The organism is Mycobacterium sp. E1747 (assembly GCF_001667775.1).
Taxonomy (GTDB): Bacteria; Actinomycetota; Actinomycetes; order Mycobacteriales; family Mycobacteriaceae; genus Mycobacterium.
This window is the reverse complement of the sequence record NZ_LZJI01000114.1, coordinates 1-88,053: the sequence shown is the minus strand read 5'-3', so window position 1 is coordinate 88,053 and position 88,053 is coordinate 1. Positions and strand designations below refer to the sequence as shown.

85 protein-coding genes, 2 tRNA genes and 4 pseudogenes are annotated in these 88,053 nt (G+C 65.9%); 53 read left to right on the top strand and 38 right to left on the bottom strand.

The window, feature by feature from the left end:
- A partial coding sequence (locus A5695_RS29020; protein ID WP_197515461.1) for a hypothetical protein occupies nt 1–278 on the top strand: 278 nt, incomplete at its 5' end.
- Between the two features lie 12 nt (nt 279–290).
- Nucleotides 291–527 (top strand): hypothetical protein, encoded by a 237-nt coding sequence (locus A5695_RS11750; protein ID WP_068081461.1) that lies wholly within the window; start codon nt 291–293, stop codon nt 525–527.
- A 54-nt stretch (nt 528–581) separates the two neighbouring features.
- Here the strand turns inward: A5695_RS11750 and A5695_RS11745 are convergent, their stop codons facing one another.
- The 10 genes from A5695_RS11745 to A5695_RS11705 all read right to left on the bottom strand — a co-directional run bounded on the left by A5695_RS11745 (nt 582) and on the right by A5695_RS11705 (nt 11,630).
- Nucleotides 582–1,220, bottom strand: coding sequence for a hypothetical protein (locus A5695_RS11745; protein ID WP_068081414.1), 639 nt, complete (start codon nt 1,218–1,220; stop codon nt 582–584).
- Nucleotides 1,221–1,491: 271 nt separating this feature from the next.
- Entirely contained in the window at nt 1,492–1,971 is a 480-nt protein-coding gene (locus A5695_RS29580) for a tyrosine-type recombinase/integrase (RefSeq protein WP_369830183.1), read from the bottom strand.
- Between the two features lie 821 nt (nt 1,972–2,792).
- Nucleotides 2,793–4,439 (bottom strand): NAD-dependent malic enzyme, encoded by a 1,647-nt coding sequence (locus A5695_RS11740; RefSeq protein WP_068081411.1) that lies wholly within the window; start codon nt 4,437–4,439, stop codon nt 2,793–2,795.
- 92 nt (nt 4,440–4,531) lie between these two features.
- A complete protein-coding gene (locus A5695_RS11735; protein ID WP_068081408.1) occupies nt 4,532–5,917 on the bottom strand; it encodes an NtaA/DmoA family FMN-dependent monooxygenase in 1,386 nt (461 codons plus the stop codon).
- On the bottom strand, nt 5,914–7,023 hold the full coding sequence (locus A5695_RS11730) for an LLM class flavin-dependent oxidoreductase (RefSeq protein ID WP_068081405.1): 1,110 nt from the start codon (nt 7,021–7,023) through the stop codon (nt 5,914–5,916). The genes A5695_RS11735 and A5695_RS11730 overlap by 4 nt, the downstream gene beginning before the upstream one ends.
- On the bottom strand, nt 7,020–8,141 hold the full coding sequence (locus A5695_RS11725) for an LLM class flavin-dependent oxidoreductase (RefSeq protein ID WP_068081403.1): 1,122 nt from the start codon (nt 8,139–8,141) through the stop codon (nt 7,020–7,022). The genes A5695_RS11730 and A5695_RS11725 overlap by 4 nt, the downstream gene beginning before the upstream one ends.
- A gap of 153 nt (nt 8,142–8,294) precedes the next feature.
- Complete coding sequence (locus A5695_RS11720) at nt 8,295–8,714, bottom strand: thioredoxin family protein (protein WP_068081400.1); 420 nt, start codon at nt 8,712–8,714, stop codon at nt 8,295–8,297.
- A gap of 7 nt (nt 8,715–8,721) precedes the next feature.
- Nucleotides 8,722–9,408 carry a serine O-acetyltransferase gene (cysE, locus tag A5695_RS11715; RefSeq protein ID WP_068081397.1) on the bottom strand — a complete coding sequence of 229 codons (687 nt, stop codon included), beginning with the start codon at nt 9,406–9,408 and terminating at the stop codon, nt 8,722–8,724.
- A 2-nt stretch (nt 9,409–9,410) separates the two neighbouring features.
- Nucleotides 9,411–10,343 (bottom strand): cysteine synthase A, encoded by a 933-nt coding sequence (gene cysK, locus A5695_RS11710; protein WP_068081394.1) that lies wholly within the window; start codon nt 10,341–10,343, stop codon nt 9,411–9,413.
- Nucleotides 10,344–10,352: 9 nt separating this feature from the next.
- Entirely contained in the window at nt 10,353–11,630 is a 1,278-nt protein-coding gene (locus tag A5695_RS11705) for a thioester domain-containing protein (protein ID WP_068081391.1), read from the bottom strand.
- Between the two features lie 387 nt (nt 11,631–12,017).
- Here A5695_RS11705 and A5695_RS11700 point away from each other — a divergent pair, with 387 nt between their 5' ends.
- Both A5695_RS11700 and A5695_RS11695 read left to right on the top strand, forming a co-directional pair.
- Nucleotides 12,018–12,941 (top strand): family 2A encapsulin nanocompartment shell protein, encoded by a 924-nt coding sequence (locus A5695_RS11700; protein ID WP_067279635.1) that lies wholly within the window; start codon nt 12,018–12,020, stop codon nt 12,939–12,941.
- The gene (locus tag A5695_RS11695; RefSeq protein ID WP_068081389.1) at nt 12,928–14,943 is read left to right on the top strand and encodes a family 2A encapsulin nanocompartment cargo protein cysteine desulfurase; all 2,016 of its coding nucleotides are present in this window, start codon (nt 12,928–12,930) and stop codon (nt 14,941–14,943) included. The genes A5695_RS11700 and A5695_RS11695 overlap by 14 nt, the downstream gene beginning before the upstream one ends.
- A 14-nt stretch (nt 14,944–14,957) precedes the next feature.
- Here the strand turns inward: A5695_RS11695 and A5695_RS11690 are convergent, their stop codons facing one another.
- The 3 genes from A5695_RS11690 to A5695_RS11685 all read right to left on the bottom strand — a co-directional run bounded on the left by A5695_RS11690 (nt 14,958) and on the right by A5695_RS11685 (nt 17,181).
- On the bottom strand, nt 14,958–16,076 hold the full coding sequence (locus A5695_RS11690; protein ID WP_068081386.1) for a YeiH family protein: 1,119 nt from the start codon (nt 16,074–16,076) through the stop codon (nt 14,958–14,960).
- A 4-nt stretch (nt 16,077–16,080) separates the two neighbouring features.
- Nucleotides 16,081–16,245 (bottom strand): hypothetical protein, encoded by a 165-nt coding sequence (locus tag A5695_RS28460; protein WP_156749590.1) that lies wholly within the window; start codon nt 16,243–16,245, stop codon nt 16,081–16,083.
- A 132-nt stretch (nt 16,246–16,377) separates the two neighbouring features.
- Complete coding sequence (locus A5695_RS11685) at nt 16,378–17,181, bottom strand: Stf0 family sulfotransferase (RefSeq protein WP_068081383.1); 804 nt, start codon at nt 17,179–17,181, stop codon at nt 16,378–16,380.
- A gap of 587 nt (nt 17,182–17,768) precedes the next feature.
- Between A5695_RS11685 and A5695_RS11680 the strand changes: the two genes are divergently transcribed.
- Genes A5695_RS11680 through A5695_RS11630 form a run of 11 tightly spaced genes read left to right on the top strand, consistent with a single transcriptional unit; the run spans nt 17,769 to nt 28,533 of the window.
- A complete protein-coding gene (locus A5695_RS11680) occupies nt 17,769–18,536 on the top strand; it encodes an ABC transporter permease (protein WP_068081380.1) in 768 nt (255 codons plus the stop codon).
- Nucleotides 18,533–19,381, top strand: coding sequence for an ABC transporter permease (locus A5695_RS11675; RefSeq protein ID WP_068081377.1), 849 nt, complete (start codon nt 18,533–18,535; stop codon nt 19,379–19,381). The genes A5695_RS11680 and A5695_RS11675 overlap by 4 nt, the downstream gene beginning before the upstream one ends.
- A gap of 4 nt (nt 19,382–19,385) precedes the next feature.
- Nucleotides 19,386–20,654: an MCE family protein gene (locus tag A5695_RS11670; RefSeq protein ID WP_068081374.1), complete on the top strand. Its 1,269-nt coding sequence runs from the start codon at nt 19,386–19,388 to the stop codon at nt 20,652–20,654.
- A complete protein-coding gene (locus A5695_RS11665) occupies nt 20,651–21,679 on the top strand; it encodes an MCE family protein (protein ID WP_068081371.1) in 1,029 nt (342 codons plus the stop codon). Before A5695_RS11670 ends, A5695_RS11665 begins: the two co-directional genes overlap by 4 nt.
- 53 nt (nt 21,680–21,732) lie before the next feature.
- Nucleotides 21,733–22,839, top strand: a complete 1,107-nt coding sequence (locus tag A5695_RS11660) for an MCE family protein (protein WP_231974793.1) — start codon at nt 21,733–21,735, stop codon at nt 22,837–22,839.
- Nucleotides 22,836–24,164: an MCE family protein gene (locus A5695_RS11655; RefSeq protein ID WP_068081365.1), complete on the top strand. Its 1,329-nt coding sequence runs from the start codon at nt 22,836–22,838 to the stop codon at nt 24,162–24,164. The genes A5695_RS11660 and A5695_RS11655 overlap by 4 nt, the downstream gene beginning before the upstream one ends.
- Complete coding sequence (locus A5695_RS11650) at nt 24,161–25,282, top strand: MCE family protein (RefSeq protein ID WP_068081362.1); 1,122 nt, start codon at nt 24,161–24,163, stop codon at nt 25,280–25,282. The genes A5695_RS11655 and A5695_RS11650 overlap by 4 nt, the downstream gene beginning before the upstream one ends.
- The gene (locus tag A5695_RS11645; RefSeq protein ID WP_068081359.1) at nt 25,282–26,739 is read left to right on the top strand and encodes an MCE family protein; all 1,458 of its coding nucleotides are present in this window, start codon (nt 25,282–25,284) and stop codon (nt 26,737–26,739) included. The genes A5695_RS11650 and A5695_RS11645 overlap by 1 nt, the downstream gene beginning before the upstream one ends.
- 14 nt (nt 26,740–26,753) lie before the next feature.
- Nucleotides 26,754–27,410: an Mce protein gene (locus A5695_RS11640; RefSeq protein WP_068081356.1), complete on the top strand. Its 657-nt coding sequence runs from the start codon at nt 26,754–26,756 to the stop codon at nt 27,408–27,410.
- On the top strand, nt 27,407–28,030 hold the full coding sequence (locus A5695_RS11635) for a hypothetical protein (protein WP_369830182.1): 624 nt from the start codon (nt 27,407–27,409) through the stop codon (nt 28,028–28,030). The genes A5695_RS11640 and A5695_RS11635 overlap by 4 nt, the downstream gene beginning before the upstream one ends.
- 11 nt (nt 28,031–28,041) lie before the next feature.
- Nucleotides 28,042–28,533 carry a CAP domain-containing protein gene (locus A5695_RS11630; RefSeq protein ID WP_068081454.1) on the top strand — a complete coding sequence of 164 codons (492 nt, stop codon included), beginning with the start codon at nt 28,042–28,044 and terminating at the stop codon, nt 28,531–28,533.
- 255 nt (nt 28,534–28,788) lie between these two features.
- Here A5695_RS11630 and A5695_RS11625 read toward each other — a convergent pair whose 3' ends face one another.
- From A5695_RS11625 to A5695_RS11610, 4 genes are all read right to left on the bottom strand, one after another.
- A complete protein-coding gene (locus tag A5695_RS11625; RefSeq protein WP_068081353.1) occupies nt 28,789–29,367 on the bottom strand; it encodes a rhodanese-like domain-containing protein in 579 nt (192 codons plus the stop codon).
- Nucleotides 29,368–29,369: 2 nt separating this feature from the next.
- Nucleotides 29,370–30,731, bottom strand: coding sequence for a rhodanese-like domain-containing protein (locus A5695_RS11620; protein WP_068081451.1), 1,362 nt, complete (start codon nt 30,729–30,731; stop codon nt 29,370–29,372).
- Nucleotides 30,732–31,014: 283 nt separating this feature from the next.
- Nucleotides 31,015–31,326 carry a hypothetical protein gene (locus tag A5695_RS11615; RefSeq protein ID WP_156749589.1) on the bottom strand — a complete coding sequence of 104 codons (312 nt, stop codon included), beginning with the start codon at nt 31,324–31,326 and terminating at the stop codon, nt 31,015–31,017.
- Nucleotides 31,327–31,435: 109 nt separating this feature from the next.
- Nucleotides 31,436–35,656: a bifunctional nitrate reductase/sulfite reductase flavoprotein subunit alpha gene (locus tag A5695_RS11610; RefSeq protein ID WP_068081445.1), complete on the bottom strand. Its 4,221-nt coding sequence runs from the start codon at nt 35,654–35,656 to the stop codon at nt 31,436–31,438.
- Between the two features lie 312 nt (nt 35,657–35,968).
- Between A5695_RS11610 and A5695_RS11605 the strand changes: the two genes are divergently transcribed.
- Nucleotides 35,969–36,436, top strand: a complete 468-nt coding sequence (locus A5695_RS11605; RefSeq protein WP_068081442.1) for an LppP/LprE family lipoprotein — start codon at nt 35,969–35,971, stop codon at nt 36,434–36,436.
- A 30-nt stretch (nt 36,437–36,466) separates the two neighbouring features.
- Here A5695_RS11605 and A5695_RS11600 read toward each other — a convergent pair whose 3' ends face one another.
- From A5695_RS11600 to A5695_RS11590, 3 genes are all read right to left on the bottom strand, one after another.
- Complete coding sequence (locus A5695_RS11600; RefSeq protein ID WP_068081349.1) at nt 36,467–38,419, bottom strand: acyl-CoA dehydrogenase; 1,953 nt, start codon at nt 38,417–38,419, stop codon at nt 36,467–36,469.
- A gap of 77 nt (nt 38,420–38,496) precedes the next feature.
- Nucleotides 38,497–40,851, bottom strand: a complete 2,355-nt coding sequence (locus tag A5695_RS11595) for an ATP-binding cassette domain-containing protein (protein ID WP_068081346.1) — start codon at nt 40,849–40,851, stop codon at nt 38,497–38,499.
- A gap of 80 nt (nt 40,852–40,931) precedes the next feature.
- A complete protein-coding gene (locus A5695_RS11590; RefSeq protein ID WP_068081343.1) occupies nt 40,932–41,405 on the bottom strand; it encodes a MarR family winged helix-turn-helix transcriptional regulator in 474 nt (157 codons plus the stop codon).
- Between the two features lie 193 nt (nt 41,406–41,598).
- On the opposite strand from A5695_RS11590, the gene A5695_RS11585 reads away from it, so the two are divergent.
- The 3 genes and pseudogenes from A5695_RS11585 to A5695_RS30235 all read left to right on the top strand — a co-directional run.
- The gene (locus tag A5695_RS11585) at nt 41,599–43,569 is read left to right on the top strand and encodes an ABC transporter ATP-binding protein (protein ID WP_156749588.1); all 1,971 of its coding nucleotides are present in this window, start codon (nt 41,599–41,601) and stop codon (nt 43,567–43,569) included.
- Nucleotides 43,566–44,414: a CbiQ family ECF transporter T component gene (locus A5695_RS11580; RefSeq protein ID WP_068081339.1), complete on the top strand. Its 849-nt coding sequence runs from the start codon at nt 43,566–43,568 to the stop codon at nt 44,412–44,414. The genes A5695_RS11585 and A5695_RS11580 overlap by 4 nt, the downstream gene beginning before the upstream one ends.
- Nucleotides 44,414–44,908: pseudogene (locus A5695_RS30235) on the top strand (hypothetical protein); the annotation flags it as partial. The gene A5695_RS11580 and the pseudogene A5695_RS30235, both read left to right, overlap by 1 nt.
- Here the strand turns inward: A5695_RS30235 and A5695_RS11570 are convergent.
- Complete coding sequence (locus A5695_RS11570) at nt 44,806–45,252, bottom strand: Lrp/AsnC family transcriptional regulator (RefSeq protein ID WP_068081332.1); 447 nt, start codon at nt 45,250–45,252, stop codon at nt 44,806–44,808. The pseudogene A5695_RS30235 and the gene A5695_RS11570 overlap by 103 nt on opposite strands.
- A gap of 122 nt (nt 45,253–45,374) precedes the next feature.
- On the opposite strand from A5695_RS11570, the gene ddaH reads away from it, so the two are divergent.
- From ddaH to A5695_RS11550, 4 genes are read left to right on the top strand one after another with little or no spacing between them, the layout of a single operon-like run.
- Entirely contained in the window at nt 45,375–46,226 is an 852-nt protein-coding gene (gene ddaH, locus A5695_RS11565; protein ID WP_068081328.1) for a dimethylargininase, read from the top strand.
- Nucleotides 46,223–47,458: an ornithine--oxo-acid transaminase gene (gene rocD / locus A5695_RS11560; RefSeq protein ID WP_068081325.1), complete on the top strand. Its 1,236-nt coding sequence runs from the start codon at nt 46,223–46,225 to the stop codon at nt 47,456–47,458. Before ddaH ends, rocD begins: the two co-directional genes overlap by 4 nt.
- A gap of 26 nt (nt 47,459–47,484) precedes the next feature.
- Nucleotides 47,485–48,930, top strand: a complete 1,446-nt coding sequence (locus tag A5695_RS11555; RefSeq protein ID WP_156749587.1) for an amino acid permease — start codon at nt 47,485–47,487, stop codon at nt 48,928–48,930.
- Nucleotides 48,927–49,805, top strand: coding sequence for a universal stress protein (locus tag A5695_RS11550; RefSeq protein ID WP_068081322.1), 879 nt, complete (start codon nt 48,927–48,929; stop codon nt 49,803–49,805). Before A5695_RS11555 ends, A5695_RS11550 begins: the two co-directional genes overlap by 4 nt.
- Here the strand turns inward: A5695_RS11550 and A5695_RS11545 are convergent.
- The 3 genes from A5695_RS11545 to A5695_RS11535 all read right to left on the bottom strand — a co-directional run bounded on the left by A5695_RS11545 (nt 49,802) and on the right by A5695_RS11535 (nt 52,899).
- The gene (locus A5695_RS11545) at nt 49,802–51,139 is read right to left on the bottom strand and encodes an extracellular solute-binding protein (RefSeq protein ID WP_068081319.1); all 1,338 of its coding nucleotides are present in this window, start codon (nt 51,137–51,139) and stop codon (nt 49,802–49,804) included. The genes A5695_RS11550 and A5695_RS11545 overlap by 4 nt on opposite strands.
- A gap of 73 nt (nt 51,140–51,212) precedes the next feature.
- A complete protein-coding gene (locus A5695_RS11540) occupies nt 51,213–52,028 on the bottom strand; it encodes a carbohydrate ABC transporter permease (protein WP_068081316.1) in 816 nt (271 codons plus the stop codon).
- A complete protein-coding gene (locus A5695_RS11535) occupies nt 52,015–52,899 on the bottom strand; it encodes a carbohydrate ABC transporter permease (protein ID WP_068081314.1) in 885 nt (294 codons plus the stop codon). The genes A5695_RS11540 and A5695_RS11535 overlap by 14 nt, the downstream gene beginning before the upstream one ends.
- A 59-nt stretch (nt 52,900–52,958) precedes the next feature.
- Between A5695_RS11535 and A5695_RS11530 the strand changes: the two genes are divergently transcribed.
- The 9 genes from A5695_RS11530 (at nt 52,959) to A5695_RS11490 (ending at nt 60,410) form a co-directional block, all read left to right on the top strand.
- Complete coding sequence (locus tag A5695_RS11530) at nt 52,959–54,476, top strand: TldD/PmbA family protein (RefSeq protein ID WP_068081436.1); 1,518 nt, start codon at nt 52,959–52,961, stop codon at nt 54,474–54,476.
- Nucleotides 54,473–55,846: a TldD/PmbA family protein gene (locus A5695_RS11525; RefSeq protein ID WP_068081310.1), complete on the top strand. Its 1,374-nt coding sequence runs from the start codon at nt 54,473–54,475 to the stop codon at nt 55,844–55,846. Before A5695_RS11530 ends, A5695_RS11525 begins: the two co-directional genes overlap by 4 nt.
- Before the next feature lie 40 nt (nt 55,847–55,886).
- The gene (locus tag A5695_RS11520; RefSeq protein ID WP_068081307.1) at nt 55,887–56,750 is read left to right on the top strand and encodes a carboxymuconolactone decarboxylase family protein; all 864 of its coding nucleotides are present in this window, start codon (nt 55,887–55,889) and stop codon (nt 56,748–56,750) included.
- 394 nt (nt 56,751–57,144) lie between these two features.
- On the top strand, nt 57,145–57,567 hold the full coding sequence (locus A5695_RS11515; RefSeq protein WP_231974791.1) for a hypothetical protein: 423 nt from the start codon (nt 57,145–57,147) through the stop codon (nt 57,565–57,567).
- Between the two features lie 260 nt (nt 57,568–57,827).
- Nucleotides 57,828–58,247: a hypothetical protein gene (locus tag A5695_RS11510; protein WP_197515460.1), complete on the top strand. Its 420-nt coding sequence runs from the start codon at nt 57,828–57,830 to the stop codon at nt 58,245–58,247.
- Nucleotides 58,248–58,353: 106 nt separating this feature from the next.
- A tRNA-Ile gene (locus tag A5695_RS11505) sits at nt 58,354–58,427 on the top strand.
- A gap of 243 nt (nt 58,428–58,670) precedes the next feature.
- Nucleotides 58,671–59,231 carry a hypothetical protein gene (locus tag A5695_RS11500; protein ID WP_068081304.1) on the top strand — a complete coding sequence of 187 codons (561 nt, stop codon included), beginning with the start codon at nt 58,671–58,673 and terminating at the stop codon, nt 59,229–59,231.
- A gap of 152 nt (nt 59,232–59,383) precedes the next feature.
- Nucleotides 59,384–59,680 carry a hypothetical protein gene (locus tag A5695_RS11495; RefSeq protein WP_068081300.1) on the top strand — a complete coding sequence of 99 codons (297 nt, stop codon included), beginning with the start codon at nt 59,384–59,386 and terminating at the stop codon, nt 59,678–59,680.
- Nucleotides 59,681–60,050: 370 nt separating this feature from the next.
- Complete coding sequence (locus A5695_RS11490) at nt 60,051–60,410, top strand: hypothetical protein (protein ID WP_068081297.1); 360 nt, start codon at nt 60,051–60,053, stop codon at nt 60,408–60,410.
- Here the strand turns inward: A5695_RS11490 and A5695_RS11485 are convergent.
- The 5 genes and pseudogenes from A5695_RS11485 to A5695_RS29575 form a co-directional block, all read right to left on the bottom strand.
- The gene (locus tag A5695_RS11485) at nt 60,407–62,095 is read right to left on the bottom strand and encodes a DUF262 domain-containing protein (RefSeq protein ID WP_068081293.1); all 1,689 of its coding nucleotides are present in this window, start codon (nt 62,093–62,095) and stop codon (nt 60,407–60,409) included. The genes A5695_RS11490 and A5695_RS11485 overlap by 4 nt on opposite strands.
- Before the next feature lie 448 nt (nt 62,096–62,543).
- Nucleotides 62,544–62,945, bottom strand: coding sequence for a nucleotidyl transferase AbiEii/AbiGii toxin family protein (locus tag A5695_RS30230; RefSeq protein ID WP_369830181.1), 402 nt, complete (start codon nt 62,943–62,945; stop codon nt 62,544–62,546).
- 145 nt (nt 62,946–63,090) lie between these two features.
- Nucleotides 63,091–63,324: pseudogene (locus A5695_RS30225) on the bottom strand (nucleotidyl transferase AbiEii/AbiGii toxin family protein); the annotation flags it as partial.
- Nucleotides 63,321–63,962: a type IV toxin-antitoxin system AbiEi family antitoxin gene (locus A5695_RS11475; RefSeq protein WP_068081426.1), complete on the bottom strand. Its 642-nt coding sequence runs from the start codon at nt 63,960–63,962 to the stop codon at nt 63,321–63,323. The pseudogene A5695_RS30225 and the gene A5695_RS11475, both read right to left, overlap by 4 nt.
- A gap of 186 nt (nt 63,963–64,148) precedes the next feature.
- Nucleotides 64,149–64,457, bottom strand: a pseudogene (locus tag A5695_RS29575) (tyrosine-type recombinase/integrase); the annotation flags it as partial.
- Between the two features lie 223 nt (nt 64,458–64,680).
- On the opposite strand from A5695_RS29575, the gene A5695_RS11470 reads away from it, so the two are divergent.
- From A5695_RS11470 to A5695_RS11425, 11 genes are all read left to right on the top strand, one after another.
- Nucleotides 64,681–65,247 carry a dihydrofolate reductase family protein gene (locus A5695_RS11470; protein ID WP_068081290.1) on the top strand — a complete coding sequence of 189 codons (567 nt, stop codon included), beginning with the start codon at nt 64,681–64,683 and terminating at the stop codon, nt 65,245–65,247.
- Between the two features lie 251 nt (nt 65,248–65,498).
- A complete protein-coding gene (locus A5695_RS11465; RefSeq protein WP_068081287.1) occupies nt 65,499–66,020 on the top strand; it encodes a hypothetical protein in 522 nt (173 codons plus the stop codon).
- Between the two features lie 113 nt (nt 66,021–66,133).
- Complete coding sequence (locus A5695_RS11460; protein ID WP_156749586.1) at nt 66,134–67,228, top strand: hypothetical protein; 1,095 nt, start codon at nt 66,134–66,136, stop codon at nt 67,226–67,228.
- A gap of 214 nt (nt 67,229–67,442) precedes the next feature.
- Nucleotides 67,443–67,766, top strand: coding sequence for a hypothetical protein (locus tag A5695_RS28455; RefSeq protein WP_156749585.1), 324 nt, complete (start codon nt 67,443–67,445; stop codon nt 67,764–67,766).
- Between the two features lie 290 nt (nt 67,767–68,056).
- The gene (locus tag A5695_RS11455; protein WP_068081281.1) at nt 68,057–69,058 is read left to right on the top strand and encodes a MoxR family ATPase; all 1,002 of its coding nucleotides are present in this window, start codon (nt 68,057–68,059) and stop codon (nt 69,056–69,058) included.
- Nucleotides 69,059–69,076: 18 nt separating this feature from the next.
- Nucleotides 69,077–69,943 carry a DUF58 domain-containing protein gene (locus A5695_RS11450; RefSeq protein ID WP_068081279.1) on the top strand — a complete coding sequence of 289 codons (867 nt, stop codon included), beginning with the start codon at nt 69,077–69,079 and terminating at the stop codon, nt 69,941–69,943.
- On the top strand, nt 69,933–70,406 hold the full coding sequence (locus A5695_RS11445; RefSeq protein ID WP_068081276.1) for a hypothetical protein: 474 nt from the start codon (nt 69,933–69,935) through the stop codon (nt 70,404–70,406). Before A5695_RS11450 ends, A5695_RS11445 begins: the two co-directional genes overlap by 11 nt.
- Nucleotides 70,394–71,374 carry a hypothetical protein gene (locus tag A5695_RS11440; RefSeq protein ID WP_231974789.1) on the top strand — a complete coding sequence of 327 codons (981 nt, stop codon included), beginning with the start codon at nt 70,394–70,396 and terminating at the stop codon, nt 71,372–71,374. The genes A5695_RS11445 and A5695_RS11440 overlap by 13 nt, the downstream gene beginning before the upstream one ends.
- Nucleotides 71,371–72,291, top strand: a complete 921-nt coding sequence (locus A5695_RS11435; protein ID WP_068081273.1) for a hypothetical protein — start codon at nt 71,371–71,373, stop codon at nt 72,289–72,291. Before A5695_RS11440 ends, A5695_RS11435 begins: the two co-directional genes overlap by 4 nt.
- Nucleotides 72,288–73,019: a hypothetical protein gene (locus tag A5695_RS11430; protein WP_068081272.1), complete on the top strand. Its 732-nt coding sequence runs from the start codon at nt 72,288–72,290 to the stop codon at nt 73,017–73,019. The genes A5695_RS11435 and A5695_RS11430 overlap by 4 nt, the downstream gene beginning before the upstream one ends.
- A gap of 20 nt (nt 73,020–73,039) precedes the next feature.
- Nucleotides 73,040–73,426, top strand: coding sequence for a YchJ family protein (locus A5695_RS11425; protein WP_068081271.1), 387 nt, complete (start codon nt 73,040–73,042; stop codon nt 73,424–73,426).
- A gap of 51 nt (nt 73,427–73,477) precedes the next feature.
- Here the strand turns inward: A5695_RS11425 and A5695_RS11420 are convergent.
- Nucleotides 73,478–73,548 (bottom strand) — tRNA-Cys (locus A5695_RS11420).
- A 114-nt stretch (nt 73,549–73,662) separates the two neighbouring features.
- Between A5695_RS11420 and A5695_RS11415 the strand changes: the two genes are divergently transcribed.
- A complete protein-coding gene (locus A5695_RS11415) occupies nt 73,663–74,544 on the top strand; it encodes a YgcG family protein (RefSeq protein ID WP_068081270.1) in 882 nt (293 codons plus the stop codon).
- A gap of 10 nt (nt 74,545–74,554) precedes the next feature.
- On the opposite strand, the gene A5695_RS27520 is transcribed toward A5695_RS11415, so the two are convergent.
- The 3 genes from A5695_RS27520 to A5695_RS11405 all read right to left on the bottom strand — a co-directional run bounded on the left by A5695_RS27520 (nt 74,555) and on the right by A5695_RS11405 (nt 76,192).
- On the bottom strand, nt 74,555–74,851 hold the full coding sequence (locus A5695_RS27520; protein WP_082946017.1) for a hypothetical protein: 297 nt from the start codon (nt 74,849–74,851) through the stop codon (nt 74,555–74,557).
- A gap of 67 nt (nt 74,852–74,918) precedes the next feature.
- Complete coding sequence (locus tag A5695_RS11410; protein ID WP_068081420.1) at nt 74,919–75,350, bottom strand: heme-binding protein; 432 nt, start codon at nt 75,348–75,350, stop codon at nt 74,919–74,921.
- Nucleotides 75,351–75,484: 134 nt separating this feature from the next.
- Nucleotides 75,485–76,192, bottom strand: a complete 708-nt coding sequence (locus A5695_RS11405) for a Type 1 glutamine amidotransferase-like domain-containing protein (protein ID WP_068081267.1) — start codon at nt 76,190–76,192, stop codon at nt 75,485–75,487.
- A gap of 257 nt (nt 76,193–76,449) precedes the next feature.
- Between A5695_RS11405 and A5695_RS11400 the strand changes: the two genes are divergently transcribed.
- A complete protein-coding gene (locus A5695_RS11400) occupies nt 76,450–79,023 on the top strand; it encodes a SpoIIE family protein phosphatase (RefSeq protein ID WP_068081264.1) in 2,574 nt (857 codons plus the stop codon).
- Nucleotides 79,023–79,340: an STAS domain-containing protein gene (locus A5695_RS11395; RefSeq protein WP_068081417.1), complete on the top strand. Its 318-nt coding sequence runs from the start codon at nt 79,023–79,025 to the stop codon at nt 79,338–79,340. Before A5695_RS11400 ends, A5695_RS11395 begins: the two co-directional genes overlap by 1 nt.
- Before the next feature lie 17 nt (nt 79,341–79,357).
- On the opposite strand, the gene A5695_RS11390 is transcribed toward A5695_RS11395, so the two are convergent.
- Complete coding sequence (locus A5695_RS11390; RefSeq protein WP_068081261.1) at nt 79,358–79,861, bottom strand: DUF2505 domain-containing protein; 504 nt, start codon at nt 79,859–79,861, stop codon at nt 79,358–79,360.
- 98 nt (nt 79,862–79,959) lie between these two features.
- Here A5695_RS11390 and A5695_RS11385 point away from each other — a divergent pair, with 98 nt between their 5' ends.
- Nucleotides 79,960–80,172, top strand: a complete 213-nt coding sequence (locus tag A5695_RS11385) for a DUF3072 domain-containing protein (protein WP_068081259.1) — start codon at nt 79,960–79,962, stop codon at nt 80,170–80,172.
- Here the strand turns inward: A5695_RS11385 and A5695_RS11380 are convergent, their stop codons facing one another.
- Complete coding sequence (locus A5695_RS11380; protein ID WP_068081257.1) at nt 80,173–81,189, bottom strand: YihY/virulence factor BrkB family protein; 1,017 nt, start codon at nt 81,187–81,189, stop codon at nt 80,173–80,175. It abuts the gene before it with no gap.
- A gap of 123 nt (nt 81,190–81,312) precedes the next feature.
- On the opposite strand from A5695_RS11380, the gene A5695_RS11375 reads away from it, so the two are divergent.
- The 3 genes from A5695_RS11375 to A5695_RS11365 all read left to right on the top strand — a co-directional run bounded on the left by A5695_RS11375 (nt 81,313) and on the right by A5695_RS11365 (nt 83,366).
- Nucleotides 81,313–81,744, top strand: a complete 432-nt coding sequence (locus tag A5695_RS11375; RefSeq protein ID WP_068081253.1) for a nitroreductase family deazaflavin-dependent oxidoreductase — start codon at nt 81,313–81,315, stop codon at nt 81,742–81,744.
- Between the two features lie 405 nt (nt 81,745–82,149).
- Nucleotides 82,150–82,734, top strand: coding sequence for an SAM-dependent methyltransferase (locus A5695_RS11370; protein WP_068081249.1), 585 nt, complete (start codon nt 82,150–82,152; stop codon nt 82,732–82,734).
- Complete coding sequence (locus A5695_RS11365; protein ID WP_068081246.1) at nt 82,731–83,366, top strand: class I SAM-dependent methyltransferase; 636 nt, start codon at nt 82,731–82,733, stop codon at nt 83,364–83,366. The genes A5695_RS11370 and A5695_RS11365 overlap by 4 nt, the downstream gene beginning before the upstream one ends.
- A gap of 7 nt (nt 83,367–83,373) precedes the next feature.
- On the opposite strand, the gene A5695_RS11360 is transcribed toward A5695_RS11365, so the two are convergent.
- The gene (locus A5695_RS11360; protein WP_156749584.1) at nt 83,374–83,679 is read right to left on the bottom strand and encodes a hypothetical protein; all 306 of its coding nucleotides are present in this window, start codon (nt 83,677–83,679) and stop codon (nt 83,374–83,376) included.
- 338 nt (nt 83,680–84,017) lie between these two features.
- On the bottom strand, nt 84,018–84,728 hold the full coding sequence (locus A5695_RS29565; protein ID WP_156749583.1) for a chitin-binding protein: 711 nt from the start codon (nt 84,726–84,728) through the stop codon (nt 84,018–84,020).
- 315 nt (nt 84,729–85,043) lie between these two features.
- Between A5695_RS29565 and A5695_RS11350 the strand changes: the two genes are divergently transcribed.
- Both A5695_RS11350 and A5695_RS29560 read left to right on the top strand, forming a co-directional pair.
- Entirely contained in the window at nt 85,044–85,778 is a 735-nt protein-coding gene (locus tag A5695_RS11350; RefSeq protein WP_068081235.1) for a VIT family protein, read from the top strand.
- A gap of 11 nt (nt 85,779–85,789) precedes the next feature.
- Nucleotides 85,790–85,937 (top strand): annotated as a pseudogene (locus A5695_RS29560) (cyclohexanecarboxylate-CoA ligase); the annotation flags it as partial.
- An 81-nt stretch (nt 85,938–86,018) separates the two neighbouring features.
- On the opposite strand, the gene A5695_RS11345 reads toward A5695_RS29560, so the two are convergent.
- Nucleotides 86,019–86,639 (bottom strand): TIGR03085 family metal-binding protein, encoded by a 621-nt coding sequence (locus A5695_RS11345; RefSeq protein ID WP_068081232.1) that lies wholly within the window; start codon nt 86,637–86,639, stop codon nt 86,019–86,021.
- A 114-nt stretch (nt 86,640–86,753) separates the two neighbouring features.
- Here A5695_RS11345 and htpG point away from each other — a divergent pair.
- On the top strand, nt 86,754–88,053 hold a 1,300-nt coding region (gene htpG / locus A5695_RS11340), incomplete at its 3' end, for a molecular chaperone HtpG (protein ID WP_068081227.1).

Here is an 88,053-nt window from a genome sequence, read left to right as displayed (position 1 = left end):
AACGCAGGCGCATCGACGCCGATGAACGCCGCAGCGCCGTCCTGCGCCGCGAATTAGCCGATCTGACCGAGCGAAGTAATCAACGCTTCCAGCAGTGGCAGGACGCCGTCGCTGACCTAGACGAGTTGTGGTCCACCGTTGAGGACGACCTGTTGCCGTGGATTCGGGAGGCGTACAGCAAGCTCCTCGAGCGGGGGATCGATATCCGCCGGCCACCGCCGATCCGCCGCCGCGAACGCCGCCGCTCATCCCGACATGAGCTCATCGACCGGGATTGAACAGTGACCAGGTTGAGGCCCGCAGACCGGGCGTGGCTCGGGTTGGCCGGTCTGATCATCCTCTATGAGGTGGCCGCCGATGAAGGCGAGCTGCTTTCGGAGGCCGCAGACCGCTACATGCTCGCCCATCCGTGGATCACCCGGTTCGTGGCGTTCTCCATCGCGGCGCATCTATGCAATCTTGTGAAGGATCGCTACGATCCGCTGCATTGGCTGTTCACGGCCAAGCGGCTGCTCCGCCACCAGTAACACCCCACGAAGCGCCCCCCAGCCCCGATCCGGCTGGGGGCGCTATTCGTGTATCTAGGTCTCGATGACGATTGAATCCAAGCCGGCGCGGATCAACGCCGATGGGAACGCCGACCGGGCCGCTAACGCGATCTCATCCAGCTGCGGGATACGTTCCTTGGTGCCGAACTGGCGAAGGTCATCCACAATGATCGTCGATCCCGCAGGCGTGACATCGGCGAGGCGCTGCAACGTCGACCCGGCCGGTTCGCTCTCATCACCCTCCGCAGTCCCAGGCCCAGAGAAATGCCCATCGAGAAAAATGAGCGGCGGGGTGGCGCAGCCAGCCACGATTTTCGGCACCTCCACGGTCGAATCACCACAGATCAGGGTGATCTTCGGATTGGCTCCGAGCCGCTGTTGGACTTCCGCGAACAGACCCTCATGGAGCTCAACGGAGAAAACCTGGTCGGCGTAGTCGGCCATATAGGCGGTGGTGGCCCCCTTGTAGGTGCCGGCCTCCACAAAGATCCGGTGCCCGCGGGACTCGAACACGTCCCGCAGGTGGCGTTGCTTCGCCGTCGCTGGGGGTGAGACGCGGTAGTCACCGCGCAGCCAACCATAGATAGCGGCCCGCCTAGTGGGCTCCAACGAGCGCCGGTTCAACTGGATGTTCAATGCAGCATAGAGCGGATGTTCCAACACCCTGGCCATTGGTGAACCTCCGTATGGAATCGTGAGACGGGCTTCTTAGTGTGGCATTCAGACGCTGCTTCTTAGAGCGGGACCGGTAAATCGCGGGCGGCATTCGCTAACCCCAGGACAGCCCGACCACCGGCCGACCACCACGACTCCCGCACCGGCTCCTCAACAGCCTCGCTGTAGGCCAGCGGCGTTGGTTCTTCGTCCCTGAGATCCACGGACGTTTCATCATCGTCCACAAGGCTGATCCTCTAATCGCCGGTTGTCGTCACCGTGACGAATTTCAGGATGCTTGGCCATACCCATCCCCGCCGCTAGGGAATGCGGCCTGGGCTGCAGCCTCAGATACGCGCCGCACCTCGGAGCTAGATACCGCTGTATACCTTTGGGTTGTGGCTACGGAAGCGTGCCCGAGGGCCTCCTGAACCGCACGCAGGTTACCAGTCCCGGCGTACCCTCGAGTCGCGAATCGATGCCGAAGTTTGTGCATCGACCATCCGGGAGGCATCGCCTTGCTGACGAGCTTTCCTACGTGGCCAGGAGAAACGTGGCCGTCGATCTGCCCTGGAAAGACGAACCCGCCATGCGGCCTAGCATGGGCGATCTCCACAGCCAGTGATGTGGTAATCGGCACGACACGCTGCTTGCCACCCTTCCCATGGACGATCAGTTGGGGGCCTTCGGGGTGGTCGATCAGGTCATTCGTGTGTACCTGTGCGACCTCGGCACGGCGGAGCCCGGCCTCACCGGCCAGCCGGGCCATGAGCAGTACGCGTGCATCTGACATCGCCAGGATGCTGCGCCATATCTCATCGGTGGCTGGTCTGGGCTTGCCTGTTGCTGCCCGGATTGCTGGCAAAGACATTGTTGGATCATCGTCAATAAGTCCAGCCTGCAGACACCACCGGTAAAACGAGGTGAGGCTTGCCCGCAAGCCACGCCGGTGTTCGGTGGATAGGTCAGGCATGCCGAGTATGCCGATGAGGTCGAGTGAGGATACCTCTTTGGGGTGTGCGAAGCCGAGCTTTCGTGCGACTGAGCGGACGTGTGCCCTGCGGGTGCGACGTGTTTCCTTTGATGTTCCCCCCGCGATGAGCCATGTCAGCCAGCCGTCGATCGCCGCTTCCCAGGGTGCTGGTAAGACGTACGACAGGCTGTGAATGTGGTTCATGGCATGTATTCCTACTATTAGGGGTGGATCATCGTTACTGATTCGTAGATATTCATAGGCGCAGCTAAGTCGCGCTGAGTAACTACACAGCGTCGTCATAGACCACTAATCAACAGATTAGTGGTGTGTGGGGTTGTCGGTGCGGTGATTCCTGTTGTGTCGCAACAGGTTAAGCACGACTCACGCGGCTAGCGCGAGATGCACGACCTCTGATCGATAGGTTCCTGGTTCGAGTCCAGGCGGGGGAGCAAGGTTGAGACTCGGTCTCCGGTGCTCCGCGCGTCGAGCCGGTAAATCTGCAGACAATGTGCGAGTGCGCGCGTGCAGGATTACAGCCTCGATGAGGGTGGCGCCGAAGCCCACGCCGCTGGCGCCGCACCCGAACGACCCGGCGCCTTCTCATCGGAAGCGCGCTAGTCGTATGCCGGGGTCCACATGGTGTCGAGGACCGCTTGCCGAGCGTCGGCATGGCTTCGCGTCGCGACCCCGTCTGCTACGGCGGCGTGATAGACGGCTTCGGCGACCGACGTGGAGATAGCGCGCAAGTCCTTGACATCGGGCAGCAACGAATCGCCGCTAGCCGACGGGCTCGCTTGTCGCACAACGGCTTTCGCGGCGGCCTGCAGCATCCCCTTGGTGAGCAGCCGGGCCCCCGCCACGATGATGCCCAGCCCGATTCCGGGGAACACCAGCACGTTGTTGGCCTGCCCGATCGTGTGGGTGGTGCCGTCGTACTCGATCGGCGCGACGGGGGTGCCGGTGGTGATCAGCGCCTTGCCGTCGGACCACTGCAGCACGTCGGCCGGCATGGCTTCCATCCGCGAGGTCGGGTTGGACAGCGGGAAGATCATCGGGCGCTCGCAGGACGCGGTCATGGCCTGCACGACCTTCTCGGTGAAGGCGCCGAAAACAGCCGAGGAGCCCAGCAGGATGGTGGGGGAGGCGAGCTTGATGGCGTCCACCAATCCCACCCGGTTCCCGGCGGCCACCCCGAGCCCGGCGCGGTTCTTCGCATAGGGCACTTGAAAGTCCCGCAGATCGTCCATGTCGTCGAACAGCAGGCCCTGTCGGTCGATCGGCCAGATCTGCGCCGCGGCCTGCTCGACGGAGGCGCCGTCGGACACCATGGCGTCGCGGATCTGGTCGGCGACCCCGATCCCGGCGGTGCCGGCACCGAAGACAATCACCCGCTGATCGCGCATCGGCACCCCGGTGAGATGACAGCCGCCGTACACGGCCGCCACGACCACCGCGCCGGTTCCCTGGACGTCGTCGTTGAACACGCAGTACTTCTCGCCGTAATCGTGCAGGATCCGTCGCGCGTTCAACGGCCCGAAGTCCTCGAAATGCAGGATCGCCCTCGGGAAGAGCCGGTGCGCGGTTTCGATGTAGCGGTTGACGAACGCGTCGTACTCCTCGCCGCGGCGTCGCGCGTGCCGATTGCCCAAATAGAACGGATCTTGCAGCAGCTGCTCGTTATTGGTGCCGACGTCGAGCGAGACCGCGATGCAGCGGCGCGGGTCGATCCCAGCGCCGGCGGTGTACAGCGCCAACTTGCCCACCGCGATCTGGATGCCGCCGACGCCCCAGTCACCGATACCCAGGATGGCCTCGGCGTCCGTGCACACGATCAGGTCCACGTCGTCGGGCTCCAGCCCGAAAGTTTGGAACGCCGCCTCGATGTCGTCGGGCTCGTCGATGCTCAGAAAAAGCCCCCGCTGTCCGCGGTATTCGTCCGAAAACCGTTGAATGGCCTCTCCGACGGTGGGCGTGTAGACCACCGGCATCAGCTCGGGCAGATGGTCTTCCAGCACCTTGTAGTAGAGCAGCTCGTGGCGGTAATGCAACTGCTCCAAGAGCAGGTTGCGGCCGAGATCCGTTGCCAGGCTTTGCAGTTGCTGCCACACCCGGTCGGCCTGTTGGTCGAGCGTCAGCACCGCCGAGGGAAGTCGCCCGGTCAGCCCCAGCTGCCGCCGCTGCTCATGGGTAAAGCCGACTCCCCGGTTCAGGCTCGGCGCGGCCAGTGCCGGCGGGATCCGCGGCGCGTGGGCGTCGTACATGGCGATCTCACCTCCGCTGACTGGGCCGTTCAGGCCAACCGTAGCGTCGATCGCGGTGAACGCATCTTGAAAAGCGGTTGAAGCGCCGGTCCTCAGTCGCCGACCGCGACGCCCGGCCGACCGCCCGACCAGGCCGACACCGGCGGCAGGTCCAGGTGCTCGCGCAGCGTCGCGCCGTGGTAGTCGGTGCGGAAGGTACCGCGTTCCTGCAACAGTGGCACCACCCTGTCGACGAATTCGTCGAGGCCGCGTGGCGTCAGGTGCGGCACCAGGATGAAGCCGTCGCAGGCATCCAACTGCACATGGCGATCGATCTCGTCGGCGACCTGCGCCGGCGTCCCGACGAACTGTTGGCGACTCGTCACTTCGATGATCAGTTGCCGGATCGACAGGTTCTCGGCCTGCGCGCGGGCCCGCCACGTCGCCGCGACGGTTTTCGGATCGCCGTGGCGGACGCGCCCCCGGGTGATATCGGGGTTCTCGACCGGCTCGACGTCGGGCAGCGGCCCGTCGTGATCGTAGGCGGACAGATCGGTTCCCCAGACCTGCTCCAAGAACGCGATCGCCGTCGGGCCGCTGACCTGTTGCTCGCGGATGTGACGCGCGTTGTCCTCCGCCTCTTGCGGGGTGTCGCCGAGCGCGAACGTCGCGCCGGGCAGGACCTTCAGGTGGTCGGGGTTCCGCCCGTAGGCGGCGGCCCGGTTCTTGACGTCGGCGTAGTAGCGCTGGCCCGCTTCCAGCGATCCGTGCAGCGTGAACAGCGCATCGGCGTGCCGGGCGCCGAAGTCCCGGCCATCGCTGGAGTCACCGGCCTGCAGCAGCACCGGATGGCCCTGCGGGCCGGCGGGAAGCGAGGCCAAGCCGCGGACGTCGAACTGCGCACCGTGGTGTTCGACGGGGTGGATCCGGGTGGGGTCGGCGTAGATGCCGGCATCGACGTCGGCGGCCACCGCGTCGGGCGCCCAGCCGTCCCAGAACCGCCGGGCGACGGTGATGAATTCCTCGGCCCGCTGGTACCGGTCGGCGTGGTTGAGGAACCCGCCGCGGCGGAAGTTCTCTCCGGTGAACGCGTCGGAGGAGGTGACCATGTTCCACGCCGCGCGGCCCTCGGAGAGGTGATCCAAGGTCGCGAATTGCCTTGCCACCTCGTAGGGTTCGTTAAAGGTGGTGTTGATGGTTCCGGCCAGACCGAGCCGATCGGTGACCGCGGCGAGGGCGGCCAGCACGGTGAAGGTGTCGGGCCTGCCCACGACGTCGAGGTCGTGAATCTTGCCGCGGTGTTCGCGCAGCCGCAGCCCCTCGGCCAGGAAGAAGAAGTCGAACAGGCCGCGTTCGGCGGTTCGGGCCAGGTGCACGAACGATTCGAACGCGATCTGGCTGCCGGCGTCCGGATCGGACCACACGGTGGTGTTGTTGACTCCGGGAAAGTGCGCGCCGAGGATTATCTGCTTGCGGCGCTTGATCGTTCGCGTGCTCATCCGGTCAGCCCCCAGCGCTTGGCGATCAGCTCGTGCGAGCGCAGCCGGTCTGCGTGCCGGTGCGTGACCGATGTGATCACGAGTTCGTCGGCGCCGGTCACCCGGCGCAGCAGTTCCAGCCGATCGGCGACCTCGTCCGGATTGCCGACGAATTGCGTTGCGGTGCGGTCGGCCACCAGCCCGAGTTCGTCGTCGGTGAGGGGTTCGAAGAGGTCGGGATCGGGGTAGGGGATGGCGCCCTGCCCGCCGCGGATGGAATAGACCCAGCGGCCATAACTGGACGCCAGGTGGTGAGCGGTGGCGCTGTCCTCGGCGACTACGACGTCGGCCGAGACCACCACGTAGGGCCTGGCCAGCCGAGCGGACGGCCGGAACGCTTCCCGATAGGCGGCGATCGCGTCCAGCGCGGTGCCCGGGGTGATGTGGTAACTGGCCACGAACGGCAGCCCGCGGGCGCCCGCGACCTCCGCGCTCTGCCCACGCGTGCTGCCGAAGATCCACGGCGTCAACTGGCTGTGTTCGCCTGGGACAGCGTGCAATTCATGACCGTCGTGGGTATAGGTGCCGTCGAGTAGCGCTTCGATCGCACCGATCTGCTCGGCGAAATCGGCCGGTTGCGCGCACGGTTGGGTGAGCACGGCGGCCTGCGCCCGTATCCGCCCGCTTGTCATCAGCGCCGTCGGGTCGAACGGCGGGGGGATGACGACGCCGTCCACGTCGCCCCACGGCCGAGGGGCGTATGGCGGCGACGCGGCCGCCTCCGTACGTCGCTGCCCGGACCGGCCCAGACCCATGTCGATGCGCCCGGGGTGAAGTGCGTCGATGATGCCGAAGCTCTCCAGGACCGCGATCGGTGTGGTGTGGCCGATCTGCACCGCGGCCGAGCCGACACGGATGTGGTTGGTGGCCGCGGCGATCTGTCCGATCAGCACCGCCGGCGACGAGCTGGCCACCGCGACGAAGTGGTGCTCGGCGAGCCAATAGCGCTTGTAACCCCATTGTTCGGCATGCTGGGCGAGGTCGATCGTGTTGCGTAGCGCTGTGGCGGCGTCGCACCCGGCGCTGATCGGGGACAGATCGAGGATGGACAGCGGGGTGACGGTCACGTCGCCACCGCCGCGTAGCGGTTGGGTGCGGGGGCCAATTCGAGCCGCTCGCGCAGTGTTTCGCCGTCGCGGTAGGCGGTGCGGAACACCCCGGCGCGCTGCAGCGCCGGCACCAGCTCGTCGACAATCACGGGCAGGTCGATCGCGTTGACCGCGGGCCGCAGCCGCACCCCGTCGACGCCGGCGTCCTGCCAGTTCAATAGCAACTCGGCCAGATCGCCTGCGCTGCCGGCGAACACGTGCGCGTCGGAGGAGACCGCGGCGGTGGGCGTCAGTGGGTCGTCGACCAGCGCGACGACGAGGTCGGCGTACACCTTGAGCGCACGGCCCGTCGCGCGCCCCGCTTGGGCGACGTCGCGCAACATCGAGCGCAGCGAGTCGTCGTCGTGCGGGGTGATCAGCACGACGTCGGCGCCACTCGCCGCGAACTCGTAGACACCCGGCGCGTGCGCCAGCGCCAGCACCACCGGCTGGCCCTGCGGCGGCCGCGGGGTGATGGACGGGCCCTTGACCGAGAAGTGCTTGCCGGCGAAGTCGATGTAATGCAATTTGTCGCGGTCGATGTAACGCCCGGTGGCCACGTCACGGATGACGGCGTCGTCTTCCCAGCTGTCCCAGAGCCGCCTCGCCACCTCCACGGCGTCGGCGGCCTCGTCGAACAGCTCGTCGGCCTCGAGGCGGGCCCGCCGCCCGAACAGCGCGGCCTCGTGCGCCGTGGCGCTCACCCGCACCTGCCAGCCCGCCCGGCCGTGGGAGATATGGTCCAGCGTCGCAATCGCTTTGGACACGTGGAAGGGCTCGGTGTGGGTGACGGTCGCGACGGGCACCAATCCGATGTGTGTGGTGACTGGCGCTATGCGCGCGGCGACCAGGACGGCATCCGCGCGTCCCGCCAGCCGCCGCGGGGATATCTCGGGCCGCCGCCCCGGCTGAACGTCAAATGAGTCGTCGATGGTCAGGAAGTCGAGCAGGCCGCGCTCGGCGACGGCGGCCAGGGCGCCCCAGTACCGGCCGCCGAGGTGTGTGCCGCCGGTGGCGTTGTGGGCGAAGGCGTATCGCCACGCGTGTGGGTGCCAGCCGTAGCCGTCCAGCCCCACGGCCAGATGTAGCTCGGTCATGGCACGCCTTCCGATTCGTTGCTAACCCACTGTGCAACGCTCGGGGCGACAATGCATTCCATGGCCGTATTAAGTTCACCGTGAGTAATACTTCGCCGAGTTCAGGCCGCACGCCGGGCGGAAAAGGCGTTCGGTGACTTGATGATTCGAGGGCTAAGCCAATAGCGGTTGCAGCGCCGCCCGCAGGTCGCCGGCCTTCGGCACCCCGGCGCTACGGTAGCGCTGACGGCCCTCGGCATCGAAGATCAACGTGGTTGGCAGCGACAGCACCGATAGCCGCTTGGCGGCGGCGGGATTGGCGTCGATATCGATCTCCACGTGCGACACGTCGGGAAGATCGGCGCAGACTTGGTCGACGACGCGGCGCACCGACGCGCAGGGACCACACCACGCTGCGCTGAAGTGCACTACCGTCGGACCCGCCTGTGCCAAGCCGAGGTCGGACGTGTCCGGTGGGGAATCAGGGCTGGTCTCCCGCAGCACCCCGGAGCGGCGATTGAACATCGCGCCGGCCGCCGTGGCGACACCCAGCGCCGCGACCAGCGCCGTCCCCGCGATGACAAGAGTGCTCACGTGGTCCTCAGATGGAGAAGTCTTCGCCGTGCCATACGCCGGCTTCCGGCGGCCGGATCACCCGCTCGGATTGTTGTTGTCCGTCGTTGGCCGACTCCAGCTTGGCTACCCGGGTGAGCAGCGACTGCAGACTGACACCCACGAGGTCGGGCATCATCGAGTCGTCCGGGCTGCTTCGCCCATGGCGGCTGATGACCTGTCCGGGTACCCCGGTCACCACGGCGCTCGACGGAACCTCCTTGACGACGACGGCATTGGCGCCGATCCGGCTGTCGTCGCCGATCTTGATCGCGCCGAGCACCTTGGCGCCGGCGCCGATGATGACCCGGTCGCCGATGGTCGGGTGGCGTTTGCCGGTGTCCCGTCCGCTGCCGCCGAGGGTGACGCCGTGGTAGATGGTCACGTCCTCGCCTACCTCGGCCGTCTCGCCGATCACCACGCCGGTCGCGTGGTCGATGAACAACCCCGGGCCAAGGGCCGCGCCGGGGTGAATCTCGACTCCGGTGAGAATGCGGACGACCTCCGCAAACGTCCGCGCGGCGAGCCGGGCACCGCGATTCCACAGCCAATGGTTGATGCGGTGGCCCCAGATCGCATGCACACCCGGGTAGGCGAATATCACCTGCAGCGTGGTCGGGCGGGCCGGGTCGCGCTCCCTGGCGGCCCGGATGTCACGTCGAATGTCTGCGAGCATGACTAATCCGCCAGGTCGGCGAAGAGCGGGGTGCTCAGATACCGCTCACCGAAGCTCGGCAATACCACCACGACCAGCTTGCCGGCGTTCTCCGGGCGGCGGGCCACCTGCAGCGCCGCGACGACGGCCGCGCCCGAGGAGATGCCGACCAGCAGTCCCTCCTCCCGGGCCAACCGACGTGCCATGTCCAGAGATTCTTCGTTGCCGACCGTGATGACCTCGTCTACCAGGTCCACTTCGAGCACCGGCGGCACGAACCCGGCGCCGATGCCCTGAATCGGGTGCGGCCCCTTCTGGCCACCGGAGAGGACCGGTGACGCGGCCGGCTCCACGGCCACGAATCGCGCCGACGGCTTGCGCTCCTTGATCACCTGAGCGACGCCGGTGAGCGTTCCCCCGGTGCCCACCCCGGCTACGAAAAAGTCGATCTTGCCGTCGGTGTCGCGCCACACCTCCTCAGCGGTGGTTTTGCGGTGGATCGCGGGGTTGGCGGGGTTCTCGAACTGTTGCGGGATGAAATACCGTTGGTCGTTCTTGGCCAGCTCTTCGGCCTTGGCGATGGCTCCGGCCATGCCTTCGGCGCCCGGCGTTAGCACTATCTCTGCGCCGAACGCGCGCAATAACATTCGGCGTTCGGTGCTCATCGTGTCCGGCATCGTCAGCACGCACCGGTAGCCGCGTGCCGCGCACACCATCGCCAGCGCGATACCGGTGTTTCCGCTCGTCGGCTCCAGGATGATCGTGTCGGGTTTGATCAGCCCCGCCTGCTCGGCCGCATCCAGCATGGCGACACCGATGCGGTCCTTCACGCTGTTTGCGGGGTTGAAGAACTCCAGCTTGGCGACGACGTCGGCGACCGCCCCTTCGGTGACCCGATTCAGCCGGACCAGCGGCGTGTTCCCGATCAGTTGTGTGACGTTATCTGCGATGCTCATCTGTCTTCCTCAGGCGATGTCGGTACATGACTCGTCGGTCTGCCAGCTGATGTCGAATTCGATGGCCACGGCCGTGGGTACGGTCAAGGCGATGGGTGTGAATCGATGTGCCGCTCCCTCCAGCGCGACGCCGGTCAGCACCCGGCCGGGGAGGCTTTCCGGTGTTGTCGCGGTGACCGTCGTTGTGGACGTACCCGGGGCGGGCCGCAGGTAAAAGTCCGTGCCCGCCTGCACAATGCCGACGATCGTCTCACCGTCGGAGTCGACGAGCGTGTGTCCGTCACCGACGTTGAGCGTCAACGGGATTGGCACTTGAAACGGTCCTACAAGCTCCGAATTGGCGGTTGCTTCGATATCGACTAGTTGTGGTTCCACCGTATCGCGCGAGGCTTTGCGCGCCGCAGTGATCAGATAATTGTAGAGGTGCACAATTCGATCAGCATTGCGGTAGTGGCGGGCGCCGGTCAGCCAGAAGCGAACATGGTCGATTATCGGGCTGGCCGCGTCGGTCGTTGCGATCAATCGATAATGGCGATAGCCACGCCCGCCGCTGCCGTGGCTGCTGGACGACAGCGTGCTACCCACCCCGAGCGTGCGCCGATGACGGCCCTTGCCCGCGCCCACCGTCAGTGGAGAACCCGAAATGTCTTGCCATGCAACACCGTCGGTCGACTTTTGTAGCGTCAAGCCGACGGCGGCGTCTGAGTCGACCCACACCGAGTAACCACCGAGTTGCGGTTCGCCGTCGAATTCGAAGGTCATCACGCGTCCGGCCATCCGGCGTACCTTGACGGGGACATTGAGGGGCCGAGTGTCCAGGGTCAAACCGTTGGTGAAATGCCAAATCGCGGCCTGGGTGGCGGCGATCGCCTCGTGTTCGCTGATGTGGGCCCTCCCCGGGGGGTCGCCCGCGGCGCGCAGTTGTTCGCTCAGTTCGGCCGTCGTGCGCATCGGGAAAGAGTTGCGCAGGATCCAGTCGACCTCGGCTTCGTGGTCGCGGCTGCGCAGGTGGGGCAGTGCCGACCAGCTGCCCAGGCGGTAGCGGGATGGCTCATGAGGCGCGATGCCGAAGAAGTCCAGGGAATACGCGTGGAGATTGGGATTGACCCTGATCAGGTCGGTCCGGGCAGAGCTACCGTCGGCGAACACAACCGTGTCCACGGTATGGGAGTACGTGCCCCCGCGGTAGCGCGTCATCCGCGCGACTTCGGTTGCCGGCCTGACGAGAACCCGGTGCCGGGTCTCCACCGGCGCGGAGGCGCGGGTGGGTAGTGACATCACTGTCATGGATGGTTGTCTTCCTGAAAGTTTTTGCTGGTGAACGCGCGGCTGGCGGCCGGGGGCGGTGGTAGCCCCATCAATGGGCAGGGCGCGGGATTTCTACTGCGTCTTCAGAGCGTCAGGAAATCAACAACAGCGACAACAACAGCAGGCGGCGATGCGCGAAGGAACGAAGCGCGGCTGAACGGCCTGTTGCATGGCCCCCACTATAGGCCCAGTTGAATATCACTGTCAGATTGCGGGCGCTTTACGGCCCTTTAACTCAGCGCGGGAGTAATGCTTTGCCCGGCTCCGACGGTCCCTTAGGCTCGGCGCGCGAACCCGGCCACGGCGGGTGATCATGGACCTGCCGCACCACGCTGCAGCATTTCGATCGAGCACGGAAGGACCACGATGACGTCGGCTCAAAGCGAGTCTCAGGCACTCGGCGATCTTGCAGCTAGACAGCTTGCCAACGCGACCAAAACCGTCCCGCAGCTTTCCACCATCACGCCCCGCTGGTTGCTGCACCTGCTGAGCTGGGTGCCGGTGGAAGCTGGCCTGTATCGCGTCAACCGGGTGGTCAACCCCGAAGGGGTCGCGATCAAGGCCGAAGCCGGAGCCGGCACCGAGGAACCGCTGCCGGAGACCTACGTCGACTACGAGACCAGCCCGCGCGAATACACGCTGCGAAGCATCTCGACCCTGGTCGACATCCATACCCGGGTGTCCGACCTGTACTCGAGTCCGCACGATCAGATCGCGCAGCAGCTGCGGCTGACCATCGAGACGATCAAGGAGCGTCAGGAGTTCGAGTTGGTCAACAGCCCCGAGTACGGGCTGCTGGCCCAGGCGACTCCCGAGCAGACCATCCAGACGCTGGCGGGCGCTCCGGCGCCCGATGACCTGGACGCGCTGATCACCAAGGTGTGGAAGACGCCCAGCTTCTTCCTCACCCACCCGCTGGGCATCGCCGCTTTCGGCCGTGAGGCCACCTACCGGGGTGTGCCCCCGCCGGTGGTCAGCCTGTTCGGCGCGCAGTTCATCACCTGGCGCGGTATCCCGCTGATCCCGTCGGACAAGGTGCCGGTGGAAGACGGGAAGACCAAGTTCATCCTGGTGCGCACCGGGGAAGAGCGGCAGGGTGTGGTCGGCCTTTTCCAGCCGGGCCTGGTCGGCGAGCAGGCGCCGGGGCTGTCGGTGCGATTCACCGGCATCAACCAGTCGGCAATCGCGACGTATCTGGTGACCCTCTATACGTCCCTGGCCGTGCTCACCGACGACGCGCTCGCCGTGCTCGACGACGTCGCCGTGGACCAGTTCCATGAGTACAAGTGAGTACCGAGCGGTAGACGCCGAGAGCGACCTGCCCATCAGCGCCGCGGAACTCGCCGCGCTGGCGACCCAGCTGTATGCGGCCAGCATCCGGCCGGGTCCCGACAGCCCGCCGCAATCGGTGCCGGTCGCCCCGCGTGGCAGCGCGCCGGATGCCACGGCGGCCACGTCGGCCGGGCAGGCGGCCGCCGGCGCCACCGACGTGTATCCGGGGCCGGTCCCGGTGCTGGGTGTCACCGACATCTATCTTCCTGCGCCGACGTCACCCGAACCCGAAACGCCACCGCAGTCGGTCCCCGTCGCCCCGCGCGGCGGCGTGCCGGACGCCACGGCCGCGACCTCGACCGGGCGGGCGGCTGCCGCGGCCGTCGACGTGTATCCGGCGCCGATTCCGGCGCTGGGTGTCACCGACATCTACCTTCCGGCTCCGGCGGCAGCGGAGCCGGACTCCCCGCCCCAGACGATTCCCGTCGCGCCCCGTGGCGGCGTGCCGGATACGACCGCCGGCCTCGGTGACTTCGGCGGTTTCGGGGTGCCGACCCAAGGCATCGTGCCGACCGTGCCCGGGGCGGTGGCCGGGGTTGCCCCGGCAGTCCCGGCGGCTCCGCGTGGGGCATCGCCGTACGCAGTGCCCGCCTGGGGATCCCAGCCGCCCGCCGTGCCCGACCTGGGCTGGTCGGACGGCGGCGCACCAACGGCGGCACCGACAGGTGACGAGCGGAATTATGACTTCCTGAGTATCGCCGATGCGGTGCCGCGGCTGCCCGACGAGCACGAAGTGTTCGATGTCAGCGCGATCCGGGCGGATTTCCCGATCCTGAAGGAAGTCGTCAACGGAAAGCCGTTGATCTGGTTCGACAACGCGGCGACCACCCAGAAGCCACAGGTGGTGATAGACCGGCTGTCACACTTCTACGCCCACGAGAACTCCAACATTCACCGCGCGGCACACGAATTGGCGGCCCGGGCTACCGATGCGTACGAAGAGGCCCGTGACACCGTGGCCGATTTCATCGGCGCTCCCAGCTCCGAGAACATCGTGTTCGTCCGCGGCACCACCGAAGCCATTAACCTGGTGGCGCACGCCTGGGGCGCAAAGCATCTGCAACCAGGCGACGAAATCGTCATCACCCACCTCGAACACCACGCCAATATCGTTCCCTGGCAACTTATTTCACAAAAGACCGGGGCGATCCTGAAGGTTGCGCCGATCGACGACGCCGGCAACCTGTTGCTAAGCGAATTCGAGGAACTGCTCGGTCCTCGGACGAAGCTGGTGGCCGCCACTCAGGTGTCCAATGCGCTGGGCACGGTGGTGCCGGTCGACAAGATCGTGGAATTGGGTCATCGCTATGGCGCCCGGGTGCTGATCGACGGGGCTCAGTCGATCCAGCACATGCCCGTCGACATGGCCGAACTCGGCGCCGACTTCTTCGTGTTCTCCGGACATAAGATTTATGGCCCCACCGGAATTGGCGCTCTCTACGGTACCGAGGAAGCGCTGACGGAGACGCCGCCGTGGCAGGGCGGCGGTCACATGATTGCCGACGTGACGATCGAACGCTCGCTGTATCAGGGGCCGCCGACCAAGTTCGAGGCCGGCACCGGCAACATCGCCGACGCGGTCGGGCTGACCGAGGCGCTGCGCTACGTGCAGCGGTTGGGCATCGAACGCATCGCGGCCTACGAGCACTCGTTGCTTCAGTACGCGACGCCGCGCCTCGCCGACATTCCCGGTGTCCGGTTGGTGGGCACCGCAACCGACAAGGCCAGCGTGTTGTCCTTCGTGCTCGCGGGACACGAGCCGCTCGAAGTGGGGAAGGCGCTCAACGCGGAGGGTATCGCGGTCCGCGCCGGGCATCACTGCGCGCAGCCCGCGCTCCGGCGGCTGGGGCTGGAGGCCACCGTTCGCCCGTCGTTCGCGTTCTACAACACGTTCGAGGAGATCGACGTCTTCCTCCGGGCGGTGCGCAGGATCGCCGAGGGTGGCACCAACGTCGGGTGACGGCCCACCCGGGGCTAAGTGCCCGTGTACCAACCCAACACGCGCGATGTCAGCAACACGATGCCCAGCGAGACCGCGGCGACGACGGTGAGCCCGATGACCGCGACCACCAGAGGTCGCCAACCGGTGCGCGCGATTTGGCGGATGTCGGTATTGAGCCCCACACCGGCGAAGGTCAGCAGGAACGCCCATTTCGACACGTTGGCGAGGTTGGCAGTCTGGCCCTTGGTCAGCCAGCCCGCAGTCGCGATCGCGGAGACCACGAGGAAGCCGAGCACGAACTTCGGGAACTTTTCCCAGACGAACGCGGCCTTGGCTTTTGCCCCGGGCGCGATCTCGTCGGCCTGGCCCCGCGCGGCCCAGTACAGCGCAAAGCCCAGGACCACGAATCCGATCAGTGCGTTGCGGGTCGACTTCACCAGCACCGCGATCTTGCCGGCATGCTCGGAGTAGAGGTAGCCGGTGGCCGTGGTCTCGGCGGTGTTATCCACGGAAAGGCCTGCCCACAGGCCGAATTCGTGGTCGGTCAGCCCGATCGCGTGGCCCAACGGCGGCAGCACGAACAGCGACACCGCGCCCAAAGCCAGGATCGCCGCGATCGCGTAGCTGACATCGGAGTTGCGGGCCCGGATCGCGCCCTTGGCCGCCACAATGGCCGACACCCCGCAGATGGACGTTCCGATCGCCAGCAGTGAGCCGAGCTTGCCCGACAACCCGAACGCGCGCGCCGCGACGATGATGATCGTCCCCGCTATCGTCATGTCCACCAGGATCTGCACCAGGCTGATGCCGCCCAGTTTGACGATATCGCCCAGCACGAAACGCGAGCCCAACGCCACGATCCCGACCTTGAGCCAGAACTCGTAGGTCAGCACACCGGGTCGGAAGATCGGATGTAGGCCTATGGTGTTGGTGATCAGCAGCCCAATCACGATGGCCCACAACACATATTCGATGTCGGGGACGGTCCAGTGCTGGTGTTTGGCCAGCCCGTTCCACCAGACCTGGGCGTATTTACCCAGTACCCCGACCCCCACGAGAAGCACGATGCCCGGCACATAGTCGAGCGGGCGGGTGCTGGTGAAAGTGGCCTCGACGGACGTCTCGTCGGGCTCGGCGCGAAGGGTGCTCACGCGATCACCACGGAACCTTGGGGAGCACGTTGGCCACCGCCAGCGCGACGATCACGCCGGCCACCGCGGTCGCCCACCAGTCCACCGATATCGAGCCGAGCACCGCGGGCCAGCCGGGTCGCGCCCTGGCCTCTTCCTCGCGTCGGTCAATGGGACCGCTTTCACCCACGATGACCGCTCCTCGTTCGCCTTCGGCGGCCCGGGCGTCGCACGGCCGCTGACGGAATGGTGACGTGTCGGGCGGTCCGGAGCAAGTGATTAGCTCGCCCTGAATCTAGGGTGCGCCGCCGGCGGGCCGCGGTCAGGTTGGCAGGCCGAGCTTTTCGGCATCCGCGCGGTAGCGGTCCGCCCACTCATCGGAGCGCTGGTCGGCCTGGCGTTCCAGTACGGGCTCGGGGGCCAGCCGCGGGTCGAGTCCGAGCGCCTCCAGTATGGACGCCACGACCTGAGTCAGGTTGCGCCACAATACCGGGTAGGGGATCTCCATCGGTTTGACGCCTTCGTCGGCGAACCAATTCCGCCAGCCCTCATTTTGGGCGCGCAGCATGGTGACGACGTGCGCGATCGCACCGGCGTGATAGGTGGCGCGCGCATCGCGAGCCGGGTCAGGCCTGCCTCGCCACACCCGCGTCTGCACCGCGCGCCAGAACGACACCGCCTGCGAAATCACATCGGGCCGATGCACGTAGATGAACAGTGGCTCTTCGCCCACCACGTCGGTGATGGCGGCCAGAAGACCGTCGCCGCTGCGATTCGGGAGATTCTTCGCGCGGTTCAGCAAGAGTGGTGTCTGGTTCCACATCAGCTTGCCGCCCCAAACGCCGTTCGGCGTCCTGCCGACCGTCCGGATGTAGTCGCGCCAGATCTCGGGCGGCGCGAGGTCAGGTGTCCCGGGGTCAAGCGGGTCGAGCAGGCTCAGTATCGATTCGTCCTCCACCCCGGCAAACCACTCGCGCGGCTGTGGGGCCTGGCTGGTGGCGGGCAGGTATTGAAAGAACTCCTGCGGCTCGCCGGCGACGCCGGTCGCGCGCAGCGACTCGACCAGCAGCGTGCTGCCGCTCCGTTGGGAGGCCAACACCAGGTAGGAGGACGGGGTATCGGTCACCCGAGTAAGCGTATCCGGGCGGAAATGCTGTTGGTATCGGCGCTTTTAGTTTCATCCTGAACCTAACCCTTGATTTGAGCACCGAAAATCCGCACCGTGTCGTCTGGCGGGGGTGGCCGAACGGGACGGTGGCCGTGGGCGCTCAACCGAGTTGTTGGCAACGGAGGACTCGTCAAGCGACGAGCGGGGATTCCGCGTCCCCGCTATCGAGGCGTTCCGCCAAATCTGTGACATTCACTCCACGCTGGGCCGGCGGTGTTCGTGCCCCACCTGCCGGGTGCCCGGCGGTCCGACTCGGTCGCTGAGCGAACGAGGAACCGCTTTGGGGTTTAGCTGTTCTCGTGTGCCGCGTGCGCAGACGGCACTAGTCCTGCTCGAGACGTTACTCGCGTTGGCCAACTTAGCTTCGTGTTGATTCCAACCCTGACGCAGTGTTCGGTTTGCCCGTACATTCCTCGCGTGATCTAGGCGCGCAAACTGACACCGCGGTCGGCGTGTAACAACAACCGGTGCTTTCGCGCTGTTGCATTACGAGAATGGAAAACGGGATTGGGCCATATGGACGGCGGCTGGTCGGAGCGCGGCTCATGAACGGCTCCACCATCGCGAAGCCCATGAATGCGTTGGGCGAATTCTTCCTCCTCAGCGCCCAAGCGCTAATCGCCGCGGTGCGGGGTCCGTGGGCCTGGCGGGAGTTGCTCGAGCAGATCTGGTTCGTCGCGCGGGTTTCCATCTTTCCGACGATCATGCTGTCGATCCCGTACACGGTCCTCATCGTGTTCGTCCTGAACATCCTGTTGGTCGAAATCGGCGCCGGTGATTTGTCCGGCGCCGGCGCGGGTTTGGCGTCGGTGACGCAGGTCGGACCCGTCGTCACGGCGATGGTCGTCTCCGGGGCTGGGTCGACCGCGATGTGCGCCGACCTGGGCGCCCGCACCATCCGCGAAGAAATCGACGCGATGAAGGTAATCGGCGTCGATCCGATTCAGGCCCTGGTGGTTCCCCGCATCATCGCCGCAACGTTCGTCGCGGTCCTGCTCTACTCGGTGGTCGCGGTTACCGGGCTGGCGGGCAGCTACGTTTTCGTGGTCTTCGTTCAGCACGTCACCCCCGGCGCGTTCGTCGCGGGCATGACGCTCGTCACCGGGCTTCCCCAGGTGGTGACGTCGCTGATCAAGGCCACCCTGTTCGGGTTGTCGGCGGGTCTGATCGCCTGCTACAAGGGCCTGTCGGTGGGCGGCGGTCCCACCGGCGTGGGCAATGCCGTGAACGAGACCGTTGTCTTTTCTTTCATGGCCCTGTTTTTCATCAACATCGTGCTCACCGCGCTCGGCGTGAAGGTCACCGCGAAATGACCGACGCAGCGCGGGAACCGTCGTGGATCGTCACCCTTGGCCCGAGGGTGACCGACTACGCCCGCAAGCTCGGTGAACAGACGGTGTTCTACGGGCAATCCCTGGCCAACATGATCGACGCGGTACGGCGCTATCCAGGCGAGCTGCTCCGACTGATCGCCGAAATGGGCATGGGCACAGGCGCTTTGGCGGTGATTGGAGGGACCGTAGGCATCATCGGCTTCCTCACCCTGACCACCGGCGCCCTGGTCGCCGTCCAGGGCTACGACACGCTGTCCAACGTCGGAGTCGAGGCCCTGACCGGTTTTCTGTCGGCCTTTTTGAATGTTCGGATGATCGCGCCGTGCACCGCCGGACTGGCACTGGCGGCCACGATCGGTGCCGGTGCGACCGCGCAACTGGGGGCCATGCGGATCAACGAGGAGATCGACGCGCTGGAGGTGATGGGTATCCGCGCCATCACGTATTTGTCGTCGACGCGGATCATCGCCGGGATCCTGGTCGTCGTCCCGCTCTACGCCGTCGCGGTATTGATGTCGTTCATCGCGGCCAAGTTCCTGACGATCTACAGCTACGGCCAGTCGCGCGGGGTATACGAGCACTACTTCTCCACGTTCTTGCGCCCCACCGACTTGTTCTGGTCGTTTCTGGCGGCTCTAACCATGGCGACGGGCGTCATGGTTGTGCACACCTACTACGGTTTCACCGCGACAGGCGGTCCCGCGGGGGTGGGGGAGGCTGTCGGGCGTTCCGTGCGGTCATCGATGATCGTCACGGCGTTTGTCTGCCTGGCGATTTCGTTGTCCGTGTACGGGCAGTCCGGCAACTTCAACCTGTCGGGATGACCGCATGAGCAATCACAGCGAGAATGGGCCGGGGCAACGGAATCGGGTCCGGCGCAGCAGGATCGATCCGATCTGGTGGGCGCCCACTCTGTTCATCCTCGTGGCGGCGGTTATCGCGTTGACCGCGGGGGCGTTCTCGGGCAAATTCCAGGAATCGATCCCGCTGACGCTGGTGTCGGATCGGGCCGGGCTGGTGATGGAGCCGGGCGCCAAGGTCAAGCTGCGCGGCGTGCAGGTCGGCCAGGTGGGATCGATCGGCACCGACGTGAAAGCGGCTCAGCTGCAACTCAAGATGCAGCCGGGGCCGTTCAAGTATCTGCCGAGCAACCTCGAGGCGGAGATCAAGTCGACCACGGCGTTTGGGTCGAAGTACGTCGACCTGATCGTGCCCGAACACCCCAGCGCGACTCCGCTCAAGCCCGGCGCGGTGCTGCGATCCCGCAACGTCACCGTCGAAGTCAACACCGTCTTCGAGAATCTGCAGTCCGTGGTGCAGGCCATCGACCCGGCCAAGATGAACTCGATCCTATCGGCGTTCGCCCAGTCGGTGCGTGGCAAGGGCGACCGGATCGGGCACGCGATCACCGATGCGAACGACATCCTGTTGACCGTCAACCCCCGCATGCACACCATCGACCGTGATTGGCGGCTGTTCGGCAAGACGGCAGCCATCTATTCCGATGCGGCACACGACATCCTGTCGATCCTCGACTCGGCGACGACGACCAGCGCCACCCTCACCGAAAACCAGCGGTCGCTCGACACGCTGCTGTTGTCCGCGGCGGGCCTCAGTCAGGCCGGTATCAACGTCATCGGCCGCGACGAGGCCAACATCGTCCGCTCGGTCAACCTGCTCGATCCGACCACGGCGCTGTTCAACAAGTACTCCCCGACGTTCACCTGCCTGTTCACGGGGGCGCAGTGGTACGTGGAGCACGGCGGTCGGGACACGCTGGGCGGCAACGGCTATTCGTTCATCATGGACGCCGGGTTGCTCTTCGGCGACGACCCGTACCGGTACCCCAAGCACCTGCCGAAGGTGAACGCCACCGGGGGGCCGGGCGGCCGGCCCAGCTGTGGTTCGCTGCCCGACCCGAGCGCCAACTTCCCGGTGCGCGCGCTGGTCACCGACACCGGGTGGGGCGCCGCTCCGAACGAGATCCGCACCAACGTCGCCGCCGGTAACCCTTGGTGGTCTAACTACTTCCCGACGACCAAGAACCCGCCCGAGGCGCCGCGCTACTTCTTCCGCGGGGGCCAGCCACCCCCATGAGAAAGAACCTTTCGAGCATCATTGCGCGCGTTGCGCTCTTCACGACGGTCTGCCTTGTGTTCACGTTCACCCTGATCACGGTGTTCGGCCAGTTGCGCTTCGAGGACCGCACCGGCTATCAGGCCGTCTTCACCAACATCTCCGGCCTGAAGTCCGGCAACTTCGTGCGCATCGCCGGGGTGGAAGTCGGCAAGGTCGGCGACCTCACCCTGCATCGCGACGGCACGGTCACCGTCGGCTTCTCGGTGGACAAGGGGGTCCGCCTGACCGAGGGCACGAAAGCGGTCGTCCGGTATGAGAATCTGATCGGCGATCGCTATCTCGCTCTCGAAGAGGGACCCGGGCCGCCGCACCGTCTGGCGCCCGGCGCAACGATTCCGCCGGCACGGACGTCACCCGCGCTGGACATCGACGCGCTGATCGGCGGCTTCCGCCCGCTGTTCCGGGCGCTGGATCCCGACCAGGTCAACGCGCTTTCGGGGGAGCTGCTGCGTATCTTTCAGGGGCAGGGCGGGACTCTCGCCTCGGTACTGGCGCAGACGTCGACGCTGACCTCCACCCTTGCGGGGCGAAGCGAGCTGATCGGTGAGCTGATCAAGAACCTCAACACCGTGCTGCACACCTTCGCCGCGCGCGACCACCAATTTTCCGACGGGCTGGACAAACTGTCCGCGCTCGTTGACGGCCTGGCCCAGCGCAAGGAGGACATCTCGACGGGACTGGCCTATATCAACGCGGCCGCGGGCTCGATCACCGACCTGCTGGTGCAGGCGCGCCAGCCGATCAAGGACGTCGTGCACGAAACCGACCGGATGTCGGCTCAGGTGCTGGCCGACCGCGAGTACGTCGACAACCTGCTCAAGCAGCTGCCCGACACCTACCAGGTGCTGGCTCGGCAAGGGCTGAACGGCGACTACTTCGGCTTCTACTTCTGCGAGGTGTTGCTGAAGCTGAACGGCAAGGGGGGCAATCCAATCTACGTCAAGTTGCTCGGCCAGGCGAGCGGGCGGTGCACGCCGCAATGAGGTTGCCCAAGCCCCAATCCCTCAGCGCGCGAAGCCCACTCACGATCGGCCTGATGGGCACAGCGATCGTGGTTTTCGTCGCCGTGGCCGCTTTTCAGTACGACAAGCTGCCGTTCATCAAGAACACCAACGACTATGCGGCGTACTTCGCCGAAGCCGGTGGCATCAAGACGGGCAACACGGTACGCGTTTCCGGCATGGGCGTCGGCCGAGTCTCGGACATCCGCCTGGAGGGCACCAAGGTCCGAGTGGGCTTCACCGTTGGCAAGGGAATCCAGCTGGGCGACCGCACCGAAGCGGCGATCAAGACCGAGACGATCCTGGGCAGCAAGATGCTGGAGCTGACGTCGCGCGGTGCAGGCACGCTGACCGGCGTCATCCCGCTGGAGCGCACCACCTCACCCTACGATCTTCCGGTCGCGCTGGGCGACCTCACGACCACCATCAGTGGCCTGGACACCAACCAATTGTCCTCGGCGCTGACGACGTTGGCCGAAACCTTCAAGGAAACGCCGGCGGACCTCAAACCCGCGCTGCAGGGCGTGGCCCGATTCTCGCAAGCCCTCAACAACCGCGACGAGCAACTGCGCAGCCTGCTGGGCAACGCCAACAAGGTCTCCGGGGTGCTGGGCCGGCGCAGCCAGCAGATCGCCGGCCTGGTTGCGAACTCCAACGCGTTGCTGGCCGCGCTGCTGGACGAACGCGATTCGATCGACGCGCTGATGAACAACCTCACCGCGGTGTCGCACCAGATCTCGGGGCTGGTGAACGACAACCGGACTCAACTCAAGCCCGCCCTCGACAAGCTCAACGGCGTCCTCGAGATCCTGGACAACCGCAAGGAAGAGCTGCAGCAGACGCTGCCGAAGTTCAAGCGGTACGCAATGTCGTTCGGTGAAGTCCTGGGCTCGGGGCCGTTCTTCAAGGCGTACGTCGCCAACCTGATCCCCGGTCAGCTGGGCGGGCCGACCCTCGATGCGCGGATGTACGACCGGCCGCTGGACCCCAACCAGAAGCTGCCGTCGGAGTCCGTCGATCCGCCGACCGGGAGCCCGCCCGTGCCGCCGGAGAATGCGCCGCACCCGATCTGGTCGCAGCCGCCCTCACCGGGTCCGACCCCTGAGCCGAGCCCCGCGCCCACGGAAGCCGGCGGGCGATGACGCGGCGAACCCTGCGCCGGGTCACCGCCATCAGCCTGGCCGTGACCTTGGTCGTCGCGTCGTTTCTGGTGGCGAGGCAACTCTGGAATGATGTCGAAAAGAACACGTATTCGGCCTATTTCGCCGAGGCCAACGGCCTGTTCGTCGGCGACGAGATCCGGATCCTCGGGGTCGCCGTCGGTGTGGTGGACAAGATCGAGCCGCAGCCGGCGAATTCCAAGGTGACTTTCTCCGTCGACAAGCGCTACCCGGTGCCGGCCGACGCGCGCGCCGCGATCCTGTCGCCGTCACTGGTGACGTCCCGCGCGATCCAGCTCGTTCCGGCCTACTCCGGCGGCCCAAAGCTGAGTCCCGGGGCGTCGATCCCGCTGAACCGCACCGCCGTTCCCGTCGAATGGGACGACTTTCGCAAGCAGCTGGAGAAGCTGACCGACGCCCTGCAGCCGACAACCCCCGGCGGGGTGAACCCGGCGGGCGAGTTCATCAACTCGGCCGCGGACAACCTGCGCGGCCAGGGTGATACCGCCCGCGACACCGTCATCAAGCTCTCGCAAGCGATTTCGGCGCTCGGCGACCACGCCGACGACATCTTCAGCACGGTGCGCAATCTCCAGTTGCTGGTGTCGGCGCTGTACTCGAGCAGCGACCTGCTGGCCTCATTCAACCAGAACCTGGCCAGCGTGACGACGATCCTGACGAACAGCCCGAACGAAATCGCCAACGCGGTCAAGGGACTCGACGGGACGCTGGCCGACGTGCGCGAGTTCCTCGCCGAAAACCGGGAAGCCGTTGGGACGACCTTCGACCGGATGAGCTCGATCACGACGGCCCTCAACGACAGCCGCGCCGACATCAAGCAGATTCTGCATGTCGTACCGACGGTGTTCCAGAACTTCATGAACATCTATCAGCCGGCTCAGAGCGCGATGAGCGGCATTCTGGCGCTGAACAACTTCGCCGACATCCCGCAATGGATCTGCAGCTCGATCGAGGCGGCCGCCCGGGCGCGGCTGGACCGGGTGTCGAAGCTGTGCCTGCAGTACGTCAACCCGATCATCAAAAACCGCATCTACAACTACATTCCGGTCGGGCTCAACCCGTTCGTCGGCACGCAGGCCCGGCCCACCGAGATCACCTACAGCGAAGACTGGCTGCGCCCCGGTTACACGCCACCGCAGCCTCCGGAGGCGCCTACGCCGCCGGAGGCGCCCCCGCCCGCGGTCCTCGACAACCAGCCGCAGCCGACGCAGGCGCCCCCGCCGGAGAACAACGTGAGCTCGACCCAGGTCCTACAGAACCTCATGCTGCCGACGGGGGGGTCATGAGACGCGCGCTGGCCGCCGTGCTCGGCCTCGCCTGCGTGGCCGCGCTGTCGGGATGCCAATGGCGCGGCTTGAACTCGTTCAAGTTGCCGGGCACCGCCGGCGGGGGGCCGGGCGCCTACACAATCCAGGCGCAACTACCCGACGTGGTCACCATCCAGCAGAACACGCGAGTGCGGGTCGACGACGTCAACGTCGGCGACGTCACCAAGATCGAGCTTCAGGACTGGCATGCCCTGGTGACCATGCGCATCAACGGGGACGTCCACCTGCCGGCCAATTCGACGGCCAAGCTCGGACAGACCAGCCTGCTGGGATCGATGCACATCGAACTCGCACCACCCAAGGACGAGCCGCCGGTCGGTGAGCTGGGGAACGGGTCGGTGATCCCGTTGTCGCGCGCGAGCATGTATCCGACCACCGAACAGACGCTCGCCTCGGTGTCAATCCTGTTGAACGGCGGCGGCATCGGGCAGCTGCAGGAGATCAACCAGGCGATCGCCAAGGCATTCGGCGGCAGGGAAAACGAGATGCGGAGCCTGCTGGGCCGACTCGACGAGTTCATCAGGGGCACCAATGCCCAGACCGACGACATCATCGCCGCCGCCGAGCACCTCAACTCGCTCGCCGGGCAGTTCGCCGACAAGGACCCGGAGGTGGACAAGGCGCTGATGACGGTGCCCAAAGCGCTGGCGATCCTGGCCGAGGAACGCACCAAGATCGCCGATGCGATCGACCAACTCGGAAAGTTCAGTGCCATCGCGGCCGACACCATCCACCAGAGCAGGGAATCCCTGGTGAACAACCTCCGCAACATCGCCCCGGTGCTGCGGTCGCTCGCCGACGCCGGACCGGCGCTCACCAAGGGCCTGGACGGCCTGGCCACCTATCCGTGGCCGACATCCACCGTGAAGAACTGGTTCCGCGGCGACTACGCCAACCTCACGATGATCGTCGATCTGACGCTGAGTCGCATCGACACCTCGCTGTTCACCGGGTCCCGCTGGGAGGGCAACCTCACCGAACTCGAAATGCAGTGGGGACGCACGATCGGCATGCAGCCGAGCCCGGTGACCGGCGGTAACCCGCTCACCTTTCCCTACCACAACGGGGGTTACTGATGCTGCGCCTGAACCGCCGGACGTGGATCCAGCTGGCCGTACTGTCGTTGGTCACCGTCATATCCTGTGGCGCAATGGCTTTCAACTTCATGAAGTTGCCGCAAACCCTGTTCGGAATCGGGGAGTACAACGTCACGGTGGACCTGCCGTCCTCGGGCGGGCTCTACAAGACCTCGGTCGTCACCTACCGCGGCACCGACGTCGGCCAGGTCAAGTCGGTGGACGTCACCGCAACGGGTGTGCGTGCCGTGCTCGCCCTGAGGTCGGGCGTCACCGTCCCCTCCGACGTGCAGGCGTCGGTGCACAGCCGCTCGGCGATCGGCGAGCAGTACATCGATCTGACCCCGCCGCCGGGCAAGGAGTCAGAACAGTCCCGGCCGCTGCGCGCCGGCGACGTCATCCCCGCCGGCCGGGTCGACGTTCCGGTCGACATCGGGCACCTGCTGGACATGACCAATCGTGCGCTGCAAGCGATTCCGCGGGACAACCTGCGCACGGTCATCGACGAGACCGACCGCGCGGTCAGTGGACTGGGCCCCGAGCTGTCCCGGATCGTCGACGGATCCACGGCGCTGGCCATCGCGGGCGGACGCACCGCCGACCCGCTCGCCGCCCTGATCGACCAGTCGCCCGCGGTGCTCAACTCCCAGGTGCAGACGTCGGACGCGATCGGGACGTGGGCCAATCGCACCTCCGCCATCATGGCGCAGTTCAAGGCGCAGAACGCGGCGGTGCGAGACCTGTTGACGCAGGGCAGTTCCGGGCTGGAGGAAGGCCGCGCGCTGTTCGACCGAATGGCACCGGCCGTGCCGGTGTTGATGGCCAACCTGGTGAGCCTCGGTGACATCGCGGTGGTCTACCGCCACGACATCGAGCAGATACTCGTCCTCCTTCCGCAGGGCATCGCGGTGATGTCGGCGGCACTGGTGCCCAACCTGAACAGCAAGCAGGAGTACAAAGGCTTCTACCTCGACTTCAACCTCAACCTCAACCTGCCGCCGCCGTGCACGACGGGCTTCCTGCCGCCCACGCAGCGTCGCTCACCGGCCGACGTCGACGCCCCGGACCGGCCGGCGGCCGAACTGTATTGCCGCGTCCCGCAGGATTCCGAGCTCAATGTGCGTGGGGCACGCAACATTCCCTGCGAGACGAAGCCGGACAAGCGCGCCCCCACAGTCGAGTTGTGTGAGAGCGACGAAGAATACGTGCCGCTTAACGACGGCTACAACTGGAAGGGCGACCCGAACGCCACCTACAGCGGCCAGGGCGTGCCCCAGTACCCGCCCGGTCAGGACCCACGGCTGCCGCCGCCGCGCACGCCGCCGCCGCTCGCCGTGGCCACTTACGACCCGGCCAACGGGGACTACATAGGCCCCGACGGGCGCCGCTACACAGAATTCGACCTCGCGCACCCGCGTGCCAAGAACTGGCAGTCACTTCTGGTGCCGCCGGCCTAAGCAAAAGGAGCAAGATGGCTGAAGATGCGGAGAAGCACGAAGCCGCCGATGTCACTGAGGAATTCAGCGAATCGACGGCGGCCGACGACAGCGATATCGCCGAGCAGGCCAGCGAGGCTGACGACACCGCTGAGGACCTAGCGGGTGCGAAGAACCGACTCGCCCGCCTACGGCGCCATGCGACCCCGCGGCTATCGCACACCGGGCGGGCGTTATTGGCCGGCGCCCTCGTGGTGGCGGTGCTGGCGGGATTGACCGGTTGGCTCGGCTACCGGGCCTACCAGAAGCACGAGGCCCAAGCACAGCGCGATCTGTTCGTGCAGGTGGCGCGTCAGGGTGCGGTGAACCTCACCACCATCAACTACACAGAGGTCGACGCCGACGTGCAGCGCATCATCGATCTGGCCACCGGAGCCTTCCGTGCGGACTTCGAGCAGCGGTCCAAGCCGTTCATCGAGGTCGTCAAGGCGGCGCAATCGAAATCCGAAGGCACCGTGACCGATGCCGGCCTGGAGTCACAGCACGGCGACGCGGCCCAGGTCCTGGTCGCGGTCGCGGTGAAATCGCGCACCGCCGGCGGCGAGGAGGCGCCGCGGGAGTGGCGCATGCGGATCGAGGTTCGGTCGGTCGGTGACGACGCCAAGGTGTCGAACGTGGTGTTCGTGCCATGACGACGTTGAGTGAAACCCAAACGCACGACGAGGAACTGGTCGACGCCGACGACGCGGCGACACCCGAGGAATCAGATGCCGTCGCCATCGAGGAGGGCCATGACGACGAGCCCGGTACCACGCGGCCAAGGCCACCGATCGCGTGGTCGCGCGTTGTCGCGTATGGGGTGTTGCCTGCGCTGGCGTTGCTGCTGGCGCTCGGCGCGGGCTACTTCAAGTGGGTGGTGGCCTCGTCCGATGACCTCGCGCGGGTGCGAGCGGAATCGGTGCGGGCCGCGAGCGAAGACGCCATCGCCCTACTGTCGTACAAGGCCGAGTCGGTGGACAAGGACCTGGCCGCCGCACGCGAGCGACTGACCGGAGACTTCAAGGACGCCTACACGGAGCTGACCCGCCGGGTGGTCATCCCGGGCGCGAAGGAAAGACACATTACCGCGGCCGCCAAAGTCACTGCCGCGGCGCCGGTTTCGGCGACCGCCAACCACGCCGTGGTCCTGCTGTACGTCAACCAGACCGTCACGATCGGCGAGGGTGCGCCCACCGACACACAGCCGGTTATCCGGGTGGCGGTGGAAAGAGTCAACGGCCGATGGCTGGTTTCGCATTTCGACCCGGTGTGAGCGGAGTGGTCATGATCGGATGGGTACGCGCGCTCCCCGCGGCCGTGCTTCTCGCCGCGCCGGTGCTGCTGCCCGGGACGGCGCATGCCGACAATAAGCGGCTCAACAGCGCCGTCGTCTCCGCGGTCTACACGCTGCAACACCAGGCGGGCTGCACCAACGACGTCATCAGGGACAACGCGCTGACGCTGGCCGCGCAGTGGCACGCCGACGACATGATGAACAACCGAAGCGTCAACGACGACATCGGATCCGATGGATCGACGCCGCAGGACCGGGCCAACGCCGCCGGGTTCCGCGGCAAAGCGTCCGAAACGATCGCGATCAACCCGGCCATCGCCATCAGCAGCCTGGAGCTGGTCAACCAGTGGTATTACAACCCCGACGACATGGCGATCATTCGCGACTGCGCGAACAGCTCCATGGGGGTGTGGTCGGAGAACAGCATGGACCGCACGGTCGTGGTGGCCATGTACGGGCAGCCGGCCCCGCGCAATCGATAACAGTTCAGCCGGTGCCCGCGGACCGCCGGACGGTCTGGCGGAAGCCGCTCGAATGTCGGACGTCCCCGCAGCGCTGGGCGTTGGTTGGCCCGGGTATGAGCGATTGGCGCAAGGCCATCTCTTCAGTCGGGCCACCGACCTGATTGACCTCGTCGCGTCGTCGTAGTCGTGCCGGCGTCGGAGGGGGCCGCGGCTTCCAGTAGAAATCTGTGGTAAGGCAACAGGTGTCGACTGCAGAGATCCGATAGACCGGGGTCAGCCGTCGAGCCGCGACACAACCGCCTTCACGTCGGGGGCGGCACCGCGGTTGTACGGCAATTTGGACAACACCGTGGCCATGGCGCATGTGTTGCTCAGCGCGGCGTACGTCAACCCGCCCCCGATCAACGCGGCAACCCACTTCAGCCGTGGGACCACGACGCTGCCCACAACGGACGACAGCACCACCGATCCGGCGACGAGCCGAACCTGACGCTCCAGTTCCCAACGCTGCGCGCCGCGGTCCACCTCGAAACCTTGGCCCTCCCAGTCGGTGATGCCCCGTTCCAGCACCCGCCCACTGATCAGCCCGGCGTCGCGCAACAGCGCTTGCGCCTCGGTCGAGCGTTGCCCCGAACGGCACACCAGCACGACATCGCCGTCGCTGCCCAGGCGCTCGGCGATCTCGGCGCCGTGTTGGTGCAGGAGATCGAGCGGCACATTGACGGATCCGGCGATATGCGCGGTTTCGAATTCTGCGGGGGTCCGCACGTCGACCACGCGTGGGGACTTAGGCGACTCGATCAGCCTGCGCAGCTCGATGGAGGTGATGGCGTCGACGGCAGGTGCGTTCATGGTTACTCCCAAGGCGTAACGGAGGTTGTTATCCCGAGCTTTTCGGCGTTGCCGTATTCGTCGTCGATTAGCACCACTTGGCGATGATGGCGGTCGAGGAGCGCGGCAGCGATCGATGCGCGGTACCCACTGGCGCAATGGATCCATAACTCGCGGTCCTGGGGAAACTCGCCGATGCGCTGAGGCAGTTCGTGCAAGGCGATGTTGATCGCGTCGCGGACGTGGCCGCTGTCGAATTCGCCGGGCTGGCGCACATCGAGCACGAGGACACGCGCGTCGTCGAGCACATCGATGAGGTCCTCGAAGCTCGCCACGCGATAGCTCCGCAGCTCGGATCCGGCAGCGAGCGCATGGATGTCGCCGGTGGCGCTGCCGGTCAGTCGGTCGACGCCGATGCGGGAGAGTTCACGCTGAGCTTCGGCCACCTGCGCGGCGTCTTCCCCAATCAACGTCAGCGGTGCGCCCCACGCGTAAAGCCAGCCAAGGTAATTGACGAAAGACCCGGAGAACTCGAAGCCATACGTGCCGGCCAGATGGCCGGACGCGAACGCTGTTCGGTTGCGCAAGTCGACGACCCATTCGCCGGCATCGATGCTCGCGCGAAGCTCGTCGGGATGCACCGGTTTTATGGGGGAGAGGTCCGGCGCGTCGGGGCCCGCCCTGTTGATCACGCCCATGTGCGCGTAGTAGGCGGGATACGCGGACAGCTCGGACAGCAGTTGCTCGACGTAGTCCTCTTCGTCCTGGGTGAGCGCCGGGTTGGTATGGCTTTCGTCGCCGATTGTCGACTCGTCGCTGTCTGTGGGGGCGGCCGAACAGAAGCTGCCGAAGCCATGGGTGGGATAGACGGCCGTGCTCGCGGGCAATTCGCCCGCAATCCGACGAACCGAGCGATACTGCAGCCGAGTCAATTCGGCGGCGTGCTCTTCGCCGGCCAGGTCGGTCCTGCCGGTGCTGCCGAACAGCAGGGAACCGCCGGTGAACACCCCGACCGTTCCGCCGTCAGCGTCGCGCAGCACATAGCTGGCATGGTGGTGCGTGTGCCCGGGCGTGGACAACGCCTCGAGGTGGAGTCCGCCCGTGTCGATCCGGTCGCCATCGCCGACGGGGTGGTGCGAGAATTCGACGTCTTCCCCGGCGGGAAGAACGTATTCTGCGCCGGTGGCTCGGGCGAGCGCCAGGCCGCCGGTCACGTAATCGTTGTGGATGTGGGTCTCGAGCACGTGCGTGATGCGCAGGCCTCCGGCCAACGCCAGCACCCGGTCGATGTCACGCTGCGGGTCGATGACCACCGCGACCTCGCCGTCGCTGACCAGGTAACTGCGGTCGCCCAACCCGGAGGTTTCGATAACCGATACGTCCACCATCGTTGTTCCAAGATGCTCGATTCGCGCTCGCCGACCGACCAGTCCAACCTAACCGCCAGCAAACCGGGTGTCTCCGTGGCTCCTTCACCTCGGAGGGGGGCGGTTGACAATCCGGATCCCATGGTGTGGGCGTTGATAGCGCGTAAGCACCGCTCAACGACTCATCGCTATGAGGTGGGGTCGAGTTGAATTCCGCAAACCGTTTGGCCACTGGGGCCGGCACCAATTTCAACCCCGGTGATTCCTTCTCCGCGCGGTCCAGACGCGGGCCGCGGAAGTGCTACCGGCTCGACATGGAGTCGGCGTCGCCCGGGAAGACGCGTCGCCCGTCGGCCGTGAAGTCGCAGGCGCACCATTGGCCCCGGTCCTGCGACCGCCGAAGCTGTGTCCCGCGCTTGCGCATCAGATGCTGCTTGTACACCTTGTCGCGCTGCTGCGGCGAGAAAGCGAAGTCCAAATTGATCGGCAACCCGGCCCAGTCGACCTGGTCGCCGGGCTGCTCGTCTGCCGCGCCACGCCACAGCCGGCACTGCAGTGGGCAGACCGGCCGCACGGTGGTGTCCTCGCGGGGCCCGTCAAAATCCAGAGCCACTACGTCCCTCCTCGGCGCGACCAATGACTGAATGGTGCAGCGAGGTTGTTTCAGCGGCAGGTGCGTGACGTTTCCGTCGTATTACGAGTCGGGCCGCAAACCAGGGGGCCTAGTAGACGTCGCGGTGGTAGCGCTTGTCGGCGCTCAACGACCGGACGTACTCCTTCGCCGCGTCGGGCTCGAGGCCGCCATGTTCGGCCGCGAGCTCACAGAGGGCGCGGTCGACGTCCTTGGCCATCGGGTCCGCGGTCCCGCAGACGTACAGTTGCGCCCCGTCCTGCAGCCAGCGCCACAGCTCCGCTCCGCGGCTGCGCATCAGATGTTGCACATAGATCTTGTCGCGCTGGTCCCGCGAGAACGCCAGGTCCAGCTCGGTCAGCAGCCCGTCGGCGTGCATCTGCTCGATCTCGTCGCGGTAGTAGAAGTCGCTGGCGGCGTGCTGCTCGCCGAAGAACAGCCAATTGGGACCCGTGTGCCCGAGCGCGCGTCGTTCCTGAAGGAACCCGCGAAACGGCGCGATGCCGGTGCCCGGGCCGACCATGATCATCGGCGTATCCGGGTCGCGGGGCGGCCGGAAATTGCTCGATGGCTGCAGATAAACGGCGATGCGATCGCCGGGGGATCGGTCGGCGAGGTAGGTCGAACACACCCCGCGGCGCGGGACGCCCTGGAAGTTGTAGCGCACCGGCGAGACCGTCAGATGGACCTCTTGGGGGCATTCCTTGGGGCTCGACGAGATCGAATACAACCGCGGCTGAAGACGTTTGAGGACCCTCAGCCACTCGTGGGCCGAAGCGGACACCGGATGCTGCGCCAACAGGTCGATCGACTGGCGGCCCCACGTCCAATTGGTCAGAGCGGCTTTGTTTTCCGGCTTCAGCAGCTCGGCGAGCTTCCGGTCGCCGGTGCGCTCCTGGACGAACCGCACCAGATCCCGGCTGATGTGGGCGATCTCGATTCGCTCGGTGAGCGCCGAGCGCAACGACATCAGACCGTGCTCGCCGACCTCGACCGGGGTCTGCCCGTCCAGGCCCGTGACGGAGAGCCATTCATCGACCAGCTGGTCGCTGTTGCGCGGCCAGACCCCGAGTGCATCACCGGCCTCATAGCTGATCGTGCCCTCGGGCAGTCGAAACACCAGCTGCCGCACATCCTTCGCCGATTCCGGCCGGCCCAGCTTGATGTTTTGGGCCATGTCGGTGATCAGGGGATGCTTCTTGGAGTACCCGGCGGTCTTGGCCCCGTCGGCCGGTCGGGTTGGCGCGGCGACCACGGAGCTGGCCGGCACCGGCGCAGCCCCGTCGTGACCCACCGGTGCGGGCGTGCGGGACAGCGCCTCAATGACGCCGTCGAGCCATCTGGCCGCGGCGTCGTCGTAGTCGGGTTCGCAGTCGACCCGCTCGATGATGCGGGTCGCGCCGAGCTGGGCGAGCCGCTCGTCGAGCTTGCGTCCGTGACCGCAGAAGTCGTCGTAGTTGGAGTCGCCCAGCGCCAGCACCGCGTAGCGGGTGGCGGTGAATTGTGGTGCAGCGTTTGAGGTGAGCGCTCGCCAGAGGCCGGCGCCGTTGTCGGGCGGCTCGCCGTCGCCGGTGGTGCTGGTGACTAGCAACAGCTGCCGCGCCTTCGGCAGTTCGGTCACCGGGAAGTCGTCCATGCTGTGCAGCGCGACGGGCAGGTTTTTCTCGCCCAGCCGCGCCGCGACGTCGGCGGCGAGTTCCTCCGCGTTGCCGGTCTGCGATGCCCACAGCACGACGACGGGCGCCCGTTCGGCCGCCCTGGCTTCGGGGGGCCCGGTGGTCGGTTCCTTGACCGCCGGGGCCGGCGCTGCCCGTGGCGCGTCATTGCGCGAGAACAGGCCGGCGAGCAGGCCATCCACCCACAGCCGGGTGCCCGAATCGAAAGGAGCGCTTGTCGGCAGGGTCGGCACCCCGGCCGCGCATCGGCCCGCGTCCGATCGAAGGGCGGTCAGCATCCCGGCGAGATAGGAGCGGCCGAGCTCATCGAATTCCGGCACGGGCTTGGTCGCCACACCGAGCAAGGTGGCAAGGGCATCGACCTGTGACCCGCTGATTCCGGGTACCTCCGTGGGCGCCGGTGCTAATGCGTCGGCGTCCACCGATGGCTTCGCGCCAGTGCCCTGATGTGCCACGGGGACGGCAACTTTCGCCAATGCGACGGCGCACGCTTTGAATTCCGGTTGATTCGAGATCGGGTCCACCGCATCGTTGGTGACCGCGTTGATCGCCAAGTATTCGCCGAAGACGTCGTTCCAGTGGAACGGTGCGAAGCAGTTGCCGGGCCGCACGCGGTCGCTGATCGCGGCGGGCAGCACGGCCCGGCCGCGGCGGGAAGCGATTTCTACCGGGTCACCCTCGTCGATCTCCAGCCGTGCGGCGTCGTCGGGGTGGACTTCGACGAACGGCCCGGGATTGAGCTTGTTGAGCTTGGCGACCTTGCCGGTCTTGGTCATCGTGTGCCATTGGTGCGGCAGGCGACCGGTGTTCATCAGGAACGGGTAGTCGTCGTCGGGCATTTCCTCGGGCGGCAGGTGCGGGCGGGCGAAGAACACCGCGCGGCCGTTGGCGGTGGGGAAGGCCAGTCGGGGAACGCTGCCGTCTTCGCGCACCAGCCTGGTCTGACTGACGCCGTCGTTGAGGTAGCGAATGGGGTTGCGGTCGCTGGCGCTCTCGGGTGCGCACGGCCACTGCAGTGGGCTCCGGCGGAGCCGCTCGTAGCTGACCCCCCGCAGGTCATAACCGGTCTTCGGGTTCGAGAACCGCTTGATCTCCTCGAAGACCTCCTCGGCGGAGTTGTAGCTGAAAGCGTCCGAGAATCCCATCGCGCAAGCGATTCGGGCGATGAGCTGCCAGTCGGGCATCGCGTCGCCCGGGGCCGCGATCGCCGGTTGGAACAGCGTCATGTTGCGCTCGGAGTTGACCATCACGCCCTCGGCTTCCGACCACAGGGCCGCAGGAAGAAGCACGTCGGCGTATTCGTTGGTCTCCGTTTCGCCGAAGGCGTCCTGGGCGATCACCAGCTCGGCGCGCTCCAGGCCGGCCAGTACTGTCTTCCGATTGGCAACGGAGGCAACCGGATTGGTGCAGACGATCCAGCATGCCTTGATGTCGCCGGCGGCCATTCGGGAGAACATGTCGATGGTGCCGGTGCCGACGTCCGTGCGGAGTGTTCCCCGCGGGATGCCCCACTGGTCTTCGGTGAAGGCGCGGTCGACCGGGGACAGGACGGAGCGCTGTCCGGGCAATCCCGGTCCCATGTAACCCATTTCGCGGCCACCCATCGCGTTGGGCTGGCCGGTGAGTGAGAATGGGCCACTGCCGGGCTGGCAGATCTTGCCGGTGGCCAGGTGCAGGTTGCAGATGGCGTTGGTGTTCCAGGTGCCATGAGTGCTCTGGTTGAGGCCCATGGTCCAGCAACTCAGGAAATTCTCGGCCTCACCGATCATCCGGGCCGCTGCGCGGATGTCCTGCTCGGCAATACCGGTGATCTCGCTGACCGCGTCGGGGGTGTACTGCTCCAGGAAGCTGGGCATCACCTCCCACCCCTCGGTGAACTCGGCGATGAACGCGGGGTCGGTGTGCCCATTCTCGACAATCAGGTGCAGCAGCCCGTTGAGCAGCGCGAGATCGGAGCCGGGAGCGATCTGGAGGAATAGGTCAGCCTTTTCCGCGGTCGCGGTGCGGCGCGGGTCGACGACGATCAGTCTGGCCCCGGCCTTGACGCGCTCCATCATCCGCAGGAAGAGGATGGGATGGCAGTCGGCCATGTTGGAGCCGATGACGAAGAAGACGTCGGCGTGTTCGAAGTCTTGGTACGAGCCCGGCGGTCCGTCGGCGCCCAGGGAGAGCTTGTAGCCGGAACCGGCACTGGCCATGCACAGCCGTGAGTTCGACTCGATCTGGTTGGTGCCGATGAAGCCCTTGGTCAGCTTGTTCGCCAGATACTGCGCCTCGATGGACATCTGGCCCGAGACATACATGGCGAAGGAATCCGGGCCGTGCGCATCGATGATTGCGCGCAGTCGGTGGGCGGACTCTGCGATTGCGCGGTCGATATCGACGGGCTCGGCGGGCTCGCCACGATCGGCGCGCAGGTGCGCCGATTCCAGTCGCCCGGACGCCTTCAGCAAGTCCGACGTGGTGGCGCCCTTGGTGCACAACCGACCGAAGTTGGCTGGATGTTGTTTGTTCCCAACCGACTTCCCGATGTGGCGCTGGCCGCTCTCGGAGTTGGTTGTGACCTGCAACACCATTCCGCAGCCGACGCCGCAGTACGCGCACACGGTGTTCACGGCATCGTTGTTCAACGCCATGGACTCGGTGGACACGCCTACCTTCCCTCCATTGAGCACAACGGACTTACGTGAATGGTGCGACGAGGATGTTTCGGCACCGGGTATCGGGAGTTTCCCCCGTTTTACGGCTTCCTCTCACCGGCCCAGGTGCGGCCGTGAACTTTCGGGAATGCCGTATACCCCGAGGTCAGAGCAGGTCATCGTCGACCCGCCGGCCCGGGTCAAGGCTACCCGCGGGGCCCGATCCTTTACCTATCAGAACGGGGTCTCGGACCAAACAAACGGGACATTCACAGCCTTCGCTAAGCTCACCGGGTGCGTCAGCTGATTGTGATCTCGTTGATCCTGCTGGCCTCCGGGTGCGGCGGGCACCAAACCAGTTCGCCGCCGACCTCATCCGAGAAGTGCAAGGACTCCGACGGGCCGACGCCCGACACCGTGCAGCGGGCCATCGCGTCGGTGCCCCTCACCGTCGCGGGTAGCAGTTGGGTGGAAATCGCTCGGGGACATGCCAAGAAGTGCCGGCTGTATTGGGTGCAGATCATCCCGACCATCGCCAGCGAGTCCACCGGGCAGCAGCTGCTGTTCTTCGATCACAACACGCCGCTGGGTACCGCTACCCCAAATGCCAAGCCGTACATCACCGTCTTACCGCCGGCCGATGACACCGTTGCCGTTCGATACCAATGGCTCAAAGCCAACGATCAGCCGTGCTGTCCCAGCGGCAGTGGCACGGTGACGTTCGGGATAGGCCCGGACGGCAAGCTGAAGGCGCTCAGCCCGATCCCGAATCAATAACGTTGTAGCCCAACGTGAGCGCGCTGCGCGTCAGTTCACGACGGCGTCGGTCAGGTTCTCTGGGTGCAGCATCTCGGCGTAGCGCAGCTGTTCGGGTATCCCGAAACCGTCGACGAGTGTCTCAGCGTGCGGTCGCAGCACGCGACACCGATCGTTGATGCCACGCGTGACTGCCTTGGCCCGCTCGGTGGACAGGTACCGATGCTCGATGTACCACGCCTTGTCGTCCTCGATGACCGAAAGCGCGTACAGATCGCAGAGGCAGCCGAGCAGTTCGCGCGTCTCCTCGTGCGGGCAGGCGTCGATTCCGGCAACGAACGCCTCGAGCACCACCCGGTCGATGTGCGCGGACGCCGCGTGTAATACGTGGTCCTGCACCGCGTTGAACGCGTCGAACTCCGACGTCTCCTTGGATTTGGCCTGCAACCGACGGGCCACGGACGCCAACAGATATTCCTCGCGGTCCTCGAACATCTTGATCTGCGTGCCGCGGTTGAAAAGGCTGCCCTCTTCCTCACTGTCCTGGCGGGCATCCACGATCGTTTGAATAATCGTCTCTGCCGCTGTCCTTTTGACGACCCGCTCGCCGACGGTGTTGGCGGCGAAACGCACCCACTCGACCGGGCTCATGCTGCGGATGTCGTCGGCGTAGGCCGTCAGCAACTCCTTGGCCACCAGCTGCGTCAGCACGTGGTTGTCGCCCTCGAACGTGGTGAACACGTCGGTGTCGCCACGCAGCGCGACCAGCCGGTTCTCGGCCATGTAACCCGCGCCGCCGCAGGCCTCGCGCGCCTCCTGAATCGCCCGCGACGCGTGCCAGGTGTTGGCCGCCTTCAGCCCGGCGGCACGCGCCTCCAATTCGCGCTGCTCGTCGGCGTCCACCGCGTCCGCGGTCTGGATGTCGTGGCACTTGCCGACCAGCTCGTTCTGAGCGAACTGCAATGCGTATGACTTTGCGATCAAAGGGAACAGCCGGCGCTGGTGCACCAGGTAGTCCATGATCAGCACCTCGGACTCGTCATTGGGCGCGCTGAACTGCTTGCGCTGCAACGCATACCGCGTCGCGATGTCCAGCGCGACGCGGGCGGCGGCCCCGGCGCTGCCGCCCACCGTGATCCGCCCGCGCACCAATGTGCCCAGCATGGTGAAGAACCGGCGGTTGGTGTTCTCGATCGGCGAGCTGTAGGTACCGTCCGGCGCCACGTCGCCGTACTTGTTGAGCAGGTTCACCCGCGGGACCCGGACGTGGTCGAACACGATACGGCCGTTGTCGACACCAGGGAGGCCGCCCTTGTACTCGCAGTCCGACGTGGTCACGCCGGGCAGGTCGTTGCCGTCGGCGTCGCGGATCGGCACTAGCAGGCAGTGCACGCCGTGGTTGACCGGTTCGCCGTCCTCGGTCGTGATCAATTGGGCGAATACCGCTGCCATGGTGGCCGTTTCGGCCGCACCGCCGATGTAGTCCTTGCGCGCCGTCGGCGTGGGGGAGTCGATGATGAACTCCTCGGTGGCCGGGTCGTAGGTGGCGGTGGTCTCCAGCGACTGAACGTCGCTGCCGTGTCCGGTCTCGGTCATCGCGAAGCAGCCCCGCAATTCGAGGCTGATGATTTTCTTCACGTACGCCTCGTGGTGGCGCTCGGTACCCAGATTTTCGACCGCACCGCCGAACAGCCCCCACTGGACGCCGGCCTTCACCATCAGCGACAGATCCGACATGGCGAGCATCTCGATCATCGTGATCGCGGCGCCGATGTCGCCGGTGCCACCGTGCTCCTTGCGGAAGTTGTCGGCGGCGGCACCGAAAGCTGCCATGATCCTCATCTGCTCGGCCACCTTGGTGCGCGCGATCACGGTGTTAGGGGTGTAGTGCGGCCGGAAGAGGTCCTCGCTCATGGTGGACCGCAGCTGGTTCCTCGTGTCGCGCCACCGCCCGTCGAGGGCGTTGCGCAGCTGGTCGGCAATGGTGGTGGTCTCTGGCGCCATAACCCGACCGTATCTCGCGGTTCAAGCCGCCGGTATAACAACCCGATCCCAATCGGCGGTGCTGGTCAGCGACCGAGTCAGCCCCTCTTATTGCGCTGACCTCGGGGTCTGGCGCTGCCGGGCCGCAGCCGGTAGAGGGTGAGGCCGGCCGCCGCGACGCCGAGCAAGACCAGCATCGTCATGTCGAACAGCCACCAGCCGCTGTAGTGGGTCCACGTCAGGCAGTCGGCGGCCAAGGGGTCGACCCGGCGCAGGTTGGCCGTGGACGCCGACGCGGCGAAGCCCCAGCGGGCGGGCACCAGCCAGGAGAGCTGTTGCAAGCCCCACTTGCTCACCAGCTGAACGAGGCTTCCGTTGAACAGCGCCGAGGCCAGGATCACCGGCAGCAGCAGCGGCAGGACTTCTCCCAGCGACTTGCCCAGGCTCGACACGGCAAGTCCGACCACCGCGGACACGATGGCCGTCGCGGCCACGCTCACATAGAGCTCGACGGTGGCGTTGTGCAACAGGGCGGCGCGACCCGCCGGTTCGCCCTTGTCGGCGATGACGATGGCGAACACAATCGCCGTCAGGATCATCGCGGCGAGGCTGAACACCAGGATTTTGGCGGCCAGATAGGCCACGGTAGACAGCCCGAGCGCCTGCTCGCGGCGGAAGATGCGATGCTCGCGCACCACGGCGCGGATCGTCAGCGCGGTGCCGATGATCACCGCGGCGATGTTGAGTGCGGCCAGGATCTCGATGGCTTCGTGGGGGTGGGCGTCGCCGGCATGGGGCCGGGTCAGCCCCGAATCTCCCGGAATCAGCAGCGCCAGCCCCGCCAGCACGAACGGCAGCAGCACCAGGAACACGACGTAGAGGCGGTCGGCGAGGAGCAGCCGGACGTCGCGGCGAGCCAGCAACCGGACCTGCCGTCCCCGCGGGGCTTCGGGGGGCGGCGGCGCCGGTGGGGCGATCTCGGGCGGCGTGCGAGCCGCCGGCGGTTGGGCGCGAAACGCGCGGTGGGTTCCGTCGGGATCGGCGCTCACCCGTTCCAGCACTTGCGACCAGTCGGCGCTGCCCAGCGCGGATTCCACTCGCGCGGGCGGCCCCATGAACGCCGTCGCGCCGGCTGAGGTCAACACCAACACCTGGTCGCACAGGTCGAGGTTCGTCAACGACGTCTGCGATGACATGGCCACCACCACCGCGCAGCCGATGTCGGCCTGGCGCCGCAGCATCGTCATGACGTGACGTTGTTGCTGGGCATCCAGGCCGGCGGTGGGCTCGTCGACGACGAGCAGCGTCGGCCTGGTGAGGAGCTCGACGGCGAGCGCGGCGCACCGTCGCACCTCGGGTGAAAGCTTGCCGATCCGTGTGGACCGGTGCTCCGAGAGATTCAGTTCCTCGAGGACTTGACTGATCACCCTGTCGCGTTGGTCTCGTGAAACGTCTTGCGGGAGGCGCAGTTCGGCGGCGTACCGCAACGCCCTTTCGACGCTGAGCTGCCGGTGCAAGCGGTCCTGGGCCGAGACGATGCCGATGCGGGTGCGCATGGACGCCGGCTCCGCATGCACGTCGTGGCCGTCGACGGTGACGCGTCCGGAGCTGGGTTGCCCCGTCCCGGCGAGCAGACCGAGCAGGGCGGAGTTGCGGGTGGCCGACGGCCCGACGACGGCGGTGAAGATGCCCGGACGCGCCGAGAACGAGATGCCCGACAAAGCGTCGCGCCCGTCGACGGTCAGTCTCAGTTGGTATGCGGTCATCCCGAGGGTGCGGGCCTCGGCCTTGAGCGGCAATCGATAGGTGGAGTCTCCGGCGTCCGTCGCGTCGACGGCCGGACGCGGGACGCGGAATTTCGAGGTGATCATCCGTTCGATGAGACCCGGACCCTTGACCTGTGCATCCGCCGCCGGGACCGGTTGGGCGGGTGGAGCCGGCTGTGCATGATCGGCATGTTCGGCCGCCGTCGGCTGCGGCGGCAGTACCTGCATGCGCTGGGTCTCGCGCTCAGTCGGGGCGGTGGGTTGCGGCGGGATGGGAGGAGGCGGCGGGACTTGCCGCGGCGGGTAGGCGGGCGGTCGAGCCGGCCCGGGCCGGGGCGGCCCGGCCGGGTGAGCGATTTCGAAAACCAGCCGGGGGCCGCGCTGTGGGTCACCGATGCTGATCGCGTGACCACTGCGGATGGTGACCGTCGAAGCCCGTGCGCCGTCGACGAAGATGCCGTTGTGGCTCAGGTCGATCGCCACCCAGTGGGTGCCCGCGAATCGCAGCACCACTTCGGGGCGGGGCGCCGGGGGAGGTGCGGTGGGAGTTCCGAGGCGTTCGAGGGCGATGTCGCTGCCCGGGCCGTAGCCGACGATCACGTCGCGGCCGGGTGAGAAGTCGAATCGCGCCGACCCGACCCACACGGTCAACGGGGAGGCTCTGAAACCGGAAGCCTCGGGCCGCATGGCCGCCACCTTTCCTCAACACCGGTCAGATCGACCTAGTGTCTACCCGCCAACCCTCGTCCATCCACGTGGGTCGCCCGTCACAGCGCGTTGCGCCGCCCCGCCAGCGACGCATTGTCGAGAAGCCGGCGTAGGACCTCGACGGCGGCGGTCAGCACCTGGCGGTCGCCCGGCTCAAGCAACGCCAGTTGCGGTTCGATCGCGGCGGCGCGGTCGGCGCGAACCGCGTTGAGCGTGCGCTTGCCCTGGGGGGTGATGCGGATCCGGACGGCGCGCGCATCCCCCGGGTCGACGTTGCGGGTGACCAGGCCGGCGTCCTCCAGCCGGCGCACCTGCGTCGTCATGGTCGGCTGTGAGCAGTGATCGACAGCCGCGAGGTCGCCGATCCGGGCTTCACCGTGGGCTTCGATGCTGGCGAGCAACCTGGCCTGCGCCGCCGGCAGCGGCATCTGGATGCGCTGGGTGGCCAGCCGGTTGAGCCGCGCCACCACGGCGAGCAGATCCGCTCCCAGCTGCTGGGCCCCGATGTTTGCGGTCTCGACAACTCTGTCCATGTTTCCATAGTTCCATAGCTTTGCTAAGCGAGACGAGTGGCGGCCGGTCGGATCGGAGCGGGAGTGTCGTGTGTGACGAGCCGAGTTAGGGCCGCGGGCTGGCAGAATCGGTGAGGTGAATGTCCGCCGCCCCGTCCGTGCGCGCCGTCGGGGCGGACCTTTACATCCGGCCGAATTGGCACAGGCCTCGGTCATGGGGGCGCTTTGCGCCGTGATCGCGATCATCGCCGGTGTCATCCCGTTCGCCCAAGGGTTGGCGCTGCTGGGCACGGTGCCGATGGGGCTGCTGTCGTACCGTTACCGGCTGCGTGTGCTGCTGGCCGCGACGTTTGCCGCCGGAATGATCGCCTTCCTCATCTCCGGAGTCGGCGGCTTCCTGACGGTCCTCAACTGCGCCTACATCGGCGGCCTGACCGGTTTAGTCAAGCGCAGGGGCAGGGGCACGCCCACCGTGCTCGTCTCGTCCCTGATCGCCGGGGTGGCCGTCGGCGGCGCGACCGTGGGTGCGTTGTCAGTGCTGAATCGGTTGCGGCATCTGATCTTTGAGGTGATGTCGGCGAACGTGGACGGTGTGGTCGCCTTCCTGAGCCGGGTGAACCTGCGATGGCTCGGCGCCGACGTGAAGCGGTGCTTCGAATTCGGGCTGCATTACTGGCCGTGGCTGATGCTCGGCTACGTCACCTATGGGGTCATGGTGTCGTCGTGGATCGGTTGGTGGGCGCTTTCTCGCCTGCTGGACCGGATGGGCAACGTTCCGGATGTGCACAAGCTCGACGCTCCGGACGAGCCTCCCGACGCCGCCATCGGGCCCGTTCCGGTGCGGCTGGACAAGGTGCGGTTCCGTTACCCCAATGCCAAGCAAGATGCCTTGCGGGAGCTCAGCCTGGAACTCCAGGTCGGGGAACACGTCGCCGTCATCGGCGCCAACGGGTCGGGCAAGACCACGTTGACGCTCATCTTGGCGGGCCGGCACCCGACGTCGGGCACCGTGCAGCGCCCGGGTGCGGTGGGTCTCGGGATGATGGGCGGTACGGCGCTGGTCCTGCAGCACCCGAAGAGCCAGGTCTTGGGAACCCGCGTCGCCGATGATGTGGTGTGGGGGCTGCCCCCGGGGACCGAGGTCGACGTCGACCATTTGCTGCGCGAAGTCGGTCTTGGGGGCTTCGCCGAGCGCGATACCGGCGGCCTGTCCGGCGGGGAACTGCAGCGCCTCGCTCTCGCCGCGGCCCTGGCGCGGGAACCGGCGCTACTGATCGCTGACGAGTTCACCAGCATGGTCGACCAGAGGGGCCGTGAGGTTCTGTTGAACGTGCTGTCCGGCCTTCCCAAGCGGCATCGGACCGCCCTGGTGCACATCACTCATTTCGACAACGAGGCCGCGTCGGCGGACCGAACCATCAACCTCAGTGATTCGCCGGATAACACCGGCATGGTCGAGACGGCTCCGGCCCCGCCGCCCGCCCCCGCGGTCAGGCGCGGCCCAAGCAAGCCGGTGCTCGAAATCGTTGGGGTCAGCCACGAATACAACAGCGGGACACCGTGGGCGAAAACCGCGCTGCGCGATATCAACTTCGTCGTGGAACAAGGCGACGGGATTTTGATTCACGGTGGAAACGGTTCGGGCAAATCGACGCTGGCGTGGATCATGGCCGGACTCACCGTTCCCACGGTCGGCGCCTGCTTGCTCGACGGTGAGCCGATCCGGGATCACGTCGGCGCGGTCGCGTTGTCGTTTCAGACCGCCAGGCTGCAATTGATGCGCAGCCATGTTGATCTGGAAGTTGCTTCGGTGGCGGGCTTTTCGCCCCGCGACGAAGGCCGGGTGACCGCTGCCCTGGCGGCGGTCGGGCTGGAACCCACGATGGGCAAGCGGCGCATCGATCAGCTCAGCGGCGGCCAGATGAGACGGGTGGTGCTGGCCGGGCTGCTGGCGTGCTCGCCGCGCGTGTTGATCCTCGACGAGCCGCTGGCCGGGCTCGACGTCGGGAGCCAGCGCGGCCTGCTGCGGGTGCTGGCGAATCTGCGCCGTCACCGGGGTTTGACCGTGGTCGTCATCTCGCACGACTTCGTGGGTTTGGAAGCCGTCTGTCCGCGGACCCTGCACGTGCAGAACGGTGCGCTGCAAACGGTTTCGACCACCGCTGCGGCGGGGGGTGTGGCATGACCGCGCCCACGTCCCCCGGGCGGAAGGAGCGGCGCACTGCTCGCCCGGTGGTGCTGCTGGTTCCGGTGCCAGGGGGGTCCGCGATCCACAGTCTGTGGGCCGGCACCAAGCTTCTCGTGGTGTTCGGTGTTGCGGTGTTGCTGACCTTCTACCCGGGTTGGGTGACGATCGGGTCGGTGGCCGCGTTGGTGATGACGGCGATCGGGATCGCTCACATCCCCCGCGGCGCGCTTCCGTCCATCCCGCGCTGGCTGTGGGTCCTCATTGCATTGGGTTTCGTGACGGCCGCGCTGGCCGGCGGCAGTCCAATGGTGTCGATCGCCGGGGTCCACGTGGGGCTCGGCGGGGCGTTGAACTTCCTGCGGATCACCGCGTTGTCCCTCGTTCTGCTTGGGCTGGGGGCGATGGTGTCCTGGACCACCAATGTCGCCGAAATCGCCCCGGCGCTGGCGGTTTTGGGACGCCCACTCAAGCTGGTGCGGATCCCGGTTGACGAGTGGGCGGTGGCCCTGGCCTTGGCGCTTCGCGCCTTCCCGTTGCTGATCGAGGAGTTTCAGGTGCTCTACGCCGCTCGTCGGTTGCGGCCCAACCATATGGCACGGACGCGCAAGGCCCGGGTCAAGCAGACGGCCGGCAACTCGATCGACTTGGTCGCCGCCGCCATCGTGGTGACGTTGCGGCGCGCCGACGAGATGGGTGATGCGATCACCGCCCGCGGCGGCATCGGCCAACTCTCCGCCGCGCCAGCCCGGCCGAGAATGACCGACTGGCTGGCGCTCGCGGTGACGGTGGTGGTGGGCGGTGCCGCGGTCGCGATCGAGACGATATTCCACCTGACTCGCTGACCTTCGACGATCCGAGCACCTGGACCGAACGGGGGTGGGGCACCTGGCGGCCAATGGGCTCGGGGGGACAGGCATACCGGACGTCTCCGTTGGACGACCAGTGGGAGCTGTACGATCTCACCGCGGACCCGATCGAAGCGATCAACCGCTGGGCCGACCCTGGCCTGCACACCCTGCGCAAGCACCTGCGCACGCAGCTCGAACACGTGCGGGCGGAATCGGTTCCCGAATGAAATCGACCGTGGCCCTATGCATCTCGACGGCATCCCGCACCTCGGCCGGCACGGCTGGGGCGTCTATTCGGCCGCGGAGGCCACGAGCGTAACCCCACTGCGATAAATGCACCGGAAATTCGCAGTGTCGTTACGCTCGCGCGAAGCGCGAGGGCTTCTCAGGTCCGCATCCGGTCGATGAGGTTCGACAACACCACGATGCTTTCGCTGCGCTCGATGTCCGCGCTGGACCGGATGCGCTCGAGGGCGGCTTCCAGGTGACGCATGTCGCGCGCCAGCACGTGCAGAATCGCGTCCGACGTGCCGGTCACCGTCGCGGCGCTGACCACTTCCGGGATGTCCACCCAGGCGGTGCGCAGCCGATCGGGTGCGATCGTGCCGTGGCAGAACACCTGCACATAGGCCTCGGTGTTCCAGCCGAGTGCGTTGCGGTCGACGACGGTGGTGAAGCCTTTGATGACGCCGGCGTCGAGCATCCGGTCCACACGGCGCTTGACCGCTGGGGCAGAAAGATTCACCTTCTCGCCGATTTCGGCGAACGTGGCCCGCGCATGCTCGGTCAGTTCGGTCAGGATGCGGGCGTCGGTCTCGTCGAGACGCTCCATCGCCCTCCATTTCGGGTATGCGCAATAAATCGATGCCAACAGCAGTCTAACGCAATAAATCGTGCATAGACGCGCAACAACTAACCTTTGATTGTGCAGCCGACCGCCAATACCGTTGATTTATGATGGAACAGTACGTCGGAGCGCCCGCGTCGGCGCCTACCGCGCACACTCGCATGCCGACCGCCCGCCGCTACGCGATGACGCCGCCGACGTTCTTCGCCGTCGAGTACGCGATCAACCCGTGGATGGACACCGCGACGCCAGTCGACGTCGGGCTCGCGCACGCCCAATGGGAGGCGTTGCGCGCGACGTATATTCGGCTAGGCCACCACGTGGACGTGATCGAGGCCGCGCCTGGGCTGCCGGACATGGTGTACGCCGCCAACGGCGGATTCGTCGCCGGTGACGTCGCGGTCGTCGCGAGGTTTCGATTCGCCGAGCGGGCCGGTGAATCGCGCGCCTACGCCGACTGGATGTCATCCATCGGGTACCGGCCGGTATCCACCCGTCACATCAACGAGGGGCAGGGCGACCTGTTGATGGTCGGGCGAACGGTCCTGGCGGGCTACGGCTTTCGCACCGACCGGCGCGCGCACCCGGAAATCGCCGCGGCACTCCGCCTCCCCGTCGTATCGCTCGAACTGGTGGATCCACGCTTCTACCATCTCGATACCGCGCTGGCCGTGCTCGACGACCACACGGTCGCGTTCTACCCGCCGGCGTTCAGCGCCGCGTCGCAGGACCGACTACATGCGCTGTTTCCCGACGCGATCGTCGTCGGAAGCGCCGACGCATTCGTGCTCGGCCTCAACGTCGTGTCTGACGGACGGCACGTCGTCTTGCCCGCCAAGGCAACCGGATTCGCCGCGCAACTGCGCGCCGCGGGCTTCGAGCCCGTCGGCGTCGACCTATCTGAGCTCCTCAAGGGCGGCGGTTCGGTCAAGTGCTGCACATTGGAGGTATTCCCATGACGATCCTCGAAGCCCGGACGTCGACCGAAACCGAGGCCGCCATCGAGCTGGTCGAACGCCATGCGGCACATAACTATTCGCCATTGCCCGTGGTGGCGGCCAGCGCCGAGGGCGCCTGGATCACCGACGTGGAGGGCCGGCGCTACCTGGATTGTCTGGCCGCCTACTCGGCGGTCAACTTCGGCCACCGCAACCCGGAGATCACGGCGGCGGCCCACGCTCAGCTCGACACCGTCACGCTGGTGAGCCGCGCTTTCCATTCCGACACCCTCGGCCCGTTCTGCGCCGCCTTGGCCCGGCTATGCGGCAAAGACCTGGTGCTGCCGATGAACTCGGGCGCCGAAGCCGTGGAGAGCGGTCTCAAGATCGCCCGCAAGTGGGGCGCCGACGTCAAGGGCGTGCCCGACGGTCGGGCGAACATCATCGTGGCCGCCAACAACTTTCACGGTCGCACGATCAGCATCGTCAGCTTCTCCTCGGATCCGACGGCGCGGGACGGGTTCGGGCCGTTCACGCCGGGGTTCCGTTCGGTGCCCTTCGGTGATGCCGACGCGCTGGCGTGTGCGGTCGACGACAACACCGTCGCGGTGCTGCTGGAACCCATTCAGGGCGAGGCGGGCATCGTCGTTCCGCCAGACGGCTATCTACCGTCCGTTCGCACCCTGTGCAGCGAGCGCAACGTGCTGATGATCGCCGACGAGATCCAGTCCGGCCTGGCGCGCACGGGCCACACCTTCGCCTGCGACCACTGGGGCGTGGTGCCGGACGTCTACCTGCTCGGTAAGGCCCTGGGTGGTGGCGTGGTCCCCTTGTCGGCGGTGGTCGCCGACCGCGAGATCTTGGGCGTGCTGCATCCCGGCGAACACGGCTCCACCTTCGGCGGCAACCCGTTGGCCGCCGCCATCGGCACCACCGTGGTGTCCATGTTGGGCCGCGGAGAATTCCAGGCCCGCTCAGCGATGTTGGGCGCATACCTGCACACACGGCTGCGCGAACTGCTGGGTCACGGCGTGCTCGCGGTGCGCGGGCTGGGATTGTGGGCTGGAGTCGACGTCGACCCCCAACTCGGGACGGGCAAGCAGATAAGCCTCCGGTTGGCCGACCGGGGCGTGTTGGTAAAGGACACGCACGGCTCGACGTTGCGGTTCGCGCCACCGCTGGTGATCAACGAGCAGGAGATCGACTGGGCGATTGAGCAGTTCGCTTCTGCGTTGCGGGAGGCTGGCCCATAATCAGCTGATCGAACAAGGAGGGGTAATTGCCACCCACGTCGATCAGCCTCAAGGAGCAGATGCTGCGGCGCCGTCCGGTTCTCGGCACGCCCGTCGCGTACGGGGCCGCGGACCACCTCAAGCGGAGCATCGGCACTTTCCAGTTGACCATGTTCGGGGTCGGCTCGACGGTCGGAACGGGCATTTTCTTCGTCATGTCTCAGGCCGTGCCCGAAGCCGGCCCGGGAGTGATCCTGTCCTTCCTCATCGCCGGGGTCGCGGCCGGGCTCGCGGCCATCTGCTACGCCGAATTGGCTTCGGCGGTACCGGTTTCCGGATCGTCGTACTCCTACGCCTATACCACCCTGGGTGAGGTCGTGGCGATGGGTGTGGCCGCCTGTCTGCTGCTCGAATACGGGGTGTCGACCGCCGCCGTCGCGGTCAACTGGAGCGGATATCTGAACAAGCTGCTCAGCAACGTCTTCGGCTTCCAGTTGCCGCACGCGCTGTCAGCCGCGCCGTGGGATGCCCGGCCCGGCTATGTGAACCTGCCCGCGATCATCTTGATCGCGATGTGCGCGTTGCTGCTCATCCGCGGCGCCAGCGAATCGGCCAGGGTCAACACGATCATGGTGCTCGTCAAGCTGGGCGTGCTGATCATCTTCGTGATCGTGGCGTTCACGGCGTTCGACGCGCACCATCTCCACGACTTCGCGCCCTTCGGCGCCGCGGGAATCGGCTCGGCCGCCGGCACTATCTTCTTCTCCTATATCGGGCTTGATGCCGTGTCCACCGCGGGCGACGAGGTCAAGGACCCGCAACAGACCATGCCGCGCGCGCTGATTGCGGCGCTGGTGACCGTGACGAGCGTTTACGTATTGGTCGCGGTGGCCGCGCTGGGCACCCAACCCTGGCAGGACTTTGCCGGGCAGCAGGAGGCCGGGCTGTCCACCATCCTCGACAACGTCACCGGCGGCAGCTGGGCGGGCACCATCCTGGCTGCGGGCGCTGTCATTTCGATCTTCTCCGTCACCCTGGTCACCATGTACGGGCAGACGCGGATCCTCTTCGCAATGGGCCGCGACGGGCTGCTGCCCACCCGATTCGCGCGGGTGAACACGCGGACCATGACGCCGGTGGGCAACACGGTGATCGTGGGCATCGCGGCCTCCGCGCTGGCCGCCTTCATACCGCTGGAGAAGCTCGCGGACATGGTGTCCATCGGGACGCTCACCGCGTTCGTCGTCGTATCCGCTGGAGTGGTCATCTTGCGCGTGCGCGAGCCCGACCTGCCCCGGGGCTTCAAGGTGCCCGGCTATCCCGTCACGCCCGCGCTTTCGGTGTTGGCGTGCGGATACATCCTCGCCAGCTTGCATTGGTACACCTGGATTGCCTTCAGTGGCTGGATCGCGCTCGCGTTAGTCTTCTACTTCGTGTGGGGCCGCCATCACAGCGCGCTCAACGCCGGAGCGCTGGAGCCGGACGCGCTGTGACCGTCGTTGTGGGATACCGGGCCGGCAAGGTCGGCCTCTCCGGGTTGCATCTGGGCGTGCGCATCGCGCGGACCCGCGGCACCTCGCTCACCGTGGCGACCATCGTGCCCAAGCCGTGGCTGACGCCGTCGCGCGGTCGCATCGACGCTGAGTACGAACTGTGGGCCGACACCATGGCCGCGGAGTCGGCGAAGGAGGCCACCCGTTTCCTGGACGCGATGGCTGACGGGATCGAGGTCACTTACCTGCACCGTGCGCACGGATCGGTGTCCGGGGGACTCCTCGAAATCATCCATGAGGTGGAGGCCGATGTGCTCGTGCTCGGCTCGCTGCCCAGCGGGGGACGTGGGCTGGTGCTGATCGGCTCGACCGCCGACTGGCTGCTGCACGCCTCTCCCGTCCCGGTGGCCATCAGCCCGCGGAATTACCGCTCGCACCAAGGAAAGTTGACCCGCCTCACCTGTGCCTACTCGGCCACCCCGGACTCGATAGATGTGGTGAAACGCTGTAATGACTTCGGCCGGCGATTCGGGGTGCCGGTGCGAGTGATCACCTTCGCGGTCCGCGGCAAGACGATGTACCCCCCGGAGGTCGGGCTCGAGGTCGAGGATCAGGTGCTGCAGGCCTGGGCCGCGCAGGTGCGAGAAATCCTCGAGGAACTCAAGACGGACGAGATTGTGAGCGAAGACGTTGCGCTGCAAGTCGTTACCGGCCGCAGCTGGAAGGAGGCGTTGGCGAAGGCGGATTGGCAGGAGGGCGAGATCCTGGCGTTGGGCACCCGGCCTCGTGGCGACATCCGCCGGGTCTTCCTCGGTTCTCGCAGCACCAAGATCATCCGTGAGAGCCCCGTGCCGGTGCTCGTGCTGCCAGGCTAGCGCTGGGCCGCGGCGTTCGCCGCCGCCTGCGCCCTGGCCAGGGTGGCCGCGACATCGCCGCGGCCGAGGAACATTTCATCGAAGTACGGCCGCAGGGCGTCGTTGCCGGCCGCGAAGCCGGCGCCGCCCGGGGCCGCGATGCGCGGTCCGTTGAGCACGGCGAAGAACGGTGTGACGTCGACGCCTCGGGCGGACCAGTAGTCGAAGTAAACCGGTTGGGCCGACAGGACCGCCGGGATGGCCGCGCCCTCGCGACCGAGGAACTCGTTGCCTTCCTTGCTGCCCATCCAGGTCAGCACCTGGCGCACCGCGTCGGGATGCCTCGTAGCGGCATTGCCGGCCGCCGCAATGCCATTGGTGACGCTCACCCGGCCCACCGGGCCGGCCGGCATCATCGTCACGCCCCAGCGGAAGCGGGCATCGCGGGCCACCGGCGCCAGGTTGTAGGTGCCGGATTGGAAGAGCGCCATCCTGCCCGCCAAGAATTGGTTGCGCGAGAAGTCCCCGTTGTCGTTGGTGTCCGAGGCGGGCGGCGCGACGTGGTCGTCGTTGATCAGGCCAACCAGGTAGCGGAAGGCCTGCACCGCCCCTGGATTGTCGAACGCGAACTGATCGCCGCGCTGGAAAACCCCGCCGGCCGAACCGATGTAGTTGAGGTAGATGCCTTGCGGGTCGTTGGCGGCGTTGTAGCCCCACTGCCGAACCCGCCGGGCATCGAAACCGGGTGTGTTTCCGGCATGTCCGTCCGCGTCCACGGTGAGCCGGGCCAACATGGGACGCAGACCGTCGGTGCCGTCGGCACTCCATCGCAATCCGGTCAGCTGGGTGGGTTCGACGCCCGCCGCGGCGAGCAGGTCCGCGTTGTAGTACAGCGCGATCCCGGCGTCGGTCAGTTGCGGCACACCCCACAGCACGCCCCCGCGGGTGAACTGGTCGGCGACCGCGGAGTCCCACGCCGCGGCGGAGGCCGGTTTGAGGGTGGCACCGATGTTCATCAGCCGCCCACTGTCGGCGTAGGCGGCCAGGTAGGCGTTGGACAGCCAGAAGATGTCGTCGGCGCTGCCGCCGGCGACATCGGTGCGCAGCGTGTCGAAGTACGTCGAATACGACACCACGCTGGTGTGCACCGCGATATCGGGATGCGCGCGGTTGAACGCCTCGAAGGACCGCCGGTAGGCCGCGGCGATCTGGTCGCCCCAGACCCGCACCGTCACGACGATCTTGCCGCCGGGGGGCTGGCCGGAGTAATCGAGCAGCACCGCGGTCGCGCCCAACAGGAGCGCCACCAGGGCGAGCGCCCCGGCCATCAGTGTCGAAACGCGGGGCCGCGTCATGGCCTGCACCGAGATTGCCCGGGTGGTCGTCGATCGCCGGGATGCACAGCCGTGATCTCGGCGCGCGAACGGGTCACTTGAGCCCCGAGACGACGATCGAAGCGACGATGTGCCGCTGGAAAACCACGAACAGCGCGATCAGCGGGACGATCGCGACCGTCGTCGCCGCCATCACCAACGTCCACTGGGCGTTGAACCGTGACTGCAAGTCGGCCGTCGCCACCGTCAGCACCCGCCACTTGTGCCCGCTGGTGATCACCAACGGCCACATGAAGTTGTTCCACTGCGAGACCACGGTGATCAACGTCAAGGCGGCCAGCACCGGTCGGCTGGACGGGATGACCACGTGCACGATCACGTCCAGTGTGTTGGCGCCGTCCAGGTGGGCGGCGTTGATCAAATCGTTCGGGATGATGCGAAAGTGCTCGCGCAGCAGGAAGATCGCGTACGGTGAGCCGAACATGAAGGGCAGCACCAACGCCCAGAACGTGTTCCGCAGCCCGAGCTGGGCCATCATGAGATACAGCGGTACCACCGTGACCGTGCCCGGCACCATCAACGTGGCGATGTACGCCCAGAACAGCGCGTCGCGCCCGGGAAAGTCCAATCGCGCGAAGGCGTACCCCGCGAGCACCGAAAAAGTCATCTGGCCCAGCAGGATCACCGCGGTCATCAACGCGGTCACGGCCGCCGCCCGGCCGAATCCGGCTCCGCCCAGGTCGGCGTAGTTGGCGAGGGTGAACGGCCGCGGTAGCTGCAGGGGCGTGCCCGTCGCGAACTGGTGGGCCGAGGTGAACGAGGTGAGCAGGCCAAGGGCGAACGGTGCCAACGTGATCAGCGCACCGACGATGAGCCCGGCGTAAATGGCGAGCCGGCTAGGTGAGGTCATAGCTGATCCGCCGCCGGAAATACAGGTGCTGCACCATGGTGACGCCGATCAGGATGACGAACAGCACCACCGCCATCACCGACGCGCGCCCGATGGCCGCGGAACCGAAAGCCTCGGCGTAGATGCGGTGGGCCACCAGGTCGGTGCTGCCGCCTGGTCCGCCGCCGGTCAGAGCGTAGACCATGTCGAAAACCTGTGCGGTGCTGACGATCCCCGTCAGAAGGACGAAGAACGTGGTCGGTCGCAGCATGGGCAGGGTGATGCGCCGGAACCGTTGCCACGCGGTCGCTCCGTCGGTGCGGGCGGCGGCGTGAATGTCGTCGGGGATCGCCAGCAGGCCCGCCAAAAACGACAACGAGACGTATCCGACGTTCGTCCATACGACGACGGCCGAAACGAGCGGCAGCGCGAAGCTGGGGTCCGACAGCCACTCGATGCTGTGGCCCAGCAGGGTGCTCACGGCTCCGTCGGTGGGAGCCAGAATCCAGCGCCACAGCACCGCGATTGCCAGCGGCGCGCAGATCCACGGCAGCACGTAGAGGGTGCGGAACAGGCCGGTGCCGGGGAGCTGACGAGCCAACATCGACGCGGCCATCAGGCCCAGCACCGTCTGCGCCGGGACCACGATCGCCACGAAGACGGCGGTGACGATCAGCGAGTTGGCGAAGTTGCGGTCGGTCAGCACCGAGCGCCAGTTGGCCAGGCCCACATAGTGCAGCGGCCCGAGCAGGTCCCATCGGCACAGGCTCAACCAGAGCACCACGAGGATGGGCAGCAGCAAGAAGGCGACGACGCCGAACAGGCTGGGCGCCAGCAGGGCGTAGCCCAGCGCGGTGGAGCGAGGCTGTGTCCTGCCGACGCCGCTGGCCATGGAGGTAATTAAAGCGGGCGGCGCCCGGGTTTGGGGTGAGCGGCCGTTACGGTGGAACCGTGACACCGAACCGGGGGATCGATGCCGACTTCCTCAACCTGCCGCGCCACGAGCTGGCCGAAGCCGCGCTGTCGTCGGCCACCGCGGCCGGCGCCAGCTACGCCGACCTGCGGGTTCACCGCATCGTGACCGAGATCATCCAGCTACGCGACGGCGAGCTGGAGACCGCAGTCGTCAACCGCGAGGTCGGGCTGGCGGTTCGGGTGATCGTCGACGGCACGTGGGGTTTCGCCTCCCATGCTGAGCTGGCGCCGTCGGTCGCGGCCGAGACCGCGCGTCACGCCGTGCAGGTGGCCACCACCCTGGCGATGCTGAACCGCGAACGCGTCGAGCTGGCGCCCGAGCCGGTGTACGCCGACGCCAGCTGGGTCTCGAATTACCGGACCGACCCGTTCACCGTCCCGGTGTCCGAGAAGATCGACGTGCTGGAGGATTACTCGGGGCGCCTCCTCAGCGCGGATGGTGTCGACCACGTGTCGGCCATCCTCACGGCCGTCAAGGAACAGTCTTTCTACGCCGACACCTTCGGGTCATCGATCACCCAACAGCGGGTGCGGGTGCAGCCGTCGCTGGAGGCGGTGACCGTCGACGCGGCGGCGGGAAGCTTCGACTCGATGCGCACGCTGGCGCCACCGACCGGGCGCGGCTGGGAAGTGCTGGCCGGCGACGAGGTGTGGAACTGGACGGACGAACTGGCGCAATTGCCGTCGCTGCTTGCCGAAAAGGTCAAGGCGCCCAGCGTGACCGCGGGGCGCACGGACCTGGTGATCGACCCCACCAACCTGTGGCTGACGATTCATGAGTCCATCGGGCACGCAACCGAATACGACAGGGCCATCGGCTACGAGGCGGCATACGCCGGAACGTCGTTCGCCACGCCCGACAAACTCGGCAGCATGCGGTACGGCTCACCGTTGATGAACGTGACCGCCGACCGCATCGTCGACCACGGCCTGGCGACCATCGGTTACGACGACGAGGGCGTCGCGGCGCAAAGCTGGGATCTGGTGCGCGACGGCATCTTCGTCGGCTATCAGCTCGATCGGGTGTTCGCTCCGCGGCTCGGGCAACCGCGGTCCAACGGATGTTCGTATGCGGATTCACCGCGTCACGTGCCGATCCAACGGATGGCCAACGTTTCGTTGCAGCCGGCTCACCAGGACGTCAGCACCGCCGACCTGATCAGCCGTGTCGAGGACGGGATCTACATCATCGGCGACAAGTCGTGGTCAATCGACATGCAGCGCTACAACTTTCAGTTCACCGGTCAGCGGTTCTTCCGCATCCGCGGCGGCCGGCTGGACGGCCAGCTGCGAGACGTGGCCTATCAGGCGACCACCACGGATTTCTGGAACTCGATGGAAGCCGTGGGCGGCCCGTCGACCTGGCGGCTGGGCGGCGCATTCAACTGTGGGAAGGCCCAGCCCGGTCAGGTCGCCCCGGTCAGCCACGGCTGTCCGTCGGCGTTGTTCCGTGGTGTGAACGTGCTCAATACCCGGACCGAGGGCGGCCGATGATTCGCGCGCAGCATGTCGTCAACCTCGTTCTCGAGGAGGCCGCCAAGCTCGGCGGCGCGAGCGAGACCATGGTGCTCGTCACCGACAAGGTCGAGGCGACGCTGCGGTGGGCGGGTAACTCGATGACCACCAACGGGGTTGCGGTCAATCGCAGCATCACGGTGATCTCGATCGTCCGCCAAGGGTCCGGCGCGCGCATCGGCACGATGGTGTCCGCCGAGGTCGATCCGCGGGTGATCCCCGAATTGGTGGCCGCGTCCCAGGAGGCGGCCCGCTCGGCGCCCGAAGCCGGTGATGCCGCGCCGCTGCTGGCCGACACTGGGGTGCCCGCCGATTGGGAGGCGCCGGTGCCCGGCACCGGGCCGCTCGTGTTCGCCGATGTGGCCGAGTCCTTGAGCCGCGGCTTTGAGCGCACGGACCGACTGTACGGCTTTGCGCACCATAGTGTTTCGACGACGTTCCTCGCGTCGTCGACGGGGGTGCGCCGACGCTACACCCAGCCCGCCGGGGCGGTGGAGATCAACGGCAAACGCGGCGACGCCAGCGCCTGGGCGGGTATCGGTACGCCCGACTTCGTCGATGTGCCAATGGATTCGCTGCTCGACGAGCTGTCGATGCGCCTCGGCTGGGCCGAGCGCACAGTGGCGCTGCCCGCGGGTCGCTACGAGACGATCATGCCGCCGTCCACCGTGGCCGACATGATGCTTTACCTGGCGTGGTCGATGGCCGGCCGCGGTGCACGCGAGGGCCGCACCGCGTTTTCCGCACCGGGTGGGGGAACGCGGGTGGGGGAGCGGCTCACCGATTTGCCGCTGACGCTGTTCTCTGACCCGATGGCGCCGGGCCTGGCGTGCACACCATTCGTCGCGGTGAGCAGCTCGTCGGAGACGATGTCGGTGTTCGACAACGGCATGCAGATCGGCCACGTCGACTGGATCCGCAACGGGATGATCAACGCGCTGGCCTACCCGCGCGCGACGGCCGCCAAATTCGATGCCGACGTCGCGGTCGCCGCCGACAACCTGGTGATGACGGGCGGGTCGGCCGAGCTGGCCGACATGATCGCCGGCACCGAACGTGGCCTGCTGCTGACCACGCTGTGGTACATCCGCGAGGTCGACCCCACCACGCTGTTGCTCACCGGGCTGACCCGCGACGGTGTGTACCTGATCGAGGACGGCGAGGTAACCGGCGCCGTCAATAACTTCCGCTTCAACGAGAGTCCGCTGGACCTGCTGCGGCGGGCCACCGAGGCGGGGATGAGCGAGAAGACCCTGCCGCGGGAGTGGGCCGACTGGGCCACCCGGTCGGCCATGCCTTCGCTGCGGATACCGGACTTCCATATGTCGTCGGTGAGCCAGGCTCAATAGCCGATTGCCGCTGGGCCGGCGCAGTTCTAGCGTGTGACGAATGGCGGCTCCGGTTTCGGCCCAAACAGATCAGCTAGCGCGATTGGTGGCCCTGTTCCCGGGCTCTCAGCCGGAGGCGCGCATCGCGGCGTTGATTCGGCGGGTCTGTGCCGAGACGTTGTCACTGCCGCCGTTGCCGGCTCCCCTCGAGGCTGGCGCACCGGAATCGGAGACCGAGGTCGCCGTGGCCGAATTCGCCGAGCAGTTCAGCGCCGACGTATCCGCGGTCACCGGCGCGCAGCGGTCCCGGCTGGTTAAGCAATTGGGCGATGGTGCGTTCGGCGCGGTGGTGTCGATGTATATCGCCGACTTCGTCCCCCGGGTGCGCGCCGGGCTGGAGGCACTCGGTTTCGGCTCGGAGTATGTGGGCTGGGTGAACGGCGTCGCGTGGGATCACTCGACGAACCCGGCGAATCTGGTGTTCAACGACTTCTTGCCTGCGGTGGCCCGGATGCGCGCGCTCGACCCCGTCACCTCCGAGCTGGTCCGGCTGCGTGGGGCGGCCCAGCACAACTGCCGGTTGTGTAAGTCGCTGCGGGAGGGCACAGCGCTCGACGCAGGCGGCTCAGAGACGCTGTATGACGAGATCGGTCGCTTCGAAGCATCCCGGTTGCTCGACGACCGCGTCAAAGCAGCGCTGCGTTACACCGATGGGTTAATTTGGACCCCTGCGCACCTCGCCGTCGACGATGCCGCCGAGGTGCGCTCCCGGTTCTCGGATGCCGAGGCCGTCGAGCTCACCTTTGACATCATGCGGAATGCAAGCAATAAAGTCGCCGTCGCTTTGGGTGCCGATGCGCCCCGCGTGGAGCAGGGCACCGAGCGTTATCTGCTCGGGGCCGACGGGCAGACCGTCTTCAGTTGACGCCCGGATGGGCGGCGGGGGCTGCCGACCGCCGCCGTGCGGTGTGTAATCGCTGGTCGAGAAACTTTGGCTGGGGCATGCCGCCTCGGCTTGCGTGGCGCGTTTTGATGGCCCGCCTTGGGGCGAAGCACCGAATGTTAACCATCAGTACACGGTCACGCAAACGAGAGTTAGCCGCTCAGGCCGCTGCCACTGGCTAAATTTATGTCCCGACACCAAGACTCATATGTGAACTCATATGTGCTGGTGGTCTCAGATGGCAGCGCCGCCTGAGTTGACGACTATCGACCGCGTGACTGCATGCCGTGGCCCGTTATCTCGGTTAGCAGTCACCACACGAAGGCTTGGCTTGCGTCGGAGGGCGACATCGCTCCCACGCAGAGGGAGGACCGGAATGACAACCACCCGTTCGCGGTCGCACATGCGAGCGTCATCGGTCTGGGCTGCCGGAGTCGCGCTGGGTGCCTCGATGCTCGGCGGCGCTGTGCTGTCGGCTCCGCAAGCTTCGGCGTCGTGCAATTTGAGTCCGAAGGACGACCAGTACATCCAGCTGCTCGCGCAAAACAAGATGGTGCACAACGCCGACTTCAGCGATTGCACCGAGGCCGCCGAGGGGCGGTGGTTCGCCGACCAGGTGCGCAACCATCCCAATCCATTCGGCGAAGCCCAAGAGCTGGTCAACATGATCACCAACACAACCTCGATGACCCAGGCGCAGGCCGAGTGGGAGGTCGAGTCGGCCGTCTACGTCTATGCGCCGGACGTGATCCCCAAGATCAAGGATCAGGCCGCGCACGCGGACTGGCCCAAAGAGTAGCGCCCCGGCGTTACCAGCTAACTCGAAGTAGGCCACCGATACTGCTTGTATCGGTGATTGTCGGTTGGCGGCGGTCGTCGATCGAGTGACGTCCCTCAACCAGTCGGAACTCACAGCGCGCAGCGCGTTTTTGGCTAACTGTTGTTCATTCATTGTTCGATGAGCGCGTCGTTTGTCGCGCGTGTCGGCGGTGGTACCCGATGCGTAGCGCGAAAGGAAAACTAGCAAATTCCGCGATGAGGGGGTTTTGGAAAGTGAGGATGACACGATCGCGCGGGCAAGTGCTGACGGTGGGGGCCGCCGCAGTTGCGCTGGGGGCGACGATGTTCGGTGGTGCCGTGCTGGCGGCGCCGCACGCGGCCGCGTCGTGCAACATGTCCCCGGCCGACGACCAGTACATCAAGCTGCTGGCGCAGAACAAGATGGTGCACAACGCCGACTTCAACGATTGCAGCGAGGCCGCCGAGGGACGGTGGTTCGCCAGCCAGGTCCGGTCTCATCCCAATCCGTTTGGCGAGGCCCAGGAGTTGGTCAACATGATCACCAGGACCACGCCGATGAACCAGGCCCAGGCCGAGTGGGAGGTGGAGTCGGCCATCTACGTCTACGCGCCGGACTTGATCCCGAGGCTCAAGGATCAGGCCGCGCGGCAAGCGCCCGGGCAGCCGGCGCCTGTGTGATGCCCTTGAAAGCCCGCCGCCTCCCTTCGCGGGAGCGGCGGGCTTCGCCCATGCCCGTCGGACGGTGACCGCGCTTTGGGCTACGGTTTCCTACGGAACATCGCTAGGGGCGGTAGCTCAGTTGGTTAGAGCCGCGGACTCATAATCCGTTGGTCGCGGGTTCGAGCCCCGCCCGCCCTACAACGCATTTGTGCAGATAGAGGCGACTTTATGGCATACGTTGACGCCTCGAACGCGGGCCGAAAGCGGCCCATGTCCACAGTGCGTCCACAATCGGGGCGCCAGGCGGACTCGAACCGATATTCAGGCACTTGTCGCTCGCGAACCCTTGAATTTCCTGGGAAAACACATCACTGTAGTTCTTAGGAGTAACCTCTGGGCAGGTCGTCGGCACAGAGTGGGCGTAACGGAAAGGGCAGCCGGATGAGCGAGGAAACCGCGCGGCAGCTAGCGGCCGCTGAAGCCGACGAAAGTCAGCAGCAAGCTGCCGTCGATCGGCTGAAGCAGCAGGTACTCGACTCGGTAGCGGAGCACTTGCCCTATCACATCGATCAATACGCGAAAGAACTCGCGCAGAAACAGCCAGCCGTCACGAAAACACTCGGCCCGGACGGTCTCTCGGCCCTTCGCAAGGAGCTGGCCGGAGCTGCACAGAACCTCGGGGTAGTGCTCAAAGAATCCGCCGGAAAAATTGCTTGGGAGGCGCACTTTGAGGGAGTTTCGTACGCCCTCGCACAGTTTCTCGGCGGCTCGCACCTAGCGCCGTTCAATCAAACCCTCAGAAAGTACGGCTATACCATCGACACCCGTGAGTCGGTGAGTGCATACGACTTCTTCAATTCTCCACAAGACCAATTCGTCGAACTCGATGAGCAGATCCGCAAGCTCTCACAGAAGAGGGCTGCCGTGAAAGCTGCCAAAAAAGCCGACGACCACGACACGGTCGAGTCAATCTGGGAAGACAGCAGCCGTGGCTCAATTTAGTCCTTGCACGAGGAATACGTAGGGGGCGCGAAGTGTACCGGCTGCTTGCGGCGTTCCCGAGCCAGGGTGCAGCCTTCCGGTGCTCCGGCACTCCACGCGGACAAAGAACTTATGCAGGCACCGAGAGGCAGACTTTGGAAGGGACTTTAGCGATGACTGACCCAGACGACCGCCGTCTGCAGGTCGCGCTGCATGCATTGAAGCACGAGCTTGCAAGTATCGAAGCCACGAATCGGCTCAACTGGTATGAGTCGACACGCCCGAGTGATGCAACCGTGCTTGCGTTCGAAGTGACCAAATCTGACGTCAGAACCCAGCGAGAGGAGTTGATCGGTTCGGCGATCAACGACGGCAAATCGCTTCTCCTCTCGACGCGGATCGAAGATGAATGGACCATAAGCAGAATGAACGCCGACGAATACGAAGTACCACCCGACGACTCCCAATAGCACTTGGCCGTCCAGATTTAGGGTGCATTAGCCGATCCGTTTCTCGCAGGGCGGGCTGGTACCGCGATAGCGGCCACCTTCTGATGGGGGTGCGCCGCTGAGGCCTCCAGGTTCTAGACCCGATCCCCAGGAAAATTCCGACCCCTCGGCATCAAGGGCATCCCAGTCCATCGGGTGGCGGGTGTTGTAGTCAGACTGGCCCGGCATCTGGCGGACCTTCCTGTGAAACATCGGGGACGACACCGCAGCTCCGGACCTTGCCAGGCCGGTTGCGAAGACAATGTCCACCGTTGTGTCCATGGAGCAGCGACGTAGCGGTTAGGCTCACACGCGAAGTGGCTGCGCGTCTCGTAGGAGGGGAGAACTGCTGATGGCAGGCAACGAAGGCGAGGACAACTCGCTGGGTGGTGTTGCCAAGGGTATGGCTAAACACTGGTTGCGCAATTACGGGTCTGTTTATCTTGCGTTTGCGCTGCCGACCGTAATCACCTATGTGATAGCCGGCGGATTTCTGGCGTGGATCATCGCGCGGGTATATCCCCAGGCTTTCGCTATCGTTGCTACGATCTTAGTCGCAATCCTCGTGGCAGCATTGGTCGGCATCTTCTACCTGCGTCGGAAGCTGCAACACTTTCTTACCGCCAGGCGTGCCGACAGGCAGAACACAGCCTATCTACGAGGCAAAGAGCATGGTGTCTATGGCAAGTTCCGCCCCGAGAACCTCGACTAGTCGGACGAATCGTCATCGGAATCTTCGATCTCGTCAGGATCGATTGCGGCTTCGGCGGATTGATCCTCAGATTCTCCGCATAAATCTAGGGCGTGCTCCTGCAGCGTAATTGAGCGTTGTTGGAGGAAGCTCTCGTAGTCGTTTTGGAGAGCAGCATCGAGTGCAGCTTCGGAAACTAAACATGTCGCTAACCGCTTAACGATTTCTTCGCGTCCGTCCTGATTGATGATTTTCGTCAAATACTCTTGAGGTGACGCATCTTTGATCTGGATATTGCTCGCTGAAGACAGCATTACGATGTTGGCAACGAGGTTTGCTTGTGTCGTGCTGACCCCCTGGTTTCTTAAGTACGCCTGCGGAAAGAAATGGTGGAACTCCTTATCATTTGACCACGCAAGCGACTTATCGGGATCTATTTTTTGACCATTTAGAATGTCGCGAGGCTGAGCTTGAGCTAGCATGAGGGCAACCATCTTCGATGTGGCTGAATTCGATCGGAACGATTTTGTCCGCCAGAGCCGTTCATTAGAGGTCACAGTTCCGATTTCGATGGTCTGCGTCTCATTTCCAACCCACCGTCGAATAGCGACGATATCGGATGCCATCTGACCGCCGTTCCAGCCTCCGAAGTATCCAGCGAGGGTCGTGCGCCAAAACCAGTTCCGTATTTCGGTGAGTTGAGCGCCGTTGGGCTGAGGTACCCGCCGGAAGATCTCACAAAGAACCACGAATTGATTGGCATAAGGGAGTGCCTCATACCTTGGCACGTCCACCTCCGTACTTAAGAAGTCGCACGCCAGCAATGCTGACGCAATTGTGGCTTCTACCGCCTTCTTCAACGTCTCGTCGTCACGCTTCCTCAAATCATCAATGCTTTCAGCAGTAAATGATCCGCCTGCTGCGGCACTGAGGGCACGGAGAAAAACCTTCTCATCGAGCTGTGCAAATCGCTTAGGGGCGATGGCATTTCTGATCTCGTCGACAGACCGCCCAAGATCGAAATTAGTGCTCCAAGTCGCCGCGCGCATGAGGTCGAATATTGTGAGTCTCGTACCTGTTGAATTTATCCGCTCAAACACCGGAGCGACGTCGTGCAGCTCCATTTCTCCTAAGGTTACTAACGGAACTTGGTAATCGGTAAAGCGGTTGAAAAGTAAGTCAGCCTCGGCGCTCAAATGCGGATCAGTGAGCGGTGATATCTTCCTATAAAACTCGGATGGATCCGCCAATCTCCTCAAGGGTATTTGGTGCAATGGCAATTCTTCCAACGTGTCTACATGAAAGAATCCCCTGGTCTTTAGATCGAACGCAACATTCCACACACTGGTCGGTTTGCCGGGCTTCCAGTGTAGGACGCCGCAAACAGTTGATAGGCGCTGCTGGCCGTCGAGTAGATAGTTGACCGGATAGTTTGGGCTCCGCTCTGCTATCTGCAGATCGGCAATCGATCTCTTGCTCATCAGCTTCAGGCTTGATTCCCAGACGAGCATGCTGCCGATCGGATAGTTCCGATAGATTGAGTCAAGTAGCTCAAGTATCTGGTGACGCTTCCAAACAAAAGGACGCTGAAACTCCGGAAGGACTATGTCACCCGATAAGACGCGCCCAGCAAGCTGATGTATGCGGTCCGCAGTTGGCTTCGGATCACGTACGCTCCTTGAAGTCGCCTCTTTCGGCTCAGTCACCTTGGCATCTCCTCAATTGGGACCACGATTTAGATGACGACAGAGTCGCACACCGCGCGTCGGAGCTGAGTCCGGCCATCATTCTCTCAGCCGGTACCGTTAAGCCTCGCACGAGGCACTGACAAGGTTGCGTTGGCGCACCCGCGTCCACAACGCGTCCACAAACGCAGCCCAACTTGCTGATTTGCCGCTACGTGGCAGCGTCTGCTGCTGGACCAGATTTTATACCAGAAGCACTGGAAAACTAGGGGATTGGAGTCGCTGCAGGGCGATTTTCGGGCCAAGCAGAGTTTGCTATCCACCTAGACCTAGGGACTCATAATCCGTTGGTCGCGGGTTCGAGCCCCGCCCGCCCTACGCTGAACAGCCCTACGCTGAACAGCCCTACGCTGAACAAGCGCCCCACTTCAGAGCCCATTTTTCAAGATCGGTTCTTTCGAGTCATCGTTTATTCATCGTTTATGCCGGTCGGCTGGGGCCGATGGGTGGACTTGATGACCTGCGCCCAAGCGCTGCGTACGGCGGTCAGAGCATCTGTCGGTGAAACGGTAAGACGGGTTTGGCCTCCGAGCTGGTTCTGCCAGTCGGCCTGTGTTGGCGCGGTCGTGAAGTCTCGGAGCGCCGGCGGTCTGTTGGTAGGCCCAAAGCGCCGGTAGAGAACTTCAGCTTCGGCATCGATAGCGCCGATCCGGTCGAGCGCCCAGAGGTCCCACAGGTCGCGGGAAGCATGCCGGTCGAACCACGTCGCGGTCTTGGATGCGGCGAAGGCAGGAAGGGTGGGCACCAACAACTCGGCGGCGGGGGCATCGGCGTACCGCTGGACCAATGATCGACGCTCGGTTGGCCACACGGTGCGGGTGCGAGGGGACAGCAGTTGGATTCTCACGGTCAGTCCGTCGGAGGATCGCTGCGCGTGTGTCGGGAATGCTGGTGAGTGCTGGGTCGAGCGTGAGTCGCCCGTGAGTGCGGGCAAGCGCGCAGGGTAGAGCGGCGTCCAGCTCGGCAGCTATGGGTTTGCGATCTCCGACTGCGATGAGGTCGATGTCCTCGCTCAGCCGCCCGTCCGGGAGGTAGGTGCGGGCGAGCGCCGTACCGCCGATGAAGTGGATGCGGTCGCCGAAGTCGCGGCTTAGAAATGCAAGGAGATGGGAGATGAGGTGGTCGCGTTCGACTTGCTCGGTCGCGACACCGAATTGTTCAGCGACGGCAAGCTTTTCGTTGCTGTTCACTGTCGGACCCAGGTTTCCGCTCGACGCAGTGATGCGATGCGTCGCTGTTCGGTCGCTAAAGCCTCCAGACGATCCCTGTCGCTGCGCTCGAACAGTGCCGCCACGGCGGCTGGAATCTCGATTTCGGCGCCGCCAAGTTTTGGGCGGTGGGCGAGGTCCAAGAGGGTCTGCTCGGGAGTGGTCACCAGTGTCGGTCCGAGCTCGGTCTCGTAGCGTTCGGCGTCGATGCCCCGGGTGTTGCGTTTGACGAACCGGACGACCGCAGTGCGGTCCGACAACGTGATGGGACGGTGTTGCTCAGGTACGGCAACTGTCGCGGTAGCCAGTGCGCGGGGGATTGCTCCGTGCAGCCTCGCGGCACTGATACCCATGACGACGATGTTGTCCGACCCGTAGATCGCCGTTGCGATGCCTGCCGCGGCGGCTTCAAGCCCTGGCATCCAGCCGCGGCCCGCCATTCCGTGTGGCACGACGACGTAATAACCGTCTGCCAGTCGGTGCAATAGACCGTGTTCGTGAAGTCGCGCTACCTCAGGGGCGGGGTGGGCGTAAGTGTGTTTCGCTTGTGTTGGGCGGAATGTGCCGAGAGGATACGCGGCCAGGCTAGCGGGAACCGCCGTGCTGTGCTTCTGCGCCATGATTCCTCCTTGAGTATGCAAATCATAGGCTAATAGCCTACGAAATGCATACTCGTGATCATCTGGCGTTGACGTCGCCGTCGTCGCCGTCGTCGCCGCCGTGGGTGCGCGCACCGTTCGGTCCAGGAGCTCGGCCACCTGGTTGTGGATTCGCCCGCGGCTCATGTACCCGTCCTGCGTCATCGACACGTGGCTGTGCCCGAGGTGATCGGCGCCAATGCGAGCCGATAAGCCCTCATGGTCGATGAGTGTCGCGAGAGTCTTGCGGAAGCTGTGCGTGGTGACGTCGGGGACGCCGAGCTGTTCGCGCACGGTGCGCCATTCTGCGGCGAAGTTGTTCGGGTCGCGCAAGGTCCCTGCAGTGGAGGGAAAGATCGCCGCCTGCTCGCCAAAGTAAGGCAGCTGGCGGCGTCGCCGAAGCATCGCGATCGCAAACTGCGGCAGCGGGATGGTCCGCCGGCCCGCGGCGGACTTGGTCTCGTCGACGCGAAAGATGCCCTCGCCTTTGACACGAACTACTTTGCCGGTGACCGTCAGCAGGCCGGTCTCGTCGTCGTAGTTCTACCAGCGCAACCCGAGCAATTCCATTGGTCGCGGGTTCGAGCCCCGCCCGCCCTACTCTGAACAGCCCTCCAGTGAACGACCTGGCCACGAGGATTCGACCAATATCTCGTGCGGCGTCGCGGTGAGTTTCCCACTCCGGTGCAGTCTGATCTGCATGGGCAAACTCATCTATGGCTTCAACGTGTCGGTGGACGGGTACATCGCCGACGCACAAGGCAATATCGACTGGTCCGATCCGAGCGAAGAACTGCACCAGTACTGGAACGACTTCGAGCGGGAGACCGCCCTGTCGTTCTACGGCCGGCGCCTCTACGAACTGATGGCCGCCTACTGGCCGACCGCCGACAAGGCCCCGGATGCCACCCCTTTGATCGTTGACTTCGCCCGCATCTGGCGCGACATGCCCAAGGTCGTGTTCTCGCGCACGTGTGAGTCCGTCGACTGGAACTCCCGCCTGGAACGCGGCGACCCAGTCGAGGTGGTGACGAGGCTGAAAGCCGAGACCGACGGCAGGCTGGAGGTGGCCGGCGCGACGCTGGCCGCACCGATCGTGCGGGCCGGACTGGTGGACGAATACCGGATCGTGGTCACGCCCACCGTCGTGGGCGGCGGCACTCCGTTCTTCCCCACCCTGCCGTCATGGATCTCGCTGCGACTGTTGGAGAACCGCACCTTTCCGGGTGGCGCGGTCCTGCTGCGCTACGGCGTGAAACACGACTGATCGAACCGGACCGTCACCCGGCCCAGCGCGTCGTCGTGCACAGCCGAACAGCATTCCGATCGTTGATCGACGATTGAGTCAGAAGTCGCGCTTGGCGCCCGGCGCCGTGGCGAGCGATTTCGTCATCTCCGTCGAAATCGACGCGGACGCCTTGCGGCCGAACGCGAACCGCAGCAGCTTCGCGGTCTCAAGGCCGGGCCAATCACTGGCGCAATGCGCGCTATGGTCTGCTGGTGGCCATCTCGACTCCGATGAAGGCAGCGGTCGTGACCGTGGTTGCTATGACGGCCGGCCTGACGGCACCGGTCGGCGGCGCCGACCCGACACCCCAGCAGTCGCCGTTTCCGACGGGGAAATCCGGCACCTCCATCCACGTCACGGAATACAGCGCGGCGACCGCCGACGTCACGCTCAACAACGTGAGTTGGGTTTCGGGCTGCACCGCGAGCGGCGGGGGCTGCAACGTCATCGAGCTCACCATCGTCGGCAAGTCCGACACCCCCTTCGGCTACGGCGATGCCTACGTGACCGCTGCGTCTTCGCCGTGGAGGCAAGACCCTTACCGGGACGTCGAACGCGGCTCGTTGACGGTCGACTATCAGAAGATCAACAAGACGCCGCCCCTGCGCTCGGGCACTGTCGCTAACGGCCAGACCGCCCACGGATACATCGCCTACGACACCGTCAAGCAGGGCGACGTGTACATCGAGTTCAATGACCCCAACGCTCCGGCGGCACCCACCCCATTGGCGGGCTGGAAAGTCCACACCTAGCGCCGCAGCGCCAGTTGGTCGGTCTCAAAGATAGACTTTCGGCGTCGGAGTTCCAGGCGGCGCCGGTAATGCTTGGTTCGCAGCGACCGCCGAACGTGAAAGTCGGTGGTGCGGTGGTTGAGCCCGGTAACGACGCCGCGCTGGAAGTCATGCGGTCCGACGAGGAAGCGGCCAGCGGTTATCGGGAGTGGCTGGCTGCCGCGGAGCGGGCCGGCCGACGAGTGCTGCGGCAACCGGACGGCACCTACGTGTTGTGGCGGCGCGACGACGTCCTCGCTGCCATCCGCGACGGCGAAGTGTTCGCCAGCCGCCAAGGCGAGCTGATGCCCGGCAATCGGCCGTTCGGTCCCTACCGGAAAATCATGGTCGAGCAGCTGTTCACCCCCGGCAATTCGCGCGACATGCTCAAGCCCGTCCGCGTGATCATCGAACGATGTGTCGACGCCATCGCGGCCCAGCTGGACCACTGCGACGGTGCGGGTGTCGCCGAAGTTGTCTGGCGCGCAGCATTCGTCACCGTCTGCGGGTTGCCGACGGACCTCGCCCCCGACGCGGTCAACGCCGAGCTAGTGGCCAAGATCCGCCGGGCGCCGCAGGGCGGCCCCGATGTGCTCAGCCTCCTGGCCACCGAACCGCTTTCCGACGATGAAGTGCTGGGACTAATGGCCTCGGTGGGCCGTGGCCTCATCTTCGCCTCGTTCGCGATCAGGGCCGGACTGGCGGTGCTGGCGCGTAAGCCGATGCTGCAGAAGGAACTACGCGAAAATCCGGACCGGCAACGCCGGTTCATCGAGGAGCTGCTGCGGTTGGATGGCGGCGCCAAGACCGTGTCCCGCATCACCAGCCGCAGCGTGACAGTCGGCGAAACGACGATCCCAGCCGGGTCTCCTGTCGAGTTGTATGTCGGGTTCGTTCACCGCGACGAGGCAGATGAGATGTCGGGCCACGAGATTAAACTCGATGGCCCGCAAAGGAATTGGAGTTTTGGCGGAGGCCCGCACCGGTGTCCGGCATCGCATCTTGCCCGGGATCTGCTGGGCGTGTTCTTCGAGGTGTGGCTCGCCAAGATCCCGTTCTTCTGGTTCGACTGGTCCAGCGGTGATGTGCCCAAAGCGTGGTACCCCAAGCCCTACAGCTCTTTGCCGAGCGAGGTTTTCGACGGTTGGTTCCCGGTGCACGTGCCGCTCAGGTGGCGACCGGACCGGTGATTGGGACGGATCGGGCCTAGACCCATACCGCTTCTGCACCGGCGGAGCCACATTTCGGTTCCAGCTATGGGCGCGACGGGATACGACCTACACGCAGGAATCCGTCCAATTGGGGCTGGGCAGGAATCGGGAGTTGTGATCGGTAGCAAATCAGAATCTGTGTGATTGCCAAGCGAACGCCACACGGGCGACACGACGATCAGGAGAAGACCGCATGAAGCGCATCCTTGCCGGAGCGGTGCTGTGGGGCACCGTGACACTAGCCAGTTTGGGGCTCGGCACGGGCACCGCCCAGGCAGACCCCTCGACGGGCATCTGCAATCAATTAGCGATGTGCAGCCGCATTTGGTGCCCCGGCAGCCCTCTGCCGATGCCGGACGTGGTGTGGGACATGAACACCTGCCACCACTACTACGGCGGCAGCCTCGGTCATCCGGGAACCGAGGGTGGCATTCAAGTCGGCGCGCACATTCTCGAGGGAGATCCTTCCCCGGCGAACACTTGCGGAGGATCGCCCATCTGCTTGCCGGGCCTGTGACGGCCGGCGAAGTTCAGGGCGAATAAGCCCTTTATCCAGATTCGGCGGCAATACCCGCAACGGGTAGCTGGCGGAGACCGTCGAAATGGAATTGATGTCCCGCGGCTGGGCCTCGCTACGCCTGGCCGAGTCGCCCGCGTGATCGGATCTCGTGCTCGAACGTTAGACCGACATCCAGAGCGGCGATGGATTCCACAGTGTGGAGCGAGGCAGACGCCGACAACCCCGCCAACTTGCGCCGAGACAGGTCGAGGTGTGGAAAACCGGCGCCCGGGTATCCCAGCGGTCGTATGACTAGATCACGGACCCAACCAGATCAACGTGAAATCGATGGCGTGCGGGGGGTCGTCGACGCCATCTCCGGGGCCTTCACAGCCAAGGTCGTCGGACAGCGGGAGCTGCGCGAGTCGCTGTTGATCGGTCTGCTCGCGGGCGGTCACATCCTGCTCGAAAGCGTGCCCGGCCTGGCCAAGACCACGGCCGCCAAAGTGCTTGCAGAGGCGATTCACGGCCGTTTTCAACGCATCCAATGCACGCCCGACCTTCTTCCCAGTGACATCATCGGCACGCAGATCTACGACTCGGCAAGCAGCTCGTTCGTCACCCAGCTGGGCCCGGTGCACGCCAACATCGTGCTGCTCGACGAGATCAACCGGTCCAGCGCGAAGACCCAGAGCGCGATGCTCGAGGCGATGGAGGAGCGGCAAACGACCATCGCCGGCCAGGTGCACCCCCTGGCGGATCCGTTTCTGGTCGTCGCCACCCAGAACCCCGTCGATCAGGAAGGCACCTATCCGCTATCCGAGGCCCAGACCGACCGCTTCCTGCTCAAGGAGATCGTGCGCTACCCCTCCCCGCAGGAGGAGGTCGAAGTGATGTCGCGAATTGACGCGGGCATCTACGACAAGGGCCAGCCCACCGCGCCGGTGGTCAGCCTCGACGACGTCTTGCGCGTGCAGGAGGTTGTGCGCCATGTCCACATGGATCGCGCGCTCATGCTCTACGCGAGCCAACTGGTCGACGTGACCCGTCACCCGGAGCAGGCGCTGCCCAAGCAGATTGCGCGGTTGATCGAATACGGCGCCAGCCCGCGCGCCACGATCGCGTTCTGCAAGGCGGCCCGAGCGCAGGCGGTGCTCGCCGGGCGTGCGCACGTGCTCCCCGAGGACATCGCGAAGATCGCGCACCGAGTGCTGCGGCACCGGCTCATCCTCGGCTTCGAAGCTGCCAGCGTTAACGTCACCGCCGAGGTCGTGGTCGACGCCGTGCTCAGGGTCGTCAAAGTCCCTTGAGGTCCCAGCAGGCCAGTCTTGGGTAAGCACCTCAACCGCGCCAAGACACACTTCGGCACCGACACCCGTGGCCTGCTCGAAGGCGGTCGCTATGCGCTACTGCACACGCGCAGCATGGAATTCGACGATCTGCGCCCGTACGTGCCCGGTGACGACGTACGAGACATCGACTGGAAAGCTTCCGCCCGTTCGGGCGGCGTGCTCATCAAGCGGTTCGTTTCCGAGAAGCACCATAAAATCCTGCTTGTTGCCGATGCCGGCCGAAACATGTCGGCGCTCGCCCCGAGCGGGGAGTACAAGCGCGACATCGCTGCGCACGTCATGGGTGCGGTCGGGTTGATCGGCCTGCGCCGATCCGATCAGATCGGGATGGTCTACGGCGACCGCCGCGGCTGTGTCAACATCCCGCAGCAGCGCGGCGAATCGCACATCGAGGGACTCCTGCACCGCTGGTATCAGCATGCCTCGACCAACCCCGGCGCCAGCGACATCACCGCCCAACTCGGCTACGTCGCAACGCATTACCGACACACCATGCTGATCATCGTGGTGTCCGACGAACCCGATGTCGACGACCGCCTCAGCGAAGTGCTCGGCACGCTGAGCGGGCGCCACGACATCCTGTGGGCAATGGTGTCGGACATGCCCGCAGTGGGCCCCGATAACAGCGACGGGTACGACGTGGCGACCGGCCGCTTCGTCCTCAACGGCGCGGACCTCGGCCCGCGGGTGGTCGCCGCGTACCGGCGCGCCGAGCAGGCGCGGCGCAAGCGCCTCGATGCGTTGTTGACCGCTCGCGCGATTCCGCACGCGACTCTCGCCGGCAGCAAGGACATTCGGCGTGAGCTGGTAAGACTGACCGAGGTGGCCGCCCGTGCCGGATGACCTCCTGCGCCATGTGTTGGGACCGCAGCCGTACTCGTCGTCGTGGCTGTGGTGGGGCGTGCTGCTGATCCTCGCCGTGATGGGCTGGCACGCAGGCGTTTTCATATGGACGCTGCCGTCGCGCCGGTTGCGTCGCATCCCGGGTGTGCGGCGGGTGCACGCGCGGCTGATCCGCAACCGGTTCGCCCGCTGCGTGCGCGCCATCGCCGACGAACATGACGCCGGCGGCATGTCTGCCCCGGCGGCGTCCGCTGCGATCAGCCGGACGGTGCGCAGCTTTCTGCATCAAGCCACCGGGACTCGCGCGCAATACCTACAGGTGGGCGCGATCGCCGATGGGGACTTGGCCGCGGCCGCGCCGCTGCTGGCCCGGCTCGGTGACGCGCAGTTCAACGCGCAGACGCGAGTGGATGTCGCCGACGTGAGCGCGCAGGCGCAGGAGTTGATCCGATGTTGGACCTGAAGTGGTGGCCGGTAGCGGCCATCGGATTGACCTGCTTCGTCGCGGTGGCAGCGCTCGCGGCGTTGCTGCCCATGACTGCTGCCCGCAGGCGGCTGCGTCCGTTGGCCAACGTCGCACGCTTGACCCGCTTACCCGAGTACGCCAGAGTGGCGCGGCTGCGTTCGTTGTCGACGGTCGTGACCTTGGTGGTGCTGACGGTCATGTTCGGTGCCGCCACCTGGGCGGCGGCCCGCCCGACAACGGTCAGTAAGGATTTCGACGCCACCCACCCCGAGGACGTCATGTTGTGCGTCGGACAGCCGGTGACCGACGCGTCGACGGCTGAACTACTCGACTACTTTGCGCAGCACGCCGCCACGTCCCCTCCGGCCCGGCGGATCGGCCTGACATCCACCAACCGCCGAGTCGTGCCGCTGACGCGCGACCAGCAGTACGCCGCGGCACGATTCGCCGAGTTCGCCGGCGTCCATGACGCACCGTCGGCCTCCTTCGCCCCGCCGGTGCCCTACACCGACTACGCCGCGAGCGTGAACGACGTTCTAGCGCTGTGCCTCTCAGGCTTTCCCGGCACGGAGCAACAGGGCGCGCACCGGCGCTCGGTTATCTATCTCGGTCCCTCAGATCTCCGTGCCGGCAGCGAGCGACGCGCCGCGCTGTTTACCGACGGCGGTGTACGGGACATGGCAGAACGGGTCGGCGCGCAAATCAACGTGGTTGACACTGCCCCGTCAGCTGCGAGCGGTTCGTTTGTCGCGCTTACCGGAAAGACCGGAGGGCGGTACCTCACGCTGGGGTCGCAATCGGTGAACTCGGCCCTCAACGACATTCGGGCACACACCCCGCCGGCGCGTCTGGCAGATGGGACCACCGTGCCGGCGGACTTCTCGGATGCACCGGTGCTACCCCTGGCGATCGCGTTGTTGTCGGCAGCCGTGCTCTCGGTGGCCCTATTGGTATTGCGCCGATGACCTTTCAGCCCGTATTGCCCTGGGCGATCCTCGCGGTCGTCATCGCCGCGCTTGTTCTGGCGCGCCTGGTGGCGCTGTGGCGGGTGCTGTCGTCGGCGGGGGATCGCCGTGTCGGCGCGGTCTTGCGGTGGGGCGGGGTAACGCTCGCGGTGTTGCTGCTCATTGCCGCGACCACCCGCCCAGCACTGCGCGACGAGGAAAACAGCCGAGGGGCAATGGCCGCACCCGGCGCGGGTCTCAACGTGTTCTTGGTCGTCGATCGGTCGACCGACTCGGGTGTCGAGGATTACGGCACCGGCCAGCCACGAATCGCCGGGATGCGCGACGACATCGCGGCGTTGCTGAGTCAGTACCCTGGTGCGCGGTACGCGCTCGTCAGCTCCGCGGCACAGGCAACAGTGAAGTGGCCGCTGTCCGAAGATAATTGGAGTCTGCGTCCGACCATCGCGGCTCTGGGTCCCGAAGCCGGTAATCCCGAGGTCAACGTCGTGGTGGCCGACAACGTGTTGCGATACCAGCTCATGCAGGCGGCGGAGCAATACCCGGGTGCGCGAAACGTGCTGCTGTACTTCGGCTCCGGCGCCCCCGGGTCGCGGACCCCGCAGGGTGGCTTCGACATCAGGCAGGCGTCGGTGGCCGGGGGAGCGGTGCTGGGATACGGCCGCAGCGACGCGATCAACGAAGCGGAATTACGGCATCTTGCCGGGCAACTCGGTGTGCCATATCTGCATCGGGAAGCGGGTCAGCCGTTTCAGCTTGAATTGCCCCGTGCGCCCCAGATGACCGAGACAGGGAAGCGGATCGAACTCTACTGGTTGCCGGCCTTGGTCGCAGCCGGACTGCTGCTCGTCGAGGTCTACTTCTCGATTCGGGAGTTCCGGCGCGGGCGCGTCGCCCGACGGGACTTGGCATCATGACGCCGACACCGGCGCGGCTGGGGCTGCGGCGACGATTGTTGACCTACTCGGCCCCGGTGACGCTCGTCGCACTCCTGGTCGCTATCAAGCTGATTTCGGTGGTTGTGGTGGGGAATTCCGCCGTGTCCTCCTTTGCCCAAGGTGACGGGAACGCGGTGCGCGCGGATGCGTCGATCCTCGGCATGGTCAACGTGGTCGAACCGGCGAAGGCGCCATTCGTCGAGGGCGTCGCCGCCGTGCTCGACGGGCGGCTCGATGACGCCGACACTCACTTCTCGCACGCGCTTGCCCGCAGCGACGTCGCGAATTCCTGCTGGGTGCGGGTGAACCTCGAACTAGTCCGTGAAACTCAGGGCGACCGGGCGGCGTCGGCGGGTGACCGCGCACTCGCCGACGAACGCTATGCGAGCGCGCTAGCGATCGTCGAAGCCGCCCCTCACGCGTGCTTCTTCGGCAACAACGACGCGGACCCCCAGCGGCGGGCCATCCGCCAGGACGCCGCAACCCGGTTGGCGGCCAAGAGGACCGCGCTAACCCACCCGGCACCCGAGGAACCACCACCGCCTCCGCCGCCGCCCCCGGCCGCGCCGCCACCTCCGCCGCCGCTCGCCGGCGTCACACCCGACGGCCGGCAGATCCCGCCGCGGCGGCTCGACCCCGGTGACGGTGACCCACTCGACAAACTGGAGCAAGTCCTACAAGACGCCGCGGCCGCTGCGCTGCCGTAACGGTCTGTCAGGCTCATAGCGTGAACGAACTGTGTCCCTGTGGCAGTGGCGAAGGCTATCGCGCGTGTTGCGGACCGCTTCACGATGGCGAGTCGCAGGCCGGTACGGCGGTGGAATTGATGCGATCGCGGTATTCAGCGTTCGCCCGCGGTGACGCCGACTACCTGTTTCGCACCTGGCACCCGCGCACGCGGCCGTCCGACGTGACCATTGACCCGCGGATCACCTGGACTGGCCTGGATGTGATCGACTCGGCCGCGGGCGGCCCGGAAGACGATTGCGGGGAGGTGGAATTCACCGCCCGGTTCGAGTCCGCCGGCCACGGCGACAGCCTGCGCGAGCGCAGTCGCTTCGAGCGCCGCGCCGGCCGATGGTTCTACCTCGACGCCATGGCCGAAGAGAGGTAGCACGGGCGTGTCCTGCCCGGCTCCGACCCCCAGCACCTCCACACATTCTTGAGCGAGTGACGGGATTCGAACCCGTGTGTACGGATTTGCAGGCCGCTGCCTAGCCACTCAGCCACACCCGCACGAACCGTCACCCTGCCAGCGCAAGAGGCTGTTGCCCAGCGATTTCGTCGGTCTGATTATTTCCGCGAGCGGCGGTATCCGCTCTGCTGGGAGGTGACGGCTAAATTACCCGTATGCGCGGCGTTCGCCTGGTTCATGCTGTCCTGACCGTCCTCACAGCGGGATTGCTGATGGCGGCACCCGCCGGCGCGCAGCCACCGTCCAGGCTCACGGACCACATCACAGACAGCGCCGGAGTCTTGACGGATTCCGGTAGAGCGGCGGTGAGCTCGGCAATCGACCGGCTCTACCGCGATCGGCACATTCAGCTGTGGGTGGTCTACGTCGACAACTTCTCCAGGTTCAAACCGGAGAACTGGGCTGACCGAACCCGCAACGCCAGCGGATTGGGCGCCCGTGACGTGCTGCTGTCCGTGGCCACGAACACCAAGCTGTACGCCTTGTCGGTGCCCCCGCAGGTGCCGGGTCTCACGGATGTCGAGCTGGACAGGCTGCGCAGCAAGCGAATTGAACCTGCCGTGGGCGTCAAGGATTGGAGCGGCGCCGCGGTGGCTACGGCCGACGGATTGGACGGATCGGCGCGTTCGGCGAAGCCGATCTGGCTACCGATCGCGGTCAGCGTCGTCGTCGTCGTGGTCGTGGTCGTGGTGTTTCTCGCGTTCTATCGCGTACGCCGCCGCCGTGCGGCCCGGCGCGACGGTCAGCGGGGCATTGAGACGCGCGAAGGAGACGCGTTGTCGATCGCGGACACCCGGCTGCGTCAGATCACCGACTACGTCAGCAGGCACGGCGAGAGCGTCGGCGCCGAGGCGCAGGCCAGATTGCAAGAGGCCAAGCGGTATTTTGCAGCGGCGCAGGCCAAGGAAGCGACCAATGCCGCCGAGGCCATCGCCTACGCGAATCGGGCATCCACGCTTGCCGCTCAGGCGCAAACGCTGGCGAACGCCGACGTGCTCGCGGTGCATCGCCGTCGAGGTGGTGGCACGGCCAGCTAGACGATAACTTTCAGAAGCACCCGCTCACGTGGATGCGGCGGCCGCCTCCGACGCAGACATTCACCGGCGGTGGCGGGGGTGGAAAGTCTTGCGGCAGCGGCGCATAGGCGTCCGGTGGTGGGACATTGGCGTTGACCGTGTCGGCAACGTTCGTGCACCCGCTCACTGAAACACGCCGGCCGACGCTCGCGCACACATCCGCGTTGGCCACCCCGGATGGCCGCACGACGTCATACATCTCAGGGATCGCGGCAAGGGCCAACACTGCTATTGCGCCGGCGGTCCAGGACCATACCCTCAGACTCATTGGGATCTCCTCGTTCTGACCGGGGGCGAATCGACGGCGGCAACGGTTACGTGCCCGAGCCGGCCGCTCAGGGAGTCGCGCCGCCCTGACCGAGCAGCGGGGTCCACTGGCAACGTTGCCGGATGTCGGCCAGCGGCTGACGGATGTTCTCAAGATCGGCCTGCTCCTGGGGGTTGGCGTTGAAGTACTGCTGCACGTCGTCGCGGATTTGATCTTTGGGCCGGTCCTGCAGGTCGGTGTAGAAGCCGTTCAGGTCCGGATGGGTGAACAGGTACGTCGAGAGCGCCGCGGCCACGCCGGCCGCGACGCCGGCCACGTCCGCCGCCGTGCAGTTGGCGGGTCGAGGCGCGGGATCAGCCGTGGCGGTTCCCGTGGTCGCAAACAAGAGCACCGCGCTGATCGCGCCGGCAACGATTGCCCCGGCCAGCAGCCGGCGCGGGGTCAGGGCTGCGAGGAAGGGGGCTGCTTTGTTCAAAGTCAGTCGAGGTGCAGTTGGCATGGTGTTCACTCTGAACCCGGACCGAGACCCATCACTCGGGCCGAAAGTCACCACTCGCACGGCCAAGCGTCACCCGAGGCTGAAGAGGGTGGATCGGCCCAGGGGCGCAGACACCGATTGGCCTATGGGCCAATTCAGCTGGAACCTTCGGCGGGCAGCAGCGAGCGGGTGATCCGACCACTCTCGAAACGGACCTGATGCGCGGCACGACGCAGGGGCTCGACAGTGGTATCGGGGTGCACGATAACTCCTGCACCGGACGGGATTCCGAGCCCGATGACCGCTCCCTCGAGCAATTCGACCGTCCGCGATAACCGCGCCCAATCGCCGCGCTCGTCGTGCGCGTCGATGACCATCGGCACGAGGTCGAATGTGCCGAACGGCTCGGGTGCGGGAGGTTGCGGCGTCTCGACGATTCCGTAGCGTCCCAACTGGACCGCGCCGGCCGAAATACCCACTAGGACCGCGCCCTGTTCGTGTCGGCCCACAATCACCTCTTTCATGCCGGTTCTGTCGAAGGTGTCCCAGCCAAGACGCACATCGCCGCCCGCGAGGACGATCAACTGGGCGCTCGCTAGGAAGGTGCGATCGTTTGCGCCGAACGATGAATCGATCATGCGCCGATCGGTGATTCCGATGGCATCCATCGCGGCTTCGAAGATCTCGTAGTACTCCGGACGGTCCCCGTTGGAGGCGCCGATGTAGGCAGCGCTCAGCGGGCTGGCTCCGGCTAATCCGTCGACGGCCGCCTCGAGGAGCAGCCGGTTCCGCCGTTTCCAAAAGAGCAGCTGGCTGTCCGCTAGGAGATAGAGCGGATGTCGTGGGGGCGCAGTATCAGTCACCGACAGTCCTGGCGGCGGTGATCTCGTCGAACCGTGCGAGCGCGGTATCGAGGTCCGCCTCATCGAACATTTCGCATCGGTTAACCTTGTCGCCTTGGAATTCCCAAAACCCCCAGTTCCACCGATGGAAGCGTACTCACATAGGTCATCGTCGGTGGGGCGATTCAATGCATGGTCAAGATCGGGTAAAGCCCTCGTCTCCCCGAAGATCACCGGCACCCTAGGGCCCGCCCCTGTTAACCGTTAGGTTTGTATCCATGGGCAATGAAGGGGGAGGTGGATCGGCATTCACCTGGCAGGGCCGGCGTGAGTTGGTCAGCCAGATCCACGAGCAGCTCGACGAGCTGGTAGCAGCCCGTGACCAGATGGAACAACTGGTCCGGGTCATCAGCGAAATCGGTTCGGACCTCGACCTCGACGTGACCCTGCGCCGAATCGTCAAGGGGGCGATGGAGCTGACCGGCTGCCGTTACGCAGCGCTGGGCATCCGCGCGCCCGACGGCGCTTTCGTCTCCTTCGTGCGTGCGGGGATCGATGACGACGCGGCGCGGCTGCTCGGCGATCTGCCGGTGGGTGAGGGTCTGCGGCTCGCCGACGTGAGTGCCCATCCGCAGGCCGGTGCACTGCAAGCCCACGATCCGCCGGTGCGCGCGCTGCTCGGGATTCCGATCACGGTCCGGGGAGCGGACTTCGGCAGCCTCTACCTGGCCGACGACGTGGCAGGCAGAGTGTTTTCCGACTCTCAGGCGGCCGCTGTGCGGGCCCTGGCGACCGCCGCGGCGGCGGCCATCGACAATGCGCGCCTGTTCGAGCGGGAACGCGAATCCGCCAAATGGACGAAGGCCAGCCGCGAGATCACCACCGCGCTGCTGTCCGGTGACCCCCAGACCGGGCCGCTCCAGCTGATCGTGAACCGGGCGCTGGAATTGGCCGGCGCCGAACAGGCGATCCTGTTGGTTCCCAAGGAGCCGGACCTGCCCGCCGACGAGGTCGACACTTTGGTCGTGGCCGCCACGGCGGGCAGATATTCCTCGGAGGTAATCGGTCGCCAGGTGCCGATGGACGGCTCCACCACGGGCGGTGTCGCCCGGCGTGGCCAGCCGCTCATCACCGAGTCCTTCCAATATCCGATCGAGGGGTTCACCGACGTCGGTGAACGCTCCGCGATAGTGATGCCCCTGATCGCCGACGGCGCCGTGCTCGGCGTCATCGCCGTCGCGCGCGACCCGCAGCAGTCGCCCTTCGGCGACGATTATCTCGAGCTGGTCAGCGACTTCGCTCGGCACGCGGCCATCGCCCTGGCGCTGGCGGCGGGTCGTGAACACGCGCTCAACCAGGAACTCGCCCAAGCGGACAGCGTCGATGACGCGGTGAACGCCGCGGCGGAGGAATTGCGTCGGCTGTGGCGGGCCCGCCGCGTCGTCGCCGTCACGTTCTCGGCTCAAACTTCATCCACCGGAACGGCCTATGGCCCACCGCAAGTCGTGTCGGTCGGCGAGCCGGTGCAGTGGGACGACCTTCCGCCTCCTACTCAGCGCATGCTCAGCGCGTTGCGCGAGGGCGACCTGCTCACCCCCAGCACGGGGGAGCCCGGGACGGGGGGCATCGCGCTGCAGCACCCCAAGGGCGTGCTCGTCGTCTGGATCGATCTGGCCGATCGTCGGCCGTTCACCCTCGAAGACCAGACCCTGCTGACCGTGTTGGCGGGCCGGCTCGGCCAAGGTCTGCAGCGGGTCCATCAGGTCGACCAGCAGCGCGAAACCGCCTTGGCGCTGCAGCACGCGATCCTGGGTCCTTCCGACCTGCCGCACGGGTTCGCCGTGCGGTATCAGGCCGCCAGCCGGCCCCTGCAGGTGGGCGGCGACTGGTACGACATCGTCGACCTCGAGGACGGGCGCATCGCGATGGTCGTCGGCGATTGCGTGGGGCATGGCCTGGCCGCCGCGACCGTGATGGGTCAGGTGCGCAGTGCGTGCCGCGCATTGCTGTTCGAAAACCCCAGTCCCGGGGCCGCTCTCGCCGGGATGGATCGCTTCGCCGCTCGGCTGCCCGGCGCGCAATGCACCACCGCGGTCTGCGCGGTGCTCAACCCCGAGACCGGCGAGCTGGTGTATTCCAGTGCCGGGCACCCGCCGCCCATCCTGGTCCACGCGGACGGCACCACCCAGATGCTCGACGACGGCCACACCATCGCGTTGGGCGTACGGCCCAACTGGTCTCGCCCCGAGGCCCGGGTGACCGTGCCGGCGCGCGCCACCCTGCTGCTCTATACCGACGGCTTGGTCGAACGTCGCCGTACCGCGTTGGGACAGGGCATCTCCCGGGCCGCCGAGCTCGTGCAGGACGGCCGCGGGTCGACCCTCGACGAACTGGCGAACCACCTCATGTCCGGTCTGGCCCCCAGCGGCGGTTATCAGGACGACGTTGTCGTTCTGCTTTATCGTCATCCCGCGCCGCTGGAGCTGACGTTCCCGGCCGATGTCAGTCATTTGGCCCCCGCGCGAACCGCGTTGCGCACCTGGCTGACTCGCACCCGACTGGACCCGGAACAGGCAATGAACGTGCTCGTCGCCGCCGGGGAGGCCGTCGCCAATGCCATCGAGCACGGTCACCGGGACCAGCCCGAAGGCACCATCCGCCTGGGCGCGACCGCACTGGTCGACCGGGTGCAGTTGACCATCACCGACACCGGTTCGTGGAAACCCCCGCAACCGGCGAGTTATCCCCACCGGGGACGGGGTATTGCCCTCATGCGGGGCCTCATGAATGACGTCACCATCAATCCTGATGCCGCCGGAACCACGGTTCACCTATCCGCCAGGATCACATGATGCCCACGTCGCTCACCCTCGACACCACACGCCGTGAGGACGGGGAGCTGATGTTGGTCGCGGCCGGGGAGATCGATCTGAGCAACATCGACGCGTTCGTTCAGGCCCTCACCACCGTCAGCGGGGAAGCCGCGAGCGGCGGGCCGCTCACTGTCGACCTGAGCGGCGTCGAGTACCTCGACAGCGCCGCCATCAATGCCTTGTTCTCCCACGCCAACCGCATAAACCTGATCGCCCACCCGATCCTGATGCCGATCCTCACGATCAGCGGCCTCACCGAATTGGTCGCCGTCGAACCCGCGCCCTCGGCCGACTGATGACGACCGGCCGGGCGTCAGATGTTCTCGGCGATCCAGGTGCTGGTGAAGCGCTGCAACGCGGGGAGGCTTTGGGTGAGGTCGGCTTGCATCGATTTCTCGAGTTTGCGGCCCACCAACGGGATCCTCATCGCCACCTCCACGGCGAAGCGCAGCCGCGCGCCGTCACCGGTGGGCGCCATGAACGCCTCCGCGTGCCCTGACCCCAGCCCGCCCGAGGAGACGACGTTGATCTGCCCCCGGACTTCGCCGTCGGCGACGGATCGCCACGTCTCGCTGTGAACGATCTTGAGCTCCCCGGGGACGACCTTGGCGACCAGCGCGGGCATTATCTGCCGGGATACGTGTTGTGTCGCGCGCACGCTCACCGTGCCGTCGGCGTCGACTTCCAGCGAATCCAGCGTGGTGGGGGCGTTGCTGGCCTTCAGGCGGGCCAGCCAGTAGTCCTCGCGGCCAAACGCCGCGTGGATTTGTTCCACGCTGGCGGGCGATTCGATGCGGATGTCGAAGGATCGCGACATAGCAACCGATTCTTGCAAAGGCCGGGCCGAGATGAGCGCGTGGCGCAGGTTTCGAACGTACGTGCGATGGCTATCCCTTCCCGCGGAGGTGGGAAGACATGACTGATGACACGCGGCACGCTCCGAGTGAGAACCCGGAGAAGGACACATCCGAGTGGGTGACCGGTGACGAGCCGATGACCGGTCCGCAGCGCAGCTACGTGCACACGTTGGCTCAGGAAGCCGGACGGGACGTTCCCGACGACTTGACCAAGGCGCGGGCGTCCGAGCTCATCGACGAGTTGCAGCAGCAGACCGGACGGGGCGACTGATCACCCGGTGGGCCGGCCGCCGATTGTCGGCGTCGTCGACGTCGGGGGCGGGCTCGCCTTACGGGCGAGGTCTCCGAATCTGACGCTCACGCGCTGGAAGCCCTTGACCCGTTCGGCTTTCGCCTTCTTGGTGTAGGTCTTGCGGTCGGCCGTTGTGAGTTCCGCGTCGTCCGTGAAGGGGGTGAGCAACGCCCGCGGGTAAAGGCGTTCCACCAGAACGACATTGATCTCGGCGCAGAGAACCAGCGTGGACGACACCAGGAACAGGAAGGCCAGTAGGCCCAACACCAAGGCGAAGATGCTGTTGGTCGCGCTGGCCGACTTCACCGTGTGCCGAATGTATCCGGCGCCGCCCCACTGCAGGATCTGCCAAATGACCGCTGCCGCAAGCGCTCCGGGCAACACCTGCCGATAGGTGAGTTCTCGCGCGGTGGTGACGCGAAACGCCACCAGGCAGATCATCGCGTTGATCGCTACGGCGACCAAAGCGACGCCGATCTTTCCGAACGCGCCCAGCGCGCCAGTCGCCTGGCCGGCCGCCGACAGGGCCGTGGCGGCGATGGCCGCCGAGCCGAGGACCAACAGCAACATCAAGCTGCGCAGCCGTGAGCGGATCGGATCGGGACGCTTGTTCCTGGGCACGGCCCACACCGAGTCCATCGCATTCTGCACCGCTTGGCCCACGCCCAGCCCGCCGTAAAGCGCGCCCGCGATGCCGACGACCACCGCGACAGTCCCCCCGCTGAGCCCCGCGGGCTGATGCAGCTGATCGCCGATGACCGGGAATTGGCTCAGCGTGCTGTGCAACACCTGCTTCTGCAAGCCGGGGTGCCCGGCGAGCACCACTCCCAGGCCGGTGGTCAAGAGCAGCAATAACGGGAACATAGACACGAACCCGTAGTAGGTGATCAGGGCGGACAGGTAACCACCTTGATCGTCGAGATATTTGTATACGACCCCGATCACCACGCCGGCGGCGCGGTTTCGCCGCTGCAGCCTGTCCAGCCAGCCGACCATCTCGTGCTCACTTCGTCGCTACGGAAGCGGATACCCCCCGACGGGATTGCCTGGTGATACCCGCATTCGGGTCGGATCAATCAGCGGGCACCTGCCGGGCCGGCTTCGTGCCAGGATGGGGTGATGGGCGATGACGACATGCGTTCGGAGCGCGAGTTCAACGAGCGCAACATCGAGGAGTTCCGCCGCAACGGCGGCAAGGTCGGCGGACAGTTCGAGGGCTTCCCGTTGCTGTTGTTAACGTCGACCGGGGCGCGGAGCGGTGCGCAGCGGGTAAATCCGGTCGCCTACTTCGATGTCGACGGCAGGACCTATATCGTCGGATCCGCCGCGGGCCGGGACAACAACCCGGCATGGGTGCACAACATCCGTGCCAACCCGCGGGTGACTGTCGAGATCGGCTCGCAGGGGCCCACGCCGGCGACCGTACGCGAATTGCCGAGCGACGAGCGCGATTCCGTCTACCGGATCGTCGTCGAGCGGGCGCCGGGGTTCGGCGAGTACCAGGAGCGCACCGACCGCGTCATCCCCGTCTTCGAGCTGCTTACCGAATAACAGTACCGCCAGCGGGAGGCGACCCACATGACAACCGCTGCTATGACGCATCTGGTTCGGCGTTGGGTAGTTGGCGTCTTCGCGTTCGCTGTGGCGATCCTGCCGGCTACCACGATTTCACCTGCGGTCAGCCGCGGCGACCCCGTCTGTCCTCCCGGTTTTGTGTGGAGCGGGTCTTTGAATCAATGCGTGTTATGGGTCCCCTCCGCAAACGGGCCGGCCGCACCCGTGGGGCCCCGCGGGCCCGGCGGCCCGGGTCTACCTACCGATCCCTGTCCGCGTTCGGGCGCAACAGCCCAGTCCCGCGCTCACCGCGTCGAGCTGCCGCAAAATGTCGGGGAACTCTTCGCTCACCGCGGTCGTTACGGTTGCTAAGTATCGCTTTGACTGCGAGGGGAAACGCGCATGCCGCGCACAGACAACGACAGCTGGGATCTGGCCACCAGTGTGGGCGCAACGGCCACCATGGTGGCCGCCGCCCGAGCGATCGCGTTGGGTGCCGCCCCGCAGACCGATTTGCGCACCGTCGCCATTGATTTGCGTCGAGACTGGCCAAAGGCGCTGGTGAGCACGGGCTTTGACGAGAGCCGCCCGGCCGCTTGGATAGCCGAGGGTCTTTTCGGATATCTGCCGCCCGAGGCGCAGGACCGCTTGCTGGACAACATCTCCGCGCTGAGTGCCGCGGGCAGCAGGCTGGCCGTCGAAGCCATCCCGGACCGGCCGCAGCAAGACGTCGAGAAGGCCCGCGCAATGCTGCGCAGGGCCACCGACAAATGGCGCGCCCACGGCTTCGAGTTAGATTGGGAGGAGCTGGGTTTCGAGGGTGAGCGCAACGACGTCGCCGCCTACCTGAAAAATCTCGGCTGGCGGACGGTCGGCAGGCAGATGAGTGAGCTGCTGGCCGGCAGCGGGCTCGCGGCGATTCCTCAGACCAATGACTCGGTGTCCGTCGCCGACACGATCTATTACAGCTCGGTGCTGGACCGATGACGGAATCGAGTCGCAGAGGACTCAACGACGCGGTCACGAGGCTGTGGAGCTTTTTGGCCCCGATCTACGACCTGCCGTTCCTGCAGCAGTGGATATACCGTCCGCCGCACGACCAGGTGATAACCCAGCTACGCGCACATCACGCGCGCAAGATAGCCGATATTGCCTGCGGTACAGGCATTCTCAGTGATCGGATCGCTCGAGAGCTCGGGCCCGACGAGATCTACGGTGTCGACATGTCCGAAGGCATGCTTGGCCAGGCTCGCGCCAGAACCGACGCGGTGCAGTGGTTGCGCGGCCCGGCAGAGCGGCTGCCGTTCGACGACGGGGCTCTCGACGCGGTGGTGACCACTTCGGCGTTCCACTTCTTCGATCAGCCGGCGGCGCTGCGCGAATTCCACCGCGTGCTGGCGCCCGGGGGGCTGGTGGCCGTCGCGGCCCTCAGCGCACGGCAACCGCGACTACAAGCCCCCGCGGCCAATAGGTGGAAGCCGCAACACAATGCGTCGCCGGCGGAGATGCGGACGATGTTCGAAGACGCCGGGTTCGTTATCAGCGAGCAGCGCCGGATTCCGCGACCGGTCTGGACGCGCGTCGTCTCGGACCTGATCACTGTCGGGACCAAGAACTGAGCGACCGTCAGGCGGCCAGGTTCGTCGTCACGCGGGAAGCGGATCGCGAGAAGTGCTCGCAGCGGCCGGCGTACACGACCCGCGAGGGTCGATAAGCGGGTGCGTGACGGGCGACCGCGACGGCACGCGGCCGGGCGATGCGCTCCTGCTCGCGCTCAACCGTCCGTTCGATGAAGTCGGTTGCGATCCACCCGGCGCCGAAAAGTGCCAACGCCGCACCGAACTGAAGCGGCGAGCCAGCGACCAGCGCGGCCAACGCGCAGAGTCCCGACACCACGGCGACGACCAGTGTGCCCAAGTAGAAGAGGGTCACGCGTTGGTCTTGTGCGGGCCACATGGACATCGCGCCTCCACTTCGGTCGATTGCTTTGGCGAGTACGGAAACCCGAACCGTGACCTCTATGTTTCGCAATCGAGACACGTCGGTCGAGGGCCCTACGGCATCTATGGCATGCCGTAGGGCCCTCACCGCGGGGTCAAAGGTCCCATCGCGGATAATTCGCTTGTTGCCGTGCCGTGCCGTGCCGTGCCGTGCCGCACCGGACCGGCATAAGGCTCTGCAGCGCAGGCTGATTCGCCATGCCGGCTATCGGCCGACAGCACGACGCCCGCCTCGCCGGGTGGCGAAGCGGGCGGTCGTATTACTGCTGTTTACAGCGGAATCCAGACTCCGAAGAACCAGAAACCCCACTGATTGAAGCCGGGATCCCACACGGGAGTCTCCTCATAGCCCCAGTAATTGATCGGGCCGTATCCCCAGTGCGCACCGGGCGGGGGGAGCGGCCGGTCCCACGCGGGTCGCGGCGGCGCACCGGGTCCCCAGGGCCCCGGCCCGTCGCCCCATGGGGCCCCATGGAAGTAGCCGCGCTGGGGATCTCCGTGCCACGGGCCACCGGGTCCACCGGGGCCGCCAGGCCCACCCGGTCCGCCTTGCGGTCCGCCTGGGTGGTCGGGCCCGCCCGGGCTGCCGGGGCCGCTTGGGTGGTCGGGCCCGCCCGGGCCACCGGGCCCGCCGGGACCATTGGGACCGCCCGGATGGCCGGGGCCACCTGGCCCGCCAGGCCCGCCAGGCCCGCCTTGAGGTCCACCGGGGCCACCTGGCCCACCCGGTCCGCCTTGCGGTCCGCCCGGTCCGCCCGGTCCGCCAGGACCACCCGGGCCGCCGGGACCACCCGGACCGCCCGGATCGCCGGGTGCGTTGGGCGGGTGGATGCCCCCGGGCGCGGGTGCGCCGTGGTTACCGGCAGGGCCAGGCGGCGGCCCGCCCGGAGCGGCGCTGGCCGCACCGGCCCCCACACCCAACGCCGCAGCGCTCAGTGCACCGGCGACGGTCATCCCCCCAAGAAATTGCTTAAGTCTCATAGTCCTTCACCTGTCTAACCACTAGTGAATCCTCAGAATCCCCCTTACGTAAACCGACCTTAGATAGCTTCCCTATGCAACGGCTGTGAAGCGGCGATGCATTCCTTTTGGGCCGCATCGGCCCAAGATGACGTGGCGGAAGGCCGGGCTGGGAACCGCGAGACATAAATCACTGCGACCCGCGTCCGGGGCGTGTCGTCGCCGTGGTTTACGTGTCGTGGCTCGGCGCCGGCCTGACGCGGCACCTATGGGTGGCCCGACGAGCCGGCGTAAACCCTTTGGCAAGGCTATGTTTGCTAGTCCCTCCGATCGTTGATGTATATCGTTGCCGCAGTGAGCCGGTCGCATCCCCATCCGTCGGAGCCCCATGTGGGTTCGGTGTCGTCGAAGTTGAACTGGCTGCGCGCCGGAGTTCTGGGCGCCAACGACGGGATCGTGTCGACGGCGGGCATCGTCGTGGGCGTTGCGGCCGCGACGGTGGAGCGCGCTCCGGTATTGACGGCTGGGACCGCGGGGCTGGTCGCCGGCGCGGTGTCCATGGCGCTGGGCGAATACGTCTCGGTCAGCACCCAACGCGACACCGAAAAGGCGCTGCTGCACAAGGAACGTCAGGAGCTGCGCGACGACCCGGCCGCCGAATTGGACGAGCTAGCCGCCCTGTATGAGGCCAAAGGCCTGACGGCGGCGACCGCCCGCACCGTCGCCGAGGAACTCACCGACCACAATCCGCTGCTCGCCCATGCCGAAGTGGAACTGGGCATCAACCCCGAGGAGCTGACCAACCCCTGGCAGGCGGCGACGTCTTCGGCGCTGTCGTTCGCAATCGGGGCCCTCCTGCCGTTGATCGCGATCCTGGTTCCGCCGGCGGCGTGGAGGATCCCGATCACCGTCGCAGCAGTGCTTGTCGCGCTGGTGATCACCGGGGCGGTGTCGGCCGGTTTGGGGGGAGCGCCCAAGGGTCGCGCGGTGGTCCGCAACGTCATCGGAGGCGGTCTGGCATTGGCGATCACCTACGTGATCGGCCACCTGGTGGGCGCAGCGATCTCCTGAGCGGCCGCCCCCTGGTCGCCATGGCGGCGCTGGCCCGGCTGGGCGCGGTGCAAAACCCGATCATTCCGACCTTGCGGGAGCATGAGTTCAGTTTCATCACCGAGCAGCTGTCCTCGGAACGCGTTGGGGTGCCGAAGGTTTGGCGTGGATCCGATCACGCGCCCCAAGACGCCAATCAAAGATCACGAACACCGGCATGGCTGCGGCAGAGGCGGTCGACGATACCGTCCCCTGACAGCCCTACAGTCCCTTGGGCGCCTCGCGGACTGCCTGCACCGCGGCAGCGTCGCCGTCGAACTCAACCCGCGCCGATCGCCCGACCGAGAACAGCAGCAGCTCCTCGGGCCGACCGGTCACCGTGACGGCCGGGCCGTGTCCCACGGTCAGCAGCGTCTTGCCCTCGGGGGTGCGCAGCGCCAACCGGCCCGGCACCTTGGCGAGCGTCAGCCGCGCCATCAGCGGCAGGGTGCGGCGCAGCATGCCGCTCAGGGTGGGTTCGAGCTCGCGTGGCTCCCAGCCCGGTTGCGCGCGCCGCACATCCTCGTGGTGGATGAACATCTCCGCGACGTTGGCCACCGGATCGAGCAGCTTGAATGGGGAGTAAAGCGGCGGACCGGAAGCCACCTTGTCGACCAGCTCGTCCCAATCGGCCCGTTCGGCCACCTGGTTCTGCACCTTCTCGGTATGGGCGGCGAAGAACGGGATCAGGATGCCGGGGGTCGCGTCGGGGCGGTATTCCCGGATGACGAGGTGGGCGGCGAGGTCCCGCGTCTTCCACCCTTCGCACAAGGTGGGCGCCTCGGGCCCGGTGGCGCGCATGGTCTCCACCAGGGCGGCTCGTTCGCGTTGAGCTACGGACATCTGTCCAGCCTAGGCCCGACGTGACGGGCCCAAGCGACGCGCTTGGAGCATCTCGGTAAATTTGGGGCGTCAAACGTCCTCGAAGAGGACCCGGGAAGAGACGTAGGGAATGTCATGAACGCGCGTGTCGAGCAGCTGGAGTTTCAGGCGGAAGCACGGCAATTGCTGGACCTGATGGTCCACTCCGTCTACTCCAACAAGGATTCGTTTCTGCGGGAGCTGATCTCGAACGCTTCCGACGCATTGGACAAGTTGCGGCTGGAAGCCTTCCGCAACAAGGACCTCGATGTCGACACCTCCGACTTGCACATCGAGATCGAGGTGGACAAGAGCGCACGGACGCTCACCATCCGTGACAACGGCATCGGCATGACCCGCGACGAGGTGGTGGGGCTGATCGGCACCCTGGCCAAGTCGGGCACGGCCGAGCTGCGTCAGCAATTGAAGGAGGCCCAGAACGAGGCCGCCTCGGAGGAACTGATCGGTCAGTTCGGCATCGGCTTCTACTCGAGCTTCATGGTCGCCGACAAGGTCGAGCTGCTCACCCGCAAGGCCGGCGAGAGCGAAGCCACCAGGTGGGAATCCAGCGGCGAGGGCACCTACACCATCGAAGCCGTCGACGACGCACCGCAGGGGACGTCGGTCACGCTGCACCTCAAGCCCGAAGACGCCGAGGACGAGCTGCACGACTACACCTCGGAGTGGAAGATCCGGAGCCTGGTCAAGAAGTACTCCGACTTCATCGCCTGGCCCATCCGGATGGAGGTCGAACACCGGACACCGCCGACCGAGGAGGGCGGCGAGGAGACCGTCACGCTCGAAACCGAGACCTTGAACTCGATGAAGGCGCTCTGGGCCAGGCCAAAAGAAGAGGTGTCCGAGGAGGAGTACAAGGAGTTCTACAAGCACATCGCGCACGCCTGGGACGACCCGCTGGAAGTCATCGCGATGAAGGCCGAGGGCACATTCGAGTACCAGGCTCTGCTGTTCATCCCGTCCCACGCGCCGTTCGACCTGTTCAACCGCGACGCCCAGATCGGGATCCAGCTCTACGTCAAGCGGGTCTTCATCATGGGTGACTGCGACCAGCTGATGCCCGAATACCTGCGCTTCGTCAAGGGTGTCGTGGATGCGCAGGACATGTCGCTCAACGTCTCTCGGGAGATCCTGCAACAGGATCGGCAGATCAAGGCCATCCGCCGGCGGCTCACCAAGAAGGTGCTGTCCACCATCAAGGAGCTGCAGTCCGAGCGGCCCGACGACTACCGCGGCTTCTGGACGCAATTCGGCCGAGTCGTCAAAGAGGGGCTGCTGTCTGACTTCGACAACCGCGAGACCCTGTTGCAGATATCTTCATTCGCCTCGACGCACAGCGACGAGGAGGCCACCACCCTCGCCGAGTACGTGGAGCGCA

Bases quoted from the DNA above. Each gene is read 5' to 3' on its own strand.
- A5695_RS11745 (WP_068081414.1), bottom strand. From the start codon at position 1,220: ATGGCCAGGGTGTTGGAACATCCGCTCTATGCTGCATTGAACATCCAG.
- A5695_RS29580 (WP_369830183.1), bottom strand. From the start codon at position 1,971: ATGGCCCGGCTGGCCGGTGAGGCCGGGCTCCGCCGTGCCGAGGTCGCA.
- A5695_RS11740 (WP_068081411.1), bottom strand. From the start codon at position 4,439: ATGTACGACGCCCACGCGCCGCGGATCCCGCCGGCACTGGCCGCGCCG.
- A5695_RS11735 (WP_068081408.1), bottom strand. From the start codon at position 5,917: ATGAGCACGCGAACGATCAAGCGCCGCAAGCAGATAATCCTCGGCGCG.
- A5695_RS11725 (WP_068081403.1), bottom strand. From the start codon at position 8,141: ATGACCGAGCTACATCTGGCCGTGGGGCTGGACGGCTACGGCTGGCAC.
- cysE (WP_068081397.1), bottom strand. From the start codon at position 9,408: ATGCTCGCAGACATTCGACGTGACATCCGGGCCGCCAGGGAGCGCGAC.
- cysK (WP_068081394.1), bottom strand. From the start codon at position 10,343: ATGAGCATCGCAGATAACGTCACACAACTGATCGGGAACACGCCGCTG.
- A5695_RS11705 (WP_068081391.1), bottom strand. From the start codon at position 11,630: ATGACAGTGATGTCACTACCCACCCGCGCCTCCGCGCCGGTGGAGACC.
- A5695_RS11700 (WP_067279635.1), top strand. From the start codon at position 12,018: ATGACGTCGGCTCAAAGCGAGTCTCAGGCACTCGGCGATCTTGCAGCT.
- A5695_RS11695 (WP_068081389.1), top strand. From the start codon at position 12,928: ATGAGTACAAGTGAGTACCGAGCGGTAGACGCCGAGAGCGACCTGCCC.
- A5695_RS11680 (WP_068081380.1), top strand. From the start codon at position 17,769: ATGAACGGCTCCACCATCGCGAAGCCCATGAATGCGTTGGGCGAATTC.
- A5695_RS11675 (WP_068081377.1), top strand. From the start codon at position 18,533: ATGACCGACGCAGCGCGGGAACCGTCGTGGATCGTCACCCTTGGCCCG.
- A5695_RS11670 (WP_068081374.1), top strand. From the start codon at position 19,386: ATGAGCAATCACAGCGAGAATGGGCCGGGGCAACGGAATCGGGTCCGG.
- A5695_RS11665 (WP_068081371.1), top strand. From the start codon at position 20,651: ATGAGAAAGAACCTTTCGAGCATCATTGCGCGCGTTGCGCTCTTCACG.
- A5695_RS11660 (WP_231974793.1), top strand. From the start codon at position 21,733: ATGGGCACAGCGATCGTGGTTTTCGTCGCCGTGGCCGCTTTTCAGTAC.
- A5695_RS11655 (WP_068081365.1), top strand. From the start codon at position 22,836: ATGACGCGGCGAACCCTGCGCCGGGTCACCGCCATCAGCCTGGCCGTG.
- A5695_RS11650 (WP_068081362.1), top strand. From the start codon at position 24,161: ATGAGACGCGCGCTGGCCGCCGTGCTCGGCCTCGCCTGCGTGGCCGCG.
- A5695_RS11645 (WP_068081359.1), top strand. From the start codon at position 25,282: ATGCTGCGCCTGAACCGCCGGACGTGGATCCAGCTGGCCGTACTGTCG.
- A5695_RS11640 (WP_068081356.1), top strand. From the start codon at position 26,754: ATGGCTGAAGATGCGGAGAAGCACGAAGCCGCCGATGTCACTGAGGAA.
- A5695_RS11635 (WP_369830182.1), top strand. From the start codon at position 27,407: ATGACGACGTTGAGTGAAACCCAAACGCACGACGAGGAACTGGTCGAC.
- A5695_RS11630 (WP_068081454.1), top strand. From the start codon at position 28,042: ATGATCGGATGGGTACGCGCGCTCCCCGCGGCCGTGCTTCTCGCCGCG.
- A5695_RS11625 (WP_068081353.1), bottom strand. From the start codon at position 29,367: ATGAACGCACCTGCCGTCGACGCCATCACCTCCATCGAGCTGCGCAGG.
- A5695_RS11610 (WP_068081445.1), bottom strand. From the start codon at position 35,656: ATGGCGTTGAACAACGATGCCGTGAACACCGTGTGCGCGTACTGCGGC.
- A5695_RS11600 (WP_068081349.1), bottom strand. From the start codon at position 38,419: ATGGCGCCAGAGACCACCACCATTGCCGACCAGCTGCGCAACGCCCTC.
- A5695_RS11595 (WP_068081346.1), bottom strand. From the start codon at position 40,851: ATGCGGCCCGAGGCTTCCGGTTTCAGAGCCTCCCCGTTGACCGTGTGG.
- A5695_RS11590 (WP_068081343.1), bottom strand. From the start codon at position 41,405: ATGGACAGAGTTGTCGAGACCGCAAACATCGGGGCCCAGCAGCTGGGA.
- A5695_RS11585 (WP_156749588.1), top strand. From the start codon at position 41,599: ATGGGGGCGCTTTGCGCCGTGATCGCGATCATCGCCGGTGTCATCCCG.
- A5695_RS11580 (WP_068081339.1), top strand. From the start codon at position 43,566: ATGACCGCGCCCACGTCCCCCGGGCGGAAGGAGCGGCGCACTGCTCGC.
- A5695_RS11570 (WP_068081332.1), bottom strand. From the start codon at position 45,252: ATGGAGCGTCTCGACGAGACCGACGCCCGCATCCTGACCGAACTGACC.
- ddaH (WP_068081328.1), top strand. From the start codon at position 45,375: ATGATGGAACAGTACGTCGGAGCGCCCGCGTCGGCGCCTACCGCGCAC.
- rocD (WP_068081325.1), top strand. From the start codon at position 46,223: ATGACGATCCTCGAAGCCCGGACGTCGACCGAAACCGAGGCCGCCATC.
- A5695_RS11545 (WP_068081319.1), bottom strand. From the start codon at position 51,139: ATGACGCGGCCCCGCGTTTCGACACTGATGGCCGGGGCGCTCGCCCTG.
- A5695_RS11540 (WP_068081316.1), bottom strand. From the start codon at position 52,028: ATGACCTCACCTAGCCGGCTCGCCATTTACGCCGGGCTCATCGTCGGT.
- A5695_RS11535 (WP_068081314.1), bottom strand. From the start codon at position 52,899: ATGGCCAGCGGCGTCGGCAGGACACAGCCTCGCTCCACCGCGCTGGGC.
- A5695_RS11525 (WP_068081310.1), top strand. From the start codon at position 54,473: ATGATTCGCGCGCAGCATGTCGTCAACCTCGTTCTCGAGGAGGCCGCC.
- A5695_RS11520 (WP_068081307.1), top strand. From the start codon at position 55,887: ATGGCGGCTCCGGTTTCGGCCCAAACAGATCAGCTAGCGCGATTGGTG.
- A5695_RS11515 (WP_231974791.1), top strand. From the start codon at position 57,145: ATGACAACCACCCGTTCGCGGTCGCACATGCGAGCGTCATCGGTCTGG.
- A5695_RS11510 (WP_197515460.1), top strand. From the start codon at position 57,828: ATGACACGATCGCGCGGGCAAGTGCTGACGGTGGGGGCCGCCGCAGTT.
- A5695_RS11500 (WP_068081304.1), top strand. From the start codon at position 58,671: ATGAGCGAGGAAACCGCGCGGCAGCTAGCGGCCGCTGAAGCCGACGAA.
- A5695_RS11495 (WP_068081300.1), top strand. From the start codon at position 59,384: ATGACTGACCCAGACGACCGCCGTCTGCAGGTCGCGCTGCATGCATTG.
- A5695_RS11490 (WP_068081297.1), top strand. From the start codon at position 60,051: ATGGCAGGCAACGAAGGCGAGGACAACTCGCTGGGTGGTGTTGCCAAG.
- A5695_RS11475 (WP_068081426.1), bottom strand. From the start codon at position 63,962: ATGGCGCAGAAGCACAGCACGGCGGTTCCCGCTAGCCTGGCCGCGTAT.
- A5695_RS11470 (WP_068081290.1), top strand. From the start codon at position 64,681: ATGGGCAAACTCATCTATGGCTTCAACGTGTCGGTGGACGGGTACATC.
- A5695_RS11465 (WP_068081287.1), top strand. From the start codon at position 65,499: ATGAAGGCAGCGGTCGTGACCGTGGTTGCTATGACGGCCGGCCTGACG.
- A5695_RS28455 (WP_156749585.1), top strand. From the start codon at position 67,443: ATGAAGCGCATCCTTGCCGGAGCGGTGCTGTGGGGCACCGTGACACTA.
- A5695_RS11455 (WP_068081281.1), top strand. From the start codon at position 68,057: ATGACTAGATCACGGACCCAACCAGATCAACGTGAAATCGATGGCGTG.
- A5695_RS11440 (WP_231974789.1), top strand. From the start codon at position 70,394: ATGTTGGACCTGAAGTGGTGGCCGGTAGCGGCCATCGGATTGACCTGC.
- A5695_RS11435 (WP_068081273.1), top strand. From the start codon at position 71,371: ATGACCTTTCAGCCCGTATTGCCCTGGGCGATCCTCGCGGTCGTCATC.
- A5695_RS11430 (WP_068081272.1), top strand. From the start codon at position 72,288: ATGACGCCGACACCGGCGCGGCTGGGGCTGCGGCGACGATTGTTGACC.
- A5695_RS11415 (WP_068081270.1), top strand. From the start codon at position 73,663: ATGCGCGGCGTTCGCCTGGTTCATGCTGTCCTGACCGTCCTCACAGCG.
- A5695_RS27520 (WP_082946017.1), bottom strand. From the start codon at position 74,851: ATGAGTCTGAGGGTATGGTCCTGGACCGCCGGCGCAATAGCAGTGTTG.
- A5695_RS11410 (WP_068081420.1), bottom strand. From the start codon at position 75,350: ATGCCAACTGCACCTCGACTGACTTTGAACAAAGCAGCCCCCTTCCTC.
- A5695_RS11400 (WP_068081264.1), top strand. From the start codon at position 76,450: ATGGGCAATGAAGGGGGAGGTGGATCGGCATTCACCTGGCAGGGCCGG.
- A5695_RS11395 (WP_068081417.1), top strand. From the start codon at position 79,023: ATGCCCACGTCGCTCACCCTCGACACCACACGCCGTGAGGACGGGGAG.
- A5695_RS11390 (WP_068081261.1), bottom strand. From the start codon at position 79,861: ATGTCGCGATCCTTCGACATCCGCATCGAATCGCCCGCCAGCGTGGAA.
- A5695_RS11385 (WP_068081259.1), top strand. From the start codon at position 79,960: ATGACTGATGACACGCGGCACGCTCCGAGTGAGAACCCGGAGAAGGAC.
- A5695_RS11380 (WP_068081257.1), bottom strand. From the start codon at position 81,189: ATGGTCGGCTGGCTGGACAGGCTGCAGCGGCGAAACCGCGCCGCCGGC.
- A5695_RS11375 (WP_068081253.1), top strand. From the start codon at position 81,313: ATGGGCGATGACGACATGCGTTCGGAGCGCGAGTTCAACGAGCGCAAC.
- A5695_RS11370 (WP_068081249.1), top strand. From the start codon at position 82,150: ATGCCGCGCACAGACAACGACAGCTGGGATCTGGCCACCAGTGTGGGC.
- A5695_RS11365 (WP_068081246.1), top strand. From the start codon at position 82,731: ATGACGGAATCGAGTCGCAGAGGACTCAACGACGCGGTCACGAGGCTG.
- A5695_RS29565 (WP_156749583.1), bottom strand. From the start codon at position 84,728: ATGAGACTTAAGCAATTTCTTGGGGGGATGACCGTCGCCGGTGCACTG.
- A5695_RS11350 (WP_068081235.1), top strand. From the start codon at position 85,044: ATGTATATCGTTGCCGCAGTGAGCCGGTCGCATCCCCATCCGTCGGAG.
- A5695_RS11345 (WP_068081232.1), bottom strand. From the start codon at position 86,639: ATGTCCGTAGCTCAACGCGAACGAGCCGCCCTGGTGGAGACCATGCGC.